Annotated in this window: 86 protein-coding genes, 5 tRNA genes and 1 riboswitch (1 of these 92 running past the window's edge); of the genes, 52 read left to right on the plus strand and 39 right to left on the minus strand. The window is 36.6% G+C overall.

Annotation, left to right across the window (positions count from 1 at the left end):
* The first annotated feature begins 210 nt into the window (after positions 1 to 210).
* Both QUH73_RS12950 and QUH73_RS12955 read left to right on the plus strand, forming a co-directional pair.
* A complete protein-coding gene (locus tag QUH73_RS12950; protein ID WP_289530863.1) occupies positions 211 to 2,193 on the plus strand; it encodes a putative porin in 1,983 nt (660 codons plus the stop codon).
* A gap of 91 nt (positions 2,194 to 2,284) precedes the next feature.
* Positions 2,285 to 3,700 (plus strand): transglycosylase SLT domain-containing protein, encoded by a 1,416-nt coding sequence (locus QUH73_RS12955; RefSeq protein WP_289530864.1) that lies wholly within the window; start codon positions 2,285 to 2,287, stop codon positions 3,698 to 3,700.
* On the opposite strand, the gene QUH73_RS12960 is transcribed toward QUH73_RS12955, so the two are convergent.
* The 7 genes from QUH73_RS12960 to gdhA form a co-directional block, all read right to left on the minus strand.
* Positions 3,689 to 4,348: an NUDIX hydrolase gene (locus QUH73_RS12960; protein ID WP_289530865.1), complete on the minus strand. Its 660-nt coding sequence runs from the start codon at positions 4,346 to 4,348 to the stop codon at positions 3,689 to 3,691. The genes QUH73_RS12955 and QUH73_RS12960 overlap by 12 nt on opposite strands.
* Positions 4,349 to 4,465: 117 nt before the next feature.
* Complete coding sequence (gene gatD / locus QUH73_RS12965; protein ID WP_289530866.1) at positions 4,466 to 5,848, minus strand: Glu-tRNA(Gln) amidotransferase subunit GatD; 1,383 nt, start codon at positions 5,846 to 5,848, stop codon at positions 4,466 to 4,468.
* Complete coding sequence (gatE, locus tag QUH73_RS12970; protein ID WP_289530867.1) at positions 5,848 to 7,821, minus strand: Glu-tRNA(Gln) amidotransferase subunit GatE; 1,974 nt, start codon at positions 7,819 to 7,821, stop codon at positions 5,848 to 5,850. The genes gatD and gatE overlap by 1 nt, the downstream gene beginning before the upstream one ends.
* Positions 7,822 to 7,923: 102 nt before the next feature.
* Positions 7,924 to 8,397: a DUF2059 domain-containing protein gene (locus tag QUH73_RS12975; RefSeq protein ID WP_289530868.1), complete on the minus strand. Its 474-nt coding sequence runs from the start codon at positions 8,395 to 8,397 to the stop codon at positions 7,924 to 7,926.
* A gap of 13 nt (positions 8,398 to 8,410) precedes the next feature.
* Positions 8,411 to 9,223 carry a class D beta-lactamase gene (gene blaOXA / locus QUH73_RS12980; RefSeq protein ID WP_289530869.1) on the minus strand — a complete coding sequence of 271 codons (813 nt, stop codon included), beginning with the start codon at positions 9,221 to 9,223 and terminating at the stop codon, positions 8,411 to 8,413.
* Positions 9,224 to 9,229: 6 nt separating this feature from the next.
* On the minus strand, positions 9,230 to 10,123 hold the full coding sequence (locus tag QUH73_RS12985) for a CPBP family intramembrane glutamic endopeptidase (protein ID WP_289530870.1): 894 nt from the start codon (positions 10,121 to 10,123) through the stop codon (positions 9,230 to 9,232).
* A 138-nt stretch (positions 10,124 to 10,261) separates the two neighbouring features.
* Positions 10,262 to 11,617, minus strand: a complete 1,356-nt coding sequence (gene gdhA / locus QUH73_RS12990) for an NADP-specific glutamate dehydrogenase (RefSeq protein WP_336622391.1) — start codon at positions 11,615 to 11,617, stop codon at positions 10,262 to 10,264.
* 220 nt (positions 11,618 to 11,837) lie between these two features.
* Between gdhA and QUH73_RS12995 the strand changes: the two genes are divergently transcribed.
* Positions 11,838 to 15,293: a DUF5752 family protein gene (locus QUH73_RS12995; RefSeq protein ID WP_289530871.1), complete on the plus strand. Its 3,456-nt coding sequence runs from the start codon at positions 11,838 to 11,840 to the stop codon at positions 15,291 to 15,293.
* A gap of 3 nt (positions 15,294 to 15,296) precedes the next feature.
* Here the strand turns inward: QUH73_RS12995 and QUH73_RS13000 are convergent, their stop codons facing one another.
* From QUH73_RS13000 to QUH73_RS13010, 3 genes are all read right to left on the minus strand, one after another.
* Complete coding sequence (locus QUH73_RS13000; protein WP_289530873.1) at positions 15,297 to 15,896, minus strand: hypothetical protein; 600 nt, start codon at positions 15,894 to 15,896, stop codon at positions 15,297 to 15,299.
* Positions 15,896 to 16,708, minus strand: a complete 813-nt coding sequence (locus QUH73_RS13005) for a metallophosphoesterase family protein (protein WP_289530874.1) — start codon at positions 16,706 to 16,708, stop codon at positions 15,896 to 15,898. Before QUH73_RS13005 ends, QUH73_RS13000 begins: the two co-directional genes overlap by 1 nt.
* 147 nt (positions 16,709 to 16,855) lie before the next feature.
* Positions 16,856 to 18,100 carry an ABC transporter permease gene (locus QUH73_RS13010; RefSeq protein ID WP_289530875.1) on the minus strand — a complete coding sequence of 415 codons (1,245 nt, stop codon included), beginning with the start codon at positions 18,098 to 18,100 and terminating at the stop codon, positions 16,856 to 16,858.
* A 70-nt stretch (positions 18,101 to 18,170) separates the two neighbouring features.
* Here QUH73_RS13010 and QUH73_RS13015 point away from each other — a divergent pair, with 70 nt between their 5' ends.
* Both QUH73_RS13015 and QUH73_RS13020 read left to right on the plus strand, forming a co-directional pair.
* Positions 18,171 to 19,382 (plus strand): exo-beta-N-acetylmuramidase NamZ family protein, encoded by a 1,212-nt coding sequence (locus tag QUH73_RS13015; RefSeq protein WP_289530876.1) that lies wholly within the window; start codon positions 18,171 to 18,173, stop codon positions 19,380 to 19,382.
* A 303-nt stretch (positions 19,383 to 19,685) separates the two neighbouring features.
* Complete coding sequence (locus QUH73_RS13020) at positions 19,686 to 20,267, plus strand: thioredoxin family protein (RefSeq protein ID WP_289530877.1); 582 nt, start codon at positions 19,686 to 19,688, stop codon at positions 20,265 to 20,267.
* A 92-nt stretch (positions 20,268 to 20,359) separates the two neighbouring features.
* On the opposite strand, the gene QUH73_RS13025 is transcribed toward QUH73_RS13020, so the two are convergent.
* Positions 20,360 to 21,559, minus strand: coding sequence for a pyridoxal phosphate-dependent aminotransferase (locus tag QUH73_RS13025; RefSeq protein WP_289530878.1), 1,200 nt, complete (start codon positions 21,557 to 21,559; stop codon positions 20,360 to 20,362).
* Positions 21,560 to 21,886: 327 nt separating this feature from the next.
* On the opposite strand from QUH73_RS13025, the gene QUH73_RS13030 reads away from it, so the two are divergent.
* The 5 genes from QUH73_RS13030 to QUH73_RS13050 all read left to right on the plus strand — a co-directional run bounded on the left by QUH73_RS13030 (position 21,887) and on the right by QUH73_RS13050 (position 30,266).
* Entirely contained in the window at positions 21,887 to 24,508 is a 2,622-nt protein-coding gene (locus QUH73_RS13030) for a valine--tRNA ligase (RefSeq protein WP_289530879.1), read from the plus strand.
* 759 nt (positions 24,509 to 25,267) lie between these two features.
* Entirely contained in the window at positions 25,268 to 25,660 is a 393-nt protein-coding gene (locus tag QUH73_RS13035; protein ID WP_289530880.1) for an HU family DNA-binding protein, read from the plus strand.
* A 260-nt stretch (positions 25,661 to 25,920) separates the two neighbouring features.
* Entirely contained in the window at positions 25,921 to 27,258 is a 1,338-nt protein-coding gene (locus QUH73_RS13040; RefSeq protein ID WP_289530881.1) for an NAD(P)/FAD-dependent oxidoreductase, read from the plus strand.
* Positions 27,259 to 27,479: 221 nt separating this feature from the next.
* Entirely contained in the window at positions 27,480 to 28,235 is a 756-nt protein-coding gene (locus QUH73_RS13045) for a DUF6515 family protein (protein WP_289530882.1), read from the plus strand.
* A 525-nt stretch (positions 28,236 to 28,760) separates the two neighbouring features.
* The gene (locus tag QUH73_RS13050; RefSeq protein WP_289530883.1) at positions 28,761 to 30,266 is read left to right on the plus strand and encodes a glutamine synthetase family protein; all 1,506 of its coding nucleotides are present in this window, start codon (positions 28,761 to 28,763) and stop codon (positions 30,264 to 30,266) included.
* A gap of 81 nt (positions 30,267 to 30,347) precedes the next feature.
* Here QUH73_RS13050 and QUH73_RS13055 read toward each other — a convergent pair whose 3' ends face one another.
* Together QUH73_RS13055 and QUH73_RS13060 are read right to left on the minus strand one after the other, a co-directional pair.
* Entirely contained in the window at positions 30,348 to 31,673 is a 1,326-nt protein-coding gene (locus tag QUH73_RS13055) for an ammonium transporter (RefSeq protein WP_289530884.1), read from the minus strand.
* 288 nt (positions 31,674 to 31,961) lie between these two features.
* Complete coding sequence (locus QUH73_RS13060) at positions 31,962 to 32,363, minus strand: DUF4783 domain-containing protein (protein WP_289530885.1); 402 nt, start codon at positions 32,361 to 32,363, stop codon at positions 31,962 to 31,964.
* A 273-nt stretch (positions 32,364 to 32,636) separates the two neighbouring features.
* Between QUH73_RS13060 and rlmH the strand changes: the two genes are divergently transcribed.
* The 3 genes from rlmH (at position 32,637) to QUH73_RS13075 (ending at position 37,642) form a co-directional block, all read left to right on the plus strand.
* Entirely contained in the window at positions 32,637 to 33,110 is a 474-nt protein-coding gene (rlmH, locus tag QUH73_RS13065) for a 23S rRNA (pseudouridine(1915)-N(3))-methyltransferase RlmH (RefSeq protein WP_124994021.1), read from the plus strand.
* Positions 33,111 to 33,192: 82 nt separating this feature from the next.
* Positions 33,193 to 36,864 (plus strand): ATP-binding protein, encoded by a 3,672-nt coding sequence (locus QUH73_RS13070; RefSeq protein ID WP_289530886.1) that lies wholly within the window; start codon positions 33,193 to 33,195, stop codon positions 36,862 to 36,864.
* Between the two features lies 1 nt (position 36,865).
* Positions 36,866 to 37,642: an MBL fold metallo-hydrolase gene (locus tag QUH73_RS13075; protein ID WP_289530887.1), complete on the plus strand. Its 777-nt coding sequence runs from the start codon at positions 36,866 to 36,868 to the stop codon at positions 37,640 to 37,642.
* Here the strand turns inward: QUH73_RS13075 and QUH73_RS13080 are convergent, their stop codons facing one another.
* The 5 genes from QUH73_RS13080 to era form a co-directional block, all read right to left on the minus strand.
* Entirely contained in the window at positions 37,643 to 38,227 is a 585-nt protein-coding gene (locus QUH73_RS13080) for a response regulator transcription factor (protein ID WP_289530888.1), read from the minus strand.
* 9 nt (positions 38,228 to 38,236) lie between these two features.
* Positions 38,237 to 38,965, minus strand: a complete 729-nt coding sequence (locus tag QUH73_RS13085) for a hemerythrin domain-containing protein (protein ID WP_289530889.1) — start codon at positions 38,963 to 38,965, stop codon at positions 38,237 to 38,239.
* A gap of 229 nt (positions 38,966 to 39,194) precedes the next feature.
* Complete coding sequence (locus QUH73_RS13090) at positions 39,195 to 40,454, minus strand: tetratricopeptide repeat protein (RefSeq protein ID WP_289530890.1); 1,260 nt, start codon at positions 40,452 to 40,454, stop codon at positions 39,195 to 39,197.
* A 129-nt stretch (positions 40,455 to 40,583) separates the two neighbouring features.
* Positions 40,584 to 41,891 (minus strand): ribosome biogenesis GTPase Der, encoded by a 1,308-nt coding sequence (gene der / locus QUH73_RS13095; protein WP_289530891.1) that lies wholly within the window; start codon positions 41,889 to 41,891, stop codon positions 40,584 to 40,586.
* Between the two features lie 94 nt (positions 41,892 to 41,985).
* Positions 41,986 to 42,867 carry a GTPase Era gene (gene era, locus QUH73_RS13100; RefSeq protein WP_289530892.1) on the minus strand — a complete coding sequence of 294 codons (882 nt, stop codon included), beginning with the start codon at positions 42,865 to 42,867 and terminating at the stop codon, positions 41,986 to 41,988.
* A gap of 294 nt (positions 42,868 to 43,161) precedes the next feature.
* Positions 43,162 to 43,280, plus strand: a riboswitch (FMN riboswitch).
* Between the two features lie 112 nt (positions 43,281 to 43,392).
* Here era and ribD point away from each other — a divergent pair.
* From ribD to ribH, 4 genes are all read left to right on the plus strand, one after another.
* Entirely contained in the window at positions 43,393 to 44,508 is a 1,116-nt protein-coding gene (gene ribD / locus QUH73_RS13105; protein ID WP_289530893.1) for a bifunctional diaminohydroxyphosphoribosylaminopyrimidine deaminase/5-amino-6-(5-phosphoribosylamino)uracil reductase RibD, read from the plus strand.
* Between the two features lie 47 nt (positions 44,509 to 44,555).
* A complete protein-coding gene (locus tag QUH73_RS13110) occupies positions 44,556 to 45,215 on the plus strand; it encodes a riboflavin synthase (RefSeq protein WP_289530894.1) in 660 nt (219 codons plus the stop codon).
* 38 nt (positions 45,216 to 45,253) lie between these two features.
* Positions 45,254 to 46,492, plus strand: a complete 1,239-nt coding sequence (locus QUH73_RS13115) for a bifunctional 3,4-dihydroxy-2-butanone-4-phosphate synthase/GTP cyclohydrolase II (protein ID WP_289530895.1) — start codon at positions 45,254 to 45,256, stop codon at positions 46,490 to 46,492.
* A 105-nt stretch (positions 46,493 to 46,597) separates the two neighbouring features.
* Positions 46,598 to 47,059, plus strand: coding sequence for a 6,7-dimethyl-8-ribityllumazine synthase (gene ribH / locus QUH73_RS13120; RefSeq protein WP_289530896.1), 462 nt, complete (start codon positions 46,598 to 46,600; stop codon positions 47,057 to 47,059).
* An 80-nt stretch (positions 47,060 to 47,139) separates the two neighbouring features.
* Here ribH and QUH73_RS13125 read toward each other — a convergent pair whose 3' ends face one another.
* The gene (locus QUH73_RS13125; RefSeq protein WP_289530897.1) at positions 47,140 to 48,708 is read right to left on the minus strand and encodes a pseudouridine synthase; all 1,569 of its coding nucleotides are present in this window, start codon (positions 48,706 to 48,708) and stop codon (positions 47,140 to 47,142) included.
* A gap of 218 nt (positions 48,709 to 48,926) precedes the next feature.
* On the opposite strand from QUH73_RS13125, the gene glmM reads away from it, so the two are divergent.
* The 9 genes from glmM (at position 48,927) to QUH73_RS13170 (ending at position 59,013) form a co-directional block, all read left to right on the plus strand.
* On the plus strand, positions 48,927 to 50,315 hold the full coding sequence (gene glmM, locus QUH73_RS13130; RefSeq protein ID WP_289530898.1) for a phosphoglucosamine mutase: 1,389 nt from the start codon (positions 48,927 to 48,929) through the stop codon (positions 50,313 to 50,315).
* A 441-nt stretch (positions 50,316 to 50,756) separates the two neighbouring features.
* On the plus strand, positions 50,757 to 51,695 hold the full coding sequence (gene mdh / locus QUH73_RS13135; protein ID WP_101309636.1) for a malate dehydrogenase: 939 nt from the start codon (positions 50,757 to 50,759) through the stop codon (positions 51,693 to 51,695).
* A 243-nt stretch (positions 51,696 to 51,938) separates the two neighbouring features.
* Positions 51,939 to 52,367: a retropepsin-like aspartic protease gene (locus tag QUH73_RS13140; RefSeq protein ID WP_289530899.1), complete on the plus strand. Its 429-nt coding sequence runs from the start codon at positions 51,939 to 51,941 to the stop codon at positions 52,365 to 52,367.
* A 149-nt stretch (positions 52,368 to 52,516) separates the two neighbouring features.
* Complete coding sequence (gene secDF, locus QUH73_RS13145; RefSeq protein WP_289530900.1) at positions 52,517 to 55,492, plus strand: protein translocase subunit SecDF; 2,976 nt, start codon at positions 52,517 to 52,519, stop codon at positions 55,490 to 55,492.
* Between the two features lie 134 nt (positions 55,493 to 55,626).
* The gene (gene tatA / locus QUH73_RS13150; protein ID WP_289530901.1) at positions 55,627 to 55,854 is read left to right on the plus strand and encodes a twin-arginine translocase TatA/TatE family subunit; all 228 of its coding nucleotides are present in this window, start codon (positions 55,627 to 55,629) and stop codon (positions 55,852 to 55,854) included.
* 60 nt (positions 55,855 to 55,914) lie between these two features.
* A complete protein-coding gene (locus tag QUH73_RS13155; protein ID WP_289530902.1) occupies positions 55,915 to 56,850 on the plus strand; it encodes a calcium/sodium antiporter in 936 nt (311 codons plus the stop codon).
* A gap of 9 nt (positions 56,851 to 56,859) precedes the next feature.
* Positions 56,860 to 57,519 (plus strand): ABC transporter ATP-binding protein, encoded by a 660-nt coding sequence (locus QUH73_RS13160; RefSeq protein WP_289530903.1) that lies wholly within the window; start codon positions 56,860 to 56,862, stop codon positions 57,517 to 57,519.
* The gene (locus tag QUH73_RS13165; RefSeq protein ID WP_289530904.1) at positions 57,506 to 58,288 is read left to right on the plus strand and encodes a TIGR02757 family protein; all 783 of its coding nucleotides are present in this window, start codon (positions 57,506 to 57,508) and stop codon (positions 58,286 to 58,288) included. The genes QUH73_RS13160 and QUH73_RS13165 overlap by 14 nt, the downstream gene beginning before the upstream one ends.
* A gap of 5 nt (positions 58,289 to 58,293) precedes the next feature.
* Positions 58,294 to 59,013, plus strand: a complete 720-nt coding sequence (locus QUH73_RS13170) for a tRNA1(Val) (adenine(37)-N6)-methyltransferase (protein WP_289530905.1) — start codon at positions 58,294 to 58,296, stop codon at positions 59,011 to 59,013.
* On the opposite strand, the gene QUH73_RS13175 is transcribed toward QUH73_RS13170, so the two are convergent.
* Both QUH73_RS13175 and QUH73_RS13180 read right to left on the minus strand, forming a co-directional pair.
* Positions 59,014 to 59,772: a hypothetical protein gene (locus tag QUH73_RS13175; protein ID WP_289530906.1), complete on the minus strand. Its 759-nt coding sequence runs from the start codon at positions 59,770 to 59,772 to the stop codon at positions 59,014 to 59,016.
* An 85-nt stretch (positions 59,773 to 59,857) separates the two neighbouring features.
* On the minus strand, positions 59,858 to 61,228 hold the full coding sequence (locus QUH73_RS13180; protein ID WP_336622393.1) for a saccharopine dehydrogenase C-terminal domain-containing protein: 1,371 nt from the start codon (positions 61,226 to 61,228) through the stop codon (positions 59,858 to 59,860).
* Positions 61,229 to 61,576: 348 nt separating this feature from the next.
* Here QUH73_RS13180 and QUH73_RS13185 point away from each other — a divergent pair, with 348 nt between their 5' ends.
* Entirely contained in the window at positions 61,577 to 62,245 is a 669-nt protein-coding gene (locus QUH73_RS13185) for a hypothetical protein (RefSeq protein ID WP_289530907.1), read from the plus strand.
* A gap of 248 nt (positions 62,246 to 62,493) precedes the next feature.
* Here the strand turns inward: QUH73_RS13185 and QUH73_RS13190 are convergent, their stop codons facing one another.
* Positions 62,494 to 62,868 carry a hypothetical protein gene (locus tag QUH73_RS13190; RefSeq protein ID WP_289530908.1) on the minus strand — a complete coding sequence of 125 codons (375 nt, stop codon included), beginning with the start codon at positions 62,866 to 62,868 and terminating at the stop codon, positions 62,494 to 62,496.
* 166 nt (positions 62,869 to 63,034) lie between these two features.
* Here QUH73_RS13190 and mutS point away from each other — a divergent pair, with 166 nt between their 5' ends.
* The 3 genes from mutS (at position 63,035) to QUH73_RS13205 (ending at position 65,998) form a co-directional block, all read left to right on the plus strand.
* Entirely contained in the window at positions 63,035 to 65,614 is a 2,580-nt protein-coding gene (mutS, locus tag QUH73_RS13195; protein ID WP_289530909.1) for a DNA mismatch repair protein MutS, read from the plus strand.
* Positions 65,615 to 65,825: 211 nt separating this feature from the next.
* A tRNA-Gly gene (locus tag QUH73_RS13200) sits at positions 65,826 to 65,898 on the plus strand.
* A 16-nt stretch (positions 65,899 to 65,914) separates the two neighbouring features.
* A tRNA-Leu gene (locus tag QUH73_RS13205) sits at positions 65,915 to 65,998 on the plus strand.
* A 100-nt stretch (positions 65,999 to 66,098) separates the two neighbouring features.
* Here the strand turns inward: QUH73_RS13205 and QUH73_RS13210 are convergent.
* The 5 genes from QUH73_RS13210 to QUH73_RS13230 all read right to left on the minus strand — a co-directional run bounded on the left by QUH73_RS13210 (position 66,099) and on the right by QUH73_RS13230 (position 74,440).
* Positions 66,099 to 67,286, minus strand: coding sequence for a PAS domain-containing sensor histidine kinase (locus tag QUH73_RS13210; protein ID WP_289530910.1), 1,188 nt, complete (start codon positions 67,284 to 67,286; stop codon positions 66,099 to 66,101).
* Positions 67,287 to 67,765: 479 nt separating this feature from the next.
* On the minus strand, positions 67,766 to 69,031 hold the full coding sequence (locus QUH73_RS13215) for a cation:proton antiporter domain-containing protein (protein WP_289530911.1): 1,266 nt from the start codon (positions 69,029 to 69,031) through the stop codon (positions 67,766 to 67,768).
* A 5-nt stretch (positions 69,032 to 69,036) separates the two neighbouring features.
* Entirely contained in the window at positions 69,037 to 69,750 is a 714-nt protein-coding gene (locus QUH73_RS13220; protein ID WP_289530912.1) for a hypothetical protein, read from the minus strand.
* Entirely contained in the window at positions 69,751 to 72,135 is a 2,385-nt protein-coding gene (locus QUH73_RS13225) for an AAA family ATPase (protein WP_289530913.1), read from the minus strand.
* A gap of 145 nt (positions 72,136 to 72,280) precedes the next feature.
* Positions 72,281 to 74,440: a glycoside hydrolase family 3 N-terminal domain-containing protein gene (locus tag QUH73_RS13230; RefSeq protein WP_289530914.1), complete on the minus strand. Its 2,160-nt coding sequence runs from the start codon at positions 74,438 to 74,440 to the stop codon at positions 72,281 to 72,283.
* 293 nt (positions 74,441 to 74,733) lie between these two features.
* Between QUH73_RS13230 and QUH73_RS13235 the strand changes: the two genes are divergently transcribed.
* The gene (locus tag QUH73_RS13235) at positions 74,734 to 76,158 is read left to right on the plus strand and encodes a bifunctional metallophosphatase/5'-nucleotidase (RefSeq protein WP_289530915.1); all 1,425 of its coding nucleotides are present in this window, start codon (positions 74,734 to 74,736) and stop codon (positions 76,156 to 76,158) included.
* Positions 76,159 to 76,233: 75 nt separating this feature from the next.
* Positions 76,234 to 77,436 (plus strand): acyloxyacyl hydrolase, encoded by a 1,203-nt coding sequence (locus QUH73_RS13240; RefSeq protein WP_289530916.1) that lies wholly within the window; start codon positions 76,234 to 76,236, stop codon positions 77,434 to 77,436.
* Positions 77,437 to 77,600: 164 nt separating this feature from the next.
* Here the strand turns inward: QUH73_RS13240 and QUH73_RS13245 are convergent, their stop codons facing one another.
* The 3 genes from QUH73_RS13245 to selD all read right to left on the minus strand — a co-directional run bounded on the left by QUH73_RS13245 (position 77,601) and on the right by selD (position 81,967).
* The gene (locus QUH73_RS13245) at positions 77,601 to 79,838 is read right to left on the minus strand and encodes a TonB-dependent receptor domain-containing protein (protein WP_289530917.1); all 2,238 of its coding nucleotides are present in this window, start codon (positions 79,836 to 79,838) and stop codon (positions 77,601 to 77,603) included.
* Between the two features lie 740 nt (positions 79,839 to 80,578).
* Positions 80,579 to 80,920 (minus strand): sulfurtransferase-like selenium metabolism protein YedF, encoded by a 342-nt coding sequence (yedF, locus tag QUH73_RS13250; protein WP_289530918.1) that lies wholly within the window; start codon positions 80,918 to 80,920, stop codon positions 80,579 to 80,581.
* Positions 80,921 to 80,926: 6 nt separating this feature from the next.
* Complete coding sequence (gene selD / locus QUH73_RS13255; protein WP_289530919.1) at positions 80,927 to 81,967, minus strand: selenide, water dikinase SelD; 1,041 nt, start codon at positions 81,965 to 81,967, stop codon at positions 80,927 to 80,929.
* 257 nt (positions 81,968 to 82,224) lie between these two features.
* Between selD and QUH73_RS13260 the strand changes: the two genes are divergently transcribed.
* A complete protein-coding gene (locus QUH73_RS13260; protein WP_289530920.1) occupies positions 82,225 to 83,001 on the plus strand; it encodes a histidine phosphatase family protein in 777 nt (258 codons plus the stop codon).
* Between the two features lie 54 nt (positions 83,002 to 83,055).
* On the opposite strand, the gene QUH73_RS13265 is transcribed toward QUH73_RS13260, so the two are convergent.
* The gene (locus QUH73_RS13265; RefSeq protein ID WP_289530921.1) at positions 83,056 to 83,697 is read right to left on the minus strand and encodes an O-methyltransferase; all 642 of its coding nucleotides are present in this window, start codon (positions 83,695 to 83,697) and stop codon (positions 83,056 to 83,058) included.
* Between the two features lie 2 nt (positions 83,698 to 83,699).
* A complete protein-coding gene (locus tag QUH73_RS13270) occupies positions 83,700 to 84,920 on the minus strand; it encodes a M16 family metallopeptidase (RefSeq protein WP_289530922.1) in 1,221 nt (406 codons plus the stop codon).
* Between the two features lie 126 nt (positions 84,921 to 85,046).
* Between QUH73_RS13270 and QUH73_RS13275 the strand changes: the two genes are divergently transcribed.
* Both QUH73_RS13275 and QUH73_RS13280 read left to right on the plus strand, forming a co-directional pair.
* A tRNA-Phe gene (locus QUH73_RS13275) sits at positions 85,047 to 85,119 on the plus strand.
* A 28-nt stretch (positions 85,120 to 85,147) separates the two neighbouring features.
* Positions 85,148 to 85,220 (plus strand) — tRNA-Phe (locus tag QUH73_RS13280).
* Between the two features lie 60 nt (positions 85,221 to 85,280).
* On the opposite strand, the gene QUH73_RS13285 is transcribed toward QUH73_RS13280, so the two are convergent.
* Positions 85,281 to 86,570 (minus strand): S41 family peptidase, encoded by a 1,290-nt coding sequence (locus QUH73_RS13285; protein WP_289530923.1) that lies wholly within the window; start codon positions 86,568 to 86,570, stop codon positions 85,281 to 85,283.
* A 361-nt stretch (positions 86,571 to 86,931) separates the two neighbouring features.
* Here QUH73_RS13285 and QUH73_RS13290 point away from each other — a divergent pair.
* The 5 genes from QUH73_RS13290 (at position 86,932) to QUH73_RS13310 (ending at position 92,093) form a co-directional block, all read left to right on the plus strand.
* Positions 86,932 to 87,004, plus strand: a tRNA-Phe gene (locus QUH73_RS13290).
* 215 nt (positions 87,005 to 87,219) lie between these two features.
* Positions 87,220 to 88,749 carry a 2,3-bisphosphoglycerate-independent phosphoglycerate mutase gene (gpmI, locus tag QUH73_RS13295; protein ID WP_289530924.1) on the plus strand — a complete coding sequence of 510 codons (1,530 nt, stop codon included), beginning with the start codon at positions 87,220 to 87,222 and terminating at the stop codon, positions 88,747 to 88,749.
* A gap of 102 nt (positions 88,750 to 88,851) precedes the next feature.
* Entirely contained in the window at positions 88,852 to 89,433 is a 582-nt protein-coding gene (locus QUH73_RS13300; protein ID WP_289530925.1) for a DUF3109 family protein, read from the plus strand.
* Between the two features lie 228 nt (positions 89,434 to 89,661).
* A complete protein-coding gene (locus tag QUH73_RS13305) occupies positions 89,662 to 91,032 on the plus strand; it encodes a dipeptidase (RefSeq protein ID WP_289530926.1) in 1,371 nt (456 codons plus the stop codon).
* Between the two features lie 341 nt (positions 91,033 to 91,373).
* Positions 91,374 to 92,093, plus strand: coding sequence for a FadR/GntR family transcriptional regulator (locus QUH73_RS13310; protein ID WP_289530927.1), 720 nt, complete (start codon positions 91,374 to 91,376; stop codon positions 92,091 to 92,093).
* Positions 92,094 to 92,166: 73 nt separating this feature from the next.
* Here QUH73_RS13310 and murQ read toward each other — a convergent pair whose 3' ends face one another.
* A complete protein-coding gene (gene murQ, locus QUH73_RS13315; RefSeq protein WP_289530928.1) occupies positions 92,167 to 92,997 on the minus strand; it encodes an N-acetylmuramic acid 6-phosphate etherase in 831 nt (276 codons plus the stop codon).
* Between the two features lie 10 nt (positions 92,998 to 93,007).
* On the minus strand, positions 93,008 to 93,838 hold the full coding sequence (locus QUH73_RS13320; RefSeq protein WP_289530929.1) for an ATPase: 831 nt from the start codon (positions 93,836 to 93,838) through the stop codon (positions 93,008 to 93,010).
* 269 nt (positions 93,839 to 94,107) lie between these two features.
* Between QUH73_RS13320 and nagB the strand changes: the two genes are divergently transcribed.
* From nagB to QUH73_RS13370, 10 genes are all read left to right on the plus strand, one after another.
* The gene (nagB, locus tag QUH73_RS13325; RefSeq protein ID WP_289530930.1) at positions 94,108 to 96,090 is read left to right on the plus strand and encodes a glucosamine-6-phosphate deaminase; all 1,983 of its coding nucleotides are present in this window, start codon (positions 94,108 to 94,110) and stop codon (positions 96,088 to 96,090) included.
* A gap of 85 nt (positions 96,091 to 96,175) precedes the next feature.
* The gene (locus QUH73_RS13330) at positions 96,176 to 99,298 is read left to right on the plus strand and encodes a golvesin C-terminal-like domain-containing protein (RefSeq protein WP_289530931.1); all 3,123 of its coding nucleotides are present in this window, start codon (positions 96,176 to 96,178) and stop codon (positions 99,296 to 99,298) included.
* A 27-nt stretch (positions 99,299 to 99,325) separates the two neighbouring features.
* The gene (locus tag QUH73_RS13335; RefSeq protein WP_289530932.1) at positions 99,326 to 100,786 is read left to right on the plus strand and encodes a glycosyltransferase family 2 protein; all 1,461 of its coding nucleotides are present in this window, start codon (positions 99,326 to 99,328) and stop codon (positions 100,784 to 100,786) included.
* 146 nt (positions 100,787 to 100,932) lie between these two features.
* On the plus strand, positions 100,933 to 101,811 hold the full coding sequence (locus QUH73_RS13340) for an N-acetylmuramoyl-L-alanine amidase-like domain-containing protein (RefSeq protein ID WP_289530933.1): 879 nt from the start codon (positions 100,933 to 100,935) through the stop codon (positions 101,809 to 101,811).
* 75 nt (positions 101,812 to 101,886) lie between these two features.
* On the plus strand, positions 101,887 to 102,909 hold the full coding sequence (locus tag QUH73_RS13345; protein ID WP_289530934.1) for a DUF4922 domain-containing protein: 1,023 nt from the start codon (positions 101,887 to 101,889) through the stop codon (positions 102,907 to 102,909).
* Between the two features lie 3 nt (positions 102,910 to 102,912).
* The gene (locus QUH73_RS13350) at positions 102,913 to 103,824 is read left to right on the plus strand and encodes a GNAT family N-acetyltransferase (protein WP_289530935.1); all 912 of its coding nucleotides are present in this window, start codon (positions 102,913 to 102,915) and stop codon (positions 103,822 to 103,824) included.
* A 24-nt stretch (positions 103,825 to 103,848) separates the two neighbouring features.
* Positions 103,849 to 105,174, plus strand: a complete 1,326-nt coding sequence (locus QUH73_RS13355) for a SpoIID/LytB domain-containing protein (RefSeq protein WP_289530936.1) — start codon at positions 103,849 to 103,851, stop codon at positions 105,172 to 105,174.
* A 241-nt stretch (positions 105,175 to 105,415) separates the two neighbouring features.
* Positions 105,416 to 106,723 (plus strand): MFS transporter, encoded by a 1,308-nt coding sequence (locus QUH73_RS13360; protein WP_289530937.1) that lies wholly within the window; start codon positions 105,416 to 105,418, stop codon positions 106,721 to 106,723.
* On the plus strand, positions 106,713 to 107,243 hold the full coding sequence (locus QUH73_RS13365) for a GDSL-type esterase/lipase family protein (RefSeq protein ID WP_289530938.1): 531 nt from the start codon (positions 106,713 to 106,715) through the stop codon (positions 107,241 to 107,243). The genes QUH73_RS13360 and QUH73_RS13365 overlap by 11 nt, the downstream gene beginning before the upstream one ends.
* 10 nt (positions 107,244 to 107,253) lie before the next feature.
* On the plus strand, positions 107,254 to 108,363 hold the full coding sequence (locus QUH73_RS13370; RefSeq protein ID WP_289530939.1) for an acyltransferase family protein: 1,110 nt from the start codon (positions 107,254 to 107,256) through the stop codon (positions 108,361 to 108,363).
* A 44-nt stretch (positions 108,364 to 108,407) separates the two neighbouring features.
* Here the strand turns inward: QUH73_RS13370 and QUH73_RS13375 are convergent, their stop codons facing one another.
* The 3 genes from QUH73_RS13375 to QUH73_RS13385 all read right to left on the minus strand — a co-directional run bounded on the left by QUH73_RS13375 (position 108,408) and on the right by QUH73_RS13385 (position 111,253).
* Positions 108,408 to 108,932 carry a threonine/serine exporter family protein gene (locus tag QUH73_RS13375; protein WP_289530940.1) on the minus strand — a complete coding sequence of 175 codons (525 nt, stop codon included), beginning with the start codon at positions 108,930 to 108,932 and terminating at the stop codon, positions 108,408 to 108,410.
* Positions 108,933 to 108,935: 3 nt separating this feature from the next.
* The gene (locus QUH73_RS13380) at positions 108,936 to 109,706 is read right to left on the minus strand and encodes a threonine/serine ThrE exporter family protein (RefSeq protein WP_289530941.1); all 771 of its coding nucleotides are present in this window, start codon (positions 109,704 to 109,706) and stop codon (positions 108,936 to 108,938) included.
* A 272-nt stretch (positions 109,707 to 109,978) separates the two neighbouring features.
* Positions 109,979 to 111,253, minus strand: coding sequence for an exo-beta-N-acetylmuramidase NamZ family protein (locus tag QUH73_RS13385; protein WP_289530942.1), 1,275 nt, complete (start codon positions 111,251 to 111,253; stop codon positions 109,979 to 109,981).
* 356 nt (positions 111,254 to 111,609) lie between these two features.
* On the opposite strand from QUH73_RS13385, the gene QUH73_RS13390 reads away from it, so the two are divergent.
* Positions 111,610 to 113,100 (plus strand): glycoside hydrolase family 10 protein, encoded by a 1,491-nt coding sequence (locus QUH73_RS13390; RefSeq protein ID WP_289530943.1) that lies wholly within the window; start codon positions 111,610 to 111,612, stop codon positions 113,098 to 113,100.
* Positions 113,101 to 113,150: 50 nt separating this feature from the next.
* The gene (locus QUH73_RS13395; RefSeq protein WP_289530944.1) at positions 113,151 to 114,608 is read left to right on the plus strand and encodes a sodium:solute symporter; all 1,458 of its coding nucleotides are present in this window, start codon (positions 113,151 to 113,153) and stop codon (positions 114,606 to 114,608) included.
* 99 nt (positions 114,609 to 114,707) lie between these two features.
* On the opposite strand, the gene QUH73_RS13400 is transcribed toward QUH73_RS13395, so the two are convergent.
* Positions 114,708 to 115,343 carry the 3' portion of an anhydro-N-acetylmuramic acid kinase gene (locus tag QUH73_RS13400; RefSeq protein ID WP_336622392.1) on the minus strand. Its footprint extends 513 nt past the window's final position, so the window shows 636 of its 1,149 coding nt (coding positions 514-1,149); its start codon lies beyond the right edge, outside the window; its stop codon occupies positions 114,708 to 114,710.

Genomic DNA, 115,343 nt, shown 5'->3' on the forward strand with positions numbered 1-115,343 from the left:
GCCAACTTTTAAAAGAGTCTTGTTCCACAATGGAATGAGACTCTTTTTTGTTATATGTGTAAATTTTTATTGCAATTTTTAAAAGCAGAATTGATCTTAATTCTATACAGATCCTAAATATTCTCTTATTTAACTCTCTCTAAGGTTTTTTAACCTATATTTTGAATCAATCCATTCAACTTAATAACAGTTTGTTTATCTTTGTTGGCTATGAAACAATTCTTCCTACTTGTAACAATTTTGATTTGTCATTGTCTGAATTCTTATGCTCAGGTTTACGATGGTGGTTTTGATGATCCTCAAAGAGATAAACTAGGAAATAGAGGTAAATTGGGAAAGGAAGGTAATGAACTTGATAGTTTAGGCTACAATAGTGTAAAATCTGTTATAAAGAGTTGGAAACTTACTGATTTTTCTTCTAAAAGGGAGTTTGTTGAATTGGATACAATTCTGGGTTCTCAACATAATTACAATCCAATATTTAGAAATAGTATTTCTAATACTTATTTAGGCAATTTAGGTTCTCCATATCTTTCAAATGTTTATAGAGATCGTAATGTCAATGAACAGTTCTTACCGTTTTCGCCTTATAGAAACTATATGCTTAAACCGGAAGATATCGTATTCTTTAATACAACCACACCTTTTACAAGTGTTTATTATGAAACAGGTGGCCCTAAGGGACGAGCGGAGAATTTATTGAGAGTGTTGCAAACACAGAATATTAATCCTAACTTGAATGTTGGAGTTAGTTATAATTTAATTTCGAGTGATGGGCAGTATCAAAATCAGAAAACAAAGTTGTATGATTTTAGCTTTTTCTCTTCTTATAAAAAAGAAAGGTACGGTTTGGATTTTGTTTTGAATCAAAATAGTATGAATAACGAGGAGAACGGTGGATTGTCTAAAGATACAGACTTAACTGAGAAGAGTGAGGATCCTGAAAATTTGAAAGTTCGGCTTGATGATGCAAGAAGTAAATTGACTAATTTTAACTTTTTCATGAATCATTCCTATGGTATTGGTGAAGAAAGAGAAGTTATTCAAGAGAAGGATACGTCCTATTCTTATCCTATAAATTTTATTTACAATTTGGCATATGAATCAGATAGTTGGAGATACAAGGAAACATTAATTGATAATACTTTTTATTCAAATTATTATTATGATACTAAGGCTACATTTGATAAAGTTGAATATTCAAACATTAGAAATATGTTTCAGCTTGTATTTAATGAAAATAAAAACAAATGGATTCGTTTGGGAGCTAGGTTTGGAATAATAAGCGATTTAGGAAAGTACAACTCCAGATTAGCAGTAAATGAAATATCCTTTCATCAAAAGGATACGAAAATTCATAACAATCAACTCCTTGCAAGTTTATTTAGTTCAGCAGGTTCATCTTTAAATTGGAATGCAACAGGACGGTATGTATTCGAAGGATATAAGCAAAATGATTTTGAACTAAAATATGAATTAACAAAATGGATTGGAAAAAAAGATTCAATTCATCACGGTGTATCTGTTCTGGCTAAATTAAATTCTAAAACACCTGATTTTTTACTTTCTAAGTACTATGGAAATCATCAGCAGTGGAATTTAAATTTGGATAAAATTACCGAATTAGAGCTTGGAATTGAATATTTTAATGAGAAAAGGAATTTAAAAATAGGTGGGCAAATTAACCAAATAGATAATTACACTTATTTTGGACTGGATACTATTCCAGAGCAAACAGGTAAAGGGATTACGGTATTGACCGGATATTTAGAAAAAAGATTCAAGTTGGGAAACTTTTATCTAAGTCAAAAGTTGGTTGGTCAAAAAGGATCTGAGGATAAAATTTTACCATTACCAACTTTTTCAATCTATAGTAATAATTATTATAAAAATACATTTTTTAAAGGCGCATTAGGGCTTCAAGTAGGATTTACCGTGCATTACAATACAGCTTTTTATGCTCCTGATTATATGCCATCAACAGGACAATTCTTTTTGCAGGATCAGAAAGAAATTGGTGATTATCCTAAGGTTGATGTATACTTTAACTTTAGAATTAAACGTACTCGTATATTTGTTATGTATGAACATATGAACGCGTCGATAGGGAGTAAAAGTTATTTTGTTGCTCCACACTACCCTCTCAATCCAGCCATGTTAAAATATGGACTAATCTGGACTTTTTACAATTAAGGATTTATTTTAAAAACCAAGAACTGGAATCAAATATTTCTAGGTTGGAAATCTGATTTTTTCTAATTTTTAATTAGGAAAGGAAAAAGTTATGTCTGGAATCAAATATTTAAAATTATTTATCCCTGTGATTTTCATGGTCTTTCTTCAGACTTGTAATCAAAACCGTAAGATGGTTGGATTGCAAATTGAGGAAAAACCAGTTGTGGAGTTAAAACATGTAAAGCTTCGTGGTAAGTTGCGTGTGGTTACGGATTACAATTCCACTAATTACTTTGTATACAAGGGGCATACAATGGGGTTTCAATATGAAATGCTGGAAGCTTTGGCTAAACACTTGGGTGTTAAGTTAGAGTTGACTGTAAACAATAACTTGGTATCTGCTTTTGCCTCTTTGGAACGAGGCGATGTGGATTTATTAGGGATGAATTTGGCAGTGACTGCGGATCGCATGGAGAAATTCAATTTTACGATTCCTCATAGTCAGTCGCCACAGGTACTAATTCAGCGAAGTCCTGTTAGTGATTCTACCGGTTTCGTTAGGAACAAGGCTGATTTAGGAGGTAAACGAATTCATGTACAAGAAGGATCATCATTTCAGGAGCATTTGGTACGACTCTCTAATGAAATGGAAATACCTATTGATATAGTAGTTGTTGAAATGGTGGAGGAAGAGGAACTAATATCGATGGTTGCCAGTGGTGAGATTAATTATACTGTTGCAGATGAAAATGTAGCGATGGTTAATTCTTCGTATTATCCTGGTATTGAGTTTAAGACAAGTGTTAGTTTGCCACAGAACTTGGCATGGGCCTTGCGTAAAGGAGCGAATCATTTAACTCATGATGTTAATATGTGGTTAATGAATTTTCAAAAAACGAAAGAATACAGAAGAATTTATCAACGATACTTTAAGAGTAGCCGTATCGGAGAGATGATGCAAAGTGAGTATTTTACTGTGAAAAGTGGTAAGATTTCGGATTTTGATGATCTTCTTAAGGAAAAGGCGAAACTAATAGATTGGGACTGGAGATTGCTGTCAGCATTGATATCTCAGGAATCTAATTTTGATCCTAAGGCGCAATCATGGGTTGGTGCATTTGGTTTAATGCAATTAATGCCCGAAACGGCTTATCGATATGATGTTGATTCTTTATCTTCTCCTATTGAGAATGTTGATGCCGGAGTTAGGCATTTGAAATACCTAAAAGGGAAATTGAATGAGACTTTGTCTGACAAGACTGATGAGTTGAAATTTTTACTTGCATCATATAATGTGGGTTTAGGACATGTGCTGGATGCCAGACGTTTGGCTGAAAAGAATGGTAAAAACCCTGATCAATGGAAGGGAAGTGTTGACTATTATTTATTAAATAAATCGAAGCCGGAGTTTTTTAATGATCCTGTAGTAAAATATGGTTATTGCCGTGGTTCGGAGCCTTATCAGTACGTGAATAAAATTTTGGAACGTTATAGTAATTACCAAAACATTGTATTATTGAATTAGGCCGGATCGAAGAAACATTACTCTTAATTCGGATAAAATCATTGCAGTAGCTCCCCATATTTTGTGCTCTTTTGCTTGAAAATAAGGAGCGTGGATTTCGAATCCATTTTTGTTAATAGCGAAATTGCTAATATTCTCTTTTCCTAATAGTTGATATACTGGCATTTCTATTATTTCCTCAACTTCGAATTCGTTCAATTTAAATTCAGGTCTTTTTTCGCAATATCCTAATACGGGTAAAACCATGAAATTACTGACCGGAATATAAAGTTCTGTTAAGAACCCTAATATTTTAATCTTTTTGCAGTCGACACCAAGCTCTTCATTTGTTTCGCGAATTGCAGTTATTGTTCTGTTTGCATCATTTTCTTCATATTTTCCTCCTGGCAAACTAACTTGGCCACTATGGCTGTTGTTTCCTGTTGTTCTTTTCATGAAGGGAATATACAATTGACCATTGTTTGGATAAAAGAGTAGTAAAACACTACTATCCCGGGCAATACTGGGATCACTTGTTTTAAGGGCATGATCCCGAATTGATGGGGACATTAGGTTTTGAGCCTCGAAACCAGGCAACCCATTATTTAGTTCATTGTTTACTATACTGGTAAATTGTTCGAGGTCAAATATTGTTTCGAAAGTACTCATAAAGGCTTTTTTCTAATAATACTTAAAGATAAGAATAATGTTTCCCTCTAATAAGAAAAAATTATTAATCTTTTTTTGAACAGCAAAAAGAAACCCCGGAAAAGATCGGGGTTCAAATTATTTTCTAAAATTTTTAACAAATTGTTCTACTTCCGGAACTCCTCCCTGGTACACGAGATATCCATTATAGGGTTCTCTTTTGGTTGTTTCGTCGTTTATGGGTTTTTGCATAATATCAATTACTTCTTGCCGGTTGGTTGCTTGGCCTAATGTCCATCCTAATTTAATATAGGCGGCTTCGGGCAGCATATTATCAAGCGGAACAATTCCCATTGCCAGTAAATCTCTTCCTGTATCGTAAACAAACATGTGAGTGTAGCCCCAAAGAGTTTGCACGGTCATGAATATATGAACTCCTTTTTCAACTGCTCTTTTTAAAGCTGGGTAAACCGGTTTGTTGACATGACCAAGTCCGGTACCTGCAATAATTATTCCCTTATAGCCACAGTCAACTAATGCATCGATAATATCGGGTTGCATATTTGGGTAGTAGTATAAAATAGTAACTTTTTCTTCGAAGTAAGGAAGGATTTTTACGTTTCGATCTTTTCGTCGGTGATTGTACTGTTTTTTAATTGGTTTAACCCCCTTTCTGGTAACAGTAGCTAAAGGTGTATCACCAAGAGTTCGGAAGGTAGATCGATAACTTGAATGCATTTTTCTCACTCTGGTTCCCCGATGTAAAAATCCGTATTCATCTGAAGTTGGGCCAAACATACAAACCATTACTTCTGCAATATCACCATGACCGGCAGCCACTGCTGAGTGCATTAAGTTTAAAGCTGCATCTGATGACGGACGATCTGATGATCGCTGAGAACCTACTAAAACAATTGGAACGGGTGAATCCTGAACCATATAGGTTAAGGCGGCTGCAGTATGATGCAATGTATCTGTTCCATGAGCGATAATAATTCCATCAATTCCGTTTTCAATTTCTTTTCCAATTGCAATGGCTAAGGAAATGTATTGTTTAGGCCCCATATTCTCACTGAACACAGCAAAAACTTTCTCGGTAGATAGATTACACATATCGGCCAGTTCAGGAACAGATCCATAAAGTTCTCCAGGAGAAAATGCGGGAATAACGGCTCCGGTTCTATAATCTAAGCGGGATGCGATTGTTCCTCCGGTGCCAAACAACTTTACAGCTGGTTGTCCATCTGTATAAGGAAATTCTTTTTCGGGAACTTTATAATTCGCTTTTTTGTAACCGGTTTCCTTCATTTCTTTTATGGTTGTAACATTTATTCCAATGTTGTAACCTGTTATTATTTTAAGCACAATGTGTTGGTCATCATCGTTTTCTGCTCTGGGTAAGATGGTTCCGTCGAATTCGCCCCGGGTGGTAACAATATGTGTTTTACCCCATACCCGAACACTGTATTTTTTTAGGGTATCAAGAGCCATTCCTTTGTATCCTTGAAAAATATCTTCCATTAGTTAAGTCGTTTGTCGATGTTTATTCTTAATTCTCTTAATTCAATATTCCCAATTGCCTGACGGTGCAATTGCCCCATGATCCAGTGACTGGCATTTTCACTTTTCTCTGATGGATGTAAGTCTTTAAATTTTTCTTCCAGAAAATCAATTGGAGCGATCAACTCGGCCAGACTTCTTTTTTTAAATTTTAAGCTGATTAACATGGAGGCAAAATCCATACTTGGGTTTTGGTAGAGAATAGGTAAAAGGTATCGTGCAATGTTTGGATGTAATTCTTGATCGTGAATGAACTTGAATAGTCCGACTAATTTTCGGTAATTGAATTCGGGATGGATGCTGTATTTCCCAATGATGTTTTTATAAGTGTGGCCAAAAAATATTCCAGTACTTTTAGGATCGAATTGAAATCTGTCAGTTATTTCGTTAATGATTGGATATAGGTCTTTGCTAAGTATAAAATGGTGAGAATCTTTAGGTACTCCCCATTCATCCATTTGATTAATTCGCTCACAAATATCATTTGGTAAATCTTTACCAAGATCATTGATGTATTCATCCGATAAGGGGATTGGAGCGGAGTCTGTATCCGGGTACATTCGATCGGCACCTGGAAGAACTCTCTCGAAGATTGTTGTTCCATTGGGCAACGATTTGCGTGTTTCGTTTGGGACACCATCAAAAACCATTTTGCAACGTTCCGCTATTGTTTCAATTGCTGTAGGAATATCCTCTTTCGCTCCCCAAATAATTAATTGCGCATCATTAGAATTTGATCCTAATTTGATGAGTATTTTACTAAAATCTTCTTTTGACAACAATTCTTCTTCCTGTTCTGAATGAACTAAATTGGGATGTTCTATACAGGCAATTACTTTTAAGCGCTGAGCAATTTCATCTGCAAAATTTTGGTTTGGCTGCGTGAAGTGTGATAGTAATCCCTTAAATTCCGGAAGGTTAACAGCAATAATCTGATGTTCTTTTTCCTTGCATTCAATTAAGGGGGCATATGTGAAATTATAGTCGTGATAATCTAATTCTTGTGTGAGAATGCTCCAATCTTCTTTTTGAATTCGTTCGACTAATTTTTTTTTGATATTCAGCAAAGCCCATTGTCTGAAAGCCTCATTGTGTGAAAGTTCCGGAATCCATTTGTTGTGAGCGACTCCTTTAATTTCTACTCTCGATCCGCCTTTGCAACTAACATTTACGTCTTCGCGACCTGCTCCCATTCCTGTGCGAACCAATCCTGTGCTTCTATTTAAAAAACGGATGTATTCTGCCGCCTCTTGCAATTCATTGGGAGTGTTTAGTTCGGGGGCGGTAACTGTTTCTATGAGTGGTGTGCCAAGACGGTCTGTCTTATAATACCGCTCATGTCCAATGTCTGAAATTTCACGGCAAGAGTCTTCTTCGATGCTTAATTGTATCAGATTTACTTTTTTATTGCTTAGTTGAATCTGACCGTTCACACCTAAAATTGCGGTTCGCTGAAAGCCTGTTGGTATACTTCCATCCAAATACTGTTTTCGGGTAATATGTACCTCACCTACAATATTTAATTTGCACAAAAGTGAGATTCGAAGGGCAATTCCCAGAGCTTCCTGATTAATTCTAAAGGGAGGAGTATCATCAATTTCGTAAGTGCAGGCTGTTTCGTTGTTGATACGATAAATAATGTTTTTTCGGGTTTTAAACTCCATTAGGGCTGTGCCGTCATATCCGCCAAGTTCGCTCATTGCCGGGCGCATATGTCTTATGATCTCTGCATCGTAAGCTCCGTTTTTGTGAAAGACACCACAAGGACAGTGACAAAACAATTTTTCTTTTGTGTCAAGTTGCTGGTGAACTTCTAGTCCGGACATGAAACCTATTCGACGATAATCGTCTTCGGTGGCTTGCTGGCGGGGGACATAGCCAATTTGCTCTTTGGTTTGAAGATAGTTTTTGTTGGGTGTGAATATACTAGTCATTGGGTTAGTTTTTAGTAACCCTAAAAAATACTAATAATCTGTTGTTTAAGAAATGATTTAATTCAGGTTTGCCCCTTGTTTTAATGAATTTTGATTTGGAAATTAGGGCGTAAAGGGCAATCTGATTTTGAAGCCTTTGCTTTCAATATCTGCTTTTATTTTTTCTCCGATTGTTTGTCCCCACGACATTCCGGCCTGCATACTTTCAGTGGTGATTTTTGGTAATTTTTGAGCGATTCTTTTTCCGGCAACCGATTCGTAAAACTCAATCATTGCTAATACATCCTCGTGAGAAAGGTTCTGTCGGTAAATTGGCAGAAGCATTTTGATTAAATCATTAACCGAAGTATTCACGAATTCAACTTCTGCCTTGTCCCAATATTCAGTAGGAATATTTGATTCCTGATTTCGAAGCTGAATAATCATTGCTTTAATTGATTCCTGATAGCTTGCTTGCGATCCGTTTATCTGGAACAGATATTTCAAATCTTTTTCGTAAGTGTTGGTTTCTTGCCCTGAAGAGGCGAATGTGGATGCCGAAACGGTAAGAAATAAAAACAATACTATATTTTTCATGGTCTTTAATTTGCTAAGATTTCTCTTGTTTAGTTAATTGAAGATGATCAAGTATTTTGGAAACTATGATTTTCCTTTTAGGAGCATCATCAGAATTTTTAATATCGATATTAATAGCGAAAAAATATACATTTTCTCCTTTTTCAAGATAGCCAACATACCATCCAATTTGATTGTTTATTCGTGCAGCCCATCCTGTTTTGGCTCTGATTGTATAATCAGGTGTCTGTTCAATAATCATTATTTTTTTCACAATTTCTTGATTTTTTTGTGAAAAAGGAAGTTGGTTGAAATATAATTTTTGTAAAAAATCGATTTGTTGGTTGGGGCTGATTCTAATGTCTCCTTTCAACCAGAAAACATCAATGCCACCATTTATATTTTTGTTGCCGTAATTGGATGCTTCCACCCAATACTTCATTCTTTTTTCTCCAATTCTTCGTGCTAGTTCCTGATAAGCCCAAACAGTAGAATATTTTAATCCACTTTCCAGATTTTGATCCTTATTCCATTCGTCGTAGCTGCGGTTGATGCTATCCCACTTAATGATTTCTTTTTCATCCTTAATTACCCCGGTTTCCAAAGCAATCATCGAATTAAGTATTTTGAATGTTGATGCCGGTAGAAATGTGGAGTCTAATCGTTCCTCATTAAAACTTAATCTGGCATCATTTTTTAAATCATAAATGGTAAAACAACCATTGATTTTTTCTGATTCGAAAATACGTTCTAAATCGGAAGAAGAGTAATTGTTTAAAATTGAATTTGAATGTGGTGAACAAGCAAAAAGGATAAATAATAAAAAAAATGAAAGCAATATTTTCATGACCAATTAGTTATTTGTAGTTGATAAAATGTTCTGTTTTTTGTATACCATCCAGAATAATACAATGCCAAGAGAACAAAGAATGGTTGCAAGAATTGATCCTTCCAAACCGAATTGTCCTCCTGTCAGCATTTCATTCCCATGAATGCTGTGTGATATTAGCGAGGTGGAATTGGTTCCGCTAACTTCGTATCCGAAAATTGGTCCCTGGAAAAAATTCCAGCTAAAATGCAGAGCCAATGGAAACCATAGATTTTTAGTGAAGATATAGCCAATTCCCAATAGTAATCCCGCAAGGAAAATGTTGGTCAGTCCAACAATTGACACGTTTGGATTCATTAAATGAAGAGCCATAAATATCAGAGATGATAAAATTAGAGCAGCATATCTGTTCATAGAACCCATAAAATTTCGAAGTAGATATCCTCTTACAAATATTTCCTCGTTTATTGAAACTAAAATAAACAGCACGACTGACTGAGCTAATCCGAGTAAATTAAAAGTAATGGAATCAAATGTTAAGTTTCCAGAAAAATATAGAATTAAACTGCCTGCTCCCATCATGATAAAACCTGCCAACAATCCGTAAAGAATATCTTTTGTTCGCTTTTGAAAGGAAAAACCCAAATCAATCATTTTTTTTCGATCAATAAATCTCGTAAAAATCCAAATGATCAATAAAGTACCAAAAGTTGACAATGCCTGCATAATTAAAAATCCCAGGGGAGGAATTTCTGATATATTTTGGAAGACCTCTAAAATATTATCATTTGAAATGGCAGCCCAGATAAAGGCTCCTAAGGCTTGAAAAATTCCGCTTACGATAAAGAAAGGTATAATGATTAATACTGCTCTAAGCCATCCTTTTTTGATTGCCGGGGCTTTGGTTGTTGGGCTCATTAATTTGGGTTTTGGTTTGGGAGGATAAAATTAACAAAATCCTGACATTATGAAAGGGGAAAATAAGTTGCTGTAAGTTTATTTGGCATAAAAAGGGGTTGTTCGGAAAGAACAACCCATATTTTTTTGATTAAACATCTAAACTATTCCTTGGGCAATCATTGCATTGGCAACTTTTACAAATCCACCAATATTTGCACCATTTACGTAGTTTACATATCCATTTGAAGATTTTCCATACTTAACACATGTGGTGTGGACATCTTTCATGATTCGTTGAAGCTGATTGTCAACTTCCTCTCGGGTCCAGCTTAAACGCATTGCATTTTGCGACATTTCTAATCCGGAGACGGCAACACCACCTGCATTGGCCGCTTTACCGGGACCATACAATATTTCATTTTTAATAAAAATATCCACAGCTTCGGGAGTAGAAGGCATATTGGCACCTTCCGAAACGCAAATGCAGCCACTATCAATTAAAATTTGTGCTTCTTCAGCATTTATTTCATTTTGAGTAGCACTTGGTAAAGCAACATCACACTTCACTCCCCAAGGTCTTGCATTTGGATAATAGGCAACATTGTATTTCTTTGCATATTCCTCGATTCTACCTCGTTTAATGTTTTTAAGTCTCATAACGAAAGTGAGTTTTTCTCCATCAATTCCATCCGGATCGTGTATAAAACCGGAAGAATCGGATAAGGTAACCACTTTACCGCCTAATTCATTCACTTTTTCGACGGTAAACTGAGCAACATTTCCTGAACCGGAAACTGTTACGATCTTTCCTTTTAAACTGTCATTTTTCGTATTCAGCATTTCTTCGGCAAAATATACATTGCCATAGCCGGTTGCTTCGGGACGGATAACGCTTCCTCCCCATTCGGCACCTTTACCGGTTAAAACGCCTGTAAATTCGTTACGTATTCGTTTATACTGACCAAACAGATATCCAATTTCTCTGCCTCCAACACCTATATCTCCGGCAGGAACATCAGTATTTGGTCCTATGTGCTTACAAAGTTCAGTCATAAAACTTTGGCAGAACCGCATTACTTCATTATCCGATTTTTGTTTCGGATCAAAGTCTGAGCCTCCTTTTCCACCTCCCATTGGGAGTGTGGTTAAGCTGTTTTTAAAAACTTGTTCGAATGCAAGAAATTTTAGAATACCAAGGTTTACTGTTGGGTGAAAACGCAATCCACCTTTGTAAGGGCCAATTGCACTGTTCATTTCAATACGGTATCCGCGATTCACCTGAATTTCCCCTTTGTCATCAACCCAGGGAACTCTGAAAATTAAAATTCTCTCAGGTTCTGAAATCCGTTCCAGGATTTTAGCTGTTTTGTACCTTGGATTTTCCTCTAAAAAAGGAAGTAATGACTCCACCACTTCGTGAACGGCCTGATGAAATTCAATTTCTCCTGGTGTTCTACTTTTTAATTTGTCCATAAATTCCTTGCTGGAAGGAGCCTTTAACATAGTTGTCATGGTAATTAATGTTTAAGTTAGACATGAATTATACTGGGTGTGAATGAACGCAATCGGAAATAGCTGGGATTACATTTAAAGGTAAAAAAGAAATCCCTCAAGGTCAAGGGCTTAGGTTTCACTTAAATTGTTTAAATTTAAAAGAACCAACAAACAGTAGCCAAATCACTACGATCTTTTTACAATTTTTAATGCATCTACGTAAGTAAACCGAAAATGTATGGAATCAAATTCAGGTAAAGAGCAGGGAATCAATAAGATTATAGCTGAAAACATTGAGCGTTTAAAAGAACTTTCCGCAATTAATCAAACAACAGGTATTATCAAGGAAGGAAAGTCCATTGAGGATACTTTACAGCAAATCTGCTTTATTCTTCCTAAAGCATGGCAATATCCGGAGTTTACGGTTGCCCGTATTGTATTTGACGGACAAGAATACCTTAGTCCTGGATTTCGTCTCTCCCAATGGACTCTAACTCAGGAATTTTTAACGATCAATAATCGAAGCGGACGAATTGAGGTGTGTTATGTGAAAAAATTTCCAGCACAGGATGAAGGTCCTTTTTTGAAAGAAGAAAGGCACTTGATTGAGAATATTGGAAATATTATTGTTGGTTACATCAATAGTGAAACGGGAAAAGAACTGCTCAGTCAGAAAAGGAAAGTTGATCCTAAAAAGAAGGAAATAATAGGCCCCTATGTTCCGGTTACGAATCGTAAATTATTACAGGATTTTTTGAATAAAAACAATGCCGACCGGGATATTTATCACGATTTAATGCCTTTTAAAGTAAAGGAAATATTGTTGGTTGCGAATTTATACGATGCTTATTGTATTGAGCGCGAAGGGCGTTTTTCAGAACAAATTTCCAGTGAATATCATCAGTTAAATTTAACTTCAATGCCTCGGGTTACAGGTGTGTCTACTTTAGAAGAGTGCATGGAACAGTTGCATTCCAGGCATTTTGATATGATTATATTAATGGTTGGTGTAGATAAAAAAACACCAATCCTTTTAAGTGAACGAATTAAAAAAGAATTTCCTTACATATCCATTTTTTTATTGCTGAATAATGATGCTGATATCGCTCTGTTTGAAGAACAACGGACAGAGTTGAAAAGTGTAGATAAAATATTTGTGTGGAATGGCGAATCACAGGTTTTTTTTGCCATGATTAAGAGTTTGGAAGATAAGGTGAATGTTGAAAATGATACCAAGATTGGATTGGCTCGGGTCATTTTACTGGTTGAAGATTCGGCGAAGTATTATTCCAGATATATGCCAATGCTTTATCAGAGTGTTTTGGCACAAACCCAGCGAATAATCGATGATGTGAGTACCGATGCTCAGTATAAAATTCTTCGTTTACGGGCGCGGCCCAAAATATTGCTGGCTTCGAATTACGAAGAGGCAATGGATATTTATTATCGGTTTAGGGAGTATTTATTGTGCTTAATTTCGGATGTGAAATTTAAAAAAGATGGAATATTTTTAGATGATGCCGGAATTCGTTTGGTAAAAGAAATCAAAGAAGAATACCCTAATCTACCAGTTATATTGCAATCGTCGGATGTTTCCAATGCCAGCCATGCTTTTAAGCTGAAGACTAGCTTTATCGATAAAAACTCTGAAACACTTAGAGGGGATATTCGTTTGTTTATTCGTCAGTTTTTGGGATTTGGTGATTTTGTGTATAAAGATGCCATGGGCAATGAAATTGCTACGGCAAAATCGTTAAAAGAATTTGAAGACTATTTGTATCATATTCCGGGCGAATCTTTGGTTTATCATGCCAAAAAGAATCATTTTTCTTTATGGCTAATGGCCCGTGGAGAGATTCGGGTTGCTAAAATGATTGCACCCTATCATATTACAGATTTTAAATCGGCTGAAGATGTCCGGGATTATTTAATTAATGTAATTCAGAATTACCGGAACGAAAAAAATAAGGGAAAGGTTGTAGAGTTTAATGCTGATTTTGCTCTTAATGCCAACAATATAGTCACTTTGTCTACAGGTTCGTTAGGTGGAAAAGGGCGGGGATTGGCTTTTATCAACTCCATGCTTTTTAATCTGAATTTGAGCAGGTTTGTTCCAGGGATAAATATAAAGGCGCCTTTGACCGCAGTAATTGGTGTCGATGAATACGAATCATTCTTAGATCGAAATAACCTTTTAGACCGGATTAAGGATTTGGATGATTTTGAGCAAATTCAGCGGTTATTTCTGGATGCAGACTTAACGCAGCGTTTGGTTCAAAAAATAAGAATCATGCTGAAGAATTTTGAGCAGCCACTGGCAATCCGGTCTTCCGGATTGTTTGAAGATTCATTGCTTCAGCCGGTAGCAGGGGTTTTTCAAACCTACCTTGTACCCAATAATCATTCCGATTTAAATGTTCGGGTTAAGCAGGTAACCGACGCGGTAAAATTGGTTTATGCGTCCATTTTTTCCATCGATGCAAGATTGAATGTTTCGGCCATGAATTATAAAATTGAGGAAGAAAAAATGGCTGTGGTTATTCAGGAAGTGGTGGGCAATCAGTATGAATCGGCTTTTTATCCTCACATTTCGGGCGTAGCTCAATCCTATAATTACTATCCTTTTGGGCACATGAAACCCGAAGAAGGATACGCCGTGATAGGTGTTGGTTTGGGTAAATATGTTGTGGATGGTGAAAAGGCATTTCGGTTCTCACCTGTTTTCCCAACTATTGAGAATAACAGCGCGAAAGATCAGTTTAAAAACTCGCAGGTAGAATTTTATGCTGTAGACCTCAATAAAAAAGATTTGGATCTTTTGGAGGGCGATACGGCAGGGTTAATTCGTCTGGATATTGATGAAGCAGAAGAACATGGTAATTTAGTGCATTGTGCTTCTGTTTATAATTCCATGAGCGATACGATTAGTCCTGGTTTGGATATTATGGGACCAAGAATCGTCAATTTTGCCAATATTTTAAAATACAACTACATACCACTGGCAAAAACGATTGAACTTGTTTTGGATATTATAAAAGAAGCAATGGGCTCACCGATTGAGATAGAGTTTGCTGTTGATTTAACGAAAGATAAAGAAGGGAAGGCTTCGTTTTATCTTCTGCAGATAAAGCCTTTAGTTGGTAATATTGATGATTACAATATTGATTTGAATGAAATTGACAAAAACAAGCTTTTGATGATTTCTGAAATGAGTATGGGAAACGGTTTGGTGGATGATATTGTTGATGTTGTTTATGTTGTGCCCGAATTATTCAAAAAAGATTTGACTCTTGAGATTGCGGATACTATCTCAAAAATAAATCAGGAAATGAGAGAGAAAAATAAACGTTTTGTATTGATTGGCCCGGGGCGTTGGGGCACCCGCGACCGATGGATCGGAATTCCCGTGAAGTGGAACGACATTTCTTTCTCGAAATTAATTGTAGAGACCAGCTTCGAGGATTATCCTTTGGAAGCATCATCGGGATCTCACTTTTTTCACAATGTAACATCTATGAATATTGGCTACAGTTCCATTCACCACCATTCAGAAACATCCTTTATCGATTATCAAACACTTAAAAAGCAAGAGTTGATTGCCGAATATGGTGCCGTTCGTCACGTTCAGTTTAAAAAGCCGTTAAGCGTTAAATTGGATGGTAAAAAACGACTGGCCGTTGTAAGTTGGGAATGATATTTAAAAATGAATGGAAATGCCTAAAGCCAGATTCCAGATATCGTAAAGTTTAACATATTCTGTTCTTATACCTTCTAAAAGATAATTGTCAATTGTTCCAATTTCGGTGTAAAAATCGATTCCTTTAATTATTTTGTAAGGAAGAGGGTGGTAAACCATAGCGCCGACAAAAGGAGCAAAATGTATTTTATTCTGAAAATAATAATCATTGGGGAAGTAGCTGGGTAAATTTCGGTATGTATTGTGGGTTGAACCAAAATTGATACTTAAGCCTGCCATTGGAGCAACTACAAAATCACCAATGTGAAATTGTTTGATCAGAAATGTGTTCTTAATTGCAACTGTATTTAGAGTATGAACATGAGAATGCATTGATGTACTTCCATACATGAATGAAAGACGATACCAGTCTTTTGCAAGATGGTAGGTGATTCCGGCAGAAAGAAAGCCAATATTACCTGCGTATTGAATTTTTGCATCACGGGGTAAATACCATTTTCTTTTTATCGAATCAGTTTGTCCTCCGTTAAGATTACTTCCCAAGGCTGATAGGCTAAAACAGCAGCTGTATACTAAAATGGGTAAAATATGTTTTTTCATTAAAAAGCGATGTTTTCAATCGAATAATTGTCTTTATCAATAGTAATTACCTGATAGTGATTATCAGCAATATCACCCCCTACCAAAAAATCTGTTTTGTCATATTTTTTGCCATGATAAAAGCTGTGTGTATGGCCATGTATTGAGAGTTTAACATTGTTATTCTCCAGTATTTGATTCAGTATAGAATCTTCTCCGTCATACTGATCTGAATAAGGAGGGATGTGTGAGACCGGAATCACCAGATTAGCACTGCCATCATTCTTTAAATTCTCATTGAACCAATCAAAATCAGGATCTGTGTTTTTCCGTTCCCATACAACATTATCAAACATCACAAATTTGCAGCCTTTGTAAGTAAATGTATAGTTGTTTTCACCAAAGGAGGTATGGTATATTCTTTCGCCATTCGATAGAAAGTCGTGATTCCCGATTACGGTAAGAAAAGGAACGTTCAGCTTAGCTATTATTTCGTTAAACCATGTAAATTCTTTATGAAGGGCACTCAAGGTTAAATCACCTCCATGTATCACAAAATCAATATCATCTCTTTTATTTAGAGCAGTAACAGCATCTTCAAATTCATCATAAAACGTGTGAGTATCTGTTATAAATGCAAATTTAAAGGCTTCGTTACCGTTTTTTGTTTTTTTTAACTTTTCAAGATTTTTAGCGGTTAAATCTCTGAATTTATGTTTTACCTCATTGTCATATGGACTGTATTCATAAGGCAGACTGCATCCTGGGAATACCCCAAAAATTGCAGACAGGCATATCAGTCCGTTGGTTTTTATAAAATCACGTCGGATCATAACGATTAGTTTTATTCTTAAAGAATAAATTCAATAAAATTAGTGTGGAACAAAGATATTATACAAAAAGGAAGAAGATAAAAGTTATAACAATTCTTAACTTTTTTAACAATTCAAAGCATTTTAGCCGGATGAAGAAGTGATGAGTTAATCAAATTTGATCGCCTTTGCAGGAGTTATTTTGGTGATTAAATAGGAGGGAACAAGCAACATCGAAACCGTAGCAATCAGACTACCAATGTTTAAAAGAATAATGTGACTCAGCTTGAGATTGATGGGCACAGTATCTACATAGTAGTTGGTTGGATCTAACGGAATAATTTCAAAAAAGAATTGCAGCAGACAAATGGAGATGCCAATAATATTTCCCCATAATAATCCTTGTCCGATAAGCATAGCAGATTGGTATAGAAATATCTTACGAATCGACCAGTTTTCCGTACCCAAAGCTTTTAAAATTCCAATCATATTGGTCTTTTCCAGGATAATAATTAAAAGACCCGAAACCATATTAAAACCGGCAACCAGTATCATTAGACTTAAAATGATCCATACATTCATATCGAGCATATCCAGCCAGCTAAATATTTGAGGGTATTTACGAACAACGCTTCTTACTTTTAATCCGGCGCCATCATCGGTAAATGATGTTGCTGTAATTCCTTTTATCTGTTGGTCGATAAGATCTAAATCGTCAAAATCATCAATGAAAATTTCGTAGCCGCTAACCTGATTGTCACTCCAGTCATTTAGTTTCTGAATGTGTTGTATGTCGCAGATAAGGAATAGTTTATCGAATTCTTCCATTCCGGTATTGTATATTCCGGCAATGGTAAAACTTCTTACTCTGGGTGGTTGCTGAATAAAATAAACCGATAATTTGTTACCTACTTTTAATTGAAGAAGATTTGAGAGTTTCTCCGAAATCAAAATGTCGTTACTTTTAGTGCTGTCGGTGAGCTGAATGGTTTTTCCTTCTACCAAATGATTTTTAAAAAAACTCCAATCGTAATCTTTACCGATTCCGTTTAAAACAATTCCTTGTATATCCGATTTTGTTTTAAGAATGCCCGGCTTAGTTGCAAAGGATTGTACGTGCGAAACTCCGGGTATTTTTTTAATACTGCTTACAGAGATTGCATTTTTTTCGATGGGGTTAGTTTCAAACGACGAGTTGTTATCGTAATTTGTGATTTGGATATGAGAACCAAATCCGATAACCTTGTTGGTAATTTCAGATTTGAACCCAGTAACAATAGCTACAGCCAATATCATTACCGAAATACCAAGAGCAATGCTTATTTTGGCAATACTAATAATAGGATGAGATATATTTCCACCGCCTTTTTTGCTGATGGTAATTTTCTTAGCTATAAAAAGTTCTAGATTCAAATTGAGGTTCTTTTTAAAGATTAATACAAAAGTAGTAATTTCGGGTTTACAGATGTGAAAAATTAGTTAAATGAGAAAAATAAAACAATTGATTCAATATTGTGTGCTGTGTTCATACCTTTTGTTTGTAGTAAGTGTAACATCTTGTGCACAAAAACAATCTGAAGCATTACTAACCGGAGCAGAACGTTTTGAGGAATACATTCCACTTCTCAACGAAAAGAAAGTTGCCGTGGTTGCTAATCAGTCTTCTTTGGCGAAGGGAGAGCATTTGGTTGATGCTTTGTTGGCAAAGAATATTCAGATTGCCAAAATATTTAGTCCTGAACATGGCTTTCGGGGAGATGCTGATGCGGGCGAGAAAATTACCAATGGTACAGATGGGAAAACAGGATTGCCAATTGTTTCTTTGTATGGAAAGCATTATAAACCTTCGGCTGCTGATTTAAAAGATGTTGATGTTGTAGTGTTCGATATTCAGGATGTTGGCGTTCGCTTTTACACATACATATCCACACTGCATTATGTGATGGAAGCTTGTGCCGAGCAGGGAAAACAGGTAATTGTTCTCGATCGGCCAAATCCAAACGGCCATTACGTGGATGGACCGGTTCTGGAGATAAAATACAGTTCCTTTGTTGGAATGCATCCGGTTCCTGTAGTTTATGGCATGTCGATAGGTGAATATGCGCAAATGATTAACGGGGAAAAATGGTTGAAGAATAAAGTACAATGTGAATTAAAAGTGATTCCATGCAAAAATTGGAACCGAGAGAAATCCTATCTGTTGCCGGTAAAACCATCGCCAAATCTGCCAAATCAATTGTCTGTTGCTTTGTATCCGTCTCTGTGTTTTTTCGAAGGAACAGTGGTTAGTGCCGGGCGTGGTACAAATTATCCGTTTCAAGTATATGGACATCCGTCTTTTACAAAGGGGGATTTTGAGTTTACACCAAGAAGCATTCCCGGAGCAAGTAAATACCCAAAGTTTGAAGGTGAAAAATGTGTTGGCTGCGATTTACAGAAGATCAGTATGGATGATTTTCGAAAGAAGAAAAAATTGGATCTGTCTTTTTTATTAAATGCTTATCGTGAATTGAAAGACAAGCCTGTTTTTTTCAATTCTTTTTTTGAAAATCTTGCAGGAACTGCAAATCTGAGAACTCAAATTGAAAACTCCTTATCAGAAGAACAAATTAGAGCCAGTTGGGAAAAGGATCGTAACAAGTTCATGGCAATTCGAGCAAAATATCTCATTTATCCGGACTTTGCCAAGGAGTAAAGGAAAGAGAAACAGAAGCACCGGAGAGAAAGGAAAGTTGTATCGACTAAGTTGCAAATCCGATGTTCTGTTTCTGAGGAATTCTTTTATTTGTGGTTGAATATATGTTCGCCCTTAACAAGAACAAGTTTACAAAAGAGAAATTTAGGAAGTATAAACTGACTATTAATTATGTGTTAATTACTATTTGTTTTTTCAGATTTAGGGGCGGAAATTAACAATATGATAGCTTGAAATTAATTTAGATTTTCTCAAAATAATAAGTAAATTTAAAGGAGTGTTCAATAAAATAAAACGATAAAAATGGCATTTACCTTACAAATTAATGATAAGGCTCCGGATTTTGATCTGATAGCTACCGACGGAATTCGGTATAAATTAAACGATTTTAAATCATCTAAACTTTTAGTGGTTTTCTTTACTTGTAATCACTGTCCGTATGTTATCGGTTCCGATGAAGATACCAGAATGATTGCTGATAAATACATTCCAAATGGAGTCGAATTTGTGGGAATTAATTCCAATTCCGCAAATACTTATGAGGAAGATGATTACGATCATATGGTAACACGAATGGAAGAAAATGATTTTCCCTGGGTTTATTTGTATGACGAAACACAAGAAGTGGCAATGGCTTACGGTGCATTGAGAACTCCTCATTTTTATTTGTTTAATGAAGCACGCAAATTAATTTATACGGGAAGAGCTGTTGATAATCCAAGGGATATTTCTAAGGTTTTAGTCAGAGATTTGGAGAGAGCCATAGATGAATATTTGGCTGGAAAAGAAATCTCTGTTCCGGTAACCAACCCAATTGGCTGCAACGTAAAATGGGATGGGAAAGACAAACATTGGATGCCGGCTGATGCCTGCGATTTGTTGTAAGTATTTTTTCCAATCAGATAAAAAATAAAAAACGGCTCCAATTTTGGAGCCGTTTCTGTATCTATTTAGTAAAGCCTTTCAGCTTTTACCTATTAAATCGTTCTTCCCGGATAAACCTTCAATGCTTCAGCAAGAGTTTCCATTGCTTTCGCCAACTCTTCTTTTTTAAGAACGTAAGCAATACGAACTTCATTTTTACCTAAACCTTTAGTAGCATAAAATCCTGTAGCAGGAGCAACCATAACAGTTTGGTTTTTGTATTCAAAATCCTCTAAAATCCACCGTGCAAACTTGTCTGCATCATCAATTGGAAGCTTAACCACAGTATAAAAAGCTCCTTTAGGAGTTGGACAGTAAACACCATCCATGTCATTTAAAGCAGCCACCATAAAGTTACGGCGATCAATGTATTCGTTGTAAACTTCGGTGAAGTATTCTGCAGGAGTTTCTAATGATGCTTCGGCAGCAATCTGTCCAAAAGCCGGAGGGCACAAACGGGCCTGAGCAAATTTTAAAGCGGTGGTAATTACATCTTTATTTTTTGTAATCATTGCACCAATACGAACACCGCACTCACTGTAACGTTTCGATACGGAATCGATGAGTATAACATTTTGCTCCAGGCTTTCCAACTTCATCGCAGAGAAGTGTTCTTCGCCATCGTAACAAAATTCACGATATACTTCATCAGAGAAAAGGAACAGGTCGTGCTTGATGATCAATTCACGCAATTGGTTCAATTCCTCTTTTGAATACAGGTAACCAGTTGGATTATTTGGATTACAAATAACAATCCCTTTGGTTTTTGGAGTCATTAATTTTTCGAATTCTTCAATTGCAGGCAAAGCAAAATCATTTTCGATACTCGATGTAATTGGTTTTACAACCACACCGGCACTTACAGCAAAACCATTGTAGTTTGCATAAAATGGCTCCGGAATCAAAATCTCATCACCAGGATTCATACAAGTCATCAAAGCAAAAGTAATTGCTTCCGAACCACCTGTAGTAATCAACATCTCATTTTCGTCCACGTTAATTCCGATGTTCTGATAGTATTTCGCCAATTTTTTGCGGTAAGAAATATTACCCGCCGAATGAGAATACTCAATCACCTTTTCGGTACAATTTCTAATGGCTTCCATGGCAACCTCAGGTGTTTTAATATCCGGCTGACCAATGTTTAAGGGATATACTTTTTTTCCTGCCGCTCTGGCAGCTTCTGCGTAAGGAACCAATTTACGAATTGGTGACTCAGGCATTAATTTTCCTTTATCTGATATTTTAGGCATTTGTTAGGTGTTTATGTATTTTATGAAAAAAGTTTTCCGCTGCCCAAAAGTAGATAAAATTCGAAGTAAAAAAAATGATTTTTATTGCTTTTGAACAACCTATTAAAATTCTGAAATTTAGCAATCAAGCCAGTGATTTAAAACCAAATTAATAGTTCAGTCTTTTAAGATAGATTCAACTAAAACAGCTTGTATCATTTTAAAATCAGAACTACAGATCGCTTTCATACAGATTGTTGCTTTTTGTTGGAGATATATCTCTCAGATTTTCTTAATTTTGAGCCAAATTTTTTAAGTAGTATAGATTTTTAAATTTTAGTTAAACACATGGAAATCCCAACAAAGTACAATCCTGCAGAATCGGAGGACAAATGGTATAAGTATTGGATGGATAAAGGATTCTTCCACTCTGTACCTGATGAGAGAGAGGCGTATACAATTGTTATTCCTCCACCAAACGTCACCGGAGTGTTACACATGGGGCATATGCTAAACAATACAATTCAAGATGTGTTGGTGCGTAGAGCCAGATTGCAGGGAAAGAATGTCTGTTGGGTGCCGGGTACCGATCATGCATCTATTGCAACCGAAGCTAAAGTTGTAAATAAACTAAGACAGGAAGGCATTTCTAAAGATGACATTACTCGCGATGAGTTTATGGCGCATGCCTGGGAATGGAAAGAGAAACACGGTGGTATCATTTTGGAGCAGTTGAAAAAATTGGGTGCTTCGTGTGACTGGGAGCGTACTGCTTTCACCATGGACGAATCTCTTTACGAATCGGTAATCGATGTTTTTATCGATTTATATAAAAAGGAAAAGGTTTATCGTGGTGTTCGTATGGTGAATTGGGATCCATCTGCACAAACAGCCGTTTCCGATGAGGAGGTAATCTACAAAGAATTGCAATCGAAACTGTACTATTTGCAATATCAGGTGGAAGGAAGCGATGAGTACATTACCATTGCAACCACCCGTCCTGAAACAATTTTGGGCGATACGGCAGTTTGTATCAATCCAAACGACGAACGTTTTGCTCATTTAAGAGGCAGGCGTTGTATTGTTCCTTTGGTGAACCGTTCCATTCCAATCATCGAAGATGAGTATGTTGATATGGAATTTGGTACCGGTGCTTTAAAAATTACACCTGCTCACGATATTCACGATTACGAAATTGGCGATCGTCATAACCTGGAAACCATTGATATTTTTAACGATAACGGAACCATGAGTGAGGCTGCTCAGCTTTATGTTGGTAAAGATCGTTTCGAAGTTCGTGATTTAATTATGCCCGATCTAGAGGAAGCAGGCAATCTGGTGAAGGTAGAAGATTACGTAAATAAAGTAGGTTTTTCGGAACGTACCGATGCCGTTATCGAACCCAAATTGAGTATGCAGTGGTTCCTGAACATGAAAGAATTGGCGAAACCGGCTTTGGAGCATGTAATGAACGACGATATTCAGTTGCATCCTCCAAAATTCAAGAACACTTACCGTCATTGGATGGAAAATGTGAAGGATTGGTGTATTTCCCGTCAGTTGTGGTGGGGACAGCGTATTCCGGTTTACTATTTACCTGAAGGCGGATATGTAGTAGCCAGATCAATTGAATCTGCACTTGTTGAAGCAAATGCTAAAACAGGAAAAATATACAAAGCAGAAGACTTACGTCAGGATGAGGATGTGTTGGATACATGGTTCTCTTCATGGTTGTGGCCAATTTCTGTATTCGATGGCATTCGTAATCCTGAAAACGAGGAGATCAAATACTATTACCCAACCAACGATTTGGTTTCCGGACCGGATATTCTGTTTTTCTGGATTGCCCGTATGGTAATTTCAGGATATGAATACCGAGGAGAAAAGCCATTCTCTAATGTATATTTAACGGGTATTGTTCGCGATGAATTAGGCCGCAAAATGTCTAAGTCATTAGGTAACTCGCCTGATCCTTTAGACTTAATTGCTAAATATGGAGCAGACGGGGTTCGTGTGGGGATGCTATTGTGTTCACCTGCCGGAGGAGATTTGCTGTTCAACGAAAACTTACCGGAACAAGGACGTAATTTTACCACTAAAATCTGGAATGCATTCCGTTTGGTAAAAGGTTGGGAAGTTGCCGATATCGAGCAACCTGAATATGCCCGATTGGCAACTGAGGTTTTCCATGCGCGTTTAAACAACACCATGGAAGCTTTGGATGAGCAGTTCAGGCAATATCGCATCAGCGAAGCCTTAATGACTGTTTACACCTTATTCCGCGATGAGTTCTCATCATGGTATTTGGAAATGGTGAAACCAGCTTATCAGCAGCCAATCGATAAAAAGACTTTCGATTCTACTGTTGCTTTATTCGAGAAGTTGATGCAGTTACTGCACCCATTCATGCCTTTCTTAACAGAGGAAATCTGGCAATTGCTTGCCGATCGTTCCGATGAGGAGAGTATCATGGTTTCAGTAATGCCAAAACCAGATTCTTACAGCTCCGAATTGTTACAGAAATTTGAGCAGGTGAAGGAAGTGATTGTGGCTGTTCGTAATATCCGTAAGCAAAAGAACATCGCTTTTAAAGAGGTGTTGGAAATGAATTACAAATTGAAGGGAGACAATTACGATGCTTCTTTCGATTGTGTGGTGGCTAAAATGTGTAACCTAAAGGAGATTACTGTTGCAAACGGAGAAATGACCGGTGCAATGTCGTTCATTGTAAATGCCGTTGAATATTTTATTCCTTTGGGCGACCTGGTTGACGTTGAGGAAGAGTTGAAGAAAATGGAAGAGGAGTTGAAATATACCAAAGGCTTCCTGATTTCGGTTCAAAAGAAAATGAGCAACGAGCGTTTTGTAAACAATGCACCGGCTAAAGTCATCGAAATCGAGAAAAAGAAAATGGCCGATGCCGAAGCTAAAATTAAAGTTTTAGAAGACCGCATTGCCAGTATGAAGTAAGAGAAGTATACTCTATTATAGTAGTGCCGTTTCATTCATTTGGAACGGCATTTTCATTTGGACGTGCCCCTCAATTCTTCGGGTCAGGCTTTCCATTCCAACTCCTCTCTTTTTCACTTTTGGTGATTTAAAATTACATCAACAGAGTTTTATTTCATCTTCTCTCCCGAATCTTGCATCAGCGCTGTGGGGTTTCCATTTCAATCCTTCACGCAAATAAATAGATAATTTATTTTTTCATTATTGTTAATCTGTCACGAGGGGACTAAATTTGAGTAACCACCTACAAAGTAGGTGGTATCAGATAAGATATATCCATTTCCCCGACGGGGGTAAATGCTGATACAATCAGCAGTTCTAAACAAAATATGAATTGATTTTCCCCTTTCAGGGAAACCATCTATCAGCTTTAGTTCCACCCGTTTCACGGGCGGTTACTGAATAGTAAGCCTCTTCGAGGCAATTCTTTTACTCTTTTAAGCTAAAAGATACAATGCCGTTTCATTCATTTGGAACGGCATTTTTTGTTGTGTGCCTATAGCTTGGTCCTTTCTTAGGGAACATTTGACATTCCTCTCCTGTTCTTTTGATTTTCTTCTACTAACAAGTTGTAAGTTTAATGTACATCAAACTATATTTTGATGTACATTAAAATTATTTTTGATGTACATCAAAAATGATTAACTTGTAGGTGTAAGTTAGAGATTCTCATTAGAAAGGAATCAACAGGTAGTAAGGAACAATTCAAATTATCAGCATATGGCAGTCTTCTATAAAGCAGTGAAAATAAAAACACCATTGAGTAAAAATGGTAAAACTGAAATGTATTACCCCCGGGTAGCTAACCGACGGAAGGAAAATTTAAGGGATATAGCAGAACGGATTTCGGACATGTCCTCTTTTAACAGGTCGGATGTGGTTGGAATTTTAGAGGCATTCACTCAATTAATTCCTCACTTGCTGAAAGATAACAGGAGTGTTGAATTGGGAGATTTGGGTACATTTTCTCTTCATATTTCGGCCGAAGGGGTCGATTCGGAAGAACTGGTAACACGACATCGTATTAAGAAAAGTACAATTGCTTTTCGTCCCGGTAAGCGAGTGAAGCAAGATATTGCAAGAGTTGATTATCGAAAAATTCCGAAGAAGTAAAAGAGATCATTTTATTTTTTACCTGTAGTCAGAAGCTAAGAGCTTTTCGCTGATTTTTTGATCCATGCAAATGGGTCTTAGCTCGTTCGTAAAATAAATTTTCAGTTGCAAACGGTTGAAGATTGGCACTGATTAGAATATTGGAGAAATAATTCTTTAATTTGTAAGAGATAAAAGAGTCTGAAACTCCAAGATGGGTGGTGGATGTGGGAAATATAGGCTGTCTGGCCTGATTATAGCAATAAATAGCAGAAAAAAATATGGATACGATTAAGCATATTCCAGAAAATGGAAAAACGAGAATTGTAATTATTGGCGGGGGATTTGCAGGCTTAAAGCTTGCCCGGCAACTGGTAAAAACAAAGTATCAGGTGGTTTTAATTGATAAGAATAATTTTCATCAGTTTCAGCCTTTGTTCTATCAGGTGGCAACCTCGGGACTGGAGCCAAGTTCCATTGCTTTTCCCTTGCGGAAGATTTTTCAGAAACGGAAAAATGTGCATTTTCGAATGGCTGAATTGTTGGAGGTGAACTCAAATGTGCAGGAGATATATACAAGTTTGGGCTCGTTAAAATACGATCATTTGGTATTGGCCACTGGTGTGGATACCAATTATTTTGGAAATAAGAACATCGAGGAGTTTGGTATTCCTATGAAATCGGTGTCCGAAGCCATTTTTCTGCGCAATTCAATTCTGCGTAACTACGAAAAGGCGTTGAACGAATCAGATCCGCAAAAGGCAGCCAATTACATGAATATAGTATTAGTGGGTGGTGGTCCAACCGGTGTTGAATTGGCGGGTGCTTTGGTCGAAATGAAAAATGAGATCCTGCCAAAGGATTACCCGGAGCTTGATTTTTCTTTGATGAATGTGTATTTGTTTGAAGCATCAGATCGATTGCTGAGTGGCATGTCGGAGAAAGCATCAGCGAAAGCGAAAACCTACTTAGAGAAGTTAGGGGTAATTGTGAAAACTGAGGCTCGGGTTGCCGATTACGACGGACTTAAAATTAGTTTGGCGGATGGAGAGGAGTTTTTCTCATACGCTTTGGTTTGGGCTGCGGGAGTTGTGGCTAATCCTATTAAGGGTATTTCGGAAATTGCAGCAACACGCGGGGGCAGACTGAGGGTTGATTTGTTTAATAAGGTAAGTGGCTTGAACAATGTGTATGCGTTAGGCGATTTAGCCTTGCAAAAAGAGGGGGAATATCAGAATGGTCACCCACAGGTTGCACAGGTTGGTTTGCAGCAGGCGGCTGTTTTGGGAAAAAATCTAATAAATATTCAACAGGGAAAAAACATGAAGCCTTTTCATTATAAGGATAGGGGATCTTTGGCAACAATTGGTAAGAATTTAGCTGTCGCTGATTTGCCTGGAATTAAAATGCAGGGTTTCCTTGCATGGATACTTTGGTTGTTTGTGCATTTAATGGCGATTGTAGGTGTAAAGAACCGATTCTTTATCTTGATTAATTGGGTTTGGAATTATTGGACTTCGGATCAATCATTACGGGTCTTAATTCGACCGGATAAACGTAGTTTTACCGATAGAGCTTCAAAAAGGCATCAGATTAAAGAGCCGGTTAATTTGAATTAAGAAGGCTGAAAGCACCAATTTTACTGAAAATTGGTGTTTTTTTTATTTTTGGCACAAGCTTTGCTTCTATTCAGTCAAAGTATACCGGTACTTGACTTTTAGAAGATTCGTCCCCACCATAGGATGACAATATTGAAAGCCATTCAGGAGTGTAAATTGAGTATCTGAATTTCATCCTGCACGAAAGGGTCATTTGGCTTACACATTAAAAACTAAATGCCATGAGAAAGTCTGTATTATATAAGTTGACAGCCAGTATCGTATGGGTTTCAGCAATCGCAATTTCTACTTCAAGTGTATCAGCTCAGCGCAGATCGCAGCAATATGAGAAGACTCGTTACGAAGAACGAAATAAATCAACTCGTTTGAAAGATGCTGATCGAAAGGAGAAATACAACAAGAGTCGTTATTCAGATAACTCAGATCGGAAAAAGAATAACACATCTAATAAGAAAAGCACGAAATATTACAAAGAACGGAATATAAAAGGGTATTCAAATCACCAAAAAAACGGGAATTATAAGCATGGAGATTGGAATCGCAATAATAGATTGTATTCGAAAAAATCTTATCATTCCTCTGGCGATCGTTACAGAAGTTATAATTATCCCAAAATGGTTCATACCAATCAGCGTTACAGAAACTTTTACAATAATCATGGAAACAATTGTTATCGTCACGATCGTTATGGAAATGTAGTTTTAAGATTTGCTGTTGCACCGGTTGTAATCCGACATAGTTACGGAGATTACTACTTTTCTGATGGAGATTATTACAGATTCTATCCTGAAGTGGGATATGTTGTAGTTGATGCGCCAAATTCTTTGTATTTCTCTTATGTACCTGATAACTGTCATAGGGTTTTGCATCATGGAAATGAATATTACACAAATGGAGAGATATATTTTGTGAAGCATAGAAATGGGTTTAGGTTGGAGAATGCTCCTACCGGAATACATTTATCTTTGAGATTTTAAGTGAAAGGCTAATTATACGAACATTATTGAACAGTATTGAAATAGACTTATCTTATAAAAATAAAAAATACAGGGGTGTGGCTTGTAAAAAAGACAAAAAGTAGTCTTAAAATTTGCAAAACCACACCCTTTACTTGTAAAAAATGACGTTTTGTAGCTTGCGTGATTAAAAAGGGGTATTTTGTTGTGGCTTGTTTTTCTTTTGGGTTGATACCTGATTAATTAAGGGAGTAAGAAGAGTAGAAATATAAGATAATTAACTTGTGTATGCGCTTTTTAGGGGTGTGTGTGAAAAATCTTATTTTTGACACCCGAAAACGATTTCGAAAAACTGCTGTAAAACAGTTTTTTGCCGAAGGGAATTAGTAGGTTTAATGGTCTGTATGTGTTGATTTATTGGGGTTTTTATTCTTTTTATGTTGTGTGTTCTAAATTCTGATTTCCGCTTGGATATTCAGTGGAAACTAGGCTATTTTATCCCTCAATAACAAATGATAACAACACACAAATTAAAACAGGCGTATTATGACAAGGGATGAATATTTAATGGATCCAAATAAGTTGGTTCAATTCCTGCAAAAACCAAGCAACGAGTTCACAAAAGAGGATTTGATAAGATATATAGCAGAGAATGGGATTAAGATGATTAATTTCCGTTACGTTGCCGAGGATGGAAAATTAAAAACATTGAACTTTATTATTACGGGTAAAAGCCATTTGGATAGTATTCTGTCTTCCGGTGAGCGCGTTGATGGATCAAGTTTGTTCTCCTATATAGGAGCAGGTTCAAGTGATTTATATGTGATTCCAAGATTTAAAACGGCATTTGTGAATCCATTTTCGGAAGTTCCATGTCTGGATATTCTTTGTTCGTTTTATACTGCCGAAGGAAAGCCAATGGAAAGTGCTCCTGAGTACATTCTAAAAAAGGCACATGACAGCTTCAAAAAAGCTACAGGCCTTACTTTTAAGGCAATGGGCGAGCTGGAATATTACATCAAAAGTGCAAATCATACATTATATGCTGATGTTGATCAGAAAGGATATCACAGTTCCCGGCCTTTTACGAAATGGGAAGGTTTGAGACGCGAAGCAATGGTTTTAATTGCTCAGTGTGGAGGGAAAATTAAATACGGACACTCAGAAGTGGGGAATTTCTCAGCGGGTGATGATGGTTACGAGCAGCATGAAATTGAGTTTTTACCAGTTGAGGCAGAAGATGCAGTTGATCAGTTGGTGATTGCAAAATGGATTGTGAGAATGTTGGCGGCCCGTGAGAATGTATTGGTGAGCTGGGCTCCAAAAATTACGGTTGGCAAAGCTGGCAGCGGGTTGCATATTCATATGCTGGTAGAAAAAGACGGCAAAAATATTTGTATCGAAAATGGAAAGTTGAGTGATACGGCTAAGAAAATGATTGCCGGTATTTTGAAGCTTTCAGGAGCTTTAACAGCTTTTGGAAATACGATTCCTACTTCTTATTTACGTTTGGTTCCACATCAGGAGGCTCCGACTTACGTTTGTTGGGGGGATCGTAACCGCTCTGTTTTAGTGAGGGTTCCTCTTGGTTGGGTAGGTGCTGCTGATATGATTAAGAGTGTGAATCCATTCGAGCCGGCTGATGCAAGAGATTTTTCAAGTAAGCAAACTTTTGAGTTTAGAGTGCCGGATGGTTCTGCAGATATTTATTCATTGGTGGCTGGTTTGATTGTTGCAGGTCAGTATGGATTGGAAATGGAAGATGGCTTGCAGACAGCTGATGAATTGTATGCAGATGTAGATATTTTTGCTCCACAGTATAAAGAAAAATTAGATGGTTTGAAGCAATTGCCGACTTGTTGTTGGGAGAGTGCAGATTGTTTGCTTGAGCAAAGAGAGATTTTTGAGCGAAATGGTATTTTTCCAAAAGGAAGAATTGATGCAGTTGTGAAAAAATTAAAACTATATGAAGATTATGGGTTGAATGACCGAATTCTGGGTAATGAAGTTAGGATTATGGAGATTGTAAATGATTACATTCATTGTATGTAAATTTTGTGAAAATATTTACATACAAGTTTTTTTATAGTAGTCCCGCAACGAAAGTTGCGGGACTTTTTTTTATGATTTCCTTTATTCTTTGTATGCAAATGAATAGGATTCATCGTGTTGTGATATATCCAAACCTTTGGCTTCAGAGTATTCTGAAACTCTAAGTGTAACAAATTTGTTTGTGATCCAATATAGGATGTAAGATCCTCCGAAAGTAAAAACTCCAACAATCACCAATGCAATGAGGTGCATTAAAAAAGTTCTGATTTCTCCATGTATTAGTCCAACATCATGAGCAAATACAGCGGTTAAAATCATTCCCGTAATTCCTCCCATTCCGTGTGCCGGAAATACATCAAGGGTATCATCCAGAGATGTTTTTCCTTGTAAAGTGATTGCGTAATTACTTACGATAGATGCTATTACTCCAATCGTGATTGATGCTCCTACAGTTACAAATCCTGCAGCAGGAGTAATGGCTACAAGTCCAACAACCAGACCGATAGCGGCTCCTAATCCTGAGGGTTTGTGTCCTCTTGCACCATCAAGAAAAATCCAGGTTAGCATGGCTGCTGCCGATGCTGTATTTGTATTTAGTAAGGCTAACACTGCAGTCGATGAGGCTTCCAGGGCTGATCCGGCATTGAATCCAAACCATCCGAACCAAAGCATTCCTGCACCAAGAAGCACGAATGGAATGTTGGAGCGTTTCTCGTTGTACTTCGATTTTGTTCGTTTTCCGAGAAACATAGCTCCGGCAAGAGCCGCAAATCCTGCAGACATATGAACAACTGTACCTCCTGCAAAATCTAATACTCCCATGTTGCGAAGAAATCCATTTGGATGCCAGGTCCAGTGTGCAAGCGGAGCGTATATAAATATTGTGAAAAGGCTTATGAAAATCATATATGCTCTAAATCTTACCCTTCCTGCAAAAGATCCTGTGATTAAAGCGGGGGTGATAATTGCAAATTTTAACTGGAAGAGCGCAAAAAGAGCAAATGGAATGGTTGGCGACATTTCAGGATTTGTGTAGCCTCCTACATTTTTAAACATCAGGAAAGTTAGCGGATTTCCAACCAAGCCAAAACCCTCCGGGCCAATGCTGTCTCCAAAAGCCAGACTAAATCCAACAACAACCCATATCATACTTACAATTCCCATTGCAACAAAACTTTGAAGAATTGTTGATATGATGTTTCTGGGATCCACCATACCACCGTAAAAAAATGCAAGTCCGGGAGTCATAAGAAGAACCAGGGCGGTTGATGTCAGCATCCACGCTACATCACCCGAAACAATATTTGGATCATTAACTCCCAATTCAACACTAGGGACAAATACTCCGACAATAGCCACTACAATAAGCAGCAATAAGGCATAAAGCCATTTTTTACTGTTTTTCATCACAAAAATGATTTATAAAATGTACAAAATCCGGTTGGTGTGATTATGGATTGTAGTCCGTCAAATATTACGCTTGAGTGGCAAAAATAGTGCAAAATTTAGAAACAACCTAATTGAGTGTGGGGGTGTGGATTTAAAATTGTAAAATTTTTACATTACACCCCATTGTTTTGTGGTTGTGGATTCTTTCTCGTTTGGTTTTGTGTATTGAGGTGAATTTGGCTTCGTGGCGGAATTAAGATGAGACATTCTGTAAAAAGAAAGGCTCCAAAATATTGGAGCCTTTAATTAGTTTTTTTCGATTCGTAGTTGATGTACAACAAATTTTCCAGTGTCATTTTTTAGCAGGAAATTGACTCGGAAGTCTCCTTGGGCAGTTGTTAAGCTGCCAATTACATATCGGGCTTCTGGTTTTCCACCTACATGTTTCTTATTGAATCCTGTTGGAGGAAATTCCTTAAAGAATTTGGCCATGATTTGTTTCGCTTGTGATTTGCTGTAAATAGCTTCCTTATCTTGTATCGTTAATTGAATTCGCTCTCCAAAGAAATTTGACAAGCCTATACTATTACCTTGCTTAAAAGCATTGATTAATTCCCGAGGTAAATCATCCTGATTTTGTGAAATTGCTGATGAGCAGCAAACTAAAAGGAAGAATATTCCTGCAAATATGTATTTTATAGATCTCATATGAATAATTTTCAACTTAATATCATATACCTTTACACAAATACTGTGCGAAAAATACACTGCAAGTTAAAAAAAATCTGAATTTCTTTTTCTAAATAAGAAAAGAATTGATTGTTATGATGTGTAGGATCAGGCGTATTGATGCTTTCGTTGTGCAAGTATTAATTAAAGTTTGAGTATCATTTTCAATGAAAGGAAACTGAGATTTTATTTTTGCACAAATTTTTGCCAAAACAACAAATAAGGAGAGTCATAATTGAAAATTATAAATAAATGAAAATTGTTCTTTTAGTTATTGGAAAGACAGATAAAGATTTTGTGAAAACCGGGATGGAAGAATATCAAAAGAGATTGGTGCACTATCTTCCTTTCGAGATGAAAATTATTCCGGATATAAAAAATACGAAGAATCTTTCTGAAAATCAGCAGAAACAAAAAGAGGGGGAATTAATTTTAGAAAAGATTAAAGCCGGAGATACATTAATATTGCTTGATGAGGGAGGAAAAGAGTTTTCTTCTGTAGCTTTTTCTAATTTTATAGAACAAAAAATGATTGGTGGAATTAAAAATCTGGTTTTTGTAATTGGTGGTCCTTATGGCTTTTCTGAAGATGTGTATCGGAATGCACAAGGAAAGGTTTCGTTATCGAAAATGACTTTTTCCCACCAAATGATTCGGATGATTTTTACCGAGCAATTGTATCGGGCAATGACAATTATTAAAGGAGAGCCTTATCATCACGTTTGATGCTTTGAACTAATTATGCTAATTTGTGAGGGGTTTAGCATGAATTTTGTATCAGCAATAAAATATTTCAAAACTATCCGAATTGAAAAATAGACTTCTCAAATATATTCCTGCGGTTCTTTCGTTGGTATTTCTTCTGTTGGCAGTTTCTACAGAGTATTATTTTAGGCAAAATGACCGACTTGTAAATGTGGCCAATCATGCCCGGCAGGTTCTGGAGAGAAAAGAGCAGTTACTGAATAAAGATCTTAGCGAACTTCAAACTGCAATTGAAAAAAAGGATGGCGTTCTTAAAAAATACAATAGCTTTTCTGAGTTTGAGAAGGACTTAAAAAAAGATGGGTTCGTCTTAATTGCATATAAACAAGACAGTTTATTGTTTTGGAGCGATAATTCATTTCTGATACCCGGGAAAAGCTTTCTTGAAAAAGAGAATTCATTGGTTGTCCGGCTGGATGATGGGTTCTATTTTATGCAAAAACAGAAAGTGGATTCAATTGATCTGTATGGATTCTTACTTTTAAAAAAGATTTATCCCTATCAGAATAAATTTCTGAAAAATCATTTTGGGCCGGATTTTCTCATCCCCGATTCTTTCGATATTTCCTTACATCCGAATGAGGGAGCTTCAGTTAGTAATACCGATGGCAAATTCTTGTTTTCTTTATCGGATGATAGTGCCGGAATGGGCACTAGAAGGGGACAAAAAGGAGTAGGATTACTATATTTGTGGGCAATTTTGTCTGGCTTAGTATTCCTCAGTATTTTACTGCGGCAATTAAAAGATTTGAAATTAGGTCTCTCAGCTTTTCTTGTTTGGGGAGCAGGTTTGGTGCTTTTACGATATTTCATGCTGCTTTGGGGATTTCCCGCTGTTTTTTCAAAATTTGAGATCTTTTCACCTGTTTTATTTGCGAGTTCATTTTTCTTTCCATCCTTAGGGGATTTTGTAATCAACTCGTTCTTCTTATTTATTTTCGTTTATACCTATTCCAGGTTTTTGGTAAGAAATCAATTCTTCAAGCCTAAAAGTTCATATCAGGTTGCCGGATGGATTTCTGTGCATCTAATTCTGTTTTATCTACTGTATTTTACAATTGAGGATCTGTTCGAAAGCTTAATTTTTGACTCTAGTTTTAGTTTGCAGATGTTTGTATTTCAGGATAATGGGATTTGTATTTTCATAGGTTTTGCCATATTGATTTTTTTATTTTATGCTCTGGGGCAAATTGCAAATCTACTGGGTGAAATTGCCCGGAATCATTGGAATTTAAAAACTTATTTATTCGCAGTTATCCCTGCATCCATTGTTTTTAGTTTGGCATTTTATTTTTTCAATCCTGTAAAACCCGATGCTGTAACTCTGGGCTTTCCAATTTTAATGGTTTTGGTCTTGGGTTTAATAAATTATCAGAAAGAAAAGGGAGGCCGATATTCTTTATATGTGGCTTTACTCTTAGGTGTTTCAATATTTGTTACCAACAGGATCAATTCTTTCTCCAGTCAAAAGGAAAAACAGGATAGACAAGTGGTGGCAATGAATCTTTCTACAGAATATGATCCAACCTCTGAATTTTTTTTGTTGGAAATTCAAGAGAAGCTCGATCAGGATTCAATATTGAAAGACTTGTGCAAACGGCCTTTTAGAAATGAACCTGAAATAGCAGACTATATTCAAAATAAATACTTTACAGGATTTTGGGAGCAATATCATCTTCAGGTCACTATTTGCAGTAGTATGGATGATTTAAATATTGAGCCCGATAATCAGATTAGAAATTGTTTTGAGTTTTTTGAAGAAATGATTGTGACTACAGGTGAACCCATTCCGAATAGTAATTTTTATTACTTGAATGAGTTTGATGGAATGGTTTCGTATTTAGGTGTTGTTTCCAATCCATCATTTGCTTCGGATGAGGTTAAAATTTATTTGCGCCTCGATTCTAAATTTGGTAATGAGGGTTTGGGGTATCCGGATTTATTGTTGGATGAAAAAGTTGATTTGCGTCCGGTAAGCCATGAATATTCTTATGGGAAGTATCAAAATGGGAAGCTGATTGCTTCTTCCGGTAAATTCAATTATTTCATGAGTAATGCCGGGTTTGGTGAAAGTTCTGCTGATTTTTTCTGGAAACAGATTGATGGGTATGACCATTTGATATATAAGTTTGGTAATAATGCTGTTGTAGTTAGCTGCCCTTCTGTATCATGGTATAACAGAGGGATAACCATTCCGTATGTTTTTCTTCTTTTTTATATTTTTGGGTTTTGTATTTGGATGCTTGAGAAAGGTTCTTCTAGATTCAAAATAAATCTAAGTTTCAAATACCGGATTCAATATTCAATTATTGGCTTACTCATGCTATTTTTCCTTTTGTTGGGGGGAGGTACTGTATATTACAACATTAATCAGGCCAATGAAGCAAATAACAGAAGTCTGCAAGAAAAGTTATTGTTGGTTAAACGTGAGGTAATTCGGGATTTGTCGGGTGATCGCTCACAAAAATCAGAGGTGATAACAGATCAATTAAGACAATTGTCGAATTTGATTTTTGCAGATATTCATTTGTATAATTTATCCGGGGAGTTGATTGCAACTTCCAGACCAGAGATATTTGAGAAAAAACTACAGGGCGAGAGGATGAATTTTGCTGCTTACGATCAACTTTTCTTTAACGGGCGAACTCATTTTATTCATAAAGAACAGATCGGGGAAATGTCTTACTTGTCGGCCTACGAGTCCTTGGTTAATGAGAATAATGAAACCATCGCATTTGTAAATCTCCCTTACTTCCTGAAAAGTAAAGAACTGGAAAAAGAAATGTTTAATTTAATTCTTGCCGGGGTAAATCTTCATGTATTGATGATTTTGCTGGCTATTTTCCTTTCTGTAATTATCTCAAATAAAATAACTTATCCGCTTCGTTTAATCCAAAACAGACTGAGGGCAACACGTTTTGGTACGTATGGTGAGCAAATTGAATATACTAAAAATGATGAAATAGGTAGTTTGGTGAAGGAATATAATCAAATGCTTATTGAGCTTGAAGAGAGTGCTTCCCGCTTGGCAAAATCGGAACGGGAATCTGCGTGGCGCGAAATGGCAAAGCAAATTGCTCATGAAATTAAGAACCCATTAACCCCTATGAAATTAAGTATTCAGTTTTTGCAGAAACGCTTCGAGGACAAAACACCAAATTGGGAAGAGCATTTTAATCGCGTGAGTAAAACACTAATAGAGCAAATCAATGCTCTGTCATCTATCGCTACAGCATTTTCGAATTTTGCAAAGATGCCGGCAGCTAAAAATGAGAATTTAAATTTGGTTGAAATCCTCGAACATACAGTTGATTTGTTTAAAAATGATGATTTTGATTTGAATCTTGATTTGAATTCCATTGAGAATGCAAGTGTTTTTGTTGATAAAGAACAGTTTGTTCGCGTTTTTGTGAATTTAATTAACAACGCAATTCAATCTATCCCGGAAGGGAGCTTAGCTCAGGTTGTAATAGAGTTAGAGGATATAGATTCCGATTATCAGGTAAGTGTAATTGATAATGGGTCCGGAATTAACCCAGAGATCAAAGAAAAGTTGTTTTCACCTAACTTCACAACAAAATCGAGTGGTATGGGATTGGGTTTATCCATTGTGAAAAATATTGTTGAAAATGCCAACGGAAACATTTGGGTTGAATCGGAAAGGCATATTGGATCTTGTTTTATTGTACGGATTCCTAAAAGAAAAGAGATATAAGATGATTGTAAAAATACTGGTAGATAATACTGCGAAAGAAGGTTTTGAGGCTGTTCATGGTTTCTCGGCTGTAGTTGAGGCGGATGAAAAAATTTTATTTGATGTTGGACCAAATTCTCTTTTTATCGAGAATGCGGGAAAAATGGGTGTTGATCTGGATGAAATCAATACTCTGGTTTTGAGTCATGGTCATTGGGATCATGGTGATGGTTTGCAGTTTGTGTCAGGGAAACGTTTGATTACACATCCCGATTCATTTTCTCTTCGATTCCGAAAGGAAAGCAAGACTACTGTTGGCCTAAAAATGACGAGAAATGAGATTGCAGCACAATTCGAATTAAAGGAATCTAAATTGCCGGTTTGGATCAGTGAAAAAATGGTGTATTTGGGTGAAATTCCACGATTAAATGATTTTGAATCCCAATCAACAACTTTCCTCCTGGAGGACGGATCACCGGATTTTGTTGCTGATGATTCTGCGCTTGGCATTAAGAGTGAAAAAGGATTGATTGTAATCAGCGGGTGTGCTCATGCCGGAATATGCAATACGGTGGCTTACGCAAAAGAGGTTTGTGGGGAGGATAAGGTTTATGCGGTGTTGGGAGGTTTTCATTTAAAGATTTTGGATGAAGTTTTTCAGAAAACCGTAACTTTTTTTCGGGAAGAGAAATTGGAAATATTAGGAGCAACACATTGCACAAGCTTTCTTGTTCAGAATGAGTTTAAAAAATATTTTAAAACGATAAATTTAGAAGCCGGAGTTGAGGTAGAATTGTAACTATTTTACCTCGTCCATAGAAATAAGATTGTGCAAAATGGCATATACCGTTAATCCGGATACTGATTTAATACCCAATTTTTGTGTGATATTTTTACGGTGAGTAACCACGGTATGAATACTGATGAATAATTGATCGGCAATTTCTTTGTTGGTTAAGCCAAGAGCAATATGTTTCAATATGTTTTTTTCCCGGGAACTAATTGTCTCTGAATTTTTATCAGGAAATGAACCTTTGTTTAGAATTTCCTGCATCATATCAAGAATGGTATTTTGCCCATCCATATAATTGATATAACCATCGGCCTTTAAGTTATTTTTAAGGTTTTTCTTGTCCGATAATAAGATCAACGAGAGTTTACTCCCATTTAAAAATTCCTTCTTGGCATCCAGGCATCCACTGGGCAGCATGTCTGGATTGATAATAAGAATATCCGGTTTTCTTTTGTGTACAATTTCGCATACATCCTCCTTATTGTCGATAAGCTGAATCACCTCGGAGTTCTCCAGATTTTGAAGAATTGATCGGAGTCCTTTTCGAATCATGCACGAATTATCAGCAATAAGAATCGTAGATCTTGCCATAGTTTGAATTTAAATAAGGTTGCAGATCGATTTTTCCATTAAGATAACTTTAGGAGTCAGTACCTTATCCTCAATTCTGGAATGATAGTTCAAATCTTCCTCTAATTTGAACAGATCCTGTATAATTGTATGGTAAAGTGTACTGTTTGCCGGAGGGGTAAGATATTTGATCATGATGGTTTTTAAATCCATCAGTTTTTCTTCCACGTCATTATGTCCTTCCTCATATTTTCCAATGGAAAATGATTCGAAAATTTCACGGTTTCTTTCCGTAAAATTTTGATTTTTAATGATTTCTTCAACGGCTAAAACATACGGGAAAACCACATTTTCCTCATGCATAATGTGTTCTGTAAGTTCAGATTTATATCCCTCAAAAAAGTTTCTGATCAGCAGAATGTATTTCTGATCTTCGGTGTCTTCCGATTGAAGAGAGATAATTTTCTGTTCAATCTCCGATAATTTATCATTTAAATAACTTGAATGAGTCATTTTAAGATAGTTAACAATATTCTTAACCGGAATTGTTTGAAGCTCTTCTTTTGGGAAGTAATCTTTATCGTGATACGCGTTTACAAGTTGCAAAAAGAAGTTTAAGTCGACCTCGTTTTCCTTGCAAACATCCGCAACGGTTTTGTCTCCAAATCCTAAATTGATTCCAAAACGATGAATGACTGGAATGAGCATATAATTCAATTGAATTACATCAGCCAGCTTCATATCCTTTTTAATACGCATAGCTTGTTTTTTTTTTAATTAATCTAAATTAATAAAAAGTGTGAAGTATCCGAAGAAATGCATGCAGAATGCAACCGAAAACCGAAACCAAATGAAGGAATAACACTAAGAATTATCTTATGGCAAAAGATTTTTTTGAATATCATTTGGTTTCAGTTGTCGCCGGCATATTTTATCTGTACAAAATTAGTGATCCTTAATTTGCTTGCAATACCTATTTATAGGGATATTATTTCCCGAAGTGAATGTTTTCTTTGATATGAAGTATGCGCGATTTTGCATATTCATATTTAGGATCTTCTATGTCGGAGGTTTGCTGAAGGAATTTGGTGTAATAATCCAGTGCTTTATCTTGATTTTCTCCATACTCCTCGTAGGCGCTTGCAATTTCGTAAAGAACATCAGGATTGCTGTTATCCATTTCAATGTGCTTCAGATAGGATGCTGTCGCTTTTTCAAATTGTTTGGTTGCTCCGTACGATTTTGCCAAATACAAATGCATAGAGGCTTCAATCGGTGGAGTGATATAAAAAAGGGCATCTTCCAAAAATTTAATCCCCTTTTCGTGTTGATTCAAGCGGGCATAACAAATTCCTGTATGAAAATTAATCATTGGGTCTTTTTCAAAGGTTGGACCACAACTTGCAAAAGCAGTTAATGCATCTTCATATTGCCGGGTTTGCATGTAGCAAATTCCCAGTTGTCTGTGTTCGGAATCAGTTAGGTTGTTGGATGCTTTAAGATCTTTTAAAATTGTTAAGGCATTATCGTACCATTCCAATCCGATTAAAACCTGAGCCTTTTTCTTTAGTAGTATGGTGTTGTCCGGGTAAGTTACCAATCCTTTTGAACAGTATTCCAATGCTTGCTGGTAAGCGGTCATCTCATAAAGCTGTTGAATGATATGAACCAATACAGATAAGTCATCAGTGTTGAGTTCGTAAGAAATCATATAAGAAGATAAAGATCCCATGAAATCCTGCATCCGATCTTTTAAATTTCCTATTTGCTTGTAGATGAAAGGATTTAATGAATCTGTTTCGATGATTTGCTTATAAATATCCAGGCTTTCTTTGAGTTTATTTTGACCGGAAAGTGTTTTTGCCAAAAGTAAGTTGACTTGATAATCAGAGGAATCCATGGAATGTAAATTGGAAAGATATTTTTCGGCTCCGGGATAATTTCCTAATGAGTACAGACAGGAACTTAAATTCAAGAGTATTGTTTTGGAATTATTATTTAAAGAGTTGGCTTTTTGATAATTGCTGATGGCTAATTTGTCTTTGTTAAGGTTTTGAAAGGCTTTGCCAAGTTGAAAATACAAGAGACTGTTTAAGCTGTCTTTTTTTATCATTTGTTCAAGGATTGGAATTGCTTTGGAGTATTGTTCCGAATACAGGAGTTGATCTACTTTTGCAGCTTTCTGAGAAAAACTTTTAGGAATGCTTGTTGCAATGCATAGCAATAGTAGGAGAAGAAAATGTTTCATGTTTTGGGTTTTATGATTAGGATTTAAATATAACTAAAATTTTAGTTATCGAAAATGATTTTCTCTTTAATCACAAAAAAACCGACTCAGAGAAACTGAATCGGCTAATGATTGTGCTGTGTGCAGCACTTATTTTTTTCTCACAAAAATTTGAATTGGTACCCCGGTAAACGACCAGTTTTTGCGGATCTGATTCTCAAGATATCTTTTGTAAGGATCCTTAATGTATTGAGGCAAATTGCAATAGAATGCAAATGTTGGCGCGTGAGTTGGTAATTGAGTTACATATTTTATTTTAATAAACTTCCCTTTCAAAGCAGGAGGATTAAGTGCTGCAATTACTTTTTGCATTACATTATTTAGTTCCGATGTTGGTATTTTTCGAATACGATTCTCATAAACCTCAAGTGCCGATTCCAAAACTTGAATTAATCGTTGTTTTGTAATAGCAGAGGTGAAAATAATTGGAACATCTTTAAAGGGTGCAATTCGATTTCTAATTTCTTCTTCGAATTCTTTCATGGTATTGGTTTCTTTATCCACCAAATCCCATTTGTTTATCATGATTACAACTCCTTTTCGATTGTTGAGGATAATGTCGAGAATATTTAAATCCTGAGCTTCTACACCACGGGTTGCATCCAAAATCAATACACAAACATCAGCGCTTTCAATTGTTCTGATTGATCGCATTACCGAATAGAACTCAAGATCTTCGTGTACCTTTGGTTTTTTACGAACTCCGGCAGTATCTACCATGATAAAATCATGACCGAATTTCTGAAATCGGGTATGAATTGAATCTCTTGTTGTTCCTGCAACATCAGTTACGATATTCCGGTCAATTCCAACCAAAGCATTCACAGTTGATGACTTCCCAACATTAGGACGACCAACAAATGCTATTCTCGGAAGACCTTCATCATCATCGTTTGGTTTGATCTCAAAATCATTTACTACAGCATCCAGTAAATCTCCTGTTCCCGATCCATTAACCGATGAAATTGGGAAAACTTGTCCGTTCATACCAATTGAATAGAATTCGTTCGCTGCAAAAATTAAATCCGCATTATCAGCCTTATTTGCAACCAAATAAACTTTCTTTTTGGTGCGTCGAAGTATTCCTGCTACAGCAGAATCTAAATCTGTGATTCCGTGCTGCACATCTAAAACGAAAAGAATAGAATCGGCTTCCTCAATGGCAATCATTACCTGTTTGCGGATTTCTTCTTCAAAAATATCATCTGAATTAGTCGCGTAACCACCGGTATCAATAATAGAAAATTCTATGCCATTCCATTCAGATTTTCCGTAGTTACGATCACGGGTAACACCAGCAGTTTCGTTTACGATTGCTTTTCTTGTTCCTGATAATCGATTAAAAAGTGTAGATTTTCCAACATTTGGTCTTCCTACGATTGCAACTATATTGCTCATTATTTTATTTTTCTAACGCAATCTCTGCGTGTAATTCTTATTCAATTGATTAAAATCTTAAAGATCTTTCTGATGTGTCAATACTGTTTTGTACTTATTGATTGTATCCAAAATCTTTTAAATGAGAGTCTTTGCTTCTCCAGTCCTTTGCAACTTTAACGTATAATTTTAAAAATACCTTTTTACCAAAGAATTTTTCCATGTCCAGTCGGGCTTCTGTACCTACTTTCTTTAGTGCTTTTCCCTGATGTCCAATGATGATTCCTTTTTGAGAAGTTCGTTCAACATTAATTACTGCCATAATGTTGATGATTTTAGGCTCATCCTTAAATTCTTCAACTACAACTTCTACCGAATATGGAATTTCTTTGTCGTAGTTGGTTAGTATTTTTTCTCTGATAATCTCATTTACAAAAAAACGGGATGGCTTATCTGTTAGCTCGTCTTTGGCGAAAAAAGGAGGACCTTCCGGCAATAGTTCCAAAATGCGGTTAAACAAATTGGATACATTAAAATTCTCTGTTGCCGACATTGGGAATATTTCAGCTTTAGGAAGTGTTACTTTCCATCGATCTACCAGTTTATTTAATTTTTCCTGATCGGATAAATCAATCTTGTTGATTAGTAAAAGAACCGGAATGTCAGAATTTTGAACCTTTTTAAGGAATTCTTCGTTTTTATCAATCGTTTCAATAACGTCGGTAACATATAAAATAACGTCAGCATCAACCAATGCTGAAGTCGAAAATTTCATCATCGACTCCTGAAGCTTGTAGTTTGGCTGCAAAACTCCAGGTGTATCAGAGTATACAATTTGAAAATCATCACCATTAACAATTCCTTTAATCCGGTGACGCGTAGTTTGTGATTTCGAGGTAATAATTGAGATGCGTTCCCCAACCAAATTATTCATTAAGGTTGATTTCCCAACATTGGGATTTCCAATAATATTTACAAAACCTGATTTATGAGGCATATGTACTCCAATTTAGTGATTTAAAAATTTTTGCAAAGATAGTACAATTAATACCATTTACGAAAATGTCTGCCACTCATTAAGATGGAATAAAGAACTTGTTGGAGTTTTTTTTATAGAAATACCAATATGTAATGGTTTAAAAGAGCTAATTCGTAGCATAGGTGTGGCTTAAGTTTTGATGTTTTTAATTTGCTGTGTGTTGTAAAGACTGTTTGTGCGATTTGTTTTTATTTCCTAAAACTATATATTTGTAGCAGAATAGGACATGAAATCCTGTTCTAACATATTTTATTGTTTCTTCAGGGCAGGGTGAAATTCCCGACCGGCGGTGATAGTCCGCGAATCTTTAACGAGATTGAACTGGTGTGATTCCAGTACCGACAGTACAGTCTGGATGGGAGAAGAAAAACAATTGATCAATTTGATTGATTTCATGTCAATGGAAATTATTTCCGTTTGGCTATACCTATAATAGATGCCCTGAATAGTTTAATAAACTGTTCAGGGCTTTTTTTTATGCAAATGAGCAAAGAATATCAATACATGCAAAGAGCCTTCGAGTTGGCTAAAAAGGGAATAGGAAGAGTAAATCCTAATCCTTTGGTTGGTGCTGTTATTGTTCGTGATGATAAAATTATTGGGGAAGGATATCACGAATATTTTGGTGGTCCGCATGCCGAGGTAAATGCATTTTTGTCTGCAACAGGATCTGTAGAGGGAGCAACAATGTATGTGACTTTGGAGCCATGTTCCCATTATGGTAAAACGCCACCTTGTGCAGAAGCAATTGTTAAAAATAAAATTGCTAAAGTTGTGATTGGGATGTTAGATCCAAATCCATTGGTGGCGGGAAAAGGAGTAAAATTACTTGAGGATAATGGAATTGAGGTTGAATACGGTTATTTGTGCGAAGAACTAAGTCAGATAAACCGTGTTTTTCTGAAGTTTATTCAAAATAAAATCCCCTATGTGGTCATGAAAACAGCCATGACTTTGGATGGGAAAATTGCCAGCAAAACCGGAGATTCCCGTTGGATTTCCAACGAAAAATCACGGGCACGTGTTCATCAGTTAAGAAATGAACTGGCAGGAATCATGATTGGTGTTGATACGGTGATTGCCGATGATCCAATATTGACTACCCGATTGGAAAAAGGAGAAGGACGAAATCCGGTAAGGATAGTGGTGGACAGTACTGCACGAATTCCTTTGGATGCAAAAATATTGAATACAGGTGTTCATGCCAAAACAATTGTGGCTGTAACAGATAAAGCTGACTCCGTAAAGCTTGCGAAAATTGAAAACTTAGGAAATTCCGTGATCATTTCAAAATCCAGAAATGGAAGAGTTGATCTTGCTGATCTAATGGTGAAGCTTGGAAGTGAAGGCATTGATGGAATTTTACTGGAAGGAGGAGCAACGCTTAATTTTTCGGCTTTGGAAGCAGGCATTGTTGATGAGGTAATGTCGTTTATCGCTCCTAAAATTATTGGTGGTACGAATTCTAAATCACCGGTTGGCGGCGAAGGAATTAAATTCATGAAAGATGCCATCGAATTGGAGAATATTAAAATTTATCAGCTTGGAAATGATCTGATGCTGACCGGGAAAATAAAAAAAAGTGTAGTAGATAGTTGATGGTTTGTAATCCGATAACTATTTACCGGTAACTGATAACTGAAGAAATGTTTACAGGTTTAATTGAAGAAATAGGAAGCATTAAGTCCATTCAAGGTGGAGGTAAGTCAATTCGATTGACTGTTTCTGCCCGTAAAATTATGGATGATGTGAAGCTGGGTGATAGTATTGCAACCAATGGAATTTGTTTGACAGTGGTTAGTTTTAATTCTACCGGTTTTTCGGCTGATGTTATGCCGGAGACAATGAACAGAACAAATTTCGGATTGTTGGGAGTAGGAAGTCGGGTGAATTTAGAGCGGGCTCTTCGCGTTGGCGACCGAATGGGTGGTCATATGGTAAGTGGACATATTGATGGCTTGGGCGAAGTTGTTGGTAAGGAGCAGGATGATAATGCCATTTGGGTGAGTATTGCCGCACCTAATAATATATTGAAATATATTGTGGAGAAAGGTTCTGTTGCTATAGATGGTATCAGCTTGACTGTGGCTTATGTGGATGAGAAAACTTTTAAAGTTTCAATTATTCCGCTTACACAGGAGGATACTACTTTGACTTCTAAAAAACAGGGCGAGAAAGTGAATTTGGAATGTGATATGACTGCAAAGTATATTGAGAAATTCATGTTTCATAGAGATGAGGAAAGTGCTCAGGTGGAGAAGTCGGATATTTCGATGAATTTCCTGAAAGAGAATGGGTTCGCATAAAAAGTAAAATTAGAAACAAAACAACAATACATAAAATTATGAAATTTCATACAATTGAAGAAGCGGTTGAAGACATCAAATTAGGGAAGATGATTGTGGTGGTTGACGATGAAGATCGTGAAAATGAGGGTGACTTGTTGATGGCGGCAGAAATGGTTACTCCTGAGGCAATCAATTTTATGGCCCGACAGGCTGGAGGATTGATTTGTATGCCAATTGTTAAAGAACGTTTGGATGAATTGAACATCGACATGATGGTGTACAACAATACCGATGCGAAACAAACGGCTTTTACCGTAAGTATTGATGCGGTAGATTGTTCAACCGGCATTTCTGCTCATGAACGTGCGCATACAATACAAAAAGTGTTTGATAAGAGTGCCAAACCAGAAGATTTTACCCGTCCGGGACATATTTTTCCTTTGGTAGCTCGTAAGAATGGTGTATTGGTTCGTGCAGGACATACCGAAGCTGCTGTAGATCTTGCGAGGATGGCTGGATTCTATCCGGCAGGTGTAATTTGTGAAATTATGAATGAGGATGGGACTATGGCCCGTGTTCCTCAGTTAAGAGAATACATCAAAAAGCACGACTTAAAAATGATTACGATTGCTGATTTGATTGAGTATCGAAGACAAACTGAGAGTGTAATTGAAAAAGTGACTGAAACGGCCATGCCAACAAAGTATGGCGAATTTAGAGCTCATGGTTATGTGAATAAAATAACCGGAGAGCATCATGTTGCTTTGGTAAAAGGAGATATTAATACTTCAGAACCAGTATTGGTTCGGGTTCATTCTGAATGTTTAACTGGTGATGCGTTTGGTTCTATGCGTTGCGATTGCGGTGATCAGTTGCAGGAAGCTTTGAAAAGAATAGAAGAGGCTGGTAGAGGAGTATTGTTATATATGCGTCAGGAAGGCCGGGGAATTGGTTTAATAAATAAATTAAAGGCTTATCAACTTCAGGATATGGGGATGGATACTGTTGAGGCAAACTTGGCGTTGGGATTTAAAGCAGATTTGCGTGATTACGGTATTGGTGCTGCTATTTTAGCTGAATTGGGTGTTAAAGATTTGATTTTAATGACCAATAATCCACTGAAAGTTGCAGGTTTAAAGGGCTATGGGTTGAAAATTGTTGCACGTGAAGAGATTGAAATGACTTGTAACGAAAAGAATGAATTCTATCTGCAGACCAAAATGAATAAAATGGGTCATCTATTGCATCAGGATGTAAAGTGGAATTTGCAAAATGATGATAAAAGGATTAAATAAGTAAATGTGTTAATGAGTAAATGGGGTAACAAGAATTACTTTTTTGGATTGGAAGAGTAATCTCACAACTGAAATCTTATTTCTCACATCTTAAAATCAAATAAAATGAATATAATTGAAGGTAAGCTTATTGCTAAAGATTTAAAATTCGGTATTGTTGCCGGTCGTTTTAACGAATTTATTGGTGGTAAATTGTTAGCAGGTGCTTTGGATGCTATCAACCGTCATGGAGCTTCAACAGATGATGTTGATGTTGCCTGGGTTCCCGGTGCATTTGAAATCCCATTGATTGCCAAGAAGATGGCAAAAAGCGGTAAATACGATGCTGTTATTTGTTTGGGTGCTGTAATTAAAGGTTCAACACCTCATTTTGAGTATGTGTCTGGAGAAGTAACTAAAGGTATTGCGAGTGTTTCGTTAGATTTGGAAGTACCTGTTATTTTTGGTGTTTTAACTACAGATTCTATTGAGCAGGCTATTGAACGTGCCGGAACTAAAGCTGGAAACAAGGGATTCGAAGCCGCGGTATCTGCCATTGAGATGGCTAATTTGTTGAAGCAATTTTAAGAATACGATATATTAAAAAAAAATCCCGGCAGTGATGCCGGGATTTTTAATTCTGTATATCAGATAAATAGTTAAAGAGCTTAGTATATTTTAAGCATATTTACCTCTTTTTCGCTTAAGAATCTCCACTTTCCTCTTGGAATGTTTTTCTTCGTGATTCCTGCAAAAAGTACGCGGTCCAATTTTTCGATTTCGTAACCCAGATGTTCAAAAATGCGTCGTACAATTCTGTTTCGACCCGAATGAATTTCTATTCCAACCTGTGTTTTATCGGTGTCATTCGCAAAACTAATGGCATCAGCTTTAATTTCTCCGTCTTCTAATTCCAATCCGGTTATTACCTGATCCAATTCTTCCTGAGAAATTGGTCTGTCGAGGAATACATGGTAAATTTTTTTCTTGTTGTAGCTCGGATGAGTAAGACGTTTTGTTAAATCGCCATCATTGGTGAAAATTAAAACTCCGGTAGTCATGCGATCCAGTCTTCCTACAGGATAGACTCTTTCGGGACATGCATGACTAATTAAATCCATAACCGTTTTTCTTCCCAGAGGATCATCAAGAGTAGTCACAAAATCTTTGGGTTTGTTTAAAACCAAATAGACTTTTGCTTCGGCCTCCAATTGTTTGCCATCCATGCAAACTACATCTTCAATATTTACCTTGGTACCAACCTCTTTAACGATTTTGCCGTTAACGGTTATTCTGCCTTCTTCAATTCGCAGGTCTGCAGCTCTTCTCGAGCATGCTCCTGTGTTCGAAATGTATTTGTTAAGTCTTAGGATACCATCTTCCGGACCTGATAGTTTAGCAAAAGCCAATTGTTTTTTCTTGCTGTAATGCTTTTTTTGAAGCGTTTCTTTATCGGGTTTGTTTTTAAAACGATCATAAGGTTTTGTAGTCGAATCCTGATCTTCATCAAAATCGTCTGAAAATCTTTTATTTTCTGTAAATTCTGATCTTTCTCCTCCTCTTTTTGAGCGGTCAGAATCTCTTCCCGGTCTGAAGTTTGAGTCTTCAGATCGGTGTATTCTTCTGTCAGAGTCTCTTTCAGATCTGTTATCGTCAAATTTTCTTGGCGATCTTGAATTAGAACCCTGGGAGCTTCTGTCAGAATTTTCTGATCTGCCACCATAGTTGTGATCTCGTGATCCTGAATCCCTGCCAAATTTACGGTTTGAGTCTCCAAATCGCGGTTTTCCTCTATAAGAGTTTTTTTCAGATCTGTTGTCGTCAGATCTTCTTGACGAACCCGATCTTGAATCAGAACCTCGTGAAGTTCTGTTGGAATCACTGTTGCGTCTGTCAGAATTTTCTGATCTGGCACCAGTATTTCGATTCCGTGAATCCGAATCCCTGCCAAATTTGCGATTTGGTTCTTCCGATCCGGCTCTTCTTCTGTCGGAACTTCTTTCCGAACTATCACCATCAGATCTTCTTGATGATTGTGGTCTTGTGTTGTCTCTTTGAAAAGGTTTTTCTGAATTGTCTCTTCGTTGTCGGGGATATTCTGATTTTCCCTCATTGTTGCGTGATTCTGAATCCTTTTTGAATCGAGGATTTGCGTCACCAGGTTTTCTATTGTTTTCTGTTTTTGATCTAAAAGAAGATTTCTCTCTTCTATCTTTCCCGTATTTTTTTTCTTCCATTTTTGAGTAAATGATCATTGTTCTGAACCTGCAAAGGTACTAATAATCAAAGAATATATTAATTCCGCCAGTTAAAAAAGTGAAATAAAGAAAATCAATTTCAATTTTGCTTTTTTACTCTTGATCGAAATTATAAATTTGTCATACAAATTAGGCGCTGAACGTTTGTTCAGAATCTTTTTTTATGAATTGGTAAACATTAAAATTCTAAAAATAATATGGCATTAATTAAATCAATTTCCGGAATCAGAGGAACGATTGGCGGTAAGGTTGGAGATGGATTAAGTCCTCTTGATGTTGTGAAATTTTCAGCAGCATATGGTACCTGGGTATTACGAAGAAACAACGGACAAAAGGTAAAAGTTGTTGTTGGACGGGATGCCCGGATTTCCGGCGAAATGGTCGACATGCTTGTGGTTGGAACTCTTTTGGGCTTAGGAATTGATGTTGTGGAAATTGGCTTGGCCACAACACCAACTACAGAAATTGCAGTTGCCGAAGAAAAAGCTCAGGGAGGTATTATTTTAACTGCCAGTCACAATCCAAAACAATGGAATGCGTTAAAATTGCTAGATGAAAAAGGTGAGTTTTTGAATGATATCGATGGGAAAATAGTTCTTTCCATTGCTGATAATGAAGATTTTCTATTTGCAGATGTAGATGATTTAGGTCAGCTTTCCCATGTAGATAATTACACCCAAAAGCATATTGATCATGTTTTAGCACTTAAGTTGGTTGATGCTGATGCAATAAAAAAAGCAAATTTTACTGTTGCTGTTGATGCAGTAAATTCGGTTGGAGGTATTGTAATTCCTCAATTGCTGAAAGCTTTAGGTGTTGAAAATATAGTAGAATTATATTGCGAACCAAACGGACAATTTCCTCACAATCCAGAGCCGTTGCCAGAGCATTTAACTGAAATTGCTTCGGTAATGAAGGAAGGTAAGGCCGATTTAGGATTTGTAGTTGATCCGGACGTTGATCGTTTGGCTATTGTGAATGAAGATGGAAGCATGTTTGGTGAAGAATATACATTGGTGGCATGCGCCGATTACGTATTGGCAAATACACCCGGAAATACTGTTTCAAATCTTTCATCAACCCGTGCTTTGCGCGATGTAACAGAAAAACATGGAGGAAGATACGAAGCTTCGGCTGTTGGCGAGGTGAATGTTGTTGCCAAAATGAAAGCAAATAATGCTGTAATTGGCGGTGAGGGTAACGGAGGTATTATTTACCCTGAAAGTCATTATGGCAGAGATGCTTTGGTTGGGGTGGCATTGATCTTAACTCACATGGCAAAAACAAAGAAAAAAGTTTCGGAGCTGCGAGCAGGTTATCCAAATTATTTCATTTCCAAGAATAAAATTCAGTTAACACCTGAAATAGATGTTGATGCGGTTTTAGTTGCAATGAAGGAGAAATACAGGAATGAGAAAGTGAATGACATTGATGGTGTTAAAATTGATTTTGCATCGGAATGGGTTCATCTTCGAAAATCAAATACTGAACCGATTATCCGAATTTATTCGGAGAGCGAAAATGAGGATACTGCAAATCAATTGGCAGAAAAAATTATTTCAGAGATCAAGGAAATTATTAAATAGGATTTTTTTTTTTGAGAAGCGCAGGAGATTCATTTTTCTGCGCTTTTTTTGTTGATAAAAGAAAATTTTCCGTAATCGTTTGCGTTGGATCAATGTTGAAAAATAAAAGCTTTTTTTGAATGATTTAATCGGATTTATTCTGATTAAATTTTACCTTGGAACTCCTGTTCTCCTTGCTAAATATAGCTTCTGATAATGAGATCTGTTTATCGTTATTGAACAGAAGAGCCTGTATGGGTGTTTATACCCAGTTTAGAAATAGTTAAATATGTCAGAAGTTAGATAATTGTAATCTAATTTTTATATATTTAAGTGAGACTGTTGAAAAGCAGGTCTTTTTCTGAATTATTTTCTGGCATTGTGTATATATTTGCTAGCCAATAAAGAAAAAATTCTCCATTGATACGAATACAAATAGATATAATCAAAGATTAAAGCCTTATGAAAATTACCGTTGTAGGTGCAGGAAATGTTGGCGCAACTTGTGCAAATTGTATTGCCCAAAAAGAATTAGCAAACGAAGTAATTATTGTTGACATTAAAGATGGATTGTCAGAGGGAAAAGCTCTGGATATGTGGCAAACTGCTCCGATTAATTATTACGATACAAGAGTTAAAGGAGTAACTAATGATTATGCTGCTACTGCAGGATCAGAGGTTGTTGTTATTACATCAGGTCTTCCGCGTAAACCGGGAATGAGTCGTGATGATTTAATTGCTACCAATGCAGGTATTGTAAAATCGGTTACTGAAAATGTAATTGCTCATTCTCCTGATGCAATCATCATTATCGTGTCAAATCCTTTAGATGTTATGACTTATGCTGCTTTCTTAACAGCTAAAAAAGCATCTAACAAAGTATTTGGTATGGCTGGTGTATTGGATACAGCTCGTTACCGTGCTTTCCTCGCTGAAGAATTAAATGTTTCTCCTAAGGATATTCAGGCATTGTTGATGGGTGGACACGGAGATACAATGGTTCCACTTCCTCGTTATACCACTGTAGCAGGTATTCCTGTAACCGATTTGATCGAAGAAGATAAATTGAATGCTATTATTGAAAGAACTAAATTTGGTGGTGGTGAGTTGGTAAACCTTATGGGAACTTCAGCTTGGTATGCTCCTGGTGCTGCTGCTGCTCAAATGGTTGAAGCTATTGTTCGCGATCAAAAAAGAATTTTCCCGGTATGTGCTTTGTTGAACGGAGAATACGGAATGAAAGATATTTTCTTGGGAGTGCCGGTTGTTTTAGGTAAAAACGGTATCGAGAAAGTAATCGAAGTGAAATTAAATACAGAGGAAATGGAATTGTTGAAAGGATCAGCAGAGGCCGTTAAATCTGTAATGAAAGTGCTAGACGAAATGAACATTCTTTCTTAGTTGGAAGATTTCATTTGCCAAAATAGTAAGGTTGTTTCTACGTGAAACAACCTTTTTTTGTTTTATAAGATCAAATAAAAATAAATTTCACCTTAAATTCGGAATAATACCATTTGTAAATTAAAGGATTTATAAAATTCTTAGATAGATTATTATTTTGTTAATGTTTTAAGGGTTTTATGTAATTTATGATACAAAATTCTGTTCTTTTGGTATATTTGCTGTCCTTTGTTCAGAAAGCCCATGAAAATTGAGATCCCAATAGAAATAATTGAACTTGAAACCGAAAGTTTCCATCTTTTAATCAGATGTAAAGTAAACAGCAGTCATGAAGGAGATCTTGTGATTGATACCGGTGCTTCAAAAACGGTTTTGGACCGGAATTTTGTTCCTGCTTACACCTTGTCTGAGTATCAAAGCTCGGAAATTAAGTCGCGGGGTTTGGGGGAAGGAAGTTTAAATACCGAAATGGTTAAGATAGATTCATTCCAATTAGGAGATCTTCTTGTAAATGATTTTCATTGTGCACTTATCGATTTGGCAGGAATAAACGAGATGTACATGGAGCACTGTCAGCGGGAAATTTGCGGATTACTTGGAAGTGACTTTCTTTTAAAACACGGAGCAATTATCGATTATGGAAGAAAAATTTTGAAATTGAAAATTTTTTAAATCCCGTGTCTTTCAACAAAGACGTAAAGTCGGTTAAATACCTGAGATTATTGAACAAAGGAATTTGAAAAAAATTAATATATTTGTGCGTTAATTGCGGTTGAGAATATTATATACCACATAAATAAGAATTAAATAAACCTAAACACATGCGAAATAAAGGAGCGATTCGTCTACTCGCTATACTCTTTGCGTTAGTGAGTTTGTATCAATTGACATTTACTTACGTTACCAAATCAGTTGAAAAGGAAGCTCAAGAGTTCGGAGCCGGCGATATTAAGAAGGAACAAGCTTATCTTGACTCTATTAGGGGTGAAGGAGTTTACAATTTTCTTTGGATTAAAGATTACACTTACAAAGAGTGTAAGGAATTGGAGATGAACCTTGGTCTTGACCTTAAAGGAGGTATGAACGTTACCATGGAGGTTTCTGTAATTGATATTATTAAGGCTATGGCCAATAATAGCAAGGATGAAACTTTTGTAGCAGCCATAGAAAAAGCCAAAGCGATGCAAAAGGATAGTCAAAAAGAATTTGTTGTTCTTTTTGGTGAAGCGTTCGAATCAATCAATCCAAATGCTCAGTTATCTTCTCCCAATATCTTCGGAACTTTAGAGATGAAAGATAAAATTCCTTTTGGTGCTTCTAATGCTGAGGTGTTAAAAGTGATTAAAAAAGAAGCTGATGCAGCGATTGATAATACGTTCAACATTCTTCGTTCCCGTATTGACCGTTTCGGTGTTGCACAGCCAAATATTCAAAAAGCTGATGTTTCGGGACGTATCATTATCGAACTTCCAGGTATTAAAGATGCAGCTCGTGTACGTAAGTTACTGCAAGGAACTGCAAGTCTTGAGTTCTGGGAAACTTATAGTGCTAACGAAGTAACTCAGTATTTAAATGCTGCAAACGAAAAATTAGCAGCGATCAATACAATGGCTGAGCCTGCCGAAGTAGCTAAAGAAGCTACTAAAGAAGAGGTGAAGGAAGAGGCAAAAGATGAAGATGTTGCTCTTTTGGACAAAATTGAAGAAACAGCTAAAGATTCGACTGCTGACCTTAATGAGAAAGAAATTGCAAAAAAATACCCATTGTTTTCTGTTTTGAATCCTACACAAAGAGGATCTTCGAAAGCAGTTGTTGGTATGTCTCATATTAAAGATACTGCCAGAGTAAATCAAATTTTGGCAATGCCGGCTGTTCAATCAGTAATGCCACGTAATTTGAAATTCTTTTGGGGAGTAAAATCTATTGATAAAGGTGGTAATGTATTCGAGTTGTTTGCTATTAAAGTAACCAGCCGTGATGGAAAAGCTCCTTTAGATGGTGATGCTGTTACTTCTGCGCGTGAGCAAATTGATCAAAACAAAGCACAAGCTGAAGTTTCGATGAGTATGAGTGGTGAAGGAGCAAAAGTTTGGGCTCGTTTAACCAAAGATAATATTGATCGTGCAATTGCAATTGTTTTGGACGGATATGTTTATTCTGCTCCAAATGTAATTAGTGAAATAAAAGGCGGACAGTCCAGTATCAGTGGTAATTTCACCATTGCTGAGGCGAAAGATCTCGCAAACATACTAAAGTCGGGTAAATTACCTGCTCCTGCTCATATTATTGCTGATGAAGTTGTTGGACCATCTTTGGGACAGGAATCTATTCAAAAAGGGATGTGGTCATTCATCATTGCTTTTGTGTTGGTGTTGCTTTATATGTTTTTCTTTTATAGTAAAGGTGCAGGTCTTACTGCAAATATTGCTTTGATTGCCAACTTGTTCTTCATTTTTGGAGTACTGGCTTCGTTGGGCGCTGTGTTGACTTTACCCGGTATTGCCGGTATTGTATTAACAATCGGTATGTCGGTTGATGCGAACGTACTGATTTATGAGCGTATTCAGGAAGAGCTGAAAGGTGGAAAAGGATTGAGTCTTGCTATTTCTGATGGATACAAGAATGCATATTCTGCGATTATTGATGGTAACATCACAACTCTTTTAACTGGTATTATTCTTTATCTTTTTGGTGAAGGCCCAATTAAAGGTTTTGCAACCACTTTGGTTATTGGTATTTTCTCGTCTTTATTTGCTGCAATTTTTATCACGCGATTAATTATTGAAGGTTCTCTTAAACGTAACCGGAACATTACTTTTACAACTAAGTTTACTGATAATTGGTTGCGAAATGCAAAAATTAAATTTCTTGAGAAAAGAAAAGTGTTTTATGTGATTTCAGGTATTGCGATTCTTGTTAGTATTGGTTCTCTTGCAACAAGAGGTTTAAATCAAGGTATCGATTTTACCGGAGGTAGAACATATGTTGTTGCTTTCGATCAGGATGTTTCAGTTGAAGATATTTCTAAATCGTTGGAAACTGTTTACGGACATGCTCCTGAAGTGAAAACTTTTGGTGGTGATTCTCAGGTGAAAATTACTACAAAATATAAAATTGAGGAATCAGGAAACGATGTTGATGATGAAGTGGAAGAATTGCTTTATACAGGTTTACAACCATATTTAAATGGAGCTTCTAAAACTGATTTCCTTGAAAACAATAGAAAGATGTCGCAAAAAGTTGGACCTACTATTGCTGATGATATTCGTCAGTCTGCAGTTTGGTCAATCTTGTTTGCTCTTATCGTGATTTTCCTTTACATCATGCTTCGTTTTTCGAACTGGCAGTATGGTTTAGGAGCTATCGTTGCTTTGGCTCACGATTCAATCATTGTATTGGGTATCTTCTCATTGTGTTACGGATGGTTGCCATTCTCACTTGAGGTGGATCAGGCATTTATTGCGGCAATACTTACTGTGGTGGGTTATTCCATTAATGATACCGTGGTTGTATTTGACCGTATTCGTGAATACATTGGATTGCATCCAAAACGTGATCGTGTTGAGGTTGTGGATAGTGCTTTGAATAGTACATTACGTCGTACTTTTAGTACTTCATTATCTACTATGGTTGTTTTGTTAGCTATCTTTCTTTTCGGGGGAACTTCAATTCAGGGATTTACATTTGCATTGTTGGTAGGGGTAGTTGTTGGAACCTATTCTTCACTTTTCATTGCAACGCCAATTGCTTACGACACAAGTTTACATGTATCTAAAGTGATTGCTAAAAAGAAATAATTAGAAATTAATTATAAAATTGTCCCCCGAATCGTATGGTTCGGGGGATTTTTTTTGCTTAGGTTCAAATCGAATTGCAATCTATATTCATGGTTTAAATTTTCTTCGGTATATTTGTTTAAAATATCAAGCAAATGGATCAGATTCTTTTATTTATTAGTGGCGGTGAAATTGTTGTCGTACTAGTTGTTATTCTGTTGTTGTTCGGATCTAAGAAGATTCCTGAATTAGCTCAAGGTTTGGGGAAAGGAATGAAAGAATTCAAACGAGCAACGGAAGATATTAAAAGCGAAATTAGAAAGGAAACGGAAGTTCTGGATCATATCAAGGAATTTAAGGATGACCTGACTAAGAAGTTATAATCCTATATTTTAGGTTTAATCATTCCACCAATATACAGTGTGGAATTTTTTTTTATTTCAATGGACTATTTATATCTCTTTATCGGCTTCGTTATCCTTTTATATAGCGGAGATTTGTTGGTGAAAGGTGGTGTGGCATTATCTTCTCATTTTAAGGTTTCGACTCTTGTTGTTGGAGTAACGGTAGTTTCGTTTGGAACATCAGCACCCGAACTGTTTGTGAGCTTGGATGCCGCTCTTCATGGTAGTCCGGATATAGCTATTGGCAATATTATTGGTTCTAATATTGCAAATATTGCTCTCGTGCTTGGTTTTACAGCTATTCTAATGCCTTTACCAGTTCGAAGTAATTCGATAAAATTCGATTGGCCATTTATGATGGGCGCATCGGTTCTGTTTTATATTTTTATTTTGAATCAGCAATTGGAATATTACGAAGGAATTATTTTTGTGACACTTCTGATCGTTTTCATGGTGTGGACTATCTGGAAATCAAGAAAAGAGAGCAGAGGTTTGTCTACCGGGTTTAAAACAGCAAAACATTCAATATTTGCAGCAATATTTCTAATTATTGCTTCCTCGGTTGGTTTGTATTTTGGTGCTAATATTTTAGTTAACAGTGCAAAAAATATTGCCCTTGATTTTGGCGTAAGTGAGCGGGTGGTGGGATTGACCTTGGTAGCTTTTGGAACATCGGTTCCCGAACTGGCTACTTCTGCTGTTGCAGCTTATAAAAAAGAAATGGATATCTCTATAGGAAATATTATTGGCTCTAATATATTCAACATTTTTGGAGTGTTGGGAGTTACATCCATTATTAAAAATGTATTTGTTAGTCAGCCCATCATATCGTTTGATATACTTTTCATGTTGGGAGTATCTTTTCTTTTGTTTTTACTGATTTTACCGTTGCATAAAGGAAAACTTCATCGCTGGAAAGGATTTTTACTGCTTACAGTTTATCTGATTTATGTATATTTGGTTTTCACGAAGTAATTCATCTGTATGATAACTGCTGATCAAATCAAAAAAAGTTTTGGAACGGTTGATGTTCTTAAAGGAATCGACTTGAATATTACAAAAGGAGAAATCGTTTCTGTTGTTGGTGCCAGTGGTGCGGGTAAAACTACGCTTCTGCAAATACTTGGAACATTGGAAAGACCTGATTCAGGGAAAGTGTTTTTTGATGGTGTTGATATTACTTCATACAATGAGAAAGAATTATCTGCATTTCGAAATTCGAACATTGGCTTTGTATTCCAGTTTCATCATTTGCTCCCTGAATTTACAGCTTTAGAGAATGTATGCATTCCGGCCTATATTGCCAAAAAATCGAGATCCGAAGCCATGGCGAAGGCAAAGGAATTGCTCGAAATGCTGAATCTTGGTCATAGAATGGATCATAAGCCTTCCGAACTTTCTGGTGGTGAGAAACAAAGAGTTGCAGTAGCAAGAGCTCTGATTAACGATCCAATTGTAATTTTGGCTGATGAACCTTCCGGTAATTTAGATTCTAAAACCCGTCAGGAACTTCACGAATTATTTTTCACTTTGCGTGATCGTTTCAGTCAAACATTTGTGATTGTAACCCACGATACGGAATTGGCAGATATGTCGGATCGAAAAATCAGTATTTCAGATGGATTGATCGATGGGAATAATTAACTTTTCACTTGCCGATTTAAAGGAATTTTTGGATGAGAAATACGATTTATACAATCGGGAATCTTTCATTACCACCGATCCCATACAAATACCACGATCTTTTTCGAAAAAAGAAGATGTTGAAATAGCCGGTTTTTTAAGTGCAAGTATTGCCTGGGGACAAAGACCTACAATTATTCGCAATGCAAAATGGTTGGTCGAAAGAATGGATCACCAACCTCATGAGTTTATTCAGAATGCGTCTAATCCCGATTTCGAAGTTTTTAAGGATTTTAAACATCGCACGTTTAATGGTGATGATTGCATCTTTTTTCTGAAATCACTGCAAAATATTTATCGGAATCATGGTGGATTGGAAGATGTTTTTGCAAAAGGAGTTGATGATTTAGGTACTGTGAAAGGAGCATTGGCCTATTTTAGAGGCGTATTTTTTGAAGCTGAGCATTTGGACAGAAGTCAGAAACACATCTCAAATGTTTTGAAAAAATCTTCGGCCAAGCGATTGAATATGTATTTGCGTTGGATGGTGCGAAAAGATGACCGGGGTGTAGATTTTGGCTTGTGGAATCAACTTTCATCGGCAGACTTGTATTTGCCTTTGGATGTTCATACAGGAAATGTGGGGCGCAAATTGGGTTTGCTAACCAGGAAACAGAACGATTGGGTGGCCGTTGAAGAGATTACCGAAAACCTCAGAAAGTTTGATCCCAAAGATCCTGTAAAATACGACTATGCCTTATTCGGTTTGGGTGTTTTTGAAAAATTTTAAGAAGAATGGCAAATAACTATTTTGAGTTTAAGCAATTTAGAATTGACCAGGATGGTTCGGCTATGAAAGTAGGAACGGACGGTGTTCTTTTAGGTGCTTGGGCAGATATTTCGAAAGCCAATCGAATTTTGGATGTGGGAACCGGAACCGGATTGATTGCCATGATGTTGGGACAGAGAACCAATTCTGATGTGAAAATTGACGCTGTTGAGATTGAATTGTCTTCTTATCAACAAGCTGTTAATAACTTCGCAAATTGCCCGTGGACTCCAAAACTGAATGCATTTCATCTTTCTTTTCAGGAATTTTGCCAAATAACAACTGTCAGGTATGATTTGATTGTAAGCAATCCGCCTTATTTTCTAAATGGTTTAAAAGCGAAAGGCGAATCACGAACACAGGCTCGTCATGCAGATTATTTGCCTTTTGAGGATTTATTGAAGGGAGCGATAAGCTTATTATCCGAATCAGGAGTCTTATCAGTTATTCTGCCTGTTGACGAGGGGGAATATTTTCAGAGATTGGCTGGATTAACAGGTTTTTATTTGAAAAGAAAGATTTCAGTTTTGCCTAATCCGGGGAAGCCAGCCAAGCGTTATTTGTTTGAATTTTGTTTGCAGAAACGCGAGGCTCAATTTGCTGAATTAATAGTGGAAAATGGACAGAGACACGTTTATTCTCCTGAATATATTGATCTGACAAAAGACTTTTATTTGAAATTTTAGCTACTGTTCCGATTCCGTTGATAGTTTAAATTTCACCCACCATTCCGCGAGTTCATAAGGGTTTTGATTGGTGCCGGCTTTTAATCTTTCCATGCGTTTATTAATGTATTCTTTACTGCTTAAAGCGGAATAATATTCCTCATTTGCTTCATTAATACTTGCAACTCCAATGCCTATTATTTCATTGTCCGACAGACTTTTGGAGTAAAATTCACTCATTGCTATTCGAAGGTGATAACTAAATAGAACTTCATTTTTCGAACTTAGCTTTACCTGATAGGTATCGTCTTCCTCCAGAGTACTTATGGAAAAACTTTCATTTTTTTTCGCGTTAACAACTTCGAATAGCTGGAAACGATCCAAAAATTCCTCATTTAATTCTGTTAGTGAAAAACGGGATAAATAATTTTCAAATTTTTCTTCTTTAAAAGGAAATTCAGCTGGCATTGGAAAGTTAATAGCAAAATTGTTTTGAAGTTTTGCTTCTGGATCGATCCAAACACTAAGTCCAAGATTGTATATTTTCCTTAGTGTATTTGTAGAATTTGTTTCAAGAATAATATCGATAAATTTATCGCTATTGAAAACTTTAATACTTATTTGGTCTTCGGCATTGTAATAGTTTGCCTCTGTTGTTGAATATATTTCGGAATTGAAATTTCTCTCATTCTGCCAATAGGTTGATATTTGATTTTTTACTGCACAGGAATTAAGAGTGAAAAGACTCACTAAAAAAGCAAATTGAATTATTCGGGACATGTATTTTCGTATAATTAATGCAGATCAAAAATATAAAAAAGAGAATGATCTTAGGCGAAAAGCGTAACTATTTATGCTGAAGTGCTTACAAAACAATTTCTTCTTCCATAAATTTTATGCCCAAATTTTCCAGTTCTGCAAGAATTGGCTGATACAACTCAGGTGAAGTAGGAATATGAATTCCTTTCAAACGAATCTTATCTTTGGCCAGTAGTTTTGTTGCTATCGCTAAAGGAGTTCCAACAGTATACGACATGGCAGTGTGTTCGCGGTCGGTTCCTTCATAAGTCATTGAAGAAGTAATTCTTTTCCTTTCTCCGTTGATTTCAAAATCAAATAGATGCTGCATAACCAGTAAATCTCTGTCGGTAGGCTCTAGAGCCCATTTTTGTTCTAAAATTTTCTGAAGAATCATGGCTGGAGTGGCATTTCTTAAACCAACAACTTCATCAGAAAACAACCCAAGCCATTTTAGTTTTGTCAGTATTACAGAGTTGACATCGATGTGTGTAAAATCGGCTAAGTTTTCCTCTGTGGATTTTTCACTATCGGGCAGAAAACTCAATAAATAGTCGAGATAAGTTAACTTGTGAGAGTCCTTCATTATATACGTGTCATCGGTGCAGCCCAATTGAACCAGAACGTTCCAAGCCTCCGAATAACCAGGTCTTCGTATGGTTCCCCTCATAATGGTAGGAATGTTTTTTAGTCCGTATAATTCACAATATTGCAGCGAATCTCTGTTTGGATACACCTCAAAATCGCCGTAACCTGATATTTTAGTTTTGGTAAGAGTAGAGAATAATTTGTGGTAGGGAATGTATTTGTAATGACCGTTTTCTTTAAACTGTGCTGTTCCTTGTCCTGCCACAACTACATTTCTTGGATTCCATGAAAATTTATAATTCCAGGGATTGTTGTCGCAGTCGGGAGCTACCAAGCCACCGCAAAAGGATTTGAAAGTTTTAATTTTTCCACCACGTTCCTTTATCTGATCGATAATTTTCATGGCCGACATGTGATCCAATCCCGGATCAACACCGAGTTCATTCAGGAAACAAAGCCCTTTTTCTTTGGCTTCTTCGTCTAATTCCATCATTTCAGAAGAAATGTATGATGGTGTTAGCAGGTGTTTTCTATGGCGCAAACACTCTTTCGCAACCATAATGTGCATAGAGGCCGGAACCATACTCACAACGATGTCTGCTGCCGAAATTTCTTCAGCCCTTTGTTCTAAATCTTTTAAATTAAACCGAAGTGCTATTCCGTTAGGATGGTTGTTAATTTTCTTTTGGGCAGACTCTAACGACATATCGCCAACTGTAATTTTCCAATTGTTTTTTTCAGAGTGCTTTAATAAATATTGTATTAAACTGGTTGATGAAAGACCCGCACCAATAATTAGAATGTTTTTCATTTGAATGTCGTTAGTTAGTATGTTCTGCGTCTTATAAATTTATACTAAAGTGCTTAATAAACGATAAAATATATCATGGTTTTTAATTTTTTCATAAAAATTAGGCTGCACAAATATGAATTTATTATACTGCAGGACGATTTAGTTAAAATGGATGTATTAAATTGAATGCCTGAGACGAATGAATACATTATTCTTTTTTATAACTCTTATTGTTATTTTAAATGCTTGAGAAATATCGAGATCAAATTCCCGCCTAAGCACTAGAGGCATTGTGTTTACATTATTGATAAGTATTTTAGATGGAAATAGATTGAACTAATTTTTGTGTAGCATTACTTAATCGCTTGCTAAATCTATTATTTTCAGAATTCGAATTACATAATAATGAAAGCTATTAAAAAAATTGGAATTGGATTTGCTGTTGTCATCACTTTACTAATCATCTTTTCTGTAGTAGTTGTGAATATGGCCGAAAAAAAACTGGATGACGATGCGGAAACCGCAAGAATTGAGAATGCAATCGTAATAACAGAGCCTACAAAATCATTTATGGAGGTGGAATTAAAATCCCCAACTAAGGATCCTTACATTATTTGGAAATGTAATTTTTCTGACAGTACAAAGTTTTCGATATCTGTAATATCTGAAGGGGCAGTAATAGGAAGGGGAGCTGATTGGACTGAAAATGGGAATTTTATGTTTTCGTTTGATGAAAAGATAATTAACTCAGATAGTATTTCAATCACTTGCACAAAACATGAAAATTTTCACAGTCCAAATGTTTTGAAACAATTGAAATTGATTGATCCGGAAGTATATCAAATAAAGTATTGTTTTAGCATGTTAGATTTAAAGAGGAAATTCTTCCAAAAGTTGTTTGAATACAAAGCACCTCAGAATTTGGATAGGAAGACTGTTGAAGTTGAAGATTGGACTCAGGAGTATGATTATCCTACAAAAGGAATCTGGAAAAGAAAGAATATTAAGCTTAAATCAGATTCTAAATTGGGAAAAGAGGAAATATCTAATCAGTTAAAGGATTTATTAATATAAGAATTGGTAAAAGATCCAACAATTGTTGCTGTTAGTGCTAACTTATGTGATAATTAAGATTATACTAGATGGCGGTATGTTTTTGCTCCAAATGGAGATTGGGGACAAAAGGAATATGATTCTTATGAAGACTACAAATTGATTACGGAAAATGTTTATTAAAGTAAAAAAGCAAAACCCAATTTTTGGGTTTTGCTTTTTTAAGTAGTATCTCATAAAGTGTCCTTAATATTTATATTTGGTTAATGTTAAGAGTTTTTAATGCTTGTTTTAGTAAATCTTTCTTCTGGAATTGCTTTTTCAACTCTACAAGCAAAATCAAAAGTTTGATAATGTACCTCCTTGCTTGATATACTTTCTTCTTTAACCAATTGCAGTTTTCCTGTACTTTCCGTTTCAAGCCCAATTAATAAGTGTTTAATCAAGTCATACATGTCGAATATCTTCAGTGCCAATGTCTGATCTACCGAGTTATTAGCTGTACTTTCCAAATTTTCACACAATACATGTAATCTTAAATCCAATAACTGTTTTTCCCAATCAATACTATATGCGGTAAATAAAGCAGGCAATTCATACTGCTTATAGGCGTCTGGTAATAATTCTTCTCTATTGTATATCACCGTGTTTTACTAGGAGTATTACTTGTGAGCTTATTTTCTGTTCTGTTATTTTTTCTGATCTCTAAATCGGATTGATTATATTTGTTCGAGAAAGATAAAAAATTGCGTAACCTCTAAATATATTAACTCCTTGGTACAAGCTAGAAAAGCCGTTGAAACCCCATTAATGAAGCAGTATTATCAGATGAAGGATAAACATCCTGATGCTATTTTGCTGTTTCGGGTTGGTGACTTTTACGAAACATTTTCTGATGATGCAATTCGTGCTTCTGAAATTTTAGGCATTACCCTGACTAAGCGTGCAAACGGATCAGCATCCTATGTTGAGTTGGCGGGATTTCCACATCATTCTATAGATACTTATCTTCCTAAATTGGTACGGGCAGGCATGCGTGTGGCCATATGTGAGCAATTGGAAGATCCAAAGAAAACCAAAACTTTGGTTAAACGTGGCATTGTAGAACTGGTAACGCCTGGAGTATCCTATAATGACAATGTTTTGGAGCATCGGGAGAATAATTTTCTTGCCTGTATTCATATGGAGAAAAATTCAGCCGGGATTGCATTTTTAGATGCCTCAACAGGTGAGTTTTTAACTGCTGAAGGAAGTTTTGAGTATATCGATAAATTATTGGGCAATTTTCAGCCAAAAGAGGTTTTGTATCAGAGAGGGAAAGAGAAAATCTTTCATGAATTATTTGGTGGCAAGTTTTATACTTTCACCATGGATGATTGGGTTTTTACCGAAAGTGCGGCTAAGGACAGATTGCTTCGTCATTTTGAGACAAGTTCGTTGAAAGGATTTGGAGTTCAGACGCTACGCAATGGAATCATTGCCTCGGGTGCGGTTTTGCATTATCTGGATATCACAAAACACAGTCAGGCAGCTCATGTAACTCAGCTTTCGAGGATAGAGGAAGATAAATACGTGTGGCTGGATAAATTTACAGTTCGGAATTTAGAGCTGTTTGGAGCCTTAAACGATGGCGCAAGTACGCTTTCGGGTGTAATGGATAAAACCTTATCGCCAATGGGAGCACGCCTTTTAAAAAGGTGGATTGCTCTTCCCTTAAAGGATTCGGCGAGTATTAATGATCGTCTTCGTGTTGTGAATCATTTTTTCGAGAATGAAAAGGTTTCTTATTCCATAGGAGATGAAATTCAGCAGATTGGAGATTTGGAGCGGATTATTTCCAAGGTTGCTGTGGGCAGAGTTAGTCCGCGGGAGGTTGTTCAGCTAAAAAATGCTTTGATTGCCATTGAACCTATCCGAAACTATTGTTTGAGTAGTGGTAATGATGGTTTGCTAAAAATAGGCGATCAATTGAATCCATGTGTTTCGGTTCGGGAAAAGATCGAAAAGGAAATTCATGCTGATCCGCCCAACATGGTTAGTAAAGGCGGTGTAATTGCTGATGGGGTTTGCGAAGAGTTGGATGATTTAAGGAAGATATCTTTCTCGGGTAAAGATTATTTACTGCAAATGCAGATGCGTGAGATTGAAAGAACAGGTATTACTTCTCTTAAGATTGCGTTTAATAATGTGTTTGGATACTATATCGAGGTAAGAAACACTCATAAGGACAAGGTTCCTGAAGAATGGATCAGAAAGCAGACTTTAGTTAGTGCTGAGCGCTATATTACTCAGGAATTAAAGGATTACGAAGAGAAAATATTAGGAGCTGAAGAAAAAATACTGGCTTTGGAAACCCGTTTGTATAACGAATTGGTTCTTGGTATTGCTGATTATATTTCTACCATTCAGTTAAATGCGGCCATGATAGGGCGACTGGATTGTTTGCTGTCTTTTGCGAAATTGGCAAAAGCGAACCATTACAATTGTCCGGATATCAACGATTCTCAGGTAATTGATATCAAACAGGGAAGACATCCGGTTATTGAAAAGCAACTGCCAATCGATGAAAAATACATTGCCAATGATGTTTATCTGGACAATGAATCGCAGCAGGTAATTATTATTACAGGGCCAAATATGGCGGGTAAGTCGGCTTTGCTCCGACAAACTGCACTAATTGTTTTAATGGCGCAAATTGGAAGTTTTGTGCCGGCTAAGGAAGCAAATATTGGTTGTGTTGATAAGATTTTCACCCGTGTAGGGGCTTCGGATAACATTTCATTGGGTGAATCTACTTTTATGGTGGAAATGAATGAAGCGGCCAGTATTCTTAACAACCTTTCATCACGGAGTTTGATTTTGTTTGATGAATTGGGACGGGGAACCAGCACTTATGACGGGATTTCTATCGCCTGGTCGATTGTGGAATACATTCACGAGAACAGTAACAGCAGAGCCAAAACATTATTTGCAACGCATTACCATGAGCTTAACGAGATGGAGAAATCATTCTCAAGAGTGAAGAATTTTAATGTTTCGGTGAAAGAAGTTAATAATAAGGTTATTTTCCTGAGAAAATTAGTTTCCGGGGGATCAAATCACAGCTTTGGTATTCATGTGGCACGTATGGCCGGAATGCCTAAATCTGTTGTGAAACGAGCTGATGAGATATTACTTCAGTTGGAAGGAAAACAAAATGGAGAATCGCTTGCCAAACCAGTTGGTGAGATCGCCCAACAGAGAGAAGGTTATCAAATGAGCTTTTTTCAACTCGATGATCCGGTACTTCTTCAAATCAGAAACGAAATTTCAGATCTGGATATTAATAATCTGACACCAATTGAGGCTCTAAATAAGTTGAATGAGATAAAAAAGATATCCGGATTGTAAAAAAAGATAAAAAATGTGAGTGTCCCATATACAAAGGCTTTTGATGTGTAGTGCCTGAATTTCAAGGAGTCAGATTCAGGATCCTTGTAATGTCTTTTATGATGATTGAAAAAAAATGAGTCAAAAGGTTTTTTTCCTTTGCAGAATCAAAAAATACGCATATATTTGCATCGCAATTGAGAGAACAACGGTTCCCTTTTAAAAGCACAATGCGAGAATAGCTCAGTTGGTAGAGCACAACCTTGCCAAGGTTGGGGTCGCGAGTTCGAGTCTCGTTTCTCGCTCAAAATCCGAAAGGATGCCCAGGTGGTGGAATTGGTAGACACGCTGGACTTAAAATCCAGTGGCTTCACGGCCGTGCGGGTTCAAGTCCCGCCCCGGGTACAAAAACCCCTGTAAACAGCAATGTTTACAGGGGTTTTGTTTTTTGGGGGAACGAATGGGGGAATGCAGCGGTATTAAATTTGGATCAATTCGAAAATAATTAGTTGATTGGTAAAACAAAGTAAAATTGAGAGCCTTCCCCTTTTACTGATTCTATCCTTATTTTACCGCCAAGTATCCTGACGTATTCCTTAACAATCGTTAAGCCTAAGCCTGATCCTTCATAAATTAATTCTTTACCATTATCAATACGGTAAAAATGCTCAAAAATAAGTTCTTGGTCTTCCGAAGAAATGCCAACACCGGTATCCTTAATATAAAATTGAATCTCGTTCGTTTTGGTTTTAAAATCAAATCCAAACTTTACACTTCCTTTGTTTGTATATTTAATAGCATTTGAAATCAACTTACTAAGTATTATTTCTATCTTTTCTTTATCCGAGAAAATAATTATTTCTTTTGCCTTATAATTATTTTCATAAGAAAATTCAATTCCTTTTGCATCAGCTTCAGGTTTATACAGAACATACGTGTCTTCAATTACATCCTTAACATTCAGGTCTTCAATATAGATATCCAGGCAATCAGCATCTAACCTTGATATTTGAATAAGTTCATCTATTGTATTTAGCATTCGAACAGAACTTTGCTGAATAGCACCAATATATTTCAGATGATTTTCTTTTGATAAAACAGAGTCTTCAAGCAATTCTGCAAACCCAAGAATACTATTCATTGGTGTTCGAATTTCATGATTCATATTTGTTAAAAAAGCTGATTTTAACTTGCTGGCTTCTTCAGCTTCCTGCGTAGCCTTAATTAGCTTCATTTGGGTCAGTTTAAAATCTGTAATATTATCAACATAACCATCGTATCTATAGATTCTGCCAGTAATATCCCGTACTGCACGAGCACCTTCTCTTACATAAATAACATCACCCTCTTTTGTGTACCATTCAGATTTAAAATTAATTATTTCACCTTTTTCTTCCAGTATCTTCTTGAAATTTTCTCGCTTATTACTGTCTACGTAACATTCCTTTGATAGGTCTTTTTCTAATAAATCTTCCAATGAATCATACTTCAACATTTTTAAAATTGCTTGATTCGCATAGAGAATTTGCCCTTCTGGTGTTGTTTGATACAAACCCACTAAAGAATTTTTCACTAAATCCAAATAGAGACTATTATTTTCCCAAGTTCTATTTTTAAGAATTCGGGATATAGAAAAGATTTCACCTAATGGTTTGGATAAAACCTTCTTAATTGAGCTTAAAATCATTGCCATATTCTAATTTACAAATAAATTCTTATTTATCAAGCTCATTTTTATTGTTATAAAATAAGCATATTACTGTAAAATAATTTTTATATGGTTGAGTATTGAATTAATCTGTAAAAATCTATGCGATGTTTTTTATTTTTAATTTATCTCAATATTCAAACAATTTTAAGGGGAAATATCCGACTGAGAATATAAGGTGATCGGCAATTTCTATCCTCAAATCCGTTTTAGATGATTTAACTACACTATCATCCCATAATATCAGTCTGTTTAGGCTAGTGTGTTTAGTTTAATTGCAGTAGGTTTTGATATCGGTAGTTTTTCCTCCGAATTGGTTACAGCCAAAAGGATAAAAGTTGTAATTAATGCCCAAACTATTAAAAATATTGTTCCTCCGACTATATTTTATTTTTAATTACGCCCAATTCTGAAATAAACATCATGTAATTTATTTCAATTATATCTTCTCGAAATGTGTTTACTTATTTCATATCTTCGATGCTTGGCGCTTTCCATTTTACGCTTTCTACTTTTCTGTCTAAGGCAATATTTATGGCCATAGAGTTTCTGTATTTGTCGTAAATCATTGCACACGTCATGATTAAACTGGTTCCAATAATTACACAAAGCAATATTCCCGGCTCAAAATCTTCAACTTGTGCTTCGGAAGGTATGCTGTAAAATAAAAGTACGGTGATTAAGCCACGAGGAGCCACAAATAATTGTGGCAGTATATCTTTTCCTACAAAAATGCGCAGTATAACGTATCGTATCGCATAAATCGAAATCAAAATCAGAAAGCTTACTATTGTTACGTTTAAACTTAGTAAGGAGGAAACGGCAATCGAAAGACCGAAAATTACAAAGAAAAAGGTTCGGACAACAAAGGCTGTTTCTGCTGTAATTGTATGCAACTCATTATAGATATGATGTGCTTTTTCGAAATCAATTAATTTTGAGAGTTTTCCTTTGAAAAAAAGTTTCATGTTCGCGATCACCAATCCAAATATCAGGATAATAATAAGCGAAGAAAGGTGCATTTTTTTGCCCAGTGCATATAGTAGTAAGAGTACAGCTATCAGTAAAAAGAGTTTTACCTTACTTTTTATACGTTGAAAAATTAAAATAATTGCATAACTGGCTACCAGGGAGATAATGATGGTGAGCAGTATGTTTCCTGCAAATCCTGTTACTCCGCTATCTTCGGCAGGGTTTAATTTTCCGGTTAAAAAATAGAACATCATAATGCCCATGATATCCGAAAAAGTACTTTCATAAATATGAAATTCTTTTTTGCCTGCATTTAAACCTGAGACACTTGGTATGATAATGGCACTGGATAGTATTGACAAAGGTGTTGCGTAAAGCCAGGCCGATTCCATAGTCATTCCGGGAATGAAATTGTAAAGAATCAATACAACGGCCCATGTTGATAAAATAAGGCCGGTTAAGGCAACAGTAAATGATTTTAGAATGGGAATTAATTTTTCTCTTTTCAGTTCCAGTTCAAGGGCCGCTTCCAGCACAATCATAATTAAACCGACAATTCCCAAAACTTCCAGAATGGGAAAGAAATTTAATGTTTCTGCATTGAAATGTTTTAGTATGTATTGCAAACCAACCCCCAGTACGATAAGCATCAATACAGCAGGAATGTTTGTTTTTTTTGATAATTCATTGAATAAAAAGGATAAAATTATGATTATGGATACTTCAATAATCAAATTATAGGATGAAATGATTTCCATGGTGATTACTTAAAATTGTTGGTTACACTTGTCTCAATCTGTATTTCATGTAAAAAAGCAGTTAAATCTTCGGTAGCAGCACCATTCTCGAGTGTGAACTGAAATTTATATACCTGAGGAATTTCACTGTTTTTTAGGCTGGGTTTTTGTTCGAAATCTAAAATTGGATTGTCAAAAATAAGATTTAAAACCTGTTCTTTTGTTAGTTGTGTACGCAGGTAAAGGGTTTGCCTTAGTTTGGTATTCACATTTGAGTTGATTGCAAATCCTAAATTTTCAATTTCGGTGTAATTAATAAATCGCTCTCCATATTCGGCATTAATGATTAAACCGAAGGATTGAAGACTCTTAACTTCTCCCTTAAAATCTCCTATTGTGATAAATGCGTCTTTGCTTACCAAGGGGTTTGTTCTAAAAAAAATGCCACTCATGTAGTTTTTGATATAGAAGAAACCAAAAAAACTTATGAAAACCAATAGAATACTGTGTGTGATGTAATTGATAGATATAAAATCAAGCAATAAAAAAGAAGTTGCAATGGGTTTATAAAACAACTGAGCTTTTTTTAAAAAGCCAATTATTTTCTTGTTGGTTACGTTCTTTTTAGCAAAGCGTTCTCCAATGTATGTGACAAGCTTTAGCATCCAATAGATGACTACCAGCAGTACAAGCAGGCCTAGTAAACCGCTCCAGGTATATAGTGTCTCGATATTTTCCATTTAGTTGAGTGCTCCTCTGTATTTTAGAATTTCACGAATGTTGTGGTACAATACTTGGTTTAAAATGAGATTCCCCTCCGGATTTCGCAGAAATACTTTTGTATTTGTTAAACGTTTTAATCCGGATTTGTATGAAATGTTGTATCGATTGCCCAAAAAGTTTTTCAATACAATTTCGTTAATGTGCTTGTATAATAATACATATTTAAGAATTATAACTTCTTCGGAGGTGAAAAAATCTTCAAAATCATACTCTTTTTCCTGAAAAACTACTTTGTGATCATCAGCAGTAGTGATCGCATAGGTCCATGCCTGCAATACTTCGCCCATATTATAGTCGTAATTTTTACACAATTTTTGTACGTAAAGCTCGAGTTGTTTATTGAGCAAGGGAAGTCCTTTTTCTGTCACCAAGCTTTGGTGTGAGGCACCATGTCGTAATAAAATGGCTTTGTTGATCTCCTCATTTTTTGCCCTGTTTACATCGATAATGGAACTAAATGAATTGGAGAAAGGGAGTCTTTTATCCAAATGAGACTGCATAGCATTTGAAGTAGTCATGATAACGAAAACCTGATCCGATTCTGTTTCAACGAATTCTATGGCGGCTTTTACATTATCCAATAAACTGTGATTTTTGTCTCTCCAGAGTTCCAGATTATCAATCACTAATAATGGACGGGAATTATAGGTATGTTTCTTAATGTGCTGAAGAGCCTCTGTAAGATTTTTTGTGGTTGTAAATTTTCTTCCTTCAATGGAAATAGTGCTGTCTGTTTCGAGAACAATACTTTGCTTGTCGAAATGATCTTTCGCCACACTTTCAATAAAAGTAGATTTCCCGCTTAAATTATTTCCCACAACAAGTACCGCTTTGTTATGTCCTTTTTTCCATAGATTCAAGGTTTCCTGTAGTTTTTGTTTTTCGGTTTCGCGGGGAACCAGAAACAAATCTCCAATAAAATTCTTATTTAAAAAAAGCGTGTCGTAATGAATATTTGACGCTTTAAAAGTTCTGTATTCAATGCATTTTGATGCTGCCTCTAATTTCTTAAATGGGTTATCTGTTGTGCTGATTTCATATTTTGTACTAAAAAAAGAAAGGATGTTATGAATTTTTCTTTCTGCGCTGGTTAAGAATTTATTTTTTGAAGATGTAAGCTGGGTTATCGATGATTGCAAAGAAACTTTTAAAAAATCTTCTGTATTATAAATATTTGTGACGAAGAATTCGGTACTGAATTTTTCTTGCATTTGACCAATTATCTTCCTTTGAAGCTTTTCATTCGCGTTGGCTGAGCGTAACATATTTTGGATGCTTTGCACCTGAGAAGGCAGGGTTTCCAGAGTACTGTTGTTTTTCAGTAAAGTTAAACTGCTTTTTAAATTTAGCAGGCTATGCTTATAAAAAGCGACCAGATTAACCTTGTTTTGCCACAGTTCGATCATATCTGGGAGCAGCATATAGTTCAGCCACTTTTTAGCCGATTTATTAAAGTCTATTTTTTTGATGAGGAGCAAGCCATCTTCACCCGCAACAGGAATGCTGTTTTCTTTAAGCGATGCAATTTTTAATTCAATATCAAAAGCATAGGTTTCTTGTCCGGGATTTGTACTATCTAAATCATCCAGAATATCTTCAATTAACGAAATGGTGTCCGCAGTTTTAACAATTTCATCCAAATTCTGAACAGAATCCATTACTTTGCTTATGGATTGTTTAGAATTTTCAAGCTCACTGATAAGTGTTGCGCAAATGTTTTGGGTGTGATTTTTAATATCCTTAAAAACAAGGATGATGTCAGATAAAATATGAGCTGATTTTTCAATTTCTTTGGTTTGATTCTGTATGGTTAGAAACTGATTCTTGTAGATTTCCCATGGGTTTTGCTGGTGTTTGACTTTAGATACAAGCTTCCTTCTTTTTTTATCTGCTTGTTGAATCGGATTTAGTTCTGTACTGATTTTCTGCCCAAAGGATTGGCTTGCTTTTTCTAAAATTGCTTTGGATTCTTTTAAGTGATGCTGAACAGCCTGATCATCAACCAGTGATTCTTGCTTTTTATTTTGTGAAATTTGAAGCTGTAGCAGTACATCGCGGTGTATCAGCATCGTATCTTTAAATAACTCAGGCAACAGATAGTGTAAGCTGTATATTGTGGAGAAGTCGAAATTTTTGCCGGTTCGTACTTTGTCATATTCTTGATCGCCTATCGTGATTAAGAAATTACTTACTTCCATAAATTCTTTTAGAATAAGCTGAGAAAGCCCTTCTGTTGTCAGGTTTTGTTTCAATCGGTTTAGATAGTCCTCGAAGTGTTTATTTAAAACTTCTAAACCAGGTAAGGAATTGATGGTTGTATTTTTTTCTTTATCAGACTTCATGTGTTTCAAATCTTTGTTATTCATAGTAAACCCAATACAATATAAGAATTACAAATTCAGGATTTTTAAAATTTAATTCGAAGACTGATTGCTTGCATCATTTTATGAAATGTTTTGGGTATAAAACCAGCACCTGTATGTGTGTTTATTTTATTGTGAATATGTGTTCTAAAACTGTTTCTTTAGCATTTTTTGCAATCAGGATTTTATAATCGCCTTTGTACAGTTGCCATTGTCCATGTTGTAAATCCCATTTTTTTAGATCGTTGGTATCAATGCTCAGACTTATTGTTTTTGAGGTATTTGCTTGCAAAGAGACTCTTTTAAAGTTTTTTAATTCTTTAATTGGCATTCGTTCCATGTTAGGGAATTCAACATACACTTGTACAATATCATCGGCATCGCAATTTCCCGTGTTTTTCACATCAACTTGAAACAAAATCTGCTCATTTTTTTTGTACTTGTCGGAAGGTTTTTGAGCCCAACGATAATCAAATTGAGTATAGCTTAAACCAAATCCAAATGGATAAGCAACTTCGCCGTTAAAATAACGATAGGTCCTGTTTTTCATACTGTAATCGGTGAATGGAGGCACATCATCGATAGATTTATAGAAGGTCAGAGGCAATTTTCCGGATGGGGAAGTATCTCCGTAAATAATATTTGCTAATGCGTTACCGCCCTGCTCTCCTGGATACCATGAAAGGATAATTGCATCTGCGTATGGTTCTACTGCCTGAACATCAACAGCACTCCCACTTGTTAAAACAACGACAATTGGTTTATCGTGGGATTTTCTCATTTTTTTCAGATAAACCAGATGGGAGTAAGGAATGCTTAAATCAGCTTTATCTCCGCTGTTTTTAGATAGAAAAGCATCACCATCTTCGCCTTCAAACAATGGAGTAAGCCCAAGAACGAGTATTGTGGCATCAGAATTTCCTGCGCCCCAAATTCCGCCAAAGCGTGTGGTATCTGCATAGCTGCAACCAAAATCGTATTGTACTGCAGTTTCCGGTCCCGCTTTTTTTGCAATCCCTTCTGCAAAAGTTACCATGTTACCCGACATACCATGGTAGTTGCCAACCAAAGTGCTAATGTTAGCTGCGTTTTCTCCGGCTACCATAACGGAACCAATTTTATCTTTATTTAAAGGCAAAACGCCATTATTTTTAAGAAGTACCATGCTCTTTTCTGCAGCTTTAAGTGCCAGTTGCGTATGATAGGAATTGTTTACGCTATCCAGACCAAAACTTGCATAAGGAGAATTCTCAGGATCATCATATAAACCCAATTTAAGTTGAGTGATGATTGTAGGATAAATTGATTTATCAATGTCGGCTTTGCTGATTAATCCTTTTTTTATTGCTTCAAGGGCATCGTCTTGAATTAAGTTGGAACAGTCCATATTGACTCCTTTTTTAATTGCTTCAGCGGCTACTTCAACGCTGGTAGGAATGCTTTTATGGCGTAACCAAATATCTTCCAATGCCCAACAGTCTGTTGTAATTTGTCCTTTAAAGCTCCATTCTTTTGTAAGTATGTTTTCCAGAAGCTTTTCGCTTGTGCAGCAAGGTTCATCATTCAATCTGTTATAACCACACATAATGCCGGAAACACCATTGTCAACCAAGGTTTTAAATGCCGGAAGGTAGGTTTCTCTTAAATCTTTTTCGTCTACAATTGCATTGAATGTATGTCTGATTGCTTCAGGACCACTATGCGCAGCAAAATGCTTGGCGCAGGCAGCAATTTTATAATGATCCGAATCATTGCCCTGCAAGCCTTTCACAAAGGCGGTTCCCATTTTTCCTGTTAAAAAAGGATCTTCACCGTAAGTTTCCTGACCTCTTCCCCATCTGGGATCGCGGAAAATATTGATGTTCGGAGTCCAAAAATTGATTCCTAAATACTGCAATCGTCTGTTTTTGGCTGTTGCCAGATTATACTTAGCGCGAGCTTCGGTAGAAATAGCATCAGCAACAGATCGAGCCAGCGAAGGATCAAAAGTTGCAGCTAAACCAATTGCCTGAGGAAAAACTGTTGCTTCTCCGGCTCTGGCAACTCCGTGTAATCCCTCGTTCCACCAATTGTAGGCAGGTATTTGCAGGCGCTCAACGGCTGGAGAATTGAAGCCGAGTAAAGATATTTTTTCCTCCAGAGTAAGTTTGTTTATCAAGTCATTGGCTCTTTCTTCAATCGAAAAAGAGCAATCTCTAAATTTTTCGTTTTGTGCCCATGTATTGGAAGGAATAATTAGGAAGTACAGGGTAAATAGTATGATGGTTTTTTTATATGAATACATAATATTTTAATTGTTTAAGAACTGTTACTAAAGGACATTTCATGTGTTTCAAATCTTTATTATTCATGGCAAACGCTATGCAATATAAGAATTCCATGTTCAGTTTTTTTACTTTTTTAAGTACTTTTTATGATGACTTTCAAATGAAAAGAATGAAAGAGTTATCGTATTGACAGCATTTTAGAGATAAGATTAAAAATGAAATTAGCATTATTTTAGTGATTGATATCAAGTCTGTATTTGAATAGAAAGGCATTTATTATTACTTTTCGGTTAAATATAAAATTTTCCTGATGTTCCGAAATATATCATTCCTTATTTTTTTTGTTTTTAATCTAAGTGTGAATGCACAAAAGGTAGACCTACTGTACTTCACTGATGCACATCAGATTTTCCCTGTTGATGATGTTGACGGAGGACGAGGTGGTGTTGCCCGCTTAAAAACAATTGCAGATGAAATACGAAAGGCCAATCCAAACACATTGGTCATTCATGGAGGCGATTTATGCGGTGGCGTTCTGTTTGGAGGAATGTACAAAGGTGAACCAATGATTGAAGCTTTTAATGAGATTCCTGTTGATATCTGCAACTTCGGTCAGCATGAATTTGATTTTGGTGCACAACATACCATTCAGCTTTTATCCAAATCCAAATCGCAGTGGTTTAGTTCCAATCTTAAAAACAGAGATGGTGGTGTGTTTGGGAATCTGCCTGCTTTTCTGGTGAAAAATATTGGTGGTTTGCGAATCGGGTTTATAGGTCTGACAGACGCTATGAATACAAGTATTCATGATGATTTGGTGGTTCAGGAAAATTTATTTGTGTCTGTTTCTAAGCTTCAGCCTGAAATGGGGAATGTTGATTTTTTGGTACTCATAACCCAAACAAATTTGGAAACCAATCGGAAATTGTTGGAACAGTTTCCTGAAATTGATTTGATTTTAACTGAGGAGCAGTTCGAGCACGAAAGCAATATTTTTTACAAAGGCAGTGTCCCGATTGTTGCTACTGCCGGGAACATGAGTTCAGTTGCTAAATTGAGCCTGGAAAAGAATAAAAAGCCACTCGTTGAAATTATTCCTTTAACTAGTGATGTGACTTCAGAGAAGTATCTGAGAGATATGGAGCTGTATTATAAAAAGGATATGGAATTGCAGTTGGCCGAAAAGATTGGTTGGTTGGAAGTCCCTCTTAGTTTTAAAAGTGGGATTATCGGCGAAAGCCTTGCCGGAAATTTAATTGCTGATGCTTTTCGGAATTGGCACAATTCCAATGTTGGAATTATTAATGGAGGTGGAATAAGGGCAGCTATTCCTGCAGGTAATCTCACATTAAAATCGGTTCGTTCATTACTTCCTTTCGGAAATAAAATTTGTCAAATACTAATTAAGGGGAAGGAATTGAAACAGCTTTTAAAAGAGCATGCCACAGATAAAAGTGGTCAGTTACTTCAGGTTTCAGGAATTAGTTATAAATATACCTCTGCCGACAATAAGATTATTGTTGAGAGAGATGGGAAAGAGCTGGACGATGAGGAATTGTTAACGGTTTCCTTGAATAATTACAGTTTGGGTAAATTAACCGGAGAATTTGAAGTTTTAATTGATGAATTGAATCCCAAGGCAATTGAGGATTTTGAAGTGCTAAAAGCATACTGTAAAAAAATGAAAATTATAAACCCAATTTTGGAAGGGCGGGTTGTAATTTTGTCCGAATAATTTTTTAATGAACATGTTGTTATATTTTATGGTTAATATTATATTTGCGCTAAAATAATTTGAAATGGATATTTGATGTTGAAACGAATAACTTTCTTGGTGGTGTTTTTAAGCATTTGCGGTTGTTGTGTAAATGCTCAGAATCAGCCTAAAGAATCGAAATACTTGTTTTTTGTTGAACCAGAGTTAATGCTTGGTAAAACAGTTTCAAATTACAACGATTTTCCCAAAACCCATGCTGTTCAGTCAGTCTTCCTAAGTGTTGGAATAAAAGATACCCGTAATCTTAGCAGCAGTAAATACTATAACCATCCGATAACCGGAGTGAGTTTTTCTTATTCCAATTTTGGCAATGATTCTATCCTTGGCAGAGCCTATGGTATTATGCCTTTTATTCAGTTTCATCCTTGGCGGCATTTGCAGAAAGTATGGTCACTTAAATTTGGAATGGGCGGAAGTTATTTTACCAAATCGTATGAGGATAGCGAGCAAAATTTAGCAATTGGTTCTAAATTGACCTGGTCTTTTCAGGCTTTTGTGTATCGCGAATTGTTTGCCCTTAATCGAATGAATTTTCGCGTGGGAGCAGGTTACCTGCACTCTTCAAATGGTCACACCAAATTACCGAATATGGGTTTAAATTCTGCTCATGTTAGTCTTGCCTGTCAATTGAATTCCCGAACATTAATTTCACGGAAGAAAGATGTTTATTTGGGCATAGATGCCGATCTCGACCGAAGATATTTTATAAATGTGCGAACCGGATTGGGAATTCATGAATATGGCGGGAAAAGTGAGCCTGTTGGTGGCGATAAAGGCAATGTTTATTCGACGGCTTTAAGTGGAGGAATTCTTTTTAAACGGCATCTTAAGGTAAGAGCGGGTTTTACTTATCGCTTTTACGAACATTATTACGATCAAATAGAGGAGAGCGCAAATCCAGATTATATTGATTCTCCCTCGTGGAATGCCTCAAACATCTATTTTCACTTGGGAAGCGAGTTTTTAATCGGGCATTTTGGATTGGATATTGAAGGAGGACTGAATTTACACAAGCCATACTACAAAGAATATTATAAAAAGTATGGAGGAGGTGCTAGTGAGGTAAAATACAAGTTGAAAAGATATTTTTCGAGCAGAATGGGACTTAACTTCTATTTTATTAACACGAATAAATTACCGAAAAATAATTTCTTTATCGGAGCAAATATCAATGCCAATTTTGGTCAGGCCGATTTCTCGGAAATGAATTTCGGTTACACGTATACTTTTTTGTAGCTAATATGTGCAAGCGAAAGGATTTTGGTACGGTAGGCTAATGACTTTCACAAGACTTCTCTAAATTTATTTTACCACTGAGACCACAAAGTATCACAGAGAAACCTTACAATGGTATCCTTTGTGAAACTCTGTGTCCTTTGTGGTGGATGTTGTAATTTATTTTAAAGATTCAAACTAAGGGTCAGATAAAAACTACGCCCGGGAGCATAAATAGCCGTATTACTACCTTTTACCGATCTGTTTAAGTGCTCGTAATAGGCTTCATCAAAAAGATTTCTAACACCACTAACTAAGCTGATTTTATCCGAAAAATCGTAAGAGGCTTTAATATCAGCAATAGTAAAAGCTGGTGTTTTGCTTTCTCCGTAATTACTTGATGTTCTATTTTGTTCCAAAGCATGACGAATCATTATTTCCGGATGAAACTTATTCCTGCAAAAGGAAGCTCCCAATGCATACCTGAAATCGAGTGGAGGAATTTCCGGCAAGGGCTGATTGAAATCTTGGTTTTTACCATAGGTATAGGCAATATTTACCTTGTGATAAATAGAAGATGTAATTTTCTGATACCAGGACAATTCGAAGCCCCGCATTACTGCTTTATCGATATTGTAATATTGTTTTACACCCGGTGCAGTGGCTAATCTTGGCGATAAATCGGTTCTGATTTCTGAGCTGATGTAATCTCGCAGCATAGATGCAAAAAGGGTGATGCCCAATTCAGATTGATTAGTTTTCCAGGTGAAACGATAGTCTAACTGGTAGTTTACCTCCGATTTCAGCTTTGCGTTTCCTATTCTCTCGTACGGGTCAACATCAACTGCTAAATAGTTGATGAAGCGTTCGGTTAAGCTTCCGCTACGTTCGGCTCTTCCCAACCACAATCCCATTCTAATCTGCTCCGAAAAGTCGTGGGTGGCGCCAAAACTTGCCGAAATATTTAGTTTGTCAGATGGATTTTCAGGGTTGGCATTTATAAATTCAGTGGTTATTTCTCTGCTCTTGGCACTGTTGTGTTCCAAGCGGGTAGAGGCAACAAAATAGACCTCTTGCAATGCAAAATGATATTCTCCAAACATTGCAGCTTTTGAAATTTTACTGTCCTGCCAAAGATTATCGAAAAAGGTAGTCCCGGCCTTTGGCCCCATTAGCATTTGGCGGGAACGGGTTCCTTCTGCTTCTTCCGCTTTGTAATCGATACCTGCAAAGAGAGAACTGTTTTTGAATTGAAAGCTGGCCTCCGATCGGCCGCCATAGTTTTTTGTTTTCGCCAAAGTGATTGCGTTCACCGTTCTCGGATTCAAATTCTTTGTCAGGTTGTCCATGCTGTGATCAACAAAAGAGCCATAAAAAGAAGTGGATAGGGAACTAATGCTTGTGCTTTTAAAGTTGATTTTGTGAGCAAGATTAAACAGCCAGGTATCATCTTTTCGTAAATCCATATTTAGTGCAGGAAAATCGACATTCTTGGCAAAGTTGTTGTTTGCTGTTAGCTTGAGGCTCTGAGAATCGGATACTTTAAACACACTGCTCATTCCGATGTTGCGCCGGTTAAAACCGGAAGGAGTTTTATCGCCATTGCCATCTTCGTAATCATCCCCTTCGCTGTAGGCGCCGTAAACACCAAAATTATAGAATTTCCCTTTTGCTCCGGCCATAGCTTCTGTGCGAAATACATTTCCATTGCTTTCGTAACTGCCGCTTGCTCTGCCAAATGCTTTTGCGGTTTCGCTAAAACTTACAGGTGCCGATTTAAAATGAATACTGCCACCAAAAGCATTCCCAAATCGCAGTGAATGCGGACCTTTTACAATTTCGACCCGATCGACCATACTCATCGGAATTTGACTTGCCGGAGGATCCATGCGGTTTGGACAAGCTGCAGTTGCGCTCATTCCATTGTCCATAATGAGGTTTAACTGATCGTATTTAAAGCCGCGAAGGACTGGATCGAAGCCATAGCTTCCGCTTTTTCGAATACCTCCAATCATGGCACTCTGACTCAGAAAATCACCTGCGTCGTGCGATAGTTTATCACTGATTCGGACTTTCATGATATCGCTTTTAGCAGTGCTGTTTGCTCTTGCAATTACTGTTGTTGGCAGCAAAGAAATGTATGATTGGGTGAGAGCCAGAACACCATTCTTTATTGCTTCTTGCAGTCTGTTGCCTGATATTTCAAGTTTCCCATAGTTTACATGTGAAATTTGAAGTTTTTCTGCAGCAATAAATTTAATCGAAATTTTCCCATCGAGAGTACTTGTACCTTTTTGATTCTGATATAGGTAGTGAGCATACGAAATTGGCTCTCCGGTTTCAGTATCTTTCAGTATTATAGTTTGTTGTGAATGCGCTTGTATCCCAATTAATAGGAGACAAACGATTAGAATATTTTTCATTCCTGTGTATTTTAGGTAATGGAATTACTTGATATGAGTAGCCTGCTTTGATCGTGTAAAACTGATGCAAGCCTCCCAATAAAGTAGAATTTACAGTGAATTATTAATTTGTGATTGATAACAGGTAATTGATCAGAATTTGATTTTTGGAGGATGAAAAATATCAAAATAATGTTGAACAGGAGGTAATGGTTCTGAGTAAGTTAATCGTTTTTCAGAACTCAGAATTGCGGGTTTATTTTTGAGGATACTTATGCTTTGAATGAATAATTGGTCTTCTTTTTCGGTGATTTGTTTGTCCTTTGAAGACTCTTCCTTTTCGTGTTTCTGGATTTGTTTTTTTAAGTGACACTTTCCGTTACACTTCATTTCAGGTTTGTCTTTATTGGTGCAGATTGACGCAAAAAAATCCTGATTTATTTTAAAGTTCACAGTGATTAATACCACTTCAAAACTTTGAAATGAGAAAGTTAAAAGGAGTAGGTAAGCAAAGATTCTATTCAGGAACATAAATAAAGACAATTGTGTATTAAATATACAAAAGCTTTAGGAAATCTTGAATGATAAAGAATAGAAAATTGGTTAGTGGATTGAGTTTCTTTTTTGTTGTACAGTACCGATTTTCTTTCAATGCTGGAATTGGTTAGGCTAGCCCCCCAAAATCAGAAATAAACAGGCTCGAAAATTAAAAAAAGCTCATCTGTGGTTCAGATGAGCTTCTTTATCTTTTTGAAATCCGTTTATAGATTGATCACTTTATCGGCATTAGCCTGAAGCGTGATTATATCAGGCATGCTTCCAACGGTTCCTACTTTTATTTGATCAGATAAATTAAAATAATCCAAACAGGTTTTGCAGGCAAGAAGTTGTACTCCTTTTTTACTGAGATTTTGTAAAGCATCCAAAGCAGGTGAGTTTTCACAGATCAATTTTACTCCTGCATTGTAAAAAACAATGATTTTAGGTGTTCGCCCATCAGCATCCAGAAGTTTAAAATAGTTGGTAATTAATTTCAAACCCAATTCTTCGCTGCCGGTTCCCATTCCGTTCTGAGTAACCTGAATTAATGTATTTCGCTGCATAATTTTTTATTTAACGCTTATGTAAGGAGTATCTGTGTTTGTACGCTCAACCATTTTCCCAATCGGATTTAGATCAAAGCCTTCGCTTTTGGCCAGAGTAACAAACTCGTTGATGTGATTGTCGTCTACAGCTACCAAAAGACCACCACTAGTCTGCGGATCGCAAAGCAATGATTTCTGATCTTCGGTGATTGCACCAATTAAATGTCCGTACGAAGCCCAGTTTCTTCGGGTTCCACCTGGTGTGCATCCTTGTTGTATCAATTCTTCTACACCCTCAATTTTAGGAACTGCAGCATAGTCAATTTCAGCATTCACATTACTGCCTTCGCAGATTTCACTCAAATGGCCCAATAAACCAAAACCAGTAACATCAGTCATCGATTTGATATAAGTCTGCTCACCAAAAACGATTCCAACCTTATTAAGAGTGCACATTAAATCAACAACAATTTTATTGTCCTCGTGTGCAATTAATTTCTTTTTTTCGGCAGTGGTTAGTACACCAATACCTAATGGTTTTGTTAGAAAAAGGGTGCAGTTTGGAGTTGCAGTATTGTTTTTCTTTACCCGATCGGTTGCCACAAGTCCGTTTACCGAAAGACCAAAAACAGGATCGCCTATATCGATAGAATGACCGCCGGCCAATTGAATTCCAGCATTAGCACAAACATCCCGGGCACCTTCCACTACTTTTTGAGCAATATCAGTAGATAATTTTTCCAAAGGCCAGGCCAAAATTGCCAAAGCCATAATTGGTTTTCCGCCCATGGCATAAATATCGCTGATGGCATTAGTTGCCGCAATTCTTCCAAAATCGTAAGGATCATCAACAATTGGAGTAAAAAAATCGGTGGTGCTGATTAAAGCCTGTCCATTTCCCAAATCGTAAACTGCAGCATCATCTTTGGTATCGTTACCAACCAACATTCTAGGATTGGGAATTAATGGACTGCTGCTTTTCAGAATGCATTCCAGATCTTTAGGTGATATTTTGCATCCACAGCCTGCTCCAGGACTAAATTGGGTTAATTTTTTTGTTTCCATATTGTTTCTGAATCGATTAAAACGGTACAAAGATATCACTTTTTATGCTTCATTATTGGGAAACAAGATGCTTTATTGTTAAAATGTGATATATTTTAAAAATGTAGTATTTGTGTTTAGATAAGGTGGTATTGAGTGGAAAGAAAAAAATCTAACCACAGAGTGTACTGAGGTTTGCAGAGTTTTCCTAATTGGATTTCTTCTCGTTCAATTAATAATTGTTAATTTTGGTTTTGTCTCAACATAAAATTAGAAACTTGATAACAATTAAATATTGTATAAAAGCAATTCCAATAGTTGTTCTGGGATTTTTCCTTTTGGGATGTTCTGCTCAGAGTAATTTGCTGAGGGAGAAAAAGCCACTTGAACAGATTACTAAAACGAAATGTGTGACGTTTACCTGCGTTTCGGAGATCGATTCGTCACTTCAGGCTGATCTGAAGAAGCAAGGGAAACAGATGCTTCAAATCTATTTAATTCGTCATGCAAAGCCCAATGTGAAAAAGAATTGGTTTTATTCGGCTGAAGAGGCCATACGGTATGTAATTGATTACAATTCGGTGCCAATTATTCCTTTCGATCCTTCACTTGTGGCAGTCAATTTACGGCCTAATCATATTATTTATTGCTCCAGTTTACCTCGTGCGCAGGAAACGGCTTTGAAAATTTTTGGAGATACTTACACTATTGTTTCGGATTCTGTTTTTCGCGAGTTTGAAATCCGAATGATATCGGCCAATAGTTTCTTTAAGATGCCACTTGGGGTTTGGCAGGCCTTCAGCCGGGGCAGTTGGATGCTGGGATTTAATCATCGGGACATCGAAAGCCATAAAGAAGCAAAACTTCGAGCCCAACAAGCCGCTGAAAACCTTATTAAAGTTGCTCATGATGAGGAAACCGCCGTTTTAGTTGCCCATGGCATGCTGAATGGTGCAATAGCCAAAGAATTGGAGAAGAAAGGATGGAAACTGATTCAAAAGAAAGGGTATGTGAACCTCGGTGCCACCATCCTTGTTAAGATTGTGGATCTTTAATTTCATGAGTTAGTAATGCAATTTAACTTTCATCTTTTTACTTTTCCCATGTACTTATTTTTTTCGGATCATCATTAATCCGTGACGTATGGGAAGAATCAGGTTCTCGACTCTGGAATCTTCCTGAATAAAGTGATTGAAATCTATTATTCCTTGAGTTTGTTTGTCGTTATTGTCGATTTCTTCTACAACTTTTCCATCCCACAAAACATCGTCGGCCAAAATAAAACCGCCTTTATTTAGCTTCGGAAATACAGCCTCAAAATATTCGATGTACTGGCGTTTATCCGCATCAATAAAAATGAGATCGAAATTTTCTTTCAATTTTGGAATAATCTCAAGTGCATCTCCAATGTGAAATTGAATGCGATCCTCAAATCCCGATCGCTTAATGTATTTACGGGTAAATTGTTCCAGTTCGTCGTTGCAGTCAATGGTGTGAATGATACAATCCTCACTGGTTCCCATTGCCATACTTATGGCAGAATATCCTGTATAGGTTCCAATTTCTAAAATGTGCAGCGGATGTATCATCTGACAAGTCATCTTTAGGAATTTCCCCTGAAGATGCCCCGACAGCATTCTTGGGCGCAGCATTTTAACGTGAGTTTCACGGGTAAGATCTTTTAATACCGAATCTTCGTTTTCGGTGTGCTTCAGTATATAATCTTCAAGTTCTTTATTAACTTCTATCATGCTTATTTGTACATCAAAGTGGTTAACAGATCTTTATTTAAAATTTCGTTGGCAACTTCGAGCAATTCGTCGGCAGTAATGCTCTCTACCTTTTGATACAATTCCTCCAATGAGTCAATGCGATTGTACAGCAAAAAGCTTTTCCCAATGCTGAGCATCAGATTTTCATTGTTTTCCGAAGAAATGGCAATCTGACCAATCATCTGATTTTTAGCCCTTTTCAATTGTCCGGAACCAAGTTTATGGGTGCAAAGTAAATTCATCTCTTTGTTGATTAAACTTAAGCACTTATCCAGATTGCCTTTGTCGGTACCAAAGTAGATGCTGAAAACACCTGTATCGGCATAGGGCGTATAATTTGCTTCAATATTATAGGCCAATCCATGTCGTTCCCTAAGGGTTAAATTTAAACGGGAATTCATGCCCGGACCACCCAAAATATTGGTGAGCAATGATAAGGGAATTCGTTTTTCATCATTTAGGTCGTAGGCTATATTTCCCATCACACAATGCCTCTGATAAGTTTTCTTTATCATGGTTTGTGTGCGGGCTTCATACGAATTTGGTTTTTTCCTTTCGGTGGTGCGAATACTTTTAGGAATGGATCCGAAGAATTTCTCAACCATTTTCACCAATTTGCTGAATTCAATGTTCCCAACCGAACTAATTACCATTTGATCTGTGTGGTAATTGTTCTTAATGAAATTCAAAATATCATCACGCTTGAACTTTTTTACATGTTTTGGAGTTCCTAAAATATTTCGTCCAATGGGATCATCTTTGAAAATTAGTTCTTCAAAATCATCAAAAATCAATTCCGAAGGAGAATCTTTGTATGAATTGATTTCATCCAAAATAACTTCCTTTTCTTTTTCTAATTCCTTTTCAGGGAAAACAGAATTGAAAGTGATATCGCTAATTAGTTCTATAGCTCTCTTGTAGTCTTTGTCCAGGAAAGTAGTGTAAATACAGGTTTCCTCCTTGGTTGTGTATGCGTTTAATTCCCCGCCTACATCTTCCATTCTACTCAGAATATGGTATGCCTTCCGTTTAGTTGTACCTTTAAACACAACATGCTCTATGTAGTGAGCAATTCCCCATTCCTCCTCTTTTTCATCACGTGAACCGGTATTTAAAATAATTCCGCAGTGTGCAACATTTGCGTTCACAGCATGGTGAATTAGTCGTATACCATTTGATAATGTGTGAGTTTCGAATACCATATATTTTTTTATTAGGTCGCAAAGGTAGTAAGAAGTTTAGATTCCTTTAAAATTCCTCTCTAATTTTATTGATTTAATTTGGTGATTTTATTTTTTTGCGTACTTTTGCATCGCTCAAGTAAAGAGGGTACCATAGCTCAGTTGGTAGAGCAATGGACTGAAAATCCATGTGTCCCTGGTTCGATTCCAGGTGGTACCACATCCTTTTTCTTTGAGTACACCAATAAGGTACCATAGCTCAGTTGGTAGAGCAATGGACTGAAAATCCATGTGTCCCTGGTTCGATTCCAGGTGGTACCACGAAAAGAGAGAAAAACGCAATGTTTTTCTCTCTTTTTTGTTTTACGAAAATCACTAATTTTAGAAAGCATCAATCAGCTCTTCCAATCCTTTTTTCTTGAATTCCCGTTCGCTTGTTGATAGCGCTTTTGCAGCAGTTATAGCAGGGAAATTTTTATTCTTAATATATTCCAGAGCAGCTTTAAGATTTGATTCTTCAATATCTCCAAAGTCATGACTTAAATCGTCGGATATTTCATAGTTAACCGGAATGCCATCAAAATACCCACCTTCATTAAGAGCATTGGTAATTGAAAAACTAATTGGCACGATGGCCAAATTCAAAGCTTTTTCCTCAAATACATACATACCAACCGGTTTTCCGTGAGTTTTGCTTCCTATTAGAATCACATTTTCTTCGCCCAAATATGGTTTTAATCCATTAATAACCATCTCACTTGCCGAAGCGGTTCCAGACGTGGTAATTACGAAGACTCTTTCGAAGCCATAGGCTGAGGCTTGTGATTCAAATGCTTCGGTGAAATTTTCACTTGTTTTTGAATTGTTATGTGATACTTTTGAGTACACTTCACCAACGTATGCATTGCCGGTTATTAAATCTGCCAATTGGTTGGATATGTAGGTGTTGCCACCTCCGTTGTATCTTAAATCCAATACAAGTTCTTTTGCATTTTGTTCTTTAAAATAGGTAAAGGCTTCGTTTAATTCATCTTCCGATTTGCCTAAAAAGCTATCAAATGCCAGATAGGCAATTTGAGTTCCTTCATAAGGAATAACTTCTCTTTTTAATACTGTGTTTTGATTCAGTACCTTTTGAGAAGCGGTGATTTCTTTTTGCTCACCGGCATTGTTTTCAAAAATGAAAGTTCCACTTGATTTATCAAGTTCATTTAATATTTGTTCTTCACTTAAGTTTGAAATTGCCAATTGGTTAATATTTACCAGTTTCCATCCACGGGTAATTCCTTCTGCAACCAAAGGTGATTCATCAAATATAAGTTTTACTCTTAAATCATTATTGCTGTCAAATTTGAAGGATAAACCATAACCCGTGTAAGTGCCATTCTCAAAATAAGCCAATAATTCATCAAGGTTGGCAATATAGCTCCATCGATCGTTTGTTGATAGTAAAGCATCAAAATAGTCGTTTGCCGATGAGTAATTGGCTGAACTAATATCCGGTAAATCTTCATTCCATAAATACCACTCCTGCATCGTTTTATCAATAATTTCATAGGCTGTTTTATCAGTACCTGATCGTGGCAATATATTATTATCATCACTGCACGATAGAAATAAGGATGCCAGAATTACTACAAGTGAATATTTATTGAGAATTGAGAATTTCATGCGATTATAGTTTTAAATTTTTGCCATATGGTTCCGAAATTTTTCGGGATTACCAAGCTGGAATAATTATCCCTGTGTGTCAATTTATCTTGACAATTAATCAGCTTGATATTGTAATTTATTGAAAAAACAAGACAGATTAAGCTTAACAAAAACCATACCTAAGGTTTCTTTAACGAGTAAAATTGTCATCTATTGTTTAATTTTCAGTAAAACAATCTTTAGAATCAATCTAAATAATATTGTGAAAAAATTGATACTTAATCATATTGACATTTTATATCTGCTATTTGTACTCGATATGGCTTGCTTTGTTTTGCGAAGTATAAATTTTCTTTACATTTGTAACACCAAAATAAAGGGTACCATAGCTCAGTTGGTAGAGCAATGGACTGAAAATCCATGTGTCCCTGGTTCGATTCCAGGTGGTACCACGAAAAAGCCGATCATTTGATCGGCTTTTTTTGTGCTTTTGAATGTAGAAATCCATTCGGAATGTTAAAGTTTGAATAAATTACAAAAAACAAACGTTTTCGATCTAAAATAAAGAAATTCAAGTCTCTAAGTAATTTTTTTATTTGAATTAATACGATATTTTTGTAACACTTAGACCAAGTAATAAAGAATTTAAGATATAAAATACTTCAAAATGACAAATAGTAAAAAAGCTTTATTGATGATCCTTGACGGATGGGGGATTGGTGATAAATCAAAATCAGATGTAATTTCTTCAGTAGCTACTCCATACATGGATAGCCTGTTGGCAAAATATCCCAACTCGCAATTGCAGGCTGCAGGTAGGTTTGTTGGTTTGCCTGACGGACAAATGGGAAACTCAGAAGTTGGACATTTAAATATTGGTGCCGGTCGTGTTGTTTATCAGGATTTGGTAAAAATAAACATGGCGGTAGAACAGGATACCCTTAAAGATAACGAGCAGGTTGTTAAAGCTTTTACTCATGCTAAAGCAAATGGTAAAAAAGTTCATTTAATTGGATTGATTGGTAATGGTGGTGTTCATTCATTAAGTGCCCATGCAATTGCTCTTTGCGATGCAGCTCAGGCTTTTGGATTGAAAGATGTATTTGTTCACGGATTAACCGATGGACGTGATACAGATCCTAAATCAGGATTAGGATTCGTAAAAGAATTTGTTGAAGCAATTGAAACTACAGGATCAGCAAAATTTGCATCTCTTATAGGACGTTACTACGGAATGGATAGAGACAGCAACTGGGAACGTGTTAAACTTGCTTACGATTTATATACAAAAGGAGAAGGTGAATCAGCTTCTAACGTTGTTACTGCAATGGAAAAATCATATGCAGAAGGCGTAACAGATGAATTTATCAAGCCAATTGTAATGGTTGATGCTGCTGGTGCTCCTCTTGCTACTATTGAAAAAGGTGATGTAGTTATCTGTTTTAACTTCCGTACTGATCGTTTGCGTCAAATGACAACTGTGTTTACGCAGGAAGACAAGAAAGAGTTCGGAATGCATACCATGGATGTAGAATGGTATACCATGACTTGTTACAATTCTAACTTTAAGGGAGTGAATGTAATCTACGATAAAGATAACGTTCAAAATACAATGGGTGAGGTTGTATCTAAAGCTGGAAAAAAACAGATTCGTATTGCTGAAACTGAAAAGTATGCTCACGTAACTTTCTTTTTCTCGGGTGGTAGAGAAGCTGAATTCGAAGGTGAAAGAAGATTAATGGTTCCATCTCCAAAAGTGGCAACTTACGATTTGCAACCTGAAATGTCCGCACCGGCTGTTGCCGATATGATTACTGCTGAATTGAATGCTCAATCGGCTGATTTTGTTTGTTTGAACTTTGCCAATGGCGATATGGTTGGTCATACAGGAGTTTATGAAGCCATCTCGAAAGCAGTTCAGGCTGTAGATAAATGTGTTGAGCAGGTTGTTGAGGCTGCTAAAGCAAATGGATATGATGTAATTATTATTGCAGATCATGGAAATGCTGATTTTGCTGTAAATGCCGATGGTTCTCCAAATACTGCACACTCCTTGAATCCTGTTCCTTGCATTTGGGTGACTGAAAATCCTAAAGGAATTGAGAATGGTATTCTTGCTGATGTGGCTCCAACTTTATTGGATATCATGGGGATTGAGAAGCCTGCAGATATGACCGGTAAATCTTTGATAAAATAGAAGATTGTAACTGAAAATATAAGTTTCCGTATTATCTTTGCCGATAATACGGATTTTTTTTTCTTAAATCCACGAAAGTAGAAATTGTAAAAGTATAGCATTGTGTTACAGATAGGAAAAGCCATAGTAAGTTTAGACGTGATCGAAAAGAAATTCATTTGTGATATTTCAAAATGTTGCGGGGCTTGTTGTGTAGAGGGAGATTCGGGTGCTCCGTTAGAGGAAGAAGAGAAGTTGATTATTGAGGAGATTTATCCCGTGATAGAAGAGTATCTTACCGAAAAAGGCATTGATGAAATTGAAAAACAAGGTAAAACTGTAATCGATTCGGATGGTGATTTGGTAACTCCTATCATTAACAATAAAGAATGTGTTTATACTGTTTTTGAAAATGGATCGGCACAATGCGGTATCGAAAAAGCTTTTTTCGATGGTAAAATAAACTTTCGCAAACCAATTTCCTGTCAGTTATACCCGATACGAATTCAGAAGTATGAAGAGTTTGATGCGGTGAATTATAACAAATGGGATATTTGCAAACCTGCCAGAGAATTAGGATTTAAAAACGGAACCCCGGTTTATGTTTTCTTAAAAGAACCATTGATCAGAAAATATGGTGAAGAATGGTATAAAGAACTTCAATATGCCGCTGAACACATTGATGAAATCATGAAAAAAATGTAGATGACAAAGTACCAAATGTAAGGGGAAAAGTATCACAAAATTATATTATAAACAGTAACCGCTTGGTTGCTGTTTTTTTTATGCTCTTTATGTGTGTTTATTTGATTTATGATTTGATGGGTGTTGACATTTAATAGCCTGCAAATCTCCGCTGGATGGAGGCTGAAAGCTAATTTCAAATTACTATATTTACGTTTCAAATTACTTAAATCCAATAAACACACTATTATGGATAACATTAAAGCATATATTGAAGAGAACAAAGAGAGATTTTTAGAGGAACTGTTTGGACTGATTCGAATTCCATCAATTAGCTCGATTGAAGCAAATAAACCAGAGATGTATAAAGCTGCCGAATATTGGAAGCAGTTGATGTTGAATGCTGGTGCTGACAAGGCGGTGGTAATGGAAACAGAAGGAAATCCTGTTACCTACGGTGAGAAAATTATCGATCCAAAATTGCCAACGGTTATGGTTTACGGACATATGGATGTAATGCCGGTTGATCCAATTAATTTGTGGAACACAGATCCTTTTGAGCCTGTTGTTAAGGATGGTAAAATTTGGGCCCGTGGTGCTGATGATGATAAAGGTCAGGCATTTATGCATGCAAAGGCTTTCGAATATATGGTGAAGAACAATTGTCTTCCTTGTAACGTGAAGTTCATGATTGAAGGGGAAGAAGAAGTGGGATCACCTAACCTCCCAAAATTTTGTGAAGAGCACAAAGAAATGTTGCAGGCGGATGTGATTTTGGTTTCTGATACAGGAATGATTGCTCCGGACATACCATCAATTACTACAGGATTACGTGGATTGATGTATTGGGAAGTTGAAGTGACTGGTCCTAATCGTGATCTTCATTCAGGATTGTTTGGTGGAGCTGTAGCAAATCCAATCAACGTTTTGGCTAAAATGATTACTCAGATGGTTGATGATAATGGTCATATTACCATTCCTGGATTTTACGATGATGTAATTGAAGTTACTAAGGACGAAAGAGAAATGATGGCTGAAGCTCCTTTTGATGTTGAGGAGTACAAAAAAGCAATCGATGTAAAAGAGTTAGCTGGTGAGAAGGGTTATACTCCTTCTGAACATACAGGAATTCGCCCTTCGTTTGATGTTTGCGGTATTTGGGGAGGATATATTGGCGAAGGTGCTAAAACAGTTCTTCCTTCAAAAGCAACGGCAAAAATTTCAACCCGTTTGGTTCCGAATCAAAACTGGGAAAAGATTTCAGTTCTATTTAAAGAACATTTCGAAGCAATTGCTCCGGATTGTGTAAAAGTAGTTGTTACTCCGCTGCATGGAGGACAAGGATATGTTTGTCCGATAGATTTCCCGGCTTACATTGCTGCAGATAAAGCGTATACCAAAGTTTACGAAAAACGTCCTGTACCTGTTCGCAGTGGTGGAAGTATTCCAATTATTTCTTCTTTCGAAGAGATTCTAGGAATTAAATCTGTACTCATTGGATTTGGATTGGAAAGTGATGCAATTCATTCTCCAAATGAGAATTTCCCATTGGAGCAATTTTTTAATGGAATCAACACAATTCCATTGTTCTACAAGTATTTTGCAGAATTAAAGAAGTAACCCAAATGTTTAAATAAATGGGATAATAATTTGCAATTCAAATATAATTGGAAAGGGTATTCTGGCATAGAGTACCCTTTTTTAGGCAAAGATATATTTTGGTATGATCAGTTTAAAGTTTGATTGGGATTTGTCTTAATTCCTTATTTTTACGGAGGATAATTATTATTTTATTTCATTGATACTTCGGAATCGTTTAAAATAAAGCTTAAACCTTGAAAATCGGTATTTTTCTGGTTATGTTTGTATTTGGGTTTAATTGCATGGTTTTTTAACGGAATACAGACTAATTGCTGTATATTTCGCAATAGATCATACAAGTTGAAGTAAATTTGCAGTTCATGGATGAAATTTTTGGAAAAATAGGATCAGCTCAAACTCTTAGTCAGAAGATTGAGCGCCGAATAGAAGAGGCTATTCGCCAGAAGAAGTTACTGGTGGGAGCTAAACTTCCATCGGAGCGAGAATTATGCGAGATGTTTGCAGTTAGTCGGACTGCATTACGCGAAGCTTTGCGTAGATTAAGTGCCCGCGGCTTAATTGAGATTAAAAAAGGTAGTGGCATGTATGTTAGCGAGTTGAAGATCAAAGATGCCATTGATTCTTTAAATTTGTATTATGATTTAAGTTTTGACAGTAATTTGATCCCTCAAATTATTGAAGTACGGCGTGTTTTTGAACCGGAAATTGCCAGGATGGCGGCGAATAACAGAAGAGATAAGGATCTGGATCTATTGCTTAAGAATATTGGGGATTTGGAAGATTGTGATCCGGATAATACTCAGATGGAAGCTGATATCATCAATAAATTTCATTTGAATGTTGCTAAGGCCTCCTGTAATCCGATTGTGATTATTACTATGGAGCCAATCTATTCTCTTTTGCCACGTATGCGAAATTTGATTTATGCCAATGTCGATGGAGAGAAAGATTTTACAATTAAAGCTCATCGTACCATTTATGAAGCTATTCGGGATAAGAATGCTGATAAGGCTTTTGAAGCGATGGTTGGACAGATAAACAGAACCCTTGAGATTTACACACAATATTTGAAAAAATAAGAACTATAATTTCAATAAAAAACGGAGATTGATCATTCAATCTCCGTTTTTTTTATCGTTTTTAAAACAATATTTATTTGTAAGCTTCAATGGCCTTTTTTACTGAGCCATGTTTTAAAAGTAAGCTTTTGGCAACTTCTTTTTCAAGTTTTAATTCTTCCATAATCATTTTGGTTCCTCGTTCAACCAATTTTTTGTTGGTTAGCTGCATGTTAACCATTCTGTTGCCCTGAACTCTTCCCAATTTTATCATTAAGCTGGTAGTGATCATGTTAAGAATCATTTTTTGAGCAGTTCCGGCTTTTAGTCTGGTACTTCCGGTAACAAATTCGGGTCCAACAATTGCCTCAATTACAATTTCTGCTTCTTGCGAAACGGGAGCTCCTGGATTACATGTAATACAAGCTGTAAGCAAAGCATTTTCGCGGGCTTTTTTTACACCGCCAATAACATAAGGAGTTGTGCCCGAAGCAGCAATTCCCAATACTGTATCATTCTGATTAAAACCATGTTCCTGTATTTCCTCCCAGGCTTTGTTCCAATCATCTTCGGCCGATTCAACGGCATTTCTTAAGGCCTTTTCTCCTCCTGCAATCAATCCAATTACAATATTTCCCGGAACTCCAAAAGTTGGCGGTAATTCTGAAGCATCCAATACGCCAAGTCTGCCACTTGTGCCGGCTCCAATATAAAATAATCTACCTCCGGCTTTAACGCGGTCAACAAGTAGGGAAACAAATTTCTCGATTTCTGGAATTGCGCGATTTACTGCCAAATGAACTTGTCCGTCTTCCTGATTAATTCCAATAAGTAGTTCATTAACCGACATCTTTTCCAAATTGGAAAAGTTAGAAGGTGATTCTGTTATTTTGTTTGAAGTTTTCTGGTTACCTGCTTTATTCATTATTTTATTTTTATTTACCAAGATGGTACTGAATCAATCCTTCCAATGGGCTTTGCTCAATTCTTCCAAGACGTAAACCGGTCTTGGCTGCGACCATTTCCAATTCATTTTTAAAGTAGTATGCAATACTTCCGATAAAGTGAATGGGTAGGTTGATGTGATTATTGTATTGTTTTATATTTCTTTCGAAAAATTCACCGAAGCTCTTTTTTACAAGCTCCGATATATATGGTGATTGAATGTTCTCAGAAAGAAAGATTGTAAATTGAGCAAGAAAACGGCTGGGAGCTTCCTCTTTGTATACTTTGTTTATGATATCTGCATATTCCAGATTGTATTTCTGGTAGAATGCACTTTTTATTTCAGCAGGAGCAATATTTTTAAGAATATCAGCCAACAATTTTTTACCCATAACAGCTCCGCTGCCTTCGTCACCCAATATGTATCCCAAGGGAGGAACGTTGTGTTCAATGTTTTCCCCATCGTATAAGCAGGAATTGGATCCTGTTCCAATGATACACGCTATGCCTTTTTCTCTTCCGCAAACCGATCGGGCTGCAGCTAAAACATCGCTGTTAATTTCGCAATTTGCATCTGGAAAAATTTGTAGTAAGGAGTCTTTAATGATTTTCTTCTTATCATCAACGGCACAACCGGCACCGTAAAAAAAGATTTGGGTAACCGAACCAAAATCATCAAGTGAGCTAATTATTTTAATTATCGAACTCGTATTTTGATGGTACGGATTGATTCCTAAAGTTTGTTGGCGTTTAGTTACGCATTTACTTCCGAGAAGAACCCAGTCGGTTTTGGTTGATCCGCTCTCTGCAATTAATATCATGATTTTATTTTTATAACATGTATGATGAATGTTAATTTAAAATGAATTTACAAATAATTAAATTAATATTGAATTTGTATTTTTCCATTTTCATTCCTTCTACATTGCTTAATATCCTTATTGTACGGGTGAATTTATTTTCACGTTACAAATATATAAAAATTAAACATTTGTAAAAAGTATTATATAACATGTATGACCAATTTTGGAAAATATGATTTTCTGTTCTATTTTTGATCCGAAAGTAATTTAAATCAGGAGATAGCAAAATGGAGAATCAGATACTGCAATTTAGGGAAGAGCTTGATGAAGCCAAGTTGTATTACCAACCTTCAGATGAGTTCGACAGAACAGTGAAAACCCGGTACGAGAAAATGCCGGCAGATATTTTTTCAACAGCTGAAAAGGCGGCCAAATGGGTTGCCGGTGAAATTGCAAATGAAATTAAGCAAAAACAAAAGCTTGGAGAAAAGTGTGTTTTGGGATTAGCTACTGGTGCAACACCATTAGGGGTGTATTCTGAATTGATTCGTCTGCACAAAGAGGAAGGCTTGTCATTCATGAATGTGATTACTTTTAATTTGGATGAGTATTATCCGATGTTGAAACTGAGTGCACAAAGCTATAATCATTACATGAATGATGTTCTGTTTGATCATATCGATATTCCTAAAAATCAAATTCATGTGCCGGATGGGGAGGTAAGCAAGATTGCAATTACCGGATACTGCAAAGAATACGAAAAGTTGATTGATTCTTTTGGAGGATTGGATTTGCAAATACTTGGAATTGGTCGTACAGGCCACATTGGGTTTAATGAACCTGGTTCACAACTGGATTCGATAACCCGCTTGATTATGCTCGATTCCTTGACCAGACGAGATGCTGCCAAAGATTTTAATGGATTAAATAATGTACCTAAGGCGGCTATAACAATGGGTGTTGGAACCATATTTAAAGCCAACCGGGTTATTTTAATGGCCTGGGGCGAAGGAAAAGCTGCGATTGTAAAAAAGGCATTGGAAGAAAGTCAGTGCGATGCCGTTCCCGCCAGTTATTTGCAACGACATACCGATGTGAAGTTCGTTTTGGATGTGCCGGCAGCAAGTGAATTGTCAAGAGTAAAAAATCCTTGGCTGGTTGGAAGTATTGAGTGGGATCGTTATTGGATTCGGAAAGCGGCTGTTTGGTTGTGTAATAAATTACAAAAACCAATTTTGAAACTGACTAATCGTGATTATAATGATAATGGATTGAGTGAGTTACTTGCTTTGTATGGTTCGGCTTACGAGGTAAATATTAAGGTATTTAATGATTTGCAACACACCATAACAGGCTGGCCGGGAGGAAAGCCAAATGCAGATGACTCTCACAGGCCGGAGAGAGCAGAACCGGCAAGTAAAAGGGTTTTGGTTTTTAGTCCGCACCCTGATGATGATGTAATTTCGATGGGAGGAACTTTGAAACGATTGGTAGATCAAAACCATGAAGTTCATGTTGCTTACCAGACTTCAGGAAATATTGCGGTTGCCGATGACGAGGCAGTTAGATATCTTTCTTTTGTAAAGAGTTTTTCGAGAACTCATGATACCAACGAAGGTAATCTTCAGTGTGTAATTGAAGATATTCAAAAGTTTCTGTTGGAAAATAAAAAGCCGGGAGGAATAGATACAGCTGAAGTACGAAATATGAAAGCCTTAATCAGGAGAGGAGAGGCAAAGGCTGCCTGTCGTTTTGTTGGTATTCGATCAAAAAACCTTCATTTTTTGGATCTTCCTTTTTATGAAACGGGTACGGTTAAGAAAAATCCACTGGGAGAAGAAGATGTTCGAATTTTGGTGAACTTGCTTCGAAAGATAAAACCTCATCAAATTTTTGCTGCGGGTGATTGGTCCGATCCTCATGGAACACACCGGGTATGTTGGGAAGGAATATATCAGGCATTAAAAATAGTGAAAGATGAGGAGTGGATGAAGGATTGCTACGTGTGGTTGTACCGTGGAGCTTGGCAGGAGTGGGATTTGGACGAAATCCAAATGGCAGTTCCGGTTAGTCCTGAGGAATTGCAGCACAAACGAAATGCAATATTACGTCATCAATCGCAAATGGAAAGTGCTCCTTTTATGGGAAATGACTCCCGATTATTCTGGCAAAGATCAGAAGAAAGAAATAGGGCTACAGCTGATTTATTTAACAAATTAGGCTTGGCAGAATACGAGGCAATTGAAGCTTTTGTCAGGTATATTGTTTAGATTTATCTGAGAATTTCCGAATTCAATTTATCGAATTCCAGATTCTTTTAAACTGGTTCATTTTAACCGTAAAACAATGATTTCCATGTTTGTATTTTTTCGAAATATTCGTTTTTTTAGAGTACTTTTTGTAATCTCTATATTGTTGTTGTTCTCAAATTTTAATTTGATAGCCGCTAAGAAATCAGACCGACTGAAGCGAAAAGCCGACAAAGCAGCACAATTTTTTGTTGAGCAAGCTTCCAAAGATTTTGTTTTCACATTTAAGTACGATAGTTTGCAAATAGATTCAGAGCAAGAAGAAATCACATTGTATATGAATCCGGTGTTTTCGTATATCCCGTTTCGTCCGGAATCTGTACAGAGATATAAGAAAGATTTCAAGGAAGAATTGGGGCGAAGATTTCGGGATTATTCCATCCGAATGGAAAGTATGGGACAGGAAATAAGTGATTTAATTCCTAATCTCTATCGAAATGGAATTGTTGAGGTGGATACAAATCGTTTGAATAAGAATCCTGAAGTAACGAAAGCTTTGGTGCGAAGAGTAAACACAGGGAACGATGCAAAACTTGGATTGGAAAATAAACACATTGCTTTGTGGTACTCACATGGATGGTATTATGAGAATACTTTGGACAGATGGGAATGGCAACGGGCAAGAGTTTATACAACGGTGGAAGATTTGTGGACCATGGAATTTGTAGTGCCATATATTGCTCCGATGCTTGAAAATGCCGGAGCGAACATATTGTTTCCTCGCGAAAGAGATATTCAGAAAAATGAAGTGATTGTAGATGCTGATTGGTCATCGGAAGGATCGGAATATCTTGCAAATGATTCCGTTTGGGAATTGAATTCACAAGCGGGTTTCGCAAATAAGTATCCATTTTATATTGAGGGCGAAAATCCATTTGAATTGGGAAATAGCTATCAGACTGAGGCGGGTACTGACGTATCCGCTAAAGTGCAATACATTCCTTGTTTTCCTGAAAAAGGAGAATATGCGGTATCTGTTTCCTATTCTGATGATGAGGATAATGTGAATGATGCACACTATACCGTGCATCACGCAGGAGGTGAAACTGAGTTTTTGGTGAATCAAAGTATGGGTGGTAAAACCTGGATTTATTTGGGAACTTTTCTTTTTGATAAAGGGAAAAATTCCGAAAAGGGAATGGTTGAATTGACCAATGAAAGTAAGGAGCCTGGAAAGTGGATTTCGGCTGATGCGATTCGATTTGGTGGAGGAATGGGGAACATTGCCCGGGGAAATCCCGAAGAATTGGATGAGTTGAAGAAGCAAAGAACAGAGCTTGGATTTGAAATGGACTCCTGTGTTTGGCAAAAATATACAAGTAACCGACCAAGATATCAGGAGGCAGCACGTTATTATCTTCAGTATGCAGGTATGCCCGATTCGTTGGTGTACAGCATTAATAAAGATTACAAGGCAGATTATAGTAATCGGGGGAAAGATGCAGTTAAATTTCAGAAAAAAGAAAGTGGCAAAACCGATTACAAGGATGATTACATGAGTCGTGGTGAGTGGGTGGATTACTTGCTTGGAACGCCCTCCGGCCCAACAAAAAGTCCAACTGTAAAGGGATTGGGGATACCCGTTGATATGGCTTTGGCATTCCACACCGATGCAGGTTTTACCTCTAATGATTCAATTATTGGAAGTTTAGCCATTTACTCTACAACCAGAGATGAAGATCGTTTTCCAAACGGACAGTCGAAATGGGCAAGCCGCGATTTAACGGATATTATTCAATCTCAGGTTGTGCAGGATATTCGTAAAAAGTATGAACCAAAATGGACAAGGCGAGGAATGTGGAACAAGCAATATTCAGAAGCGTACCGTCCAAAAGTTCCTACCATGTTGTCTGAATTGTTATCGCACCATAATTTTGCTGATATGTATCAGGGAATGGATCCGAAGTTTAAATTCGATATCTGCAGAGCTTATTACAAAGGGATTTTAAAGTTTCTTTCATCGCAGGATAAAAGAGATTATGTGGTTCAGCCTTTGCCTGTTGATCATTTTCAAATCAGGGAAACCGAAAAAGGAATTGTTCTTTCATGGAAACCAGTAGCAGATCAATTGGAGCCTACGGCAGTTTCTGAATCATACAAAGTTTACACAAGAATTGAAGATGAGGGATTTGATAATGGAATAGTTGTTTCCAATTCCGAATATAGAATTACAAATTGTAAGCTGGGAGTGATTTATAGTTTTAAAGTAACAGCTTTAAATAAAGGTGGCGAAAGTTTCGATTCTGAGATTCTAGCCTATTGCAAATCAGAAAACGGAAAGAAACCGATTTTGATTGTAAATGGATTTGATAGGGTGTCGGCTCCTCAGGGATTTGATGATGGGAAGTTTGCCGGTTTTGTAAGTTCGGAAGATGAGGGTGTCGCATACAAAAGAAATATTGCCTATGTGGGTGATCAGTACGATTTCGATCGAAAGTCGAAATGGTTGGATGATGACGCTTCGGGTCATGGAAGCTCATATGCTGATCAGGAAGAAAGAATAATTCCGGGCAATAGTTTCGATTATCCTTTTGTACACGGACAGGCGGTTCGCGATAATGGTTTTGGATTTGTATCGATGAGTGATGAGGCATTCGAAGAATTGAATTGGGAAGCGCAGGATTATTATGTGTTGGATTTGATTTTTGGAGAGGAAAAAACAACAAAGAGAATTTACGGCAAAGAAAATAAGGATTTTACAATTTACACGCCCGAAATGAGAGAGGCGATTCGAAAATACATTAGCTGCGAAAATGCAAATTTGTTACTTTCGGGTGCTTATGTGGGAACCGATTTGAAATTGTGTGGCGATAGTCTGGCAAAAACTTTTGCTGAGGATGAATTGCATTTTCAGTTCCGAACTAATCATGCGAGCAAATTGGGGAAAGTATCGCATACCAACGAAGTACGAAATAATTTTACAGGAGAATATCAATTCGAAACAGGATATTCACCCGATATATATAAGGTTGAAGCACCCGACGCGATTGAACCTAAAGGTAAAGGCGCAAAAGTTCTTCTTCGTTATTCAGGAAATAATAAAAGTGCCGGTGTATTGTATGATGGAAACTATCAATCTGTAATTTTAGGCTTTCCATTCGAAACACTGGAAACGAAAGAGCATCGAAATGAATTGATGAAACAGATGCTTCAATTTTTTAATCAGTAAGAAAATAATAAAAACACAATAATTACTATGAACGAAAAGGTGACATGTTTTATTCCTTTTGGAACAAAGGAAGAGACCGAAATAACAATTAATGAGCTGATAAAATCAGATTTGGTAGCTGCGATTTATGTGGTAGGTGGAGATGCAGAACTAGATGCTGAAGGTGTTAATATTTTAACATCGGAATCGTTATCCCACGGAAAAACGGTTCATGCAATTGCTGAGAAAACAGATTCCGAATATGTTTTCATCTATACAAAAACAAGTGCCTTAACTTTGGGACAATTGGCTTTGGATCGGTTTCTGAAGGTAGCCAAGGATACAAATAGTGGTTTGGTGTATTCAAATTATCGTGCCATTAAGAATGGTGTGGTTGAAAATTGTCCGGTAATCGATTATCAGGAAGGAAGTTTGAGAGATGATTTTAATTTTGGATCGGTTCTTTTTTACGATGCGAAGGTGTTGAAAGAAGCAGTGAAAGATGTAGACACTTCTTTTCGTCATGCAGGATTGTATGAATTGCGTTTGGCAATGGCAGCCCGTTCTGAATTTATGAGAATTCCGGAAGTGTTGTACACCGAAGAGGAAATGGATACAAGAAAATCGGGAGAGAAAATTTTCGATTACGTTGATCCTAAAAATCGCGCAGTACAAATTGAAATGGAGATTGCCTGCACCGAACATTTAAAGAGAATTGGAGCTTTTTTAGCACCAAAATTTGACAATGTTGCCTTTAATGAAGGCAATTTTAAAGTGGAAGCTTCTGTTGTGATTCCGGTTCGCGATCGTGTAAAAACCATTGAGGATGCGATTAAATCGGTGTTGGCTCAAAAAGCGAATGTGGATTTCAATTTAATTATTGTGGATAACTACTCTACGGATGGAACGACTGAAATTATTCAGAAATATGCTGCTGTGGACAATCGGATCATTCACATTATTCCGGAACGAAAAGATTTGGGAATTGGAGGCTGTTGGAATGAGGCAGTAGCTCATGAATCTTGCGGAAAATTTGCCATTCAGTTGGATAGTGATGATTTATATGCAGGTGAAACCACTGTGCAGAAAGTTGTAGATGCATTCTACAGTCAAAACTGTGCTATGGTTGTGGGAACTTATCAGATGGTGAACTTCGCATTGGAAGAAATTCCTCCGGGAATTATCGATCACAAAGAGTGGACACCGGAAAACGGAAGAAACAATGCGCTTCGTATTAATGGATTGGGAGCTCCCCGTGCATTCTATACTCCGGTATTGCGTAAGAATCCGATTCCAAATGTAAATTACGGAGAAGATTATGCTTTGGGATTGGCAATTTCGCGTAATTATCAAATTGGTAGAATTTACGATCCAATTTATTTGTGTCGTCGCTGGGATGATAATTCGGATGCTTCTCTGGATATTGAAAAAATGAATACTCACAATACGTACAAAGATCGTATTCGTACCATCGAATTGAAAGCTAGAAAATTATTGTGCCAAAAATAGATTAAAACACATGATTTAGACTCTGTGCAACTCTGTGATCTCCATGGTAAAAAAATAGTTTAATCACAGGGAGCACAGAGATTATCAGAAAAAAAGGAGGAATACAGGTGTTATTTTAGTGAGAAACCTGATAAAAAATACGAAGTATGAAGCAAGTTTTTCAAATTTTAGTGGTATTGCTGATTTCTCTAAGCTCTTGCCAAGGAAAGAAATCCCAACAAGAGGTGAAGGAATCTGTCCAATTTAAAGATTCTGTTGATCAGGAAATTTTTAATTCTATTCGGAAAATAGCAGGGGCGATGTCGATTGATTCATTGTCATTGAATGATCGGGTAGTTGAAGTGGCAAAAATGTTTCTGCAAACAGCTTATGTTGGCGGTACTTTGGATGGGAATGAGAAGGAACAGCTGGTCGTTAATTTCCGGGAGTTGGATTGTACTACTTATCTGGAGAATGTGGTGACTTTATCAAAAGCACTATCAAACGATTCGGTTGCAACTGATAATTTTTTGAAAGAGCTTGAAAATCTGCGATACCGAAATGGTAAACTGACTGATTATTCTTCGCGCCTGCATTATTTCTCCGATTGGATTTATGAGAATGAAAAGAAAGGAATCGTAAAAAATATTACAGTCGAAATTGGTGGCGAAAAGTACAATAAAACAATCAATTTTATGAGTACGCATGTCGATTCTTATCCTGCTTTACAAGCGGATGCTTCATTGGTAGAAAAGATCCGGAAGACCGAAAATGAAATCAATGAAAGAGAATTGTTCTATATACCGGAAGCAAAAATTCAACCCTTGGAGGATAAAATTCATAATGGGGATTTAATTGCCATTACGACTAAAATTGAAGGACTGGATATATCTCATGTAGGAATTGCTATTCATGTGAATAACCGATTGCACTTGATGCACGCTTCCAGCAAAGCTAAAAAAGTGGTGATTTCAGATATTCCTTTGGCAGAAATGCTCATGCAAAGTAAATATCAATCGGGAATTATGGTGGCTAGGTTACAGTAAGTTATAACCTGACAGAGTCGAAGACCTGTAAGCGTTAAATGATTTAATTTAACAAACAGACTAAAGGAATATATTTTGTCAAGATATTGGGAAACAATGAATGTAAACAGCATAAATAAATTAGAGAATTTATTGGAGGAGAAATCTTCCAGACAGATATTGGGAGATTTTCTGAACGATCAGATTAGAAATTGGCCTTTGGCAACAGGAAATTACAAGGGATTGGAAAAGGTGGAGGAGAAAGAATTTCAATTCGATGGATATAAGATCAAAGTTCAGTTCAATCCTGAAAGAATTAGATCCTCAGCTGCGAAAGTAGATCAAAAGAGTATTGAGAATCGCGCTTGTTTTTTGTGTCTCGATAAGCTTCCCAAAGAACAAGGTGGTATCGCTCAAGGCGATGATTTTGTGATTTTGGTAAATCCGTTTCCCATCATTCCACAACATTTTACCATTCCAAAAATCGATCATGTCGATCAGAGTTTTGAAGAGAATGTTTCAGGAATGTTGTCTTTGGCCAAAAACATGCAAGGATATACTTTGTTTTATAACGGACCAAAGTGTGGAGCATCAGCTCCCGATCATATGCATTTTCAGGCAGGCAATAAAGATTTTATGCCGGTAGAAACAGAGTATGCTGTTTTGAAGAATTTGCAATCGGAACTTTTGAGTGATTCAAGCAAAGTTGAGATGAGGGCTTTCCCGAATTATTTAAGGAAAATGATTTCAATTGAGTCGGAAAGTGAAAAGGAAATGATGAAATCCGTTTCTGTTTTCTATCATATTTTTGCAAATATGCAAGCAGCAGAAAAAGAGCCAATGCTTAATGCAATTTGTTCTTTTGCGGACGGTAAATATAGTATGCATTTGTTTCCACGAAAGCTGCATCGTCCATCACAATATTTTGCCGAAGGCGATCAGCAATTGCTGATAAGTCCTGCATCAGTCGATTTTGGCGGAGTGTTTATTACTCCTCGCCGGGAGGATTTTGATAAAATTACTTCGAATGACATTGTGGATATTTTCAAACAAGTAAGTGTTGATGATAATTTTTTTCAATCCTTATGTGAACAGATTATTGATGCGTTAAAAAAATAGATTATGCCCTGTACTGTCCGAAAATATTCAGCTTCCGATTTTGATGAAGTTTTGGTTTTGTGTCAAAACGCATACAAGTTCGATTCTTTTACCAAAGAATTGCTTCACGAGAAAATTTATGAAGATCCTTTTTTCAATCCTGAAATAATTTGGCTTGCCGAGGAAGGAACTGCTATTGTTGGATTCTTGATGGGAACCTGTCGAATGGATATTCGGGGAGTAAACTATGGTTACGTAAAACTAATGGCTGTAAAAGAATCGCATCAAAGAAAAGGAATTGCCCGAAGCATGTATGAGCTGCTCGAAAAGGAATTGTGTTCGCGAAAGGTTGATGTGATGCGATTGGGTGATGTTCCAATGAATTATTTCATGCCGGGCATCGATCCCCGGTACACACCTGCACTTTGTTTTGCCATGCGAATGGGATTCAATCGATTTATGGATACATCCAATCTTACTGTGAATTTATCGTTTCGGGAATGGATTGATGATGAGAAAATCAAAGCACTCCACTTGGATAATATTGAAGTTTCCCGTGCAGCAATTGAAGATAAAGATGAATTGATGAATTTTGTGGCTGAAGAATGGAAACTTTGGCAATTTGAATTGGAGATGGCCTACAAATTGAATCCTATTGCCATTCATATTGCAAAGTTGAATGGGAAAATAAAAGCATTCTCGGCACATAGCGCAAATAATAAAGGTTTGCCATGGTTTGGTCCAATGGGAACACATCCCGATTTGCGTGGGAAAGGAGTGGGAAAAGTGTTGTTGTACCGCTGTCTGGAAGATTTGAAAAATATAGGCTTCAAAACAGCAATAATTCCATGGGTAGGACCAATCGATTTTTATTCTCATCATGCAGGAGCAGTTGTTGAAAGAGTATTCTGGCGATATGAGAAAAAACTATCATAAACAGAAAGTCAAATGAACTATAATATGAACGAACCACAATTACGGGTAGGCATCATGTACGAGCCTAAAATTTCATTCACATTAAATGGAATTTACATCCTCCAGCAAAATGGAAAAGAATATACAGGAAGGCAAGATGCCTTCTATATCAATGATAATATAGCCTTTGATGGTTTTGTAAATGAAGAACTGATTTTTTATCCTAAATATTACGAAGAAGCATCTTTCGATTTGTTTGATGTAACTATTGGAATTAAATTCCATTGGGAACGAAAAGAAGATCAGCGCTTCAAGGGTGCTTTGCACTTTATTTGCGAAGATGAAAAATTGACCGCCATCAATGTTCTTTCTTTGGAGGATTATTTGATAAGTGTTATTTCATCTGAAATGAGTGCTACCAGCAGTATGGAACTGTTGAAAGCTCATGCAATTATTTCCCGTTCATGGTTAATCGCGCAGGTGATAAAAGGGGCTGAGTTGCAAAAATCAGAAACGAATTATCAGAGTATTGTAGAAACCGATGAGCAATTTATTCGTTGGTACGATCGAGAAGATCATGTGAATTTTGATGTTTGTGCCGATGATCATTGTCAGCGTTATCAAGGCATTACCAAACAATCGACCCAATTGGTAGTTGATGCAATTAATGCAACTCGTGGATTGGTGCTTACCAGTGAGGGTGAAGTCTGCGATGCCCGTTTCTCGAAATGTTGTGGTGGCGTTGCCGAGACTTTCGAAAATGTATGGGAACCCGAAAATCATAAATACCTGCAGGCTGTTATCGATAATCCCAAAGCACCGGCAGGATATGATTTAAATCTGAAAAATGAGGCCGTGGCCGGAAAATGGATCCGTACTTCGCCTGAAGCTTTTTGCAATACCACCAATAAGGAAATTTTGTCGCAGGTTTTGAACGATTACGATCAGGAAACTATGGATTTTTATCGTTGGAAGGTAGAATATACACAAGATGTAATTTCAGAATTAATAGCACGTAAAACGGGTAAAGATTTTGGACAAATTTTAGATTTAATTCCTGTTGAAAGAGGTGAGTCAGGTCGTTTAATCAAGCTGAAAATTGTTGGTTCAAAACGAAGTTTGGTAATCGGAAAAGAATTGGAAATCCGAAAAGTACTTTCCGAATCGCATTTGTACAGCTCCGAATTTGTAGTTGACAAAGAAGGGGAAGAGAATGGAGTACCGGCTAAATTTATTCTGATAGGTGCCGGTTGGGGACATGGTGTTGGTCTATGTCAGATTGGAGCTGCGGTGATGGGTGCCAAAGGATACAAATACGATGAAATTTTGCTGCATTATTTCCGTGGAGCAGAATTGGAAAAAAGATATTAATGAAAGATAAGAGATATGAGAAAAAACTGGAGTATTCCTTTTCGGAAGCTATAAATGTCTCAAATCTTATATTTAAGCAATAGAAGCGATTTATTGTCGTATTCCATCCAATCCGACCGATCTTGGAGCTATTGTTTGCATGTAGCAAGAAAGTCCCCTTTAGGGGATTTAGGGGTAAAAAGATAAATGCGACATTATCTAATTTCTCATACTTAACATCTATAATCTAAACTAAAAAAGAATGTCAAAAACAAAAAACCGCTCACCATGGGCATGGATTCCATCTCTTTATTTTGCTGAAGGTATTCCCTACGTTGTGGTGATGACCGTTGCCGTGATCATGTACAAAAAGCTGGGGATTTCGAATACAGATATTGCCTTGTATACTTCATGGTTGTATTTGCCTTGGATGATTAAACCTTTTTGGAGTCCGATTGTGGATATCGTAAAAAGTAAACGCTGGTGGATTGTTAGTATGCAATTGTTGATTGGTGCGGGTCTGGCGGGTGTTGCGTTTACTGTTCCTACCACATTCTTTTTTCAGTCAACATTAGCCTTCCTCTGGTTGCTGGCTTTTAGTTCGGCAACTCACGATATTGCTGCTGATGGTTTTTATATGTATGGAATGGATGCTAATAAACAGGCTTACTTTATTGGAATACGAAGTACATTTTACCGCTTGGCGATGATTACCGGACAAGGACTTTTAATTATTCTGGCAGGATATTTTGAAACGACAAAACTGTTCGGGAATAGCGAAAATAACATTCCGCTGGCATGGTCACTAACATTTTATATTTTGGCAGCAGGGTTTTTGCTGTTTAGCGTTTATCACAAATTTGCACTTCCACATCCACAAGAAGACGAAGATCGCGAAGTGAAAAGTTTTTCCACAGTGTTTTCTGATTTTGGAGAGACCTTTGTTACTTTCTTCTTGAAAAAGGATATTTTGAAAATTGTAGGATTGCTTTTGGTGTATCGCTTGGGGGAATCACAATTGGTGAAAATGGCATCTCCTTTTCTTCTTGATCCTAAAGAGGTTGGCGGATTGGGTTTAACAACCAGCGACGTAGGCTTGGTTTATGGAACCATAGGAATTATTTTCTTGACTTTAGGTGGTTTGCTGGGTGGATTTTTAGCTTCTAAAAATGGATTGAAACATTGGCTGTGGCCGATGGTTATTGCTATTAACTTACCAAATCTGGTATATGTTTACCTTTCTTATGCATTGCCCGAATCTTTCTTTTTGATTTGTGCTTCGGTGGCAGTTGAGCAATTTGGCTACGGTTTTGGTTTTACAGCTTATATGCTTTATCAGATTTATGTATCTGAAGGAAAACACAAAACAGCTCATTTTGCTTTCTGTACGGGTTTAATGGCTGCGGGGATGATGTTTCCAGGAATGATTTCCGGTTGGTTGCAGGAGTTGTTGGGTTATCAGCATTTCTTTATTTGGGTGATGATTTGTACCATTCCAAGTTTCATAATGGTAAAACTGATTGATATAGATCCAAAATTTGGTATTAAAACAGAAAAAAATGAAGAATAGAATTGCTTTTTTAGGAGATAGTTTGACAGAGGGAGGATGCTGGGAAGAATACTTTCCTGCTTCTGAAATCTCCAATTTTGGAATATCGGGTGAGCGATCTGATGAAATCCTATTTCGATTGGATAAGGTTCTATTCTGGGAACCTAAAAAGATTTTTCTGATGATGGGAATTAACGATCTGGGTGAGGGCTTAAGCTATGAAAATATTCTTGCTAATTATCAAAAAATAGTTTCAATATTGAAAGAACACAAGCACATTGAATTGATCGTTCAAAGTCTTTTGCCTACTAATGATAGTCTATTTAAGAGTGCCAATTTTAATGGGATGAAAATTTTGGAGCTTAACTATCATCTGAGAGATTTGTGTGAGAAAGAGAAAATCACTTACGTGGATTTGTATACGGCTTTTTCAACTTATACATACCAACTGATAAAAGATTATACCAATGATGGTTTGCATCTGAATGAGGCGGGTTATAGAGTGTGGAAGAATTGTTTGCAATCTCAAAATCTCATTTAAAATCTAGATAATGAAAAAAACAGAACGTTTAATGGCTTTGGATGCTTTTCGGGGATTAACCATTGCCGCCATGATTACTGTAAATACTCCCGGTAGTTGGGGGCATGTTTACGCTCCATTGCTCCATTCCGAGTGGAATGGCTGTACACCTACCGATTTGGTATTTCCTTTTTTTCTATTTGCCGTAGGTGTTGCTATGTGGTTTGCTTTCGGAAAATTCGATCATAAATTAAGCCCCGAAGCAGGAAAGAAGATTCTGAAGCGAACTGTAATCATTTTCGCGATAGGTTTGTTGTTAAATGCGTTTCCATTTGTTCAGATTAAATTGGAAGATTTTCGGATAATGGGCGTTTTGCAGCGAATAGCCTTGGCTTATGGAATCGGAAGTTTGCTTTGTTTGTCGCTGAGTAAAATTCGATTGGTGTATGCCTCAGCAGTAATTCTTCTGGCATATTGGGGATTGGTTTTTTTCCTTGGCGGTGATGATCCATATAGTCTGGAAGGAAATCCTACAATGGCTTTCGATGCTATGATTCTTGGTGCAGGTCATATGTACAAGGGCTTTGGTGTTACTTTCGATCCGGAAGGATTGTTTAGCACTCTTCCTGCAATTGCAACGGTGATTCTTGGATATCTTTCGGGATTTTTAATCGCCTCCACCGAGCGAAAGAAGTTGGTTGCAAAGCTATTGATGTTTGGTTCTTTAGGTGTGGTAGTTGGCTTGGTTTGGAATTTGGGTTTTCCGATTAATAAACCAATCTGGTCCAGTTCTTATGTGGTTTATACCGCAGGTTTAGCCCTTTTGGTTTTAGCTGTAATGATTTACCTGATTGATATTTTAGAATATAAGAAATGGGCTCATCCTTTTCTGGTTTTCGGAATGAATCCATTATTCATTTATGTTCTTTCAGGAGTTTGGGTAAGAGTAATGATTTATTTGATTCATGTATCTGATGAGACAGGGAATTCAATGACCGGATACGTCTGGTTGTATAAAAATGCATTCGCATCCTGGGCAGGAGATTTAAATGGTTCGCTATTTTTTGCTCTTGCACACATTCTTGTGTATTGGCTAATTGTATTGTTTCTTTATAAGCGAAAAATATTTATTAAGATCTAATACTACATTAACATCAAAATGGGTATAACAAAAAAGCTTCGGAATTAATCCGAAGCTTTTTTTGAGCCAAATAATTTAGTTAGAAATTTGCTGGGTCTAATTTCTTTTGTCGATTTGTTTCGACTCAGTAACATGGGGCCCGAAACGCCAAGCGAAAGTGCCGTTAAAACAAAAAAGGCTTTTAATCCGTTATCAACAGTTTCTTGCAGCAATTGAAGAAAAAGGGTATGATCATTTTCCCCCGTTAAACGGATAATTCCCAACATCATGCGGTAGGTAAATGCACCAGGCACCATTGGAATAACCGCAGGAATTGCAAAAATGAAGGGAGGCGAATGTCTAAGGTGAGCTGCTGCAACGCTTAAAAATCCAATGAGTAAAGCGCCCATAAAAGAGCTAAGAATGATGTTTATGCCCAACTTTAAACAGATTAGTTTTAGTGTTCCACCCAGAGCACCCATGATAAATATTACCCATAATGTTCGGGGAGGAACATTAAAGAGTACTGCAAAGCCGGTAGCCGCAAAGCCTAGCCAAATCCACGTTTCAAATAAATGAATCCACTCCATAATTTAAATGTTATAAATAAGTATTGCTCCCAATAAACCCAAAGCAATCGAAAGAGCAATGGTTAATCCATTTATTCCTCTCACCACGCCGTTTATAATATTTCCATCCAGAAGATCCAGAAGAGAATTAATCAATGGAATTCCAGGAATCAGATATAAAACAGAGGTGGCAAAAGCATATTCGGGGTTGTTGCCAATGTGCAGATAAACGGTAGCTCCCGAAATAATTGATGACACAAAAGCCGCCGAGAAAATACATAAATACGGATTGAAATCTCTTTTTACAGCTTCCTGTCTTACAAATAAGCCAACAAAGGTTGCCACAAATGCAACGATCATTTCGATGGCTTCTCCACCAAAAAGGCGACAGAATGAGGCGCCAGCCAAAGCAACCATCAGTAAGGTTACAATTCGTGGATAATGAGATACCGCTTTTAATCGATCGATTTCCTTTCTGACCATCTCAAAACTCCAATTTTCCTCCGCAATGTGCCAACTCATTCGACTAAGTCCGCTCACAATTTTAAAATTGACACGATGACTCGATGTTTGTTTTAGTCGGCTAAAAAATTGATCCGATTCTTCGTTGTATAGGGTTAACATTAATGCGTGATGCGTGATCAATAATTCGGTGCGGTATCCAAATGTTGAGGCGATTCGCGTTACGGTAACACGAATTCGAAATGTATTTGCTCCAGTCTCCATCAATAATGCTCCAACCTCAAGCAGAATTTGACACAACTCATTAATCTTATCTTTTTCGGATAAAACCATAGTTTTTGTATTAAAATGACACTAATTTGATAATTGACAACTCTGAATCCTTTTAGTTGACCAGTCAATCAGCAATTTCTTAGCTCCTTTTTAACTGTGGAAATTTGTATTTTCATTTCGCAGTTAACTCAAAAGAAAGATATTCACTGAGGGGGGTGATTCGAAGTCTGTTTTTAAAGATACAAAGAATTATAATTTGCAAATGTAATCATTTTGCGAATCCTAGCTTAGGAAACGAGGGGGAAATTAGGCTTGATTTTTGTTCAATTTCCTTATTGATATAAATAGTATTTCTCCGATTTTTCTTTAAATAATTTCGTCTCTGAAAACCAAAGTTCTTCAATATCTTTTACCAGAAAGTTTTCGGTAAATCGCATTCTGATTTCTTGGCTTCCGCATACTTTATCGAACATGCTTAGTCGTGAGGCTTCACACATTTCAAATGGATTTTTATTGGGATACAGTTTGTGACATTCCTGCATCACATAAAATTGAATGAGGGAAACAGGTGCTTTTTGAATGTCTGTAAAATGCAATTGAACCCCATGAAGCATAATTCCTTTCCCTACAGAATAGTATGGTTTATAATGCACTGGTCGAAAAAGAACACCTGGAACATGCAAATTATTTAAACTTGCAGCTAAATCGTCAGCATCAATCCATTCAGCAGCAAATAATTCGAATGGTTGAGTATAACCGACACCAATCGAAATGGTATACAATTCTCCAAGTATGCCCGAAGCAGCATAGTAAATTGCACTTGCTGAGTTCGGGATATGCGGAGATGTTGGTACCCAAGGCAAGCCGGTTTCCTGAAAAGTCATGTCTCGTTTCCATCCTTCCATTTTCACAACTTGCAAATTACATTTTTCACCATCCTTTAGTAAGCCTTCTTTATTTAAGTAGTTAGCCAGTTCGCCACATGTTAGCCCGTACACATAGGGTATTGGGAACTGACTCACAAAAGATATTTGCTTTGGTTCAACCAAGCAACCTTCTATTTTATTTCCCCCAAAAGGATTGGGTCGATCCAATACAATAAATTCCACATCATTCTCGGCACAAGCCTCCATTAGTAATCCCATGCTACTGATGTATGTATAGGAACGGACACCAATATCCTGAATGTCGTATACAATAGCATCAAGACCTTTTAGCATTTTGGCATTTGGTTTTTGTTGCTTGCCATATAGAGAATAGACTTGAATGCCTGTTTTTTTGTCGGTGTAGTTTGCTACTTTCTCGCCGGCAGCATGATCTCCCCGTATTCCATGTTCAGGACTAAAAAGAACTTTTACATCTACGTCATTGCAAGCGTGAAGCAGGTCGATAGTCGATTCTAGATTTTGATTCACTCCTGTAGGATTGGTGATGATTCCAATCTTTTTTCCGGTAAGAATAGCGCAATTGGTTTTTTGTAGTACATCTATGCCTGTTTCTACTTTTTGGGCAAGAATAGCTGTTTGGGAAAATAATATTTGAATACAGATGAGGAGAAGGGAATATTTTAATCCTTTGTAAATACGCAATGTGTTGTTATTAATCATGATGACCGTTTTTAAGTTTTTACAATTTAGAACTTATTTTCTTTGATATTCTATTGCAAAACTAATAAATTTTATATTTTTGTAACATGTATGACAACTTTAAAAGTCTTGTGGAATGATTAAATATTTAAGTCATTATTTTCTACTTGCTTTTTATAGGTTGCAAGCTGTCTGATACAAGCAAAGCAAATTTACCCTTTTTAATTGAGATGGGTGAATTTACTATCGCCGGTCAATTTATTGAGGAGAAACTTTTGGATGTTGTATCCGGAAGAAGTGAGTCTGTCTATTTTTAAAGGTGGGAACCTCTATTTTGGAGATTGGACTTATAAAATGAGAGTAACATATAATTAGAAATGAGTAAAAAAGGATTTATAGGCTTATTGTTGGTTTTGATTGCATTTGGTGCAATGGCGAAGAAAAAATCGCCCAAAAGAGAGATGCGTGCTGTTTGGGTAGCTACAGTCGATAATATTGACTGGCCATCGAAAGCAGGACTTTCTGTTGATGAACAAAAGAAAGAGATGATCACTCTTTTGGATCAACACAAGAAGAATGGAATGAATACCATTGTATTTCAGATTCGACCAGCTACCGATGCGTTTTACGAATCGCCCTACGAGCCTTGGTCGCAGTGGTTAATTGGGGAGCAAGGAGTTGCTCCTGATCCGTTTTACGATCCGCTTGAATTTGCAATAGACGAATGTCACAAAAGAGCAATAGAATTGCATGCATGGCTGAACCCTTACAGGGCTGTTTATGATGATGCAGTAACTAAAACTGATTCGATGCACATCACAAATGTACATTCAGAATGGTTTTTGAAATATGGGAAGCATAAATATTTTAACCCTGGTTTAAAGGAAACCCGAGATCATTTTGCTAAAATTGTGGGAGATGTAGTTCGACGATACGATGTGGATGCAATTCACTTCGACGATTATTTCTACCCATACAAAATTGCAGGAGAACCATTTCCTGATTCGTTAAGTTTTGTGCAAAATGGAGGCGACTTTTATCCGGATCGAATTGATGATTGGCGAAGAGATAATGTGAATCAGGTGATCAGGCAAATTAACGATACAATCAAATCAATTAAGCCATGGATGCCTTTTGGAATATCTCCTTTTGGAGTTTGGCGCAATAAGGGGATGGATAAATCTGGTTCGAAAACGAAAGCAGGACAAACCAATTATGATGACTTGTATGCGGATGTGCTTCTATGGCTAAAAAATGATTGGATAGATTACGTAACTCCTCAAATCTATTGGCACATCGGTAAAAAAGTAGCCGATCATAGAATAATTGCTAAATGGTGGCGAAAAAATTCTTTTGGCAAGCCCTGTTATATTGGTCATGGTGCGTACCGGTTGAATTCTAAATCGAAGGTAAAAGCTTGGCGCAATTCAGATCAAATCATGAGACAGATTCGAATGGTTCGTAGATTGAAAGGGCTTGATGGAAGTATGTTTTTTAGCTCTAAATCATTCACGAACGATTTGGAAGGAATAAACGAAAAACTAATTGACGATGTATATTCTAATATAGCTATTGTTCCAGAAAATGGGACGATTAAAGCTATTGTTCCAAAAATTCCTGTAGGAATTAGTTTTAATCAAATGAATAGCTCCTTAGAGTGGGATGTTACTGATTCAGCAAAATTATATGTGGTTTATAGATTTAAGAAAGCTTCTAAGGTGAGTTTAAATCATGCCGATAAAATTATTGGCCTAACTGCGAACTCTTATTTTAAATTAAAGGATGAGGATAAGGGATACAAATACGTGGTAACATCACTAAGTAGAACAAATACGGAAAGTGAACCCTCAGTGGAGGTAATCCGATAATTATCAGTTTTTGTACTTATGGAGTCTAGGAAAAATTAAAAATAGAGCTAGTGAATATTTGGATTGTTTTTGGAATTGTTTTTGGATATTTTGGTTTGTTGTTATTTGTTTCATGGTTAACTTCCAAAAATAGCAATAATGAATCTTTTTTTACGGGAAATAGAAAATCGCGATGGTATTTGGTTGCGTTTGGAATGATTGGTGCGTCATTATCCGGTGTAACCTTTATTTCTGTTCCTGGTGAGGTTGGGAATACTGGATGGAGTTACTTTCAATTTGTATTGGGAAATCTTGTCGGATATTGGGTGGTTGCACAAGTACTAATTCCACTATATTATCGTCTCGAATTGGTTTCGATTTATACGTACCTGAATCAACGATTCGGACATAAAACCTATAAGACAGGTTCAATTTTCTTTTTGATTTCGCAAACAATAGGAGCATCTTTTCGCTTGTTTTTAGTTGCTGGTGTTCTTCAATTGGCCTTTTTTAATGCTTTCGGCATTCCATTTTGGCTTACGGTATTTATAACCATATTACTTATTTGGGCTTATACTTTTAGAGGTGGAATTAAAACTATTGTTTGGACAGATACGCTTCAAACCTTATTCATGCTAACTTCGGTTGTTGTTACTATTGTTGTTATTATGAGTAAATTAGATTTGGATCATCAGAGTGTTTTAAACGCAATAGGTGAGAGTAAACTATCAAAAATATTTACTTGGGACTGGCAGTCTCCTCAAAACTTTTTCAAACAATTTTTCGCAGGAATTGCAGTGGTTATTGTTATGAATGGATTGGATCAGAATATGATGCAAAAGAATTTGACATGTAAAAATACCAAAGAAGCTCAGAAAAACATTTATTGGTTTAGTTTGTCTTTTGTGTTGGCAAATGTAATGTTCCTTTGTTTAGGCGTACTTTTGTATATTTTTGCGCAACAGAATGGAATTATTATACCTGAGAGAACTGATGATTTATATGCATTTCTTGCTTTAAAACATTTTGGCTTACTAGTAGGTGTAATGTTTTTGTTAGGGATTACAGCGGCGGCTTATTCTAGTGCCGATTCAGCCCTAACAGCTTTAACAACTTCCTTTTGTGTTGATTTTTTGAAGGGGGAAGTAACGCAAAAAAAGAGGTTAGGAATTCATTTGATATTTTCAGCTATCATGTTTGTGGTGATAGTGGTGTTTAGCCTCATAAATGACCAGAGTGTTGTTACTGCTGTGTTTAAAGTGGCTGGATATACTTATGGACCATTATTGGGCTTGTTTGCTTTTGGTATGAGTAACTCTAGAAAAGTAAAAGATTTTTGGGTTCCATATATTTGTTTTGTATCTCCAATAGTAACCTATTTAATTTGTGCTTATTCAGAGCAACTGTTGTGGGGATATCAGTTTGGATTTGAGTTGCTAATTTTGAATGGGTTGATTACTTTCTTGGGCTTGATTCTTATTTCTGAACGAAAAAGGATGCTGATGTCTAATACCAAATTAACATCATGACAAGTATAATAGAAAAAATATTTGGTTAATTAAGTGAGGAAGTAAAAAGGAGTTTGGTTTATAATAATCAAACTCCTTTTTGATTTGTGTCATGGCGTTTTATTTACTTTCATAGATTGCACCGAGTAATGCATTTTGTGATGCTCCTGTAACAGAAGGTAAATTTCCAGTTTGCTTATTTATTCTTTGCATGGCTAACCAAGCGAATGCGATTGATTCAACAAGTTGCACCGAAACTCCAAGTTCATCTGTTGTCGATATTTTTACATTTGGCATGTGGTATTGGAGTCTTTCTAGTAGGTAATCATTATATGCACCACCACCACATGTATAGATTGCGTCAAGTTTAAGATTTGCCTTTATTAAAGAATTGGAAACTGTAACGGCAGTTAATTCAAGTAATGTTGATTGGACATCGGCATTCTGATAAGTTGGTAATAGTTTGAGGTGATTGTTTAACCAGTTTAAGTTGAATAATTCTCTTCCGGTACTTTTTGGGGCAGGTTTTTCAAAGTATTCTTCTCTTAGCATACTATCTAATAGCTCAGGGATAATTTTGCCGGATTTGGCCAAATTTCCTCCCTTGTCAAATTTTTCATTTTTGATTTTGTAAATCCAGGAGTCCATTAAACAATTTGCAGGACCGCTATCGAATCCAATTACATTTATTTCTTCATCTGCAGTAATTGTTATGTTTGCAATTCCTCCCAAATTTAAAATTCCTCTTTTTTCCTT

This window comes from Labilibaculum sp. K2S, assembly GCF_030372765.1.
In the GTDB taxonomy this organism is placed as follows: Bacteria; Bacteroidota; Bacteroidia; order Bacteroidales; family Marinifilaceae; genus Labilibaculum.

What these genes read in the sequence shown, in the direction of transcription:
- QUH73_RS13030 (WP_289530879.1), top strand. Translation starts at nt 21,887, where the DNA reads ATGGAAATCCCAACAAAGTACAATCCTGCAGAATCGGAGGACAAATGG.
- QUH73_RS13375 (WP_289530940.1), bottom strand. Translation starts at nt 108,932, where the DNA reads ATGGAGTGGATTCATTTATTTGAAACGTGGATTTGGCTAGGCTTTGCG.
- QUH73_RS13035 (WP_289530880.1), top strand. Translation starts at nt 25,268, where the DNA reads ATGGCAGTCTTCTATAAAGCAGTGAAAATAAAAACACCATTGAGTAAA.
- QUH73_RS13210 (WP_289530910.1), bottom strand. Translation starts at nt 67,286, where the DNA reads ATGGCAATGATTTTAAGCTCAATTAAGAAGGTTTTATCCAAACCATTA.
- QUH73_RS13015 (WP_289530876.1), top strand. Translation starts at nt 18,171, where the DNA reads ATGAGAAAAATAAAACAATTGATTCAATATTGTGTGCTGTGTTCATAC.
- QUH73_RS13350 (WP_289530935.1), top strand. Translation starts at nt 102,913, where the DNA reads ATGCCCTGTACTGTCCGAAAATATTCAGCTTCCGATTTTGATGAAGTT.
- QUH73_RS12955 (WP_289530864.1), top strand. Translation starts at nt 2,285, where the DNA reads ATGTCTGGAATCAAATATTTAAAATTATTTATCCCTGTGATTTTCATG.
- QUH73_RS13045 (WP_289530882.1), top strand. Translation starts at nt 27,480, where the DNA reads ATGAGAAAGTCTGTATTATATAAGTTGACAGCCAGTATCGTATGGGTT.
- nagB (WP_289530930.1), top strand. Translation starts at nt 94,108, where the DNA reads ATGGAGAATCAGATACTGCAATTTAGGGAAGAGCTTGATGAAGCCAAG.
- QUH73_RS12985 (WP_289530870.1), bottom strand. Translation starts at nt 10,123, where the DNA reads ATGAGCCCAACAACCAAAGCCCCGGCAATCAAAAAAGGATGGCTTAGA.
- QUH73_RS13020 (WP_289530877.1), top strand. Translation starts at nt 19,686, where the DNA reads ATGGCATTTACCTTACAAATTAATGATAAGGCTCCGGATTTTGATCTG.
- QUH73_RS13040 (WP_289530881.1), top strand. Translation starts at nt 25,921, where the DNA reads ATGGATACGATTAAGCATATTCCAGAAAATGGAAAAACGAGAATTGTA.
- QUH73_RS13385 (WP_289530942.1), bottom strand. Translation starts at nt 111,253, where the DNA reads ATGATTAATAACAACACATTGCGTATTTACAAAGGATTAAAATATTCC.
- mdh (WP_101309636.1), top strand. Translation starts at nt 50,757, where the DNA reads ATGAAAATTACCGTTGTAGGTGCAGGAAATGTTGGCGCAACTTGTGCA.
- QUH73_RS13215 (WP_289530911.1), bottom strand. Translation starts at nt 69,031, where the DNA reads ATGGAAATCATTTCATCCTATAATTTGATTATTGAAGTATCCATAATC.
- QUH73_RS13155 (WP_289530902.1), top strand. Translation starts at nt 55,915, where the DNA reads ATGGACTATTTATATCTCTTTATCGGCTTCGTTATCCTTTTATATAGC.
- QUH73_RS12960 (WP_289530865.1), bottom strand. Translation starts at nt 4,348, where the DNA reads ATGAGTACTTTCGAAACAATATTTGACCTCGAACAATTTACCAGTATA.
- rlmH (WP_124994021.1), top strand. Translation starts at nt 32,637, where the DNA reads ATGAAAATTGTTCTTTTAGTTATTGGAAAGACAGATAAAGATTTTGTG.
- gatE (WP_289530867.1), bottom strand. Translation starts at nt 7,821, where the DNA reads ATGACTAGTATATTCACACCCAACAAAAACTATCTTCAAACCAAAGAG.
- QUH73_RS13080 (WP_289530888.1), bottom strand. Translation starts at nt 38,227, where the DNA reads ATGGCAAGATCTACGATTCTTATTGCTGATAATTCGTGCATGATTCGA.
- QUH73_RS13390 (WP_289530943.1), top strand. Translation starts at nt 111,610, where the DNA reads ATGAGTAAAAAAGGATTTATAGGCTTATTGTTGGTTTTGATTGCATTT.
- QUH73_RS13380 (WP_289530941.1), bottom strand. Translation starts at nt 109,706, where the DNA reads ATGGTTTTATCCGAAAAAGATAAGATTAATGAGTTGTGTCAAATTCTG.
- QUH73_RS13005 (WP_289530874.1), bottom strand. Translation starts at nt 16,708, where the DNA reads ATGATCCGACGTGATTTTATAAAAACCAACGGACTGATATGCCTGTCT.
- yedF (WP_289530918.1), bottom strand. Translation starts at nt 80,920, where the DNA reads ATGCAGCGAAATACATTAATTCAGGTTACTCAGAACGGAATGGGAACC.
- QUH73_RS13160 (WP_289530903.1), top strand. Translation starts at nt 56,860, where the DNA reads ATGATAACTGCTGATCAAATCAAAAAAAGTTTTGGAACGGTTGATGTT.
- QUH73_RS13025 (WP_289530878.1), bottom strand. Translation starts at nt 21,559, where the DNA reads ATGCCTAAAATATCAGATAAAGGAAAATTAATGCCTGAGTCACCAATT.
- QUH73_RS13055 (WP_289530884.1), bottom strand. Translation starts at nt 31,673, where the DNA reads ATGAAAAACAGTAAAAAATGGCTTTATGCCTTATTGCTGCTTATTGTA.
- tatA (WP_289530901.1), top strand. Translation starts at nt 55,627, where the DNA reads ATGGATCAGATTCTTTTATTTATTAGTGGCGGTGAAATTGTTGTCGTA.
- QUH73_RS13360 (WP_289530937.1), top strand. Translation starts at nt 105,416, where the DNA reads ATGTCAAAAACAAAAAACCGCTCACCATGGGCATGGATTCCATCTCTT.
- QUH73_RS13370 (WP_289530939.1), top strand. Translation starts at nt 107,254, where the DNA reads ATGAAAAAAACAGAACGTTTAATGGCTTTGGATGCTTTTCGGGGATTA.
- QUH73_RS13085 (WP_289530889.1), bottom strand. Translation starts at nt 38,965, where the DNA reads ATGCGTATTAAAAAGGATATGAAGCTGGCTGATGTAATTCAATTGAAT.
- QUH73_RS13000 (WP_289530873.1), bottom strand. Translation starts at nt 15,896, where the DNA reads ATGAAAAAACATATTTTACCCATTTTAGTATACAGCTGCTGTTTTAGC.
- gpmI (WP_289530924.1), top strand. Translation starts at nt 87,220, where the DNA reads ATGACAAATAGTAAAAAAGCTTTATTGATGATCCTTGACGGATGGGGG.
- der (WP_289530891.1), bottom strand. Translation starts at nt 41,891, where the DNA reads ATGAGCAATATAGTTGCAATCGTAGGAAGACCAAATGTTGGAAAATCT.
- QUH73_RS13175 (WP_289530906.1), bottom strand. Translation starts at nt 59,772, where the DNA reads ATGTCCCGAATAATTCAATTTGCTTTTTTAGTGAGTCTTTTCACTCTT.
- gatD (WP_289530866.1), bottom strand. Translation starts at nt 5,848, where the DNA reads ATGGAAGATATTTTTCAAGGATACAAAGGAATGGCTCTTGATACCCTA.
- QUH73_RS13265 (WP_289530921.1), bottom strand. Translation starts at nt 83,697, where the DNA reads ATGATAGAAGTTAATAAAGAACTTGAAGATTATATACTGAAGCACACC.
- QUH73_RS13225 (WP_289530913.1), bottom strand. Translation starts at nt 72,135, where the DNA reads ATGAAGTCTGATAAAGAAAAAAATACAACCATCAATTCCTTACCTGGT.
- QUH73_RS13090 (WP_289530890.1), bottom strand. Translation starts at nt 40,454, where the DNA reads ATGAAACATTTTCTTCTCCTACTATTGCTATGCATTGCAACAAGCATT.
- QUH73_RS13245 (WP_289530917.1), bottom strand. Translation starts at nt 79,838, where the DNA reads ATGAAAAATATTCTAATCGTTTGTCTCCTATTAATTGGGATACAAGCG.
- blaOXA (WP_289530869.1), bottom strand. Translation starts at nt 9,223, where the DNA reads ATGAAAATATTGCTTTCATTTTTTTTATTATTTATCCTTTTTGCTTGT.
- QUH73_RS13125 (WP_289530897.1), bottom strand. Translation starts at nt 48,708, where the DNA reads ATGGAAGAAAAAAAATACGGGAAAGATAGAAGAGAGAAATCTTCTTTT.
- QUH73_RS13075 (WP_289530887.1), top strand. Translation starts at nt 36,866, where the DNA reads ATGATTGTAAAAATACTGGTAGATAATACTGCGAAAGAAGGTTTTGAG.
- QUH73_RS12975 (WP_289530868.1), bottom strand. Translation starts at nt 8,397, where the DNA reads ATGAAAAATATAGTATTGTTTTTATTTCTTACCGTTTCGGCATCCACA.
- QUH73_RS13305 (WP_289530926.1), top strand. Translation starts at nt 89,662, where the DNA reads ATGGATAACATTAAAGCATATATTGAAGAGAACAAAGAGAGATTTTTA.
- QUH73_RS13165 (WP_289530904.1), top strand. Translation starts at nt 57,506, where the DNA reads ATGGGAATAATTAACTTTTCACTTGCCGATTTAAAGGAATTTTTGGAT.
- QUH73_RS13240 (WP_289530916.1), top strand. Translation starts at nt 76,234, where the DNA reads ATGTTGAAACGAATAACTTTCTTGGTGGTGTTTTTAAGCATTTGCGGT.
- QUH73_RS13335 (WP_289530932.1), top strand. Translation starts at nt 99,326, where the DNA reads ATGAACGAAAAGGTGACATGTTTTATTCCTTTTGGAACAAAGGAAGAG.
- QUH73_RS13355 (WP_289530936.1), top strand. Translation starts at nt 103,849, where the DNA reads ATGAACGAACCACAATTACGGGTAGGCATCATGTACGAGCCTAAAATT.
- QUH73_RS13220 (WP_289530912.1), bottom strand. Translation starts at nt 69,750, where the DNA reads ATGGAAAATATCGAGACACTATATACCTGGAGCGGTTTACTAGGCCTG.
- QUH73_RS13340 (WP_289530933.1), top strand. Translation starts at nt 100,933, where the DNA reads ATGAAGCAAGTTTTTCAAATTTTAGTGGTATTGCTGATTTCTCTAAGC.
- QUH73_RS13310 (WP_289530927.1), top strand. Translation starts at nt 91,374, where the DNA reads ATGGATGAAATTTTTGGAAAAATAGGATCAGCTCAAACTCTTAGTCAG.
- QUH73_RS13050 (WP_289530883.1), top strand. Translation starts at nt 28,761, where the DNA reads ATGACAAGGGATGAATATTTAATGGATCCAAATAAGTTGGTTCAATTC.
- secDF (WP_289530900.1), top strand. Translation starts at nt 52,517, where the DNA reads ATGCGAAATAAAGGAGCGATTCGTCTACTCGCTATACTCTTTGCGTTA.
- QUH73_RS13060 (WP_289530885.1), bottom strand. Translation starts at nt 32,363, where the DNA reads ATGAGATCTATAAAATACATATTTGCAGGAATATTCTTCCTTTTAGTT.
- selD (WP_289530919.1), bottom strand. Translation starts at nt 81,967, where the DNA reads ATGGAAACAAAAAAATTAACCCAATTTAGTCCTGGAGCAGGCTGTGGA.
- QUH73_RS13115 (WP_289530895.1), top strand. Translation starts at nt 45,254, where the DNA reads ATGAAATTTCATACAATTGAAGAAGCGGTTGAAGACATCAAATTAGGG.
- QUH73_RS13285 (WP_289530923.1), bottom strand. Translation starts at nt 86,570, where the DNA reads ATGAAATTCTCAATTCTCAATAAATATTCACTTGTAGTAATTCTGGCA.
- QUH73_RS13230 (WP_289530914.1), bottom strand. Translation starts at nt 74,440, where the DNA reads ATGTATTCATATAAAAAAACCATCATACTATTTACCCTGTACTTCCTA.
- QUH73_RS13185 (WP_289530907.1), top strand. Translation starts at nt 61,577, where the DNA reads ATGAAAGCTATTAAAAAAATTGGAATTGGATTTGCTGTTGTCATCACT.
- glmM (WP_289530898.1), top strand. Translation starts at nt 48,927, where the DNA reads ATGGCATTAATTAAATCAATTTCCGGAATCAGAGGAACGATTGGCGGT.
- QUH73_RS12995 (WP_289530871.1), top strand. Translation starts at nt 11,838, where the DNA reads ATGGAATCAAATTCAGGTAAAGAGCAGGGAATCAATAAGATTATAGCT.
- QUH73_RS13170 (WP_289530905.1), top strand. Translation starts at nt 58,294, where the DNA reads ATGGCAAATAACTATTTTGAGTTTAAGCAATTTAGAATTGACCAGGAT.
- murQ (WP_289530928.1), bottom strand. Translation starts at nt 92,997, where the DNA reads ATGAATAAAGCAGGTAACCAGAAAACTTCAAACAAAATAACAGAATCA.
- QUH73_RS13365 (WP_289530938.1), top strand. Translation starts at nt 106,713, where the DNA reads ATGAAGAATAGAATTGCTTTTTTAGGAGATAGTTTGACAGAGGGAGGA.
- mutS (WP_289530909.1), top strand. Translation starts at nt 63,035, where the DNA reads ATGAAGCAGTATTATCAGATGAAGGATAAACATCCTGATGCTATTTTG.
- QUH73_RS13320 (WP_289530929.1), bottom strand. Translation starts at nt 93,838, where the DNA reads ATGATATTAATTGCAGAGAGCGGATCAACCAAAACCGACTGGGTTCTT.
- QUH73_RS13110 (WP_289530894.1), top strand. Translation starts at nt 44,556, where the DNA reads ATGTTTACAGGTTTAATTGAAGAAATAGGAAGCATTAAGTCCATTCAA.
- QUH73_RS13270 (WP_289530922.1), bottom strand. Translation starts at nt 84,920, where the DNA reads ATGGTATTCGAAACTCACACATTATCAAATGGTATACGACTAATTCAC.
- ribD (WP_289530893.1), top strand. Translation starts at nt 43,393, where the DNA reads ATGAGCAAAGAATATCAATACATGCAAAGAGCCTTCGAGTTGGCTAAA.
- era (WP_289530892.1), bottom strand. Translation starts at nt 42,867, where the DNA reads ATGCCTCATAAATCAGGTTTTGTAAATATTATTGGAAATCCCAATGTT.
- QUH73_RS13140 (WP_289530899.1), top strand. Translation starts at nt 51,939, where the DNA reads ATGAAAATTGAGATCCCAATAGAAATAATTGAACTTGAAACCGAAAGT.
- QUH73_RS13235 (WP_289530915.1), top strand. Translation starts at nt 74,734, where the DNA reads ATGTTCCGAAATATATCATTCCTTATTTTTTTTGTTTTTAATCTAAGT.
- gdhA (WP_336622391.1), bottom strand. Translation starts at nt 11,617, where the DNA reads ATGACAACTATGTTAAAGGCTCCTTCCAGCAAGGAATTTATGGACAAA.
- QUH73_RS12950 (WP_289530863.1), top strand. Translation starts at nt 211, where the DNA reads ATGAAACAATTCTTCCTACTTGTAACAATTTTGATTTGTCATTGTCTG.
- ribH (WP_289530896.1), top strand. Translation starts at nt 46,598, where the DNA reads ATGAATATAATTGAAGGTAAGCTTATTGCTAAAGATTTAAAATTCGGT.
- QUH73_RS13330 (WP_289530931.1), top strand. Translation starts at nt 96,176, where the DNA reads ATGTTTGTATTTTTTCGAAATATTCGTTTTTTTAGAGTACTTTTTGTA.